This window comes from Pseudomonas laurylsulfativorans, assembly GCF_002906155.1.
GTDB lineage: Bacteria > Pseudomonadota > Gammaproteobacteria > Pseudomonadales > Pseudomonadaceae > Aquipseudomonas > Aquipseudomonas laurylsulfativorans.
Genome location: NZ_MUJK01000013.1, coordinates 1 through 115343, shown reverse-complemented (window position 1 = coordinate 115343; position 115343 = coordinate 1). Strand labels below are relative to the sequence as shown.

92 protein-coding genes and 4 pseudogenes (1 of these 96 running past the window's edge) are annotated in these 115343 nt (G+C 61.3%); 49 read left to right on the top strand and 47 right to left on the bottom strand.

Annotated elements, in window-relative coordinates; genetic code table 11:
• Window positions 1–1506: the 5' portion of a PQQ-binding-like beta-propeller repeat protein gene (locus B0D71_RS27145; RefSeq protein WP_103397457.1), read on the bottom strand. 69 nt of this gene lie to the left of the window's left edge; 1506 of the gene's 1575 nt are visible here — the first part of the coding sequence; it begins with the start codon at window positions 1504–1506; its stop codon lies beyond the left edge, outside the window.
• A gap of 332 nt (window positions 1507–1838) precedes the next feature.
• Between B0D71_RS27145 and B0D71_RS27140 the strand changes: the two genes are divergently transcribed.
• Window positions 1839–2939 (top strand): polyamine ABC transporter substrate-binding protein, encoded by a 1101-nt coding sequence (locus tag B0D71_RS27140; protein WP_103397456.1) that lies wholly within the window; start codon window positions 1839–1841, stop codon window positions 2937–2939.
• A 112-nt stretch (window positions 2940–3051) separates the two neighbouring features.
• Here B0D71_RS27140 and B0D71_RS27135 read toward each other — a convergent pair whose 3' ends face one another.
• Window positions 3052–3840 carry an AraC family transcriptional regulator gene (locus B0D71_RS27135; RefSeq protein WP_103397455.1) on the bottom strand — a complete coding sequence of 263 codons (789 nt, stop codon included), beginning with the start codon at window positions 3838–3840 and terminating at the stop codon, window positions 3052–3054.
• Window positions 3841–3925: 85 nt separating this feature from the next.
• Here B0D71_RS27135 and B0D71_RS27130 point away from each other — a divergent pair, with 85 nt between their 5' ends.
• Window positions 3926–4924, top strand: a complete 999-nt coding sequence (locus B0D71_RS27130) for a bile acid:sodium symporter family protein (protein ID WP_103397454.1) — start codon at window positions 3926–3928, stop codon at window positions 4922–4924.
• A 113-nt stretch (window positions 4925–5037) separates the two neighbouring features.
• Here B0D71_RS27130 and B0D71_RS27125 read toward each other — a convergent pair whose 3' ends face one another.
• From B0D71_RS27125 to ribBA, 6 genes are all read right to left on the bottom strand, one after another.
• Window positions 5038–6753 (bottom strand): amidase, encoded by a 1716-nt coding sequence (locus B0D71_RS27125; protein ID WP_103397453.1) that lies wholly within the window; start codon window positions 6751–6753, stop codon window positions 5038–5040.
• Window positions 6754–7649: 896 nt separating this feature from the next.
• Window positions 7650–8804: an ABC transporter ATP-binding protein gene (locus B0D71_RS27120; protein WP_103397452.1), complete on the bottom strand. Its 1155-nt coding sequence runs from the start codon at window positions 8802–8804 to the stop codon at window positions 7650–7652.
• Between the two features lie 17 nt (window positions 8805–8821).
• Window positions 8822–9631 (bottom strand): ABC transporter permease, encoded by an 810-nt coding sequence (locus B0D71_RS27115; protein WP_007976227.1) that lies wholly within the window; start codon window positions 9629–9631, stop codon window positions 8822–8824.
• Between the two features lie 6 nt (window positions 9632–9637).
• On the bottom strand, window positions 9638–10582 hold the full coding sequence (locus B0D71_RS27110; RefSeq protein ID WP_165798757.1) for an ABC transporter permease: 945 nt from the start codon (window positions 10580–10582) through the stop codon (window positions 9638–9640).
• Entirely contained in the window at window positions 10579–11604 is a 1026-nt protein-coding gene (locus B0D71_RS27105; RefSeq protein ID WP_103397450.1) for an ABC transporter substrate-binding protein, read from the bottom strand. Before B0D71_RS27105 ends, B0D71_RS27110 begins: the two co-directional genes overlap by 4 nt.
• Before the next feature lie 287 nt (window positions 11605–11891).
• Window positions 11892–13001 (bottom strand): bifunctional 3,4-dihydroxy-2-butanone-4-phosphate synthase/GTP cyclohydrolase II, encoded by a 1110-nt coding sequence (gene ribBA / locus B0D71_RS27100; RefSeq protein WP_103397449.1) that lies wholly within the window; start codon window positions 12999–13001, stop codon window positions 11892–11894.
• 71 nt (window positions 13002–13072) lie between these two features.
• Between ribBA and B0D71_RS27095 the strand changes: the two genes are divergently transcribed.
• Window positions 13073–13369: a DUF1330 domain-containing protein gene (locus B0D71_RS27095; protein WP_103397448.1), complete on the top strand. Its 297-nt coding sequence runs from the start codon at window positions 13073–13075 to the stop codon at window positions 13367–13369.
• Window positions 13370–13584: 215 nt separating this feature from the next.
• Here the strand turns inward: B0D71_RS27095 and B0D71_RS27090 are convergent, their stop codons facing one another.
• The 4 genes from B0D71_RS27090 to B0D71_RS27075 form a co-directional block, all read right to left on the bottom strand.
• A complete protein-coding gene (locus B0D71_RS27090; protein ID WP_103397447.1) occupies window positions 13585–15033 on the bottom strand; it encodes a curlin in 1449 nt (482 codons plus the stop codon).
• A 27-nt stretch (window positions 15034–15060) separates the two neighbouring features.
• The gene (locus tag B0D71_RS27085) at window positions 15061–15522 is read right to left on the bottom strand and encodes a curlin (protein ID WP_103397446.1); all 462 of its coding nucleotides are present in this window, start codon (window positions 15520–15522) and stop codon (window positions 15061–15063) included.
• A 61-nt stretch (window positions 15523–15583) separates the two neighbouring features.
• Window positions 15584–17833, bottom strand: coding sequence for an Ig-like domain-containing protein (locus B0D71_RS27080; protein WP_103397445.1), 2250 nt, complete (start codon window positions 17831–17833; stop codon window positions 15584–15586).
• Between the two features lie 35 nt (window positions 17834–17868).
• Window positions 17869–19215 (bottom strand): hypothetical protein, encoded by a 1347-nt coding sequence (locus B0D71_RS27075; protein WP_103397444.1) that lies wholly within the window; start codon window positions 19213–19215, stop codon window positions 17869–17871.
• A 282-nt stretch (window positions 19216–19497) separates the two neighbouring features.
• Between B0D71_RS27075 and B0D71_RS27070 the strand changes: the two genes are divergently transcribed.
• From B0D71_RS27070 to B0D71_RS27050, 5 genes are all read left to right on the top strand, one after another.
• Window positions 19498–20943 carry a sensor histidine kinase gene (locus B0D71_RS27070; RefSeq protein ID WP_103397443.1) on the top strand — a complete coding sequence of 482 codons (1446 nt, stop codon included), beginning with the start codon at window positions 19498–19500 and terminating at the stop codon, window positions 20941–20943.
• A gap of 185 nt (window positions 20944–21128) precedes the next feature.
• Window positions 21129–23936, top strand: a complete 2808-nt coding sequence (locus B0D71_RS27065; RefSeq protein WP_103397442.1) for a multicopper oxidase domain-containing protein — start codon at window positions 21129–21131, stop codon at window positions 23934–23936.
• Between the two features lie 17 nt (window positions 23937–23953).
• Window positions 23954–25066 carry an SCO family protein gene (locus B0D71_RS27060; protein WP_103397485.1) on the top strand — a complete coding sequence of 371 codons (1113 nt, stop codon included), beginning with the start codon at window positions 23954–23956 and terminating at the stop codon, window positions 25064–25066.
• Window positions 25067–25168: 102 nt separating this feature from the next.
• Window positions 25169–26662, top strand: a complete 1494-nt coding sequence (locus tag B0D71_RS27055; protein ID WP_103397441.1) for a sensor histidine kinase — start codon at window positions 25169–25171, stop codon at window positions 26660–26662.
• Window positions 26631–28067, top strand: a complete 1437-nt coding sequence (locus B0D71_RS27050) for a sigma-54-dependent transcriptional regulator (protein WP_103397440.1) — start codon at window positions 26631–26633, stop codon at window positions 28065–28067. Before B0D71_RS27055 ends, B0D71_RS27050 begins: the two co-directional genes overlap by 32 nt.
• Before the next feature lie 3 nt (window positions 28068–28070).
• On the opposite strand, the gene B0D71_RS27045 is transcribed toward B0D71_RS27050, so the two are convergent.
• Window positions 28071–28448 (bottom strand): hypothetical protein, encoded by a 378-nt coding sequence (locus B0D71_RS27045; RefSeq protein WP_103397439.1) that lies wholly within the window; start codon window positions 28446–28448, stop codon window positions 28071–28073.
• 170 nt (window positions 28449–28618) lie between these two features.
• Between B0D71_RS27045 and B0D71_RS27040 the strand changes: the two genes are divergently transcribed.
• Window positions 28619–29425, top strand: a complete 807-nt coding sequence (locus tag B0D71_RS27040) for a class I SAM-dependent methyltransferase (RefSeq protein ID WP_103397438.1) — start codon at window positions 28619–28621, stop codon at window positions 29423–29425.
• 44 nt (window positions 29426–29469) lie between these two features.
• Here the strand turns inward: B0D71_RS27040 and B0D71_RS27035 are convergent, their stop codons facing one another.
• Both B0D71_RS27035 and B0D71_RS27025 read right to left on the bottom strand, forming a co-directional pair.
• On the bottom strand, window positions 29470–30261 hold the full coding sequence (locus B0D71_RS27035) for a carbohydrate deacetylase (protein WP_103397437.1): 792 nt from the start codon (window positions 30259–30261) through the stop codon (window positions 29470–29472).
• A 241-nt stretch (window positions 30262–30502) separates the two neighbouring features.
• The gene (locus B0D71_RS27025) at window positions 30503–31543 is read right to left on the bottom strand and encodes an AraC family transcriptional regulator (RefSeq protein WP_103397436.1); all 1041 of its coding nucleotides are present in this window, start codon (window positions 31541–31543) and stop codon (window positions 30503–30505) included.
• Between the two features lie 71 nt (window positions 31544–31614).
• Here B0D71_RS27025 and B0D71_RS27020 point away from each other — a divergent pair, with 71 nt between their 5' ends.
• On the top strand, window positions 31615–32529 hold the full coding sequence (locus tag B0D71_RS27020) for a LysR family transcriptional regulator (protein WP_103397435.1): 915 nt from the start codon (window positions 31615–31617) through the stop codon (window positions 32527–32529).
• Between the two features lie 126 nt (window positions 32530–32655).
• On the opposite strand, the gene B0D71_RS27015 is transcribed toward B0D71_RS27020, so the two are convergent.
• Window positions 32656–33576, bottom strand: coding sequence for a LysR family transcriptional regulator (locus tag B0D71_RS27015; RefSeq protein WP_240635738.1), 921 nt, complete (start codon window positions 33574–33576; stop codon window positions 32656–32658).
• Window positions 33577–33670: 94 nt separating this feature from the next.
• On the opposite strand from B0D71_RS27015, the gene B0D71_RS27010 reads away from it, so the two are divergent.
• Window positions 33671–34510 (top strand): AraC family transcriptional regulator, encoded by an 840-nt coding sequence (locus tag B0D71_RS27010; RefSeq protein ID WP_103397433.1) that lies wholly within the window; start codon window positions 33671–33673, stop codon window positions 34508–34510.
• 223 nt (window positions 34511–34733) lie between these two features.
• Here B0D71_RS27010 and B0D71_RS27005 read toward each other — a convergent pair whose 3' ends face one another.
• The 8 genes from B0D71_RS27005 to B0D71_RS26965 all read right to left on the bottom strand — a co-directional run bounded on the left by B0D71_RS27005 (window position 34734) and on the right by B0D71_RS26965 (window position 41699).
• On the bottom strand, window positions 34734–35297 hold the full coding sequence (locus B0D71_RS27005) for an NUDIX hydrolase (RefSeq protein ID WP_103397432.1): 564 nt from the start codon (window positions 35295–35297) through the stop codon (window positions 34734–34736).
• Window position 35298: 1 nt separating this feature from the next.
• Window positions 35299–36051 carry a GntR family transcriptional regulator gene (locus B0D71_RS27000; protein WP_015095667.1) on the bottom strand — a complete coding sequence of 251 codons (753 nt, stop codon included), beginning with the start codon at window positions 36049–36051 and terminating at the stop codon, window positions 35299–35301.
• An 88-nt stretch (window positions 36052–36139) separates the two neighbouring features.
• Window positions 36140–36529: a carboxymuconolactone decarboxylase family protein gene (locus B0D71_RS26995; protein ID WP_008059553.1), complete on the bottom strand. Its 390-nt coding sequence runs from the start codon at window positions 36527–36529 to the stop codon at window positions 36140–36142.
• 121 nt (window positions 36530–36650) lie between these two features.
• Complete coding sequence (locus B0D71_RS26990; protein WP_103397431.1) at window positions 36651–38102, bottom strand: NAD-dependent succinate-semialdehyde dehydrogenase; 1452 nt, start codon at window positions 38100–38102, stop codon at window positions 36651–36653.
• Between the two features lie 152 nt (window positions 38103–38254).
• On the bottom strand, window positions 38255–38740 hold the full coding sequence (locus B0D71_RS26980) for a flavin reductase family protein (protein WP_103397430.1): 486 nt from the start codon (window positions 38738–38740) through the stop codon (window positions 38255–38257).
• Between the two features lie 12 nt (window positions 38741–38752).
• Window positions 38753–40234 (bottom strand): aldehyde dehydrogenase, encoded by a 1482-nt coding sequence (locus B0D71_RS26975; protein WP_103397429.1) that lies wholly within the window; start codon window positions 40232–40234, stop codon window positions 38753–38755.
• The gene (locus tag B0D71_RS26970) at window positions 40231–41064 is read right to left on the bottom strand and encodes an alpha/beta fold hydrolase (RefSeq protein WP_103397428.1); all 834 of its coding nucleotides are present in this window, start codon (window positions 41062–41064) and stop codon (window positions 40231–40233) included. Before B0D71_RS26970 ends, B0D71_RS26975 begins: the two co-directional genes overlap by 4 nt.
• Before the next feature lie 44 nt (window positions 41065–41108).
• Window positions 41109–41699: an amino acid synthesis family protein gene (locus B0D71_RS26965; protein WP_007978708.1), complete on the bottom strand. Its 591-nt coding sequence runs from the start codon at window positions 41697–41699 to the stop codon at window positions 41109–41111.
• A 555-nt stretch (window positions 41700–42254) separates the two neighbouring features.
• Here B0D71_RS26965 and B0D71_RS31965 point away from each other — a divergent pair.
• The gene (locus tag B0D71_RS31965) at window positions 42255–42764 is read left to right on the top strand and encodes a hypothetical protein (RefSeq protein ID WP_165798756.1); all 510 of its coding nucleotides are present in this window, start codon (window positions 42255–42257) and stop codon (window positions 42762–42764) included.
• A 122-nt stretch (window positions 42765–42886) separates the two neighbouring features.
• Here the strand turns inward: B0D71_RS31965 and B0D71_RS26955 are convergent, their stop codons facing one another.
• The 5 genes and pseudogenes from B0D71_RS26955 to B0D71_RS26940 form a co-directional block, all read right to left on the bottom strand.
• Entirely contained in the window at window positions 42887–43504 is a 618-nt protein-coding gene (locus tag B0D71_RS26955) for a helix-turn-helix domain-containing protein (RefSeq protein ID WP_165798755.1), read from the bottom strand.
• A 26-nt stretch (window positions 43505–43530) separates the two neighbouring features.
• Window positions 43531–43692 (bottom strand): hypothetical protein, encoded by a 162-nt coding sequence (locus B0D71_RS31520; protein WP_165798754.1) that lies wholly within the window; start codon window positions 43690–43692, stop codon window positions 43531–43533.
• A 221-nt stretch (window positions 43693–43913) separates the two neighbouring features.
• Window positions 43914–44117: pseudogene (locus B0D71_RS26950) on the bottom strand (phage infection protein); the annotation flags it as partial.
• A 222-nt stretch (window positions 44118–44339) separates the two neighbouring features.
• Complete coding sequence (locus B0D71_RS26945; RefSeq protein ID WP_103397425.1) at window positions 44340–44972, bottom strand: response regulator; 633 nt, start codon at window positions 44970–44972, stop codon at window positions 44340–44342.
• Window positions 44973–45004: 32 nt separating this feature from the next.
• A complete protein-coding gene (locus B0D71_RS26940) occupies window positions 45005–46369 on the bottom strand; it encodes a cache domain-containing protein (RefSeq protein WP_103397424.1) in 1365 nt (454 codons plus the stop codon).
• Between the two features lie 357 nt (window positions 46370–46726).
• Here B0D71_RS26940 and B0D71_RS26930 point away from each other — a divergent pair, with 357 nt between their 5' ends.
• The 3 genes from B0D71_RS26930 (at window position 46727) to katG (ending at window position 51747) form a co-directional block, all read left to right on the top strand.
• Complete coding sequence (locus tag B0D71_RS26930; RefSeq protein WP_103397423.1) at window positions 46727–48784, top strand: carbon starvation CstA family protein; 2058 nt, start codon at window positions 46727–46729, stop codon at window positions 48782–48784.
• Between the two features lie 14 nt (window positions 48785–48798).
• Window positions 48799–48996 (top strand): YbdD/YjiX family protein, encoded by a 198-nt coding sequence (locus B0D71_RS26925; RefSeq protein WP_046042517.1) that lies wholly within the window; start codon window positions 48799–48801, stop codon window positions 48994–48996.
• Between the two features lie 483 nt (window positions 48997–49479).
• Window positions 49480–51747, top strand: a complete 2268-nt coding sequence (gene katG / locus B0D71_RS26920) for a catalase/peroxidase HPI (protein ID WP_103397422.1) — start codon at window positions 49480–49482, stop codon at window positions 51745–51747.
• Window positions 51748–52618: 871 nt separating this feature from the next.
• Here katG and B0D71_RS26915 read toward each other — a convergent pair.
• The 4 genes from B0D71_RS26915 to B0D71_RS26900 form a co-directional block, all read right to left on the bottom strand.
• A complete protein-coding gene (locus tag B0D71_RS26915) occupies window positions 52619–52828 on the bottom strand; it encodes a hypothetical protein (RefSeq protein WP_103397421.1) in 210 nt (69 codons plus the stop codon).
• Window positions 52829–53190: 362 nt separating this feature from the next.
• A complete protein-coding gene (locus tag B0D71_RS26910) occupies window positions 53191–54273 on the bottom strand; it encodes a redoxin domain-containing protein (protein WP_103397420.1) in 1083 nt (360 codons plus the stop codon).
• A gap of 858 nt (window positions 54274–55131) precedes the next feature.
• Window positions 55132–56697, bottom strand: coding sequence for an aldehyde dehydrogenase (NADP(+)) (locus B0D71_RS26905; protein ID WP_103397419.1), 1566 nt, complete (start codon window positions 56695–56697; stop codon window positions 55132–55134).
• On the bottom strand, window positions 56697–57329 hold the full coding sequence (locus B0D71_RS26900; protein WP_103397418.1) for a cysteine hydrolase family protein: 633 nt from the start codon (window positions 57327–57329) through the stop codon (window positions 56697–56699). The genes B0D71_RS26905 and B0D71_RS26900 overlap by 1 nt, the downstream gene beginning before the upstream one ends.
• Window positions 57330–57428: 99 nt before the next feature.
• Between B0D71_RS26900 and B0D71_RS26895 the strand changes: the two genes are divergently transcribed.
• Together B0D71_RS26895 and B0D71_RS26890 are read left to right on the top strand one after the other, a co-directional pair.
• Complete coding sequence (locus tag B0D71_RS26895) at window positions 57429–57923, top strand: winged helix-turn-helix transcriptional regulator (RefSeq protein ID WP_103397417.1); 495 nt, start codon at window positions 57429–57431, stop codon at window positions 57921–57923.
• 175 nt (window positions 57924–58098) lie between these two features.
• The gene (locus B0D71_RS26890) at window positions 58099–58551 is read left to right on the top strand and encodes a cupin domain-containing protein (protein WP_103397416.1); all 453 of its coding nucleotides are present in this window, start codon (window positions 58099–58101) and stop codon (window positions 58549–58551) included.
• A gap of 387 nt (window positions 58552–58938) precedes the next feature.
• Here B0D71_RS26890 and B0D71_RS31515 read toward each other — a convergent pair whose 3' ends face one another.
• Window positions 58939–59250 (bottom strand): hypothetical protein, encoded by a 312-nt coding sequence (locus B0D71_RS31515; RefSeq protein WP_165798753.1) that lies wholly within the window; start codon window positions 59248–59250, stop codon window positions 58939–58941.
• 543 nt (window positions 59251–59793) lie between these two features.
• Between B0D71_RS31515 and B0D71_RS26875 the strand changes: the two genes are divergently transcribed.
• Entirely contained in the window at window positions 59794–61293 is a 1500-nt protein-coding gene (locus B0D71_RS26875) for an MltF family protein (protein ID WP_103397413.1), read from the top strand.
• Window positions 61294–61633: 340 nt separating this feature from the next.
• On the opposite strand, the gene B0D71_RS26865 is transcribed toward B0D71_RS26875, so the two are convergent.
• A complete protein-coding gene (locus B0D71_RS26865; protein WP_103397412.1) occupies window positions 61634–62518 on the bottom strand; it encodes a LysR family transcriptional regulator in 885 nt (294 codons plus the stop codon).
• A 277-nt stretch (window positions 62519–62795) separates the two neighbouring features.
• Here B0D71_RS26865 and B0D71_RS26860 point away from each other — a divergent pair, with 277 nt between their 5' ends.
• From B0D71_RS26860 to B0D71_RS31950, 6 genes are all read left to right on the top strand, one after another.
• Complete coding sequence (locus B0D71_RS26860; protein ID WP_103397411.1) at window positions 62796–64196, top strand: MFS transporter; 1401 nt, start codon at window positions 62796–62798, stop codon at window positions 64194–64196.
• 157 nt (window positions 64197–64353) lie between these two features.
• Window positions 64354–66357: an aminotransferase class I/II-fold pyridoxal phosphate-dependent enzyme gene (locus B0D71_RS32130; protein WP_103397410.1), complete on the top strand. Its 2004-nt coding sequence runs from the start codon at window positions 64354–64356 to the stop codon at window positions 66355–66357.
• Between the two features lie 27 nt (window positions 66358–66384).
• The gene (locus B0D71_RS26850) at window positions 66385–67167 is read left to right on the top strand and encodes a transporter substrate-binding domain-containing protein (RefSeq protein WP_103397409.1); all 783 of its coding nucleotides are present in this window, start codon (window positions 66385–66387) and stop codon (window positions 67165–67167) included.
• Between the two features lie 149 nt (window positions 67168–67316).
• On the top strand, window positions 67317–68030 hold the full coding sequence (locus B0D71_RS26845; protein WP_103397408.1) for an ABC transporter permease: 714 nt from the start codon (window positions 67317–67319) through the stop codon (window positions 68028–68030).
• Between the two features lie 18 nt (window positions 68031–68048).
• On the top strand, window positions 68049–68747 hold the full coding sequence (locus B0D71_RS26840) for an ABC transporter permease (RefSeq protein ID WP_103397407.1): 699 nt from the start codon (window positions 68049–68051) through the stop codon (window positions 68745–68747).
• On the top strand, window positions 68747–69751 hold the full coding sequence (locus tag B0D71_RS31950) for a DMT family transporter (protein WP_103397406.1): 1005 nt from the start codon (window positions 68747–68749) through the stop codon (window positions 69749–69751). The genes B0D71_RS26840 and B0D71_RS31950 overlap by 1 nt, the downstream gene beginning before the upstream one ends.
• Here the strand turns inward: B0D71_RS31950 and B0D71_RS26830 are convergent.
• A pseudogene (locus B0D71_RS26830) lies at window positions 69707–70192 on the bottom strand (TetR family transcriptional regulator C-terminal domain-containing protein); the annotation flags it as partial. The gene B0D71_RS31950 and the pseudogene B0D71_RS26830 sit on opposite strands and share 45 nt — an antisense overlap.
• Window positions 70193–70364: 172 nt before the next feature.
• Between B0D71_RS26830 and B0D71_RS26825 the strand changes: the two are divergent.
• Complete coding sequence (locus tag B0D71_RS26825) at window positions 70365–71381, top strand: M14 family zinc carboxypeptidase (RefSeq protein ID WP_103397404.1); 1017 nt, start codon at window positions 70365–70367, stop codon at window positions 71379–71381.
• Between the two features lie 348 nt (window positions 71382–71729).
• Here B0D71_RS26825 and B0D71_RS26820 read toward each other — a convergent pair whose 3' ends face one another.
• On the bottom strand, window positions 71730–72059 hold the full coding sequence (locus tag B0D71_RS26820; RefSeq protein ID WP_103397403.1) for a DUF6124 family protein: 330 nt from the start codon (window positions 72057–72059) through the stop codon (window positions 71730–71732).
• Between the two features lie 587 nt (window positions 72060–72646).
• On the opposite strand from B0D71_RS26820, the gene B0D71_RS26815 reads away from it, so the two are divergent.
• The 3 genes from B0D71_RS26815 (at window position 72647) to B0D71_RS26800 (ending at window position 83143) form a co-directional block, all read left to right on the top strand.
• Window positions 72647–73108 (top strand): HvfA family oxazolone/thioamide-modified RiPP metallophore, encoded by a 462-nt coding sequence (locus B0D71_RS26815; protein ID WP_103397402.1) that lies wholly within the window; start codon window positions 72647–72649, stop codon window positions 73106–73108.
• A 251-nt stretch (window positions 73109–73359) separates the two neighbouring features.
• Window positions 73360–82059, top strand: a complete 8700-nt coding sequence (locus B0D71_RS26810) for a glycoside hydrolase family 94 protein (RefSeq protein ID WP_103397401.1) — start codon at window positions 73360–73362, stop codon at window positions 82057–82059.
• A 355-nt stretch (window positions 82060–82414) separates the two neighbouring features.
• Window positions 82415–83143: a Crp/Fnr family transcriptional regulator gene (locus B0D71_RS26800; RefSeq protein WP_103397400.1), complete on the top strand. Its 729-nt coding sequence runs from the start codon at window positions 82415–82417 to the stop codon at window positions 83141–83143.
• A 34-nt stretch (window positions 83144–83177) separates the two neighbouring features.
• Here B0D71_RS26800 and phnE read toward each other — a convergent pair whose 3' ends face one another.
• From phnE to B0D71_RS26780, 4 genes are read right to left on the bottom strand one after another with little or no spacing between them, the layout of a single operon-like run.
• Window positions 83178–83945, bottom strand: coding sequence for a phosphonate ABC transporter, permease protein PhnE (gene phnE / locus B0D71_RS26795; RefSeq protein WP_103397399.1), 768 nt, complete (start codon window positions 83943–83945; stop codon window positions 83178–83180).
• The gene (locus B0D71_RS26790; RefSeq protein WP_103397398.1) at window positions 83942–84769 is read right to left on the bottom strand and encodes a PhnE/PtxC family ABC transporter permease; all 828 of its coding nucleotides are present in this window, start codon (window positions 84767–84769) and stop codon (window positions 83942–83944) included. The genes phnE and B0D71_RS26790 overlap by 4 nt, the downstream gene beginning before the upstream one ends.
• The gene (locus B0D71_RS26785; RefSeq protein WP_103397397.1) at window positions 84763–85560 is read right to left on the bottom strand and encodes a phosphonate ABC transporter ATP-binding protein; all 798 of its coding nucleotides are present in this window, start codon (window positions 85558–85560) and stop codon (window positions 84763–84765) included. Before B0D71_RS26785 ends, B0D71_RS26790 begins: the two co-directional genes overlap by 7 nt.
• On the bottom strand, window positions 85557–86408 hold the full coding sequence (locus tag B0D71_RS26780) for a putative selenate ABC transporter substrate-binding protein (protein ID WP_103397396.1): 852 nt from the start codon (window positions 86406–86408) through the stop codon (window positions 85557–85559). The genes B0D71_RS26785 and B0D71_RS26780 overlap by 4 nt, the downstream gene beginning before the upstream one ends.
• 398 nt (window positions 86409–86806) lie before the next feature.
• Here B0D71_RS26780 and B0D71_RS26775 point away from each other — a divergent pair, with 398 nt between their 5' ends.
• Entirely contained in the window at window positions 86807–88267 is a 1461-nt protein-coding gene (locus B0D71_RS26775; protein WP_103397395.1) for a PAAR domain-containing protein, read from the top strand.
• A complete protein-coding gene (locus tag B0D71_RS26770) occupies window positions 88264–88878 on the top strand; it encodes a hypothetical protein (protein ID WP_103397394.1) in 615 nt (204 codons plus the stop codon). Before B0D71_RS26775 ends, B0D71_RS26770 begins: the two co-directional genes overlap by 4 nt.
• 131 nt (window positions 88879–89009) lie before the next feature.
• On the opposite strand, the gene B0D71_RS26765 is transcribed toward B0D71_RS26770, so the two are convergent.
• Window positions 89010–90188: a trans-sulfuration enzyme family protein gene (locus B0D71_RS26765; RefSeq protein WP_103397393.1), complete on the bottom strand. Its 1179-nt coding sequence runs from the start codon at window positions 90186–90188 to the stop codon at window positions 89010–89012.
• Entirely contained in the window at window positions 90185–91561 is a 1377-nt protein-coding gene (locus tag B0D71_RS26760) for a pyridoxal-phosphate dependent enzyme (protein WP_103397392.1), read from the bottom strand. Before B0D71_RS26760 ends, B0D71_RS26765 begins: the two co-directional genes overlap by 4 nt.
• 277 nt (window positions 91562–91838) lie before the next feature.
• Between B0D71_RS26760 and B0D71_RS26755 the strand changes: the two genes are divergently transcribed.
• The 7 genes from B0D71_RS26755 to B0D71_RS26725 all read left to right on the top strand — a co-directional run bounded on the left by B0D71_RS26755 (window position 91839) and on the right by B0D71_RS26725 (window position 99438).
• Window positions 91839–93200, top strand: coding sequence for a flavin-containing monooxygenase (locus B0D71_RS26755; RefSeq protein ID WP_205886050.1), 1362 nt, complete (start codon window positions 91839–91841; stop codon window positions 93198–93200).
• The gene (locus tag B0D71_RS26750; RefSeq protein ID WP_003201555.1) at window positions 93200–93610 is read left to right on the top strand and encodes a RidA family protein; all 411 of its coding nucleotides are present in this window, start codon (window positions 93200–93202) and stop codon (window positions 93608–93610) included. Before B0D71_RS26755 ends, B0D71_RS26750 begins: the two co-directional genes overlap by 1 nt.
• A 10-nt stretch (window positions 93611–93620) precedes the next feature.
• Window positions 93621–94295 carry a DUF1028 domain-containing protein gene (locus tag B0D71_RS26745; protein ID WP_007976091.1) on the top strand — a complete coding sequence of 225 codons (675 nt, stop codon included), beginning with the start codon at window positions 93621–93623 and terminating at the stop codon, window positions 94293–94295.
• Window positions 94288–95457: an acetylornithine deacetylase gene (argE, locus tag B0D71_RS26740; protein WP_103397391.1), complete on the top strand. Its 1170-nt coding sequence runs from the start codon at window positions 94288–94290 to the stop codon at window positions 95455–95457. Before B0D71_RS26745 ends, argE begins: the two co-directional genes overlap by 8 nt.
• A gap of 35 nt (window positions 95458–95492) precedes the next feature.
• Window positions 95493–96533, top strand: coding sequence for an ABC transporter substrate-binding protein (locus B0D71_RS26735; RefSeq protein WP_103397390.1), 1041 nt, complete (start codon window positions 95493–95495; stop codon window positions 96531–96533).
• A gap of 323 nt (window positions 96534–96856) precedes the next feature.
• On the top strand, window positions 96857–98272 hold the full coding sequence (locus B0D71_RS26730; protein WP_103397389.1) for a purine-cytosine permease family protein: 1416 nt from the start codon (window positions 96857–96859) through the stop codon (window positions 98270–98272).
• Between the two features lie 125 nt (window positions 98273–98397).
• Window positions 98398–99438, top strand: a complete 1041-nt coding sequence (locus tag B0D71_RS26725; RefSeq protein ID WP_103397388.1) for a GGDEF domain-containing protein — start codon at window positions 98398–98400, stop codon at window positions 99436–99438.
• Between the two features lie 197 nt (window positions 99439–99635).
• Here the strand turns inward: B0D71_RS26725 and B0D71_RS26720 are convergent, their stop codons facing one another.
• The 4 genes from B0D71_RS26720 to B0D71_RS26705 all read right to left on the bottom strand — a co-directional run bounded on the left by B0D71_RS26720 (window position 99636) and on the right by B0D71_RS26705 (window position 103793).
• Window positions 99636–99995 carry a cupin domain-containing protein gene (locus tag B0D71_RS26720; RefSeq protein ID WP_103397387.1) on the bottom strand — a complete coding sequence of 120 codons (360 nt, stop codon included), beginning with the start codon at window positions 99993–99995 and terminating at the stop codon, window positions 99636–99638.
• Between the two features lie 13 nt (window positions 99996–100008).
• The gene (locus B0D71_RS26715; protein WP_103397386.1) at window positions 100009–101406 is read right to left on the bottom strand and encodes an NAD(P)/FAD-dependent oxidoreductase; all 1398 of its coding nucleotides are present in this window, start codon (window positions 101404–101406) and stop codon (window positions 100009–100011) included.
• Between the two features lie 70 nt (window positions 101407–101476).
• Window positions 101477–102760: a nucleotide disphospho-sugar-binding domain-containing protein gene (locus B0D71_RS26710; protein ID WP_103397481.1), complete on the bottom strand. Its 1284-nt coding sequence runs from the start codon at window positions 102758–102760 to the stop codon at window positions 101477–101479.
• A 100-nt stretch (window positions 102761–102860) separates the two neighbouring features.
• Window positions 102861–103793 carry a GntR family transcriptional regulator gene (locus tag B0D71_RS26705; protein ID WP_103397385.1) on the bottom strand — a complete coding sequence of 311 codons (933 nt, stop codon included), beginning with the start codon at window positions 103791–103793 and terminating at the stop codon, window positions 102861–102863.
• Window positions 103794–103992: 199 nt separating this feature from the next.
• On the opposite strand from B0D71_RS26705, the gene B0D71_RS26700 reads away from it, so the two are divergent.
• The 12 genes and pseudogenes from B0D71_RS26700 to B0D71_RS31580 form a co-directional block, all read left to right on the top strand.
• Window positions 103993–105048, top strand: a complete 1056-nt coding sequence (locus tag B0D71_RS26700; RefSeq protein ID WP_103397384.1) for a polyamine ABC transporter substrate-binding protein — start codon at window positions 103993–103995, stop codon at window positions 105046–105048.
• An 82-nt stretch (window positions 105049–105130) separates the two neighbouring features.
• Window positions 105131–105991, top strand: coding sequence for an ABC transporter permease (locus B0D71_RS26695; protein WP_103397383.1), 861 nt, complete (start codon window positions 105131–105133; stop codon window positions 105989–105991).
• Entirely contained in the window at window positions 105988–106794 is an 807-nt protein-coding gene (locus B0D71_RS26690; RefSeq protein WP_046042462.1) for an ABC transporter permease, read from the top strand. Before B0D71_RS26695 ends, B0D71_RS26690 begins: the two co-directional genes overlap by 4 nt.
• Window positions 106787–107866 (top strand): ABC transporter ATP-binding protein, encoded by a 1080-nt coding sequence (locus B0D71_RS26685; RefSeq protein WP_103397382.1) that lies wholly within the window; start codon window positions 106787–106789, stop codon window positions 107864–107866. Before B0D71_RS26690 ends, B0D71_RS26685 begins: the two co-directional genes overlap by 8 nt.
• 32 nt (window positions 107867–107898) lie before the next feature.
• Window positions 107899–109182 (top strand): nucleotide disphospho-sugar-binding domain-containing protein, encoded by a 1284-nt coding sequence (locus B0D71_RS26680; RefSeq protein ID WP_103397381.1) that lies wholly within the window; start codon window positions 107899–107901, stop codon window positions 109180–109182.
• Window positions 109175–109543, top strand: a complete 369-nt coding sequence (locus tag B0D71_RS26675) for a cupin domain-containing protein (protein ID WP_053161121.1) — start codon at window positions 109175–109177, stop codon at window positions 109541–109543. Before B0D71_RS26680 ends, B0D71_RS26675 begins: the two co-directional genes overlap by 8 nt.
• Window positions 109544–109686: 143 nt before the next feature.
• Complete coding sequence (locus B0D71_RS26670; RefSeq protein ID WP_007976122.1) at window positions 109687–110031, top strand: cupin domain-containing protein; 345 nt, start codon at window positions 109687–109689, stop codon at window positions 110029–110031.
• A 5-nt stretch (window positions 110032–110036) separates the two neighbouring features.
• Window positions 110037–111104 (top strand): aminoglycoside phosphotransferase family protein, encoded by a 1068-nt coding sequence (locus B0D71_RS26665; RefSeq protein WP_103397380.1) that lies wholly within the window; start codon window positions 110037–110039, stop codon window positions 111102–111104.
• On the top strand, window positions 111091–112599 hold the full coding sequence (locus B0D71_RS26660) for an aldehyde dehydrogenase family protein (protein ID WP_103397379.1): 1509 nt from the start codon (window positions 111091–111093) through the stop codon (window positions 112597–112599). Before B0D71_RS26665 ends, B0D71_RS26660 begins: the two co-directional genes overlap by 14 nt.
• Before the next feature lie 27 nt (window positions 112600–112626).
• Window positions 112627–113106: pseudogene (locus tag B0D71_RS31945) on the top strand (NTP transferase domain-containing protein); the annotation flags it as partial.
• Between the two features lie 294 nt (window positions 113107–113400).
• Window positions 113401–114879, top strand: coding sequence for an aldehyde dehydrogenase family protein (locus B0D71_RS26655; RefSeq protein ID WP_240635739.1), 1479 nt, complete (start codon window positions 113401–113403; stop codon window positions 114877–114879).
• A 239-nt stretch (window positions 114880–115118) separates the two neighbouring features.
• Window positions 115119–115343, top strand: a pseudogene (locus B0D71_RS31580) (hypothetical protein); the annotation flags it as partial.

The following is a 115343-nucleotide window of genomic DNA, read 5'->3' as shown; positions in this document are numbered from 1 at the left end:
AGTCCCGACATAGGCCGTGCCGTCCGGTGCCAGTGTGATCGGCGACCAGTTGTTGTCGAAGGCCTGGCCGACCCCGCTCAACGCCTTGAATCGGGTCTGGCCGCTGGCGAAATCCAGCGCCATCAGGTACCAGGCGTTCTCGCCGTCGGCCTGCGGTTCGAAGGTGTAGAAGTACAGTAGGCCGTTACCCACCGAGAGTTTTGGCACCACTGAAGGCGAACGTTCTTTCGATTCCCAGACCCGGTCACAGCCCGACTCGTCGGCGCGGATGTCGATACGGCTGATGCCGCCGTGCACGGCCTGCCAGTCCTTCTGCGCGAAGGCGCTGGTGTAGCCGGCGTTGTTCTCGAGGATGATCGAGCGTCCCCAGCCGATGGCCGAGTTGTCGGTGGCCGAGGCGTTGTTGTCGAACACCGGCAGTTTGCAGATCAGGCGATTGCCCACGTAGTCCTGCTCGCGACGATAAACCAGCAGGTTGATGCGCCCGTCGCTGTTGTCGGTGATGGTGACGTAGCGCTCGCCGAGCAGGGTCGGTGTGGTGCCGCTGCCCTGGTTGATCGCGCCGACCTTGCGCCCGGTGCCACGGTCGTAGACTTCGCGCCAGCCTTGCACGGGTTTGCCATCGGTATCCGCGGTGAAGCGGTACATGGCGTGATCGGACACCAGGTAGACGCCGTCGGCCGCCACCGACATGCCGTTCTGGATTTCTTCGTTGGCCAGTTGAATGCCCTGGACCTTGCCAGTGTCCGGATTCAGGGTGCCGATGCGACCGCGGCGGGTGATCCACCAGATCAAGCCCTGATGATCAGGCATGACCCCGGTAATGGGATCGCACTCACCCTTGGGAAACCACGAAGTCGGGCGCACGCAATCGTGGGGGACTTTGTCGCTCAGGTCCCAGTCATCGACCTTTTCGAATGTCCAGTCACCTGATGGGGCCTGACGATGCACGACGCGCTGGATGTGTTGCTCGGCGTCGGCGATGACCACGCGATTGTGCTCGTCGACATAGAAATAGGCGCCGGAGGTGTCCGCCATGATCTTGTCCGGGTCCAGGGTAATCAGCGCGTGGAAGGTCGACGGTCGCGGCGGCAGCGGGTAGCGGGCCAGCAACTTGAGGGTGCGCGGTTCGAGCAGTTGCAGTTCGAATTGCATCAGGTTGGCACACAGCACCACCAGGCGCCCTTGCTGATCGAAGGTATGAATCGGGCACATGCCGCCGGGCTTGCGACTGCCATCACGGCTGCTCGTTTGCATGTCCCGGCCTAACGGGCCTGGGCCAGGGTGCGTGTCAGAGCTATAGCCGTCGGAATGCATATAACTGCTGCCATTGCTGGCCATGAAGGGGTTGGCGGGCACGGCACCGCTCAACGGTTGCGCCACAGCGGCACTGCCGATCAGTGTCGTTGCATTGCCGGTGCTGGCCAGCGGTTGCGGGTCATAGGGTTCGGAACAGGCACTGAGCAGGCCGAGCAGGGGCAGGGCGAGCAGAAGTGGAGCACGCATCGAAGCCTCGCGATCTTGTTATTGGTGTCGTGCGTAATAAGCAGCAAACAGGCTGTACGGGCATCGGCTGTTTGGACTAACCCTTGCTGAAATGCCTCGCGACGCCGATCAAAGCGGACACTTATTTTGGCCGTTTCGATCTCCTTTTGGCCTGCCTCACGCTGTGAACCGGCCACACTGTCAGCAAGAATCAGACGCGGGTTGCAGAGCCCAACCCAGCGTCAAATCACAACCAGAAGCTTCACTTCCTTGCCCTTGGCTATTTTCAAGGCCGCTGCCGTGTACAGAACATAAAAACCATCGAACTCACGCCACACTTGGGGAAATGATCCATGGACACAATGAAACGCATACTGGGCGCCACCGTTTGCGGACTGTCGCTGCTGGCCAGCGCGGTACACGCCGAACAGCGAGAATTGCGGGTGTACAACTGGGCGGACTACATCCTGCCGTCCGTGCCCAAGGACTTTGCCAAGGACACGGGGATCAAGGTGACCTGGGACACCTTCGACACCAACGAGTCCCTGGAAGCCAAGCTGCTCACCGGCAACTCGGGCTACGACCTGGTGGTGCCCTCGAACCAGTTCATCGAAACCCAGATCAAGGCGGGCGTGTTCCAGAAACTCGACAAGTCCAAGTTGCCGAACTGGTCGCACCAGGACCCGGCGTTGCTCAAGCTGCTGGACAAGAACGACCCGGGTAACCAGTACGGCGTGCCCTACATGTACGGTACCGTGCTGATCGGCTTCAACCCGGCCAAGGTCAAGGCGGCGCTGGGCGAGAATGCGCCAGTGGACAGCTGGGACCTGGTGTTCAAGCCCGAGAACATGGAGAAGCTCAAGGCCTGTGGCGTCGCCATGCTCGACTCGCCTTCGGAGATCTTGCCGCTGGCCTTGCATTACCTGGGGCTGGACCCGAACAGCCAGAACCCGGACGACTACGAAAAAGCCAAGGCGCTGATGCTCAAAGTCCGCCCTTACGTCACCTACTTCAACTCCGCCAAGTACATGACCGACATCGCCAACGGCGATATCTGCGTGGCCATCGGTTACTCCGGCAGCTTCTATCAATTCGGCAATCGCGCCAAGGAAGCGGGCAACGGCGTGGTCGTCGACTGGCGCCTGCCCAAAGAAGGCGCGCCGATCTGGTTCGACACCTTCGCCATCCCGAAAAGCGCGAAGAATGTCGCCGAAGCCCACGAATTCCTCAACAACCTGCTGGACCCGAAAGTCATCGCGCCGATCAGCGACTTCCTTGGATACCCGAATGCCAACAAAGACTCGCTGACGCTGATCAACAAGGACATCACCGGCAACCCGAACCTGACGCCGACCAGTGAAGCGCTGGCGACGCTGTACGTCGTGCAGCCATTGCCGCAAAAGCTTGAGCGGGTACGGACACGGGTCTGGACCAGCATCAAGTCCGATCAGTAAAACCCTATCCCTGTAGGAGCGAGCTCGCGATGGTCGTTAACGATATCGCGTGTTTACTGGCTAAACGCGGCGCTCTTAAGTCCATCGCGAGCAAGCGAGCTCCTACAGGTTGCTATCTAAAGAATTCCCCCGGTGTTTCGCCGAACTGCTGGCGGAAGGCGGCGATAAACGCCGACGTCGAGTCATAGCCACAGGCCAACGCCACGTCGGTCACTCGCTCGCCCTGTTCCAGGGGCGTCAGGGCGCCGAGCAGGCGCAGACGCTGACGCCAGGCGCGAAAGGTCAGCCCGGTGTCGCGCAGGAACAGGCGGCTCAGGGTTTTCTCGGTGACGCCGAATTTGTCGCTCCAGTGGCTGAGCGTGGTCTGCTGCTCCGGGTGCGACTCCAGGCTCTGCGCGATTTGCCGTAATCGGCTGTCCTGGGGCAGGGGCAGCATCAGGTCGATCTGAGGCGCCTCGGCCAACTGATCCAGAATCACCTGGGCCAACCGGCCGTGCGGACCGCCCTGATCGTATTCCACCGGAACTTGGCTAAAGGCACGGATCAACTCACGCAACAGATCGCTGACCCCCAGCACATGACAGCCTGGCGGCGCCCACGTCGAGACGCTGCAATCGATGTACAGGCTGCGCATTTCCGTACGCGGTGAACTGAACACCCGGTGCGGCATGCCCGCCGGAATCCACACCGCACGTTCCGGCGGTGCGACGAAACGCCCGACGCCGGTCTGTATTTCGAGCACGCCCTGGATCGCATAGGAAAGCTGCACCCACGGATGGCTGTGGCGCCGGGTCAGGGCGCGATTGGGCAGCGATTCGGTGCGACCATAGAGCGGTCGTGGCAGGCTGGACAACCCGGGAATACTGCGTCGAACACTCTTGTCATGTCCTTTAGGCGGCATCAGCTGGCTCTTCGGCGTTAGTCGGTAATATTCAGTCACGTTAGAGTCGCTTCCACGTACTGGCAACCCCCGGAAGATCAAACCCATGACTCGCCCCCGACTGTTACCCGACAACTTCACCCTGACCCTGATCGGCGTAGTGACGCTCGCCAGCCTGTTGCCCGCCAGCGGCCAGGTCGCGGTCGGTTTTGGCTGGCTGACCAACATCGCCATCGCGCTGCTGTTTTTCCTGCATGGCGCCAAGCTCTCCCGCGAGTCGATCATTGCCGGTGCCGGGCACTGGCGCCTGCATCTGCTGGTTTTCAGCCTGACCTTCGTGCTGTTCCCGCTGCTCGGTCTGGCGCTCAAGCCTTTGCTGTCGCCGCTGATCGGCAATGACCTGTACATGGGCATGCTTTACCTGTGCGCGTTGCCCGCCACGGTGCAGTCGGCGATTGCCTTTACTTCGCTGGCACGGGGCAACATCCCGGCGGCGATTTGCAGCGCGGCGGCATCCAGCCTGTTCGGGATTTTCCTCACGCCGTTGCTGGTGACCCTGCTGCTCAATGTGCACGGCGAAGGCTCCTCGACCCTCGACGCCATCCTCAAGATCAGCGTGCAGTTGCTGCTGCCGTTCATTGCCGGGCAAATCGCCCGCCGCTGGATTGGCAACTGGGTGGCGCGCAACAAGAGCTGGTTGAAGTTCGTCGATCAGGGTTCGATTTTGCTGGTGGTCTACGGCGCGTTCAGCGAGGCGGTGATCGAAGGCCTCTGGCAGCAGATTCCGCTGCTGGATCTGGTCGGACTGGTGGTGGTCTGCTGCATCGTTCTGGCGCTGGTGTTGGTGGCCGCGACCGTACTGGGCAAGGCGTTCGGCTTCAATCAGGAAGACCGCATCACCATTCTGTTCTGCGGCTCGAAGAAAAGCCTGGCGACCGGCGTGCCGATGGCGCAGGTGCTGTTTGCCGGTAGCACCATTGGCTTGCTGATCTTGCCGCTGATGCTGTTCCACCAGATTCAACTGATGGTCTGTGCGGTGCTGGCGCAGCGTTATGCCAAGCGACCGGAATCGATTCCGGAACTGATGGCTCAGGTCGATCCCTGATGATCCCGGGAAACTGTAGGAGCCGGCTTGCCGGCGATGGACTCAAATGCGCCGCGTTTATCCAGCTCAAACGCGTTATCGTTAACGACCATCGCTGCAAGCCAGCTCCTACATTACCGCTGGTCAGCCGCCAATGGCGGGGTACGCGGCGGGATCATGCGTTTGCTGCCGGTCGACTCGAACGCCGACGCCAGGTGCAGCAGTTTCGAGTCGTCATAGGCGCGCCCGGCAAACGTCAGGCCGACCGGCATGCCGATGTCCGGCATCACGCCCATCGGCACGGTGACCGTTGGTACGCCGAGGTGGCGGATGGCGAGGTTACCGTTGGCGACCCATACGCCGTTGCTCCAGGCGATATCCGCCGATTGCGGATCGACATCGGCATTCGCCGGGCCCACATCGGCGACCGTCGGGAACAGCACCGCGTCGAGGCCCAGGCGATCCATCCAGTCTTCCAGATCGATCTTGCGGGTTTTTTCCAACCCGCGCAGGCCGTCGGGCACTGTGCTGATCTGATCCCACGGGGTGATGCCGCGCTCGGCCATGCGCACGTATTCGTCCATGCCGGCGGCCAGGTCGCCCTCGCGGTTGGGCAGTGTGCCCGGATCGTGAGGGAAGATCTGCGGGCCGTCGACATCGACTAGGCGATTCAGTTTGGGATCGCCGTTCGCTTGCAGGAAATCATCGAACGCCCAGGCGGTCAGGTCCCACAGTTCATGATGTAAAAATTCCTTGGAGACGATGCCGCGATTGAACACCGTCGGCGCGCCAGGACGATCGCCCTCGCAATTGGAAACCAGCGGGAAATCCACGTCGAGCACTTCGGCACCTGCGTCTTCCAGGGCCTTGCGTGCCTGTTCCCAGAGGCCGATCACCGAAGGACGGGTGTTGATGCGCTGGCCGGTCGGGCCACCGATGCCCGGCGCTTCGGATGTGCCGGCTTCAGGGTCGGCGTTGATGTACATGCGCGCAATGCCAAACTTCTTGCCTTTGAGCGCTTCGCTGTTCGCAGCCAGCGCGGCATAGGATTGCGGGCGTACCTCAGACGATTTTGGAATGGGCACCCAGGGCTGCAAGCGCCACAGGTCGCCGCGGGTGTCCGGGTCATCGGCCACGACAACGTCGAGCACTTCGAGCAGGTCGGCCATGGTCCGGGCAAACGGCACGACCACGTCCATGGTCGGGGTCAACGGCCAGTTGCCGCGTACCGAGATCACCCCGCGAGAAGGGGTGTAGGCGCACAAACCGTTGTTCGAGGCCGGGCCGCGACCGCTCGACCAGGTTTCTTCCGCCAGGCCGAAGGCCGAGAAACTGGCCGCGGTCGCCGTGCCGGCGCCGTTCGACGAGCCTGAAGCGAAAGGGGCGGTGAGGTAGTCAGCGTTGTACGGGCTTTCGGCGCGGCCGTAGACGCCGCGCTGCATCCCGCCGTTGGCCATCGGCGGCATGTTGGTCTTGCCCAGGCAGATCGCCCCGGCGGCGCGCAGGCGTTCGATGGTGAACGCATCGCGATAGGCGACCAGGTCCTTGAAGGCCGGGCTGCCGGAAGCGGCGGTGAGCCCCTTGACCAGATAACTGTCCTTGGCGGTGTAAGGGATACCGTCCAGCGGGCCCAGCACCTGGCCCTTGGCGCGACGGGCGTCGCTGGCTTGTGCTTCAGCGAGCGCCTCGGGGTTGCGCACCACGACCGCGTTCAGCGCCGTTGGCGTTTGCGGGCCGTCATAGGCGTCGATCCGCGCGAGATAAGCCTGGACCAGCTCGACCGAGGTGGTCTGGCCGGATTCGAGCGCGGCGCGCAGCTCGGCGATGGAGACTTCGGTAACTTCGATCATGCTGCCACCGCCGCTTGCAGGTGGAGGGTCCCAAACACTTCACTTTTCTCGAAATGGACTTTCATATCGTTATTCTCGTTGCACTGTGTGGCACGACAGGGTCGGGTGTTAAAAATACTGAGCACTATTTAGCATTAAACCGGGATTTTAGGAATCCGTTGTCCAATTTATCTTACAGACGACAGAAAAAAGGATCTTCACTCATTCCCGGGAAACTGTAGGAGCCAGCTTGCTGGCGATGGACTCAAGTGCGCCGCGTTTATCCGGTTCACACGCGTCATCGTTAACGACCATCGCTGGCAAGCCAGCTCCTACAGGGGACCGCGTCCGCGTCGAAATGATGTGAACACCGAACCGTAGGAGCCAGCTTGCTGGCGATGGACTCAAGTGCGCCGCGTTTATCCAGTTCATACGCGTCATCGTTAGCGACCATCGCTGCGATGCGGCGACCCGACAAGCCAGCTCCTACAGGAGACCGCGTCCTGGTGGAAATGATGTGAACACCAAACTGTAGGAGCCAGCTTGCTGGCGATGGACTCAAGTGCGCCGCGTTTATCTAGTTCATACGCGTAATCGTTAACGACCATCGCTGGCAAGCCAGCTCCTACAGGAGACCGCGTCCGCGTCGAAATGATGTGAACACCAAACTGTAGGAGCCAGCTTGCTGGCGATGGACTCAAGTGCGCCGCGTTTATCCAGTTCACACGCGTAATCGTTAGCGACCATCGCTGCGATGCGGCGACCCGACAAGCCAGCTCCTACAGGAGACCGCGTCCGCGTCGAAAATGATGTGAACTCCAAATCTGTGAAAGAACCAGAAAAAAGGCCACCACAACCCGACGTTGTGGTGGCCCGAGGTGACTCATTATAGTGGCCCGCACGCGCAAGCCAAAGGATCAGTGAGCGCCGGCAGCCTTGTTCAGGTCGCTTTCGGCCCATTCGGTGTACACGCAGGCATCCGCGGTGGCCCAGCGTACCTTGACCGGGTCACCGGCGTTGAGCGGCATACCGGCGGCGGAGAGTGCCTTGACCGTCATCGAGGTGCCGCCCGCAGTGACCACGCTGCAGGTCTGGCTTTCGCCGAGAAACAACACTTCCACGACCTTGGCCGAGACTTCGTTCCAGCCGGCGGCCAGCGGTTCGGCAAGGGCTTGTTCATGACTCAGGGCCAGGGCTTTCTCCGGACGCACCATCAACAGCACGTCCTGATCGGTTTGCAGGCCGGCAGTGAGGCGGATCGACAGCGCCTGGCCTTCAAAAGTCGCCACCGCATTGCCCTGGGCCTTGAGCTTGAGGAAGTTCGAGTTACCGAGGAACGATGCGACGAAGGCGTTCGGTGGGTTCTGGTACAAGTCATAGCCGCTGCCCAGGCCGACGATCTTGCCGTGGCTGAAAATCGCGATGCGCTGGGACAGGCGCATGGCTTCTTCCTGATCGTGGGTCACGTAGACGATGGTGATGCCCAGGCGCCGATGCAGCTGACGCAGTTCATCCTGCAAGTCTTCGCGCAGTTTTTTGTCCAGTGCGCCCAAGGGTTCGTCCATCAACAGAATGCGTGGTTCGTAAACCAGCGCCCGGGCGATGGCAACACGCTGTTGCTGGCCACCGGACAGTTGCGAAGGGCGGCGATGGGCAAATTGCTCGAGCTGCACCAGTTTGAGCATCGCATCGACCCGGCGCTCACGTTCGGCGGCGGCGAGTTTGCGGATAGTCAGCGGGAAGGCAATGTTGTCGCGCACGGACAGGTGCGGAAACAGCGAGTAGCGCTGGAACACCATGCCGATGTCGCGTTTGTGCGGCGGCACGTTGACCAGCGACTGGCCGTTGACCAGGATCTCGCCGCTGCTCGGGGTTTCGAAGCCGGCGAGCATCGACAGCGTCGTGCTTTTGCCCGAGCCGCTGGAGCCGAGGAAGGTGAGGAATTCGCCGTCCTTGATGTCCAGCGAGATGTTGTCCACGGCGGCAAAGTCGCCGTAGTGCTTGTTCAGGTTACGCAGGCTGACCAAGGGCTTGTCATTTTGCTGCGCGGAATCTTTGATCACTGCACTCATGTCGTACTCCTGGGCGCTCAGGCGCTGATTTCGTTGCGCCGGCGCAGGGCAGCGGCGATGACCATGACCAACACCGAGAGGCCGATCAGCAGCGTCGAAGCGACGGCGATCACGGGCGTCAGGTCCTGGCGCAGGGTGGTCCACATTTTCACGGGAAGGGTTTGCAGGGTCGGGCTGGCCATCATCACACTCAGCACCACTTCATCCCACGAGACGAGGAAGGCGAAGAGGGCGCCGGCCACCATGCCCGGACGGATCGCCGGGAAAGTCACCTTGAATACCGCTTGCAGGCGCGAGGCGCCGCAGATCACCGCCGCGTCTTCGATCGACTGATCGAACAGCTTCAGCGAGTTGATGATCGAGATGATGGTGAACGGCAGCGCGACGATGACGTGGCTGACCACGAACGCGAACATGGTTCCGGTGTAGCCGAGTTTCAGGAACAGCGCGTACACCGCCACGGCGATGATCACCAGCGGCACGATCATCGGCAGGGTGAACAGGCCGTAGAGCATTTCCCGGCCGGGGAAACGGCCACGCACCAGGGCGAAGGCGGTCGGCAGGCCCAGGGCGACGGCGAAGAACGTAGTCAGCACCGCGACCTTGAGGCTGGCCATCGCCGCGTTCATCCAGTCGGCATTGGAGAAGAACTGGCCGTACCATTTCAGCGTCCAGCCCGGCGGCGGGAACACCAGCCATTGTGACGAGCCGAACGACAGCAGCACGATGAACACGATCGGCAGCAGCAGGAACAGACCGATCAGCCCGGTGGTGGCATACAGGCCGAAGCGCATGCGCCGGCTCATGGCATTGGGGGTCAGGAGCATGACGGCTTACCTCGCGTTGCTGGCGCCAACCGGGGATTCCGGCTGGAGCTTCAGGTAGAAGTAGAACAACACCAGCGTGATCACGATCAGCAACGCGGCACCGGCGCTGGCCAGGCCCCAGTTGAGGAACGACTGCACCTGCTGAATGATGAATTCGGGCAGCATCATGTTCTGCGCACCACCCAGCAGCGCCGGGGTCACGTAGTAACCGAGGGACATCACGAACACCATCAGGCCGCCGGAGAACAGCCCCGGCCGGCACAGCGGCAGGAACACCCGGAAGAAGTTGGTCCAGGGGCTGGCGCCGCAGATGGAACCGGCCTGCAGGATCATCGGGTCGATGGCCTGCATGGTCGCCTGCAATGGCAGCACGATGAACGGGATCATGATGTAGCTCATGCCGATCACCACGCCGGTGAGGTTGTGCACCATCTCCAGCGGTTGATCGATGATGCCCATGGCCATCAACGCCTTGTTGATCACCCCCGAGGCTTGTAGCAACACCAGCCAGGAGTAGGTGCGGGCGAGCAGGCTGGTCCACATCGACAACAGCACGATGTTGAGGATCCAGCGCCCCCAGCCGCGCGGCACCAGGGTGATCGCCCAGGCCAGCGGGAAGCCCAGCAGCAGGCTGAACAATGTCACCAGTCCCGCCACCGAGAAGGTGTTGAGCAGTACCCGGGCATAGGCCGAATTGGCGAACAGTTGCTCGTAGTTGCCCAGCCCCGGCACCGGCTCCAGCACGCCGCGCAGCAGCAGGCCGATCAGCGGCGCGAGAAAGAACAGGCCGAGAAACAGCAGGGCCGGGACCAGGTTACTGGCGCCACGCCAACGCTGTTTCAGCGACGGCGAGGGTTGCTTTGCAACGGTCTGGCCGGGTGCCGAACCGGCAGCGCCAGTGGCGCTCCCGGTGGCCGTTGAGGGACGAGACGCGGTTGCCGTCATTTTCATTTGACCAGCCATTCGTTCCACCGTGTCGCGATGGCCGGACCGTTCTTGGCCCAGTACGCGAAATCAAGAGTGATCTGATCCTTTGCGTAGGCGGTCGGCAGGTTCGGGGCCAGCACCGGGTCCAGGCGCTGCACGCTGTCGACGTTGACCGGGGCGTAGGCGGTCAGGTTGGAGAAGTCGGCCTGGCCTTTGGCACTGCTGGCGTTGGCCAGGAACTTCATCGCCGCGTCCTTGTTTTTCGAACCCTTGGGAATGACCAGGATGTCGGCCATGACCAGATTCTGCTTCCAGCTTACGCCCACTGGGGCGCCGTCTTCCTGCAGGGCGTGAATCCTGCCGTTCCAGAACTGGCCCATGCTCGCTTCACCGGAGGCCAGCAGTTGCTGCGACTGCGCGCCGCCGCCCCACCAGACGATGTCTTTCTTGATGGTGTCGAGTTTCTTGAACGCGCGATCCAGGTCCAGTGGGTAGAGCTTGTCGGCAGGCACGCCATCGGCGAGCAAGGCCAGTTCAAGGACGCCAGGGCTTGGCCATTTGTAGAGGGCGCGTTTGCCGGGGTAGGTCTTGGTGTCGAACAGCGCGGACCAGTCCTGAGGTTTGCTGGCGCCGAGCTTGCCTTCGTTGTAGCCGAGGACGAAGGAGAAGAAGAACGAGCCGACGCCGTGATCGCTGACGAAGCGCGGGTCGATCTTGTCGCGATCAATGACTTTGAAATCGAGGGGTTCGAGCAAGCCTTCGGAGGCGGCGCGCAAGGCGAAGTCGGCTTCGACGTCGACCACGTCCCACTGCACGTTGCCGCTTTCGACCATGGCCTTGAGCTTGCCGTAGTCGGTCGGGCCATCCTGCACAACGGTGATGCCGCTGGCCTTGCTGAACGGGTCGGCCCAGGCCTGCTTTTGCGCATCCTGGGTGCTGCCGCCCCAACTCACGAAGTTGACGCTTTCAGCCGCCAGCAATGCCTGGCTGGTCACACTCAGCAGTCCCGCGAAAAGAACCGCGGTCGCACGTTTGTTCAACACCATTTTCACGCCCTCATTGTTGTGTTTATGAGCGGGGCTTTCGAGTGCCCGCCTATCGGGAGCAGTAGGTCCTTCGAGTCAGTGCTGACTGTCCGGTCTATGGAATATCATATTATGGTATTCCAAACTTTGTGCAAGCACTTTGCCTTACCGGCTATCAGCCGAAACAGTCTTTTGTAGGAGCTGGCTTGCCAGCGATGGGCCCAAAAGCACCGCGCGTTGATCCAGGTAGCACGCGTTATCGTTGACGATCATCGCTGGCAAGCCAGTTCCTACAGGTCCTCGGTGGGTCAGTCCGTGAAGGGAATACTCTCCACCACTTCCAGGTCATACCCGGTCAAGCCCGCATATTTCAGCGGCGGGCCGAGGTGGCGCAGTTTGCCGACGCCGAGGTTTTGCAGGATCTGCGCACCGGTACCCACTTCCGAATAAATCCGTGACTGCGAACGGCTGAACTGCCGTGGCGGTTGGGTCAATTGCGGCACGCGTTCGAGCAACGCCTGCGAGGATTCGTGATTGGCCAGCACCACCACCACGCCGTGGCCTTCGGCGGCGATACGCTGCAAGGCGGCCCACAAGGTCCAGTTGCTCGGCCCGCTGTACTCGGCACCGACCAGATCGCGCAGTGGATCGATCACGTGCACGCGCACCAGTGTCGGCTCTTCGCGACGCAGATCGCCCATGACCATGGCCATGTGGACACCGCCTTCGATGCGATCCTCAAAGGTGATCAGACGAAAGGTGCCGTGCACGGTTGGCAGGTCACGTTCACCGATGCGCACGATGGTGTGCTCGGTGCTCAGGCGATAGTGGATCAGGTCGGCGATGGTGCCGATCTTGATCCCGTGCTTGCGCGCGAACACTTCCAGGTCCGGGCGGCGGGCCATGGTGCCGTCGTCGTTCATCACTTCGACAATCACCGAGGCGGGCGTATGGCCGGCCAGGCGTGCCAGGTCGCAGCCGGCTTCGGTGTGGCCGGCGCGGGTCAGCACGCCGCCTTCCCGGGCGCGCAACGGGAAGATATGGCCCGGTTGCACGATGTCGGCGGGGCCGGCGCTGGCGGCGACGGCGGCGGCCACGGTGCAGGCACGATCGGCAGCGGAGATACCGGTGGTGACACCGACGGCCGCCTCGATGGACACGGTAAAGGCGGTGCTGAACACGCTGCCGTTGCTCGGCACCATCTGCTCCAGGCCCAGGCGTTTGCAGTGTTCGTCGGTCAAGGTCAGGCAGATCAGGCCACGGGCTTCGCGGGCCATGAAGCTGATCGCCTCGGGTGTGCAGCAGTCGGCGGCCAGCAACAGGTCACCTTCGTTTTCCCGGTCTTCATCGTCGACCAGCAGGACCATTTTGCCGAGGCGGTAATCTTCGATGATTTCTTCGATGCTGTTGAAGGCCATGATGGACGCTCAGTATGTTGGCTTGAATGAATTATGGTATACCATAATACAAAATCAACCGAGAGGTCACTATGAAGGCGTACTGGATTGCTCATGTGGATATCACCGATCCTGATCAATACAGCCAATACACCCGGCGGGCGCCGCAGGCGTTTGCCCTGTATGGCGGTCGGATTCTGGCGCGGGGTGGGCGCAGTGAGGCGATGGAAGGTCGGTCGACGCCGCAACGCAGTGTGGTGATTGAGTTTGATTCCTATGAGCAGGCGGTGGCTTGCTATCACTCGGCGTTGTATCAGGAGGCGCGTGGGTTTCGTGAGGGGGTGGCTTTGGCGGAGGTCATCATCGTCGAAGGCGTGGCGCCGGCCTAACGAACACCGCACCACCCTGTAGGCGCTGGCTTGCCAGCGAAGGCGGCCTGATAGCCGACCATTCACTTGCAGTCGTGCCAGCCCAATGGTTTGAGCTTGATCCGGGCACCTTTCCAAAGCTGGTAACCACACCACCTTTGGACTGCTTCTATATATGCATCCAACAAAAAAAACCGCGGCCCCCTCCCGAGGCCGCGGTTCTATATGCCGTGCGATTACTGCTGCAACACGGTTGCCTGGTTGGCCGAACCATACTGCTGCACGGTAGCGGTCTGGTTCATGCCGCTCTGGTCGACGCTGGCGATGTTGCCGGTGCCGCCCTGGGTCACGTACGCCACGTTCATGGTGTCGGCCTGTTTGACGGTGATCATGTTGTCGCTGCCGTACGCCTGCTCGGTGTAGGCGCGGTTGCCGCTGCCTTCCTGATTGAACTCGGTGCTGTTGCCCACACCGGAAGAGCTGCCCATGGCCAGGTTGGTTTCACCACGCTGATCGGAGATCAGGATGTTGTCAGTGCCGTTCTGGTCGAAGTACAGCTCGTTATACGAATTGTCCTGGCTGATGGTGGTTTTGTTGCCAGTACCGGTCTGGTTCGTGGTCACGATGTGGCCGGTGCCATTCTGGGTGAAATTGGCGACGTTGTCGTAGCCGTCCTGGTTGATGGTCGCACGCTGGCCGGTACCGAACTGGCCGCCGGATTGCGGGCCTTTCCAATTGCTGGCGTAGACCTTGTTGCCGTCACCTTTGGTGCTGACATTGAGTACCTGGTTCGTGCCGTTCTGGTAGGTGAAGTGCACGTTGCTGTTGCCTTGTTGATACAGGGCCAGGGTCGAGTTGGTGGATTCGTACTGGTCGGCATAGATAGCGTTGAGGTTGCCGACCTGCAAAACCGAAGCCACGTTGTTATCGCCAAAGCTCTGGTCGACTATGGTTTCGTTGGTGTTCCCGTATTGATTGATGGTGGCCTGGCTGGCGACCTGAGTCTCTTGCCAGACTTCGGTGCCGTTGCCGTTGCCGTACTGGTTGATGGTCAGGTTGCCGCCCTGGCCGTTGCGCTGGTCGCCATAGGCATAGTTGCCGTCGCCGTTCTGGTTGATGTCCATCCGGGCACCGTTGTGGAACACCTGTTCGGCGGTGCCGTAGTTCTCGTTACCGTGCTGGGTGACCGTCGCTTTGTTGTCGACGCCCACCTCCGTCTGTTCGACGTTGGCTTCGTTGTTGTCACCGAACTGGAAGGTCTTGGCGGACGTGCCGTCCTGACTGTCCTGATAGATGAGCGAGAAGTTGCCGTTGCCTTCCTGTTGTTGCAAGGCCTCGCTGGTACCCACGCCGATTGACTGGCTGGCATGGGCGGAGTTGTACGTGCCGGACTGCAGCTGATTGATGGTGCTGCCGTTTTCGAACAGCTGCTCGGCGTAACCGGCGTTGTAGCTACCGGACTGCAACTGATTGATGGTGCTGCTCGCGTTGTCCTGAAACGCAGCCGCATCGTTGCCTTCACCCCACTGCTGTTGGCTGGTCGTGCTGGCCGGGGCAAGGTTCTGTTTCACATCGGCGATGTTGGCGGTGCCGTCCTGGAACTGGTCGGACACGCTGTCTTCGGCCATGGCTTGGGCACTGACCATGACAAGGATCGCGGCGGTGAGGGGCGTCAGTTTGAACATGATTGAATCTCCATAGGGTGCAGTGCTTTAGCGATATTGTTTGACCGAAACGCTCATGCCGTTCCCGGACTGGTTCACGGCGCTTTGCAGCCCCGTGCCGGCCTGGTCGATGCTGGCGCTGTTGTAGTTGCCGTTCTGCGTGATCTGGGCGCGGTTGTGGCTGCCTGACTGGGTAATCGAGGCATCGTTACCGGAGCCTTGCTGATTGATCATTGCCATCAAGTCGCTTCCTTGTTGCAGGATGTAAGCCTCCTGATTGCTTCCCGACTGGACGATGGTGCCGAGCAACGACTGACCGTTCTGTTGCAGCATCGCGACGTTGGCCTGGCCGTTCTGGTCGATCAGCGCGTGCTGACCGGCCGGTGGTGGCAATTCACCGAGATCGCCACCGGGGCCGAGGTCTTCGTTTTCCATCAAATCGTCGGCGTGCACGCCTGCACTGCCGCACAGCAGAAACAGGCAGAGCAGGGCGGCAGTCGAAGTTTTCATGGTCCTGTCCTTGGGGTTGAAGCCGGCCCCATCAACCAGCGTGGCTGATGGGGCGCGGGGCTCAGTTGGCGATCACCGGCACTGTCCGCACGGAGCCTTGGGACGAGCTGATCGTGGCGGTCGGGTTCGCCGACGGAACGACCGTGGTGATGTTGTTCACCGTCAACCGCCAGCGACCGTTCAGCGGTACGGTGGTGGTGCCCAGGGTGACCAGCCCGGTTGGGGTGGTGACCTTGATGGTGATGGTGTTGCCGGTGGTCACCGATGAGGTGCCGGCAAAGTCCCAGGTGAAGCGGTTATTGGAGCGGGCGCTCACCGTTGCGGTGGTGACTGCGAACGTTTCCGCAGCAGGCCGTGGCGAGACCTGTACCGTGACCGTCGCCGGAGCTGTCGACACGGCGCCGAAGCTGTCCCGGGCGAAGTAGGTGAAGGTCGTGGTGAAGGCCGTGGTGACCGTGGCCGGTGGGGTGTAGGTGAGTACCGTGCCGTTACTGCTGACGGTGCCGCGACCTGCCGGTGGTTGAGTGAAGCTGTTGACCGCTAGCGGCAGGTTGCCTTCCGGATCGGTGTCGTTGGCCAGCACGCTGATTGGAATCGCCACACCCAGTGTCGTGACGGCATCGGCGACTGCCACCGGAGGCCGGTTAGGCGCCACGGTAATGGTCACGGTTGCTGCTGTCGTCGAGGCCAGGCCTTTGGCGTCCTGGGCCTTGTAGGTGAAGGTCGTGGTCAGCGGCGCAGTGACCACGGCGGGAGGGGTGTAGACCACCGACGTAGTGCCGCTCAATGCCACGGTGCCCTGGCCGGTGGCCGGTTGGGTCAGCGCGGTAATGGTCAGCGGCGTATTGCCGTCCGGGTCCCTGTCGTTGGCCAGCAGGTTGAGGGTGATCGGCACGCCGAAGCTGGTGCCGCCGGTATCGGCGACGGCGATCGGTGCCTGGTTCGCGCCGGTGTCCGGTGCAGTACCGACGACTACGACCGGCTCGGTGTCACTGCCACCGGCGGCGGATTTCACCGTAACCGTTGCAGGTGGTTGGGCCAGGCCCGCCACCGTCAGGCGTTGCAGGGTGCCGGATTTCGTCAGTCGTCCGTAACCTTGGGCGACCATGTCCGGTACCACCACTTCGTCAGTGGAGGTGGCCTCGATCAGCAGGCTGTGGTTGCTCCAGCTGTATTGAGCGGTCTGGACTTTCACCACGTCCGAGAGCTTGCTCGACACCGCGGTCGGGCGGGTGGTACCGGCCGGGTTGGTGGCGGTGACCACCACGACCGGAGGCACGGTGCCGTTGGTCAGCAGATGCTGGGCGAAGAACGTGCCGTTGTTATCGCTGACCATGTTGGTCTGGCAAGGCGATTGTGGCGGGCCAGGCACCAGGGCGATGCTTTCGCGGAAGCACAGGGTCGAGCCATTGCCGGCTTTGGCGAACACTTCGACCCGGGTGCTGTTGCCACCCGTACCGGCGGTGCGCCGGTAGGTGGCACGGCTCATGTCCACTGCGGTTTGCGCGCGGCTGTCGAGCACCTTGCCGGCCACGGTGAAGAGATTGGTCTGGATGGTCCCGGCCGGGCCCTGGATGCGTACGAAGTTGGTGTTGTTGGGGCTGCCGGTCACAGCCTCGGTGAGGTTCGGGTCGCCGATGAAGGTTTCGACGGCGCCGGTGTCCGGATTCACCGCGGTGTAGGGGCCGTTGACGCTGCGCAGGAACGGCCCGAGCGCACCGTTGACTGCACCGCTGAAAACCCCCGGTGCACCGATGCCGACGTCCCTGGTGATGTTGATCGCACGGCGGCCGGGCGCGGTGACGTTGACCGTTTCCACACCATAAGGGTGGGTAATGGTGTAAGTCCCGGCGGTAGGAATATTGATCCGCATGCGAATCCGCGCGAAGCTGATCTGGTCGCCGTCGAGCGGGTTGCCGCCAGCAAAGGCAGCCTCGATCCCGGCGACATAGGCGTCCATGCCATAGCCGGCGGCATTGTTGGGGATGGTGGTCTCGGCAAGGTACCAGAAGGCTTCGTCCGGCCAGTTATCCGGGAACACCATCGGCAGGGTGTCATCGAAAATGCCGGGTGTCGGCAGCAGGGTGCACATGTAGGCCGGTGGCACACTGGCTGGCACCCGTGTGCTGACGGCGCGGGACTGGCACAGCTCCATCGACAGCAGATTTTTGTCCTGATACCAGATCGGGAATTTCCCGGTGGCAAAGGTGTAAGGGCCGGGATCGACGGCGGCGAGTTGCGCGAAAGCACTGCCGGACAGCGATAAAGTCAGTCCCAGGGCGTTGACCGCCAAGCGTGGCCATTTGTTCATGATGCCTCCTGATGAGGATCTGGGCATGTGAGCGTTCATTGCACGATGACCACTTCTTCGGTGTCGCTGCCGCCATTGGCTGACGTCACGCGAACCTGGGCTGGTGGAACCGGCGTGATGCCGGTGGCCAGGCTTTTCACGGCGCCGTCGCCACTCAGGGCGCCGATGGCAAGACCGGTGCCGGTGGTAGCGGTGAGCACCGGTGGCGAGGTTTCATCGCTGGTCGAGGCCGTGATGCTGATTTGCCCGGTGCTCAGGCTGTATTCGGCCCGTGAGATCGTCACCAGGTCGGTCAGCGGCATGGGCAAGACGGTCGGTGTGCTGCTGGGGATGGCCAGGTGGTTGTCGGCGGTCACCTGCAAGGTGGTTGGCAGCGTCGGATTGGTCGGCGACTGCGCATACCAGTGGCCGGTGGTGTCCGCTTCGGAGAGGTTCAGGACCGGGTTGTTGCTGCTCAGGGTCACGCTGGCCGGTGGTGGCGGGGCCATCACGAACACATCCTGCTGGGCCACCGGTGCGCTGGTGCCGGCATGTCGCGAGTAGGTGCTGCGCTCGGCGATCACCGGGGTCGGCCGGACCACCGTCGACAACTTCCCGGAAACGGCGAAGAGGGTGGTGCGCAAGTCCAGGCCATTGGGGCCTTCGATGCGCACGTAGTTGGTGTTGAACGGGCTGCCGGTGACGGCTTCGTTGAGGTTCGGATCGCCGACGAATTTTTCGGCCTGGCCCGTGACCGGGTTGTTCTCGGTGTAGGGGCCGTTGACGCTGCGCAGGAACGGCCCGACGTCGCCCTTGAGCGCGCCGTCATAGGTTTTTGGCGCACCGATGCCGATGTCCCGGGTCATGTTGATCGCCCGCCGGCCGGGGGTGTCGACGTTGAATACTTCGACGCCGTAGGGGTGGGTGATGACATAGGTGCCGGCGACGGGGACGTCGATGCGAATACGGATACGGGCGAAGCTGATCTGGTCGCCCTCCAGGGGATCACCGCCACTGAACGCCGCTTCGAGCGCCGAGACATAGGTCAGGTCGATGCCTCGGGCGGCATCGACGATGGTCGTTTCGCCAGTGGCCCAGAACGCTTCGTCGGGGAAATTGGTCGGGAAGACCAACGGTTGGGTGTCATCGAAAATGCCGGGATTCGGGATCAACGAGCACATGTAAGTCGGGGCACCCGGGGTGCCGGCAACCCTGGAACTGACAGCCTTTGACAAACACAAGTCTAGAGTTCTGCCGTGGGCATCTTGGTACCAGGCGGCAAAATTGCCATTGGCTGGCAGGTAGGGTCCGGGGTCTACGGCAAACAGCGCAGCCTGGGCGATGCCTTGGGCTAGAGCGGTCACGACCAGGGCGGTCGCGGTTTTGCACAGTAAAGGGTGCATGAGTATTCCCTCTATCGAAGTACCTGCCCCTTGGGGATGGGTCAGTTGGCTGGGAGGGTGGCAACTTCCATACCAATCAGCGAAAACGCCCGTGAGAGGCCCGGAATAAAGGCGTTGGCAAAGACGCGGGTGACAGATCGGAAAGTTATGAATCGGGCAGTTGTCCCCAACATTGGGGGTGATGGGGCGCAGGGACGGGTGGGGAATCGCAGCCCCCAGATTCGGGCAAATTGCCATGAGTGGGCTATAAACCTATAGGGGGGAAAACCGGGAACCAGGCCCATGACGACTATTGCCAAAGAACTTGCGACTGAAAGCGAAGTTCGCTTGAAAACGCGCAAGCAGCCGTTCGATCTGCTGCGCTGGTTTTCGCTGGTCAGCATGGCGGTGATCGGCACGGTGGCGGTAGCACTGGGGGCGGTGTCCACGCGGTTCGTGATTACCGAAAGCGTGCAGCGCGATGCGTTGTTGACTTCACAGTTCGTTCAGGCGATCGGCTCGGCCGAGGTGCGCCATGTGTCGATTCCCAATGTGCGGACCATGGGCGAGTTGCTCGACCCACGAAAAGACCAGGAGTTTCCTGACGTCGACCCGCTGGCCCGCGCCAGTGCCCGTGATGAATTCCTCGACCATATCGAGCATTTGCCGGACGTGATCCTGGCCAATATCTATGCCCCCGATCGCATGGTGATCTGGTCGACCAACCCGGCCTTGATGGGCACCACGATTCATGACGATGAAGACCTCGAACGGGCATTCAACTCCAAGACCTCCGTGTCGGCCAGTTACCACAATGTGGACAAAGCCCGCATGGAGCAGAAGTTCGTGGAGCCACCCCAATTCATGTTCCTCGAAAACTACATTCCCCTGTTCGGTGCCGATCGCAGCACCGTCACGGCGATGGTCGAGATCTACAAGGAACCGCAGGACCTGATCAACCGCATGGAGCGCGGCCTGGTGCTGATCTGGCTAGCGACCGCCTTGAGTGGCGGTCTGATTTACCTGGGGCTGTACTGGATCGTGCGGCGTGCGGCGATCCAGCTGGCGACGCAGCAGAAGCAATTGATCACCAACGAAACATTCGTCGCGCTGGGGGAAATGTCCTCGTCGGTCGCCCACAGTCTGCGCAATCCGTTGGCGACCATCCGTTCAAGCGCCGAGCTGGCGATAGAGTTCGACGACGGTCCGGCCCACGGGAACATCAACGACATCATTGGCCAGGTCGATCGCATGTCGAATTGGGTGCGGGAGTTGCTCCAGTCCCTGCGACCGCTCAATGACGAGGCGGAACCGGTGAACCTGGTGGCTGCCCTGCATGACAGCCTGCTGGCTTATGAGCATCAGATCCGCAAGGCCAGGGTCAACGTGGTGTTCGAGCCGGACCAGACGCCCATGGTCCTGAGCCAGCACGTGCAACTGACCCAGATCCTCAACAGCCTGCTGTCCAACGCGGTGGAAGCCATGGACAGCGGCGATACGTTGACCATCCGGATCGAGCCGCGCGATGCCCAGTGGGTCAGCGTGACGGTGAGCGATACCGGCAAAGGCATGAGCGAAGAACAGCGTGCCATGGCCTTCCGGCCATTCTTCACCACCAAGCAGGGCGGGCTGGGGGTCGGGCTGGTGCTGGTCAAGCGGATCATGGAACGTTTTGGCGGTGTAGTGACCCTCGATAGTCGTGAAGGCAAAGGCACCACTGTCCGTCTGTCGTTTAAGCGGGTCCCCTGAAAACGGGGATGAACTATCCCCGTTAGCGGGTGTCACTCCCCAGCCATTCCCGCGCTCATGGCACATTGATGTTGATAAGCCATTGTTTTGTCGAGTGTTAATACTTTTGTATAAAATAGTTACAAAGCTGGCGAGGTCCTTGCACAGCCACCATCACCCCCTTCACGACATCGAGGCGGCTGGTGATGGAAAAAAAAGCGCGACACAACTTCAAACGTTTAGGCCTGTTAACGCCTTTGGGCGTCTTACTGACGATGGCGCTGGGCACAGCGACACTGCGCGCCAGCCCCATCGATGACGAGCGACAGCCAGAACCTTCCGACCCTTCGGCGTATTACGACGAACCCGCGGATGAACCGGCGGCGCTCAATGCCATTTTGAGCATGCCGGAAGCCAACCAGGATTCCTTCGATTTGCCCGACGGGAACAAAGGCTCGCGGGATACCACCCGGGTGGAAAACAAACTTCCGCCTGCGCAGCAGACCAGTTTCAACTACCCCACCAATGGCAAGCCCAGCCCGTTGTTCGGCGCGCAGCCATTTACCCAGCAACTGGTGTTGTTCGAGGAATTCGGGCCGGAAAAACTCGACCCCACCACACCCGCGGCACCGCTGCCGTTTCCACCACCGGCCATTGGCCCTTTGCCGCAACAGGACCCTACCAACGCGGCACGCAGCGCACCACCCACCGCAGCGCTCGATACCTTCTTGCGCCAACCGGGGCTGACGCCGTTTCCAAGCCAGTATTCCAATGCGGTTGACCGCAACCCGTGGCAGGCGCAGATCGAATACTTCCTCAACCGTCATATCGGTTCTTCCGCCGAAGGTCGTCCACCAGGAAAGGGCTGGTCCCATCAGCGCTGGAACGAGTTCTACCCGCAGAACGCCTACAAAACCGTGCAGACCGGCGCACGGGTCAATGGCGGTATCCGTGATGACCGGCAAATGCACCACTACGCCGTGGGCGAGTTCGGCCCCGGCGGCCTGTATCACAACGTCGCCGGTGTACCGGCTACGGACGGCACTTCCAAAGGCGTCGATGCGCGCTTTCATCCCGCGATGCCGGTACAGAACCACAATTCGGTGTGGACCTTCGACGGCACCTTGCCGCCAAAACTGCTGATGGTCAGGTATGGCCAGCCGGTGTTGATGCGTCACTACAACGGCTTGCCCATCGATCCGGCAGCGAACATGGGGTTCGGCTTGCACACCATCAGCACCCACGAACACAACGGTCACGCACCGGCAGAAAGCGACGGCTATGCCAACGCGTTTTTCTTTCCGGGACAGTATTACGACTATCGCTGGCCGATCCAGTTGGCCGGCTATGACAGCATCAACACCGACGCCCAGGACCCACGCGCGGCGTTCCCTTGCGCCCCTGGCGAAACCCTGTGGACCAACGATGGCAGTCCCGGCCTGAAAACCTGCGACCACGGCACCATCAAGATCCGTGGCGACTGGCGTGAAACCATGAGTACCCACTGGTTCCACGACCACATGCTCGATTTCACCGCGCAGAACGTCTACAAGGGCAACGCGGCGATGATGAACTACTACAGTGCCCTGGACCGTGGCAACGAGTCGGTGAACGACGGCGTCAACCTGCGTTTCCCCAGCGGCAGCGCCTTGCCTTGGGGTAACCGCGACTACGACGTCAACCTGGTGGTGGCCGACAAGGCCTGGGATCAGAGTGGCCAGCTGTGGTTCAACCCGTTCAACACCGACGGCTTCATCGGTGACCAGGTGCTGGTCAACTGGCAGTGGAAACCGAACCTGGACGTGCGTGCCCGCAGCTACCGGTTCCGCATCCTCAACGGATCGGTGTCGCGTTACTACAAGTTTGCGCTTGTGCGTGAAATCAAGGGCACCAGCGGCGAGTTCCAGGGCCCCAAAGGCTCCGGAGTCTCCTATGCCCGGGTGCCGTTCCACCTGATCGCCAACGACGGTAATATCATGGAACACAGCGTGCCCTTCGACGGCACCATGGACCTGGACGCCGATGGCGACAAACAGAACCACAACGCCATCCTGCCCACCCAGGGCATTGCCGAGCGGTTCGACATCATCGTCAACTTCGCGAAAAACGGCATCAAGCCAGGAGACAAGGTCTTCTTGGTCAACCTGCTGGTGCATGACGATGGCAAAGGCCCGAAAGAGCCGGTAGCGCTGGCAGACGTGCTCTCGGAAAAATACCTGGCGGTGATCAAGCAATCCAGCAAGGGACCGCAGTGGGACAAGGGTGACCCGGCAGTGGGCAAGATCCTGCAGCTCAACGTCAAGGCCTACACCGGCCAGGACCTGGCCATGGACCCTGCGCTGTACGAGCCGGCCAAACCGGGCAAGGCTGAAGGCCTGGTGATGATCCCGTTGAAGATCCATCGCGAAAACGCTGCCGACAAGGCGCTGCTGGCCAAGGCTCGCCATCGCACCTTCACCTTTGGTCGCTCCGATGGCACCGATGAGGCGCCCTGGACGGTCAAGACCGATGATGGCTTCGGCTATCACATGGACCCGCGTCGCCTGAACACGGCCACCCAGTTGGCCAGCGGCCCGACCGATGCCGGCGTCAAGGGCTTCGGGACCCTGGAGGTATGGAATATCAAGTCCGGCGGCGGTGGCTGGAGCCATCCGGTGCATGTGCACTTCGAGGAAGGGATCATTCTCAGTCGCGGCGGCAAGGCACCACCGGAATGGGAAAAATGGGCGCGCAAGGACGTGTACCGCATCGGTACGGAAAAGGATGGCCTGGACAGCGTAGAGATGGCGATCAACTTCCGTGAATTCGCCGGGACCTACATGGAGCACTGTCACAACACCCAGCACGAGGACAACTCGATGCTGCTGCGCTGGGACATTGAACATCCGGGGCAGTTCCAGTTGATGCCGACGCCACTGCCAAGCTGGGATGGTGTGCGCTATGTGAACTCTGCCGCGCTGCCAACCTTCCGTACCGGTGATGGTTTCGGTCCGAAAGTGACTGTCAAGAAATGAACTGGGAGGGTGTCGACATGAACACGAAGCTGCATTCACCACGCTCACGAGCTTTGGGCATGCACCTGGTGCTGATGGTGGTGACCGGTTTGCTGGCCAGCCAGCTGCTGGTTGCCAGTCAGCCATTGTCGACGCCCGCGCCTGCTGAGCAATCCACTTCCGAAACCGCTGTCGTTGAAGACGCCACTCCATGGGGTGGCGACTATTTCCCCAACACCCTGCTGACCGACCAGGACGGTCACCAGATGCGTTTCTTCGATGACATGATCAAAGGCAAGGTGGTGGTGATCAACTTCATCTTCACCTCGTGCAGCGACTCCTGCCCCCTGGAAACCGCGCGCCTGCGCCAGGTGCAGAAACTGCTGGGAGATCGGGTCGGCAAGGACATTTTCTTTTACTCCATCAGCATCGACCCCTTGAGCGATACCCCCGAAGTGCTCAAGGCCTATGCGCAACGCTTCCAGGTCGGGCCCGGGTGGAAATTCCTCACCGGGGAGTTCGCCGACGTCACCGAACTGCGCAAGAAACTGGGGCTGTTCATCGAAGGCGTCGATAACGGACGCAACAAGGACCACAACCTGAGCCTGATCGTCGGCAACCAGGAAACGGGCCGCTGGATGAAAGCCTCGCCGTTCGAAAACCCTTGGATTCTGGCCGACCAGTTGGCCAATACCTTACAGAACTGGAAGCAACCCAGTGTGGAAGAAAGCTACGTCAACGCACCGGAAATCCGCCCGCCAAGCAATGGCGAAGAGCTGTTCCGCACCCGCTGTGCGTCTTGCCACAGCCTCGGCCCGCTGGACGGACAGGGCATCGGCCTGCGCAGCATCGGCCCGGACCTGATCGGCGTGACCCGTCAGCGCGATCCGGAGTGGCTCAACCGCTGGATCCGCGAACCGGATCGCATGCTCGCGGAAAAGGACCCGATTGCGATGGAGCTGTTCGAACGCTACAACCGGATTTCGATGCCCAACCTTCGGCTGGACCAGAAGTCCGCCCAGTCCATCATCGAATTCCTGCAAGAAGAAACCGATCGCCAACATCCACCGGTGGCGCCGTTGGTCAGCGGTAACGAAGAGCCCGAGCATCATCACGCAGTCGAACAGCCGGACATACCCCCGGTGCAATAGTGTCGAAATAGTTACGTGGGCCAGTCAATTGCTATCAATGTTACCTACACTGACTTGATACACGGCTGGACAGGCTCGATTTCAAGGACTAAGGAAACAGCCATGCAGATACTAGAACAAGAAAAAGTACCTGCGCCGCAGGCTCCGGCAGCACCGCGCAAGGGTTGGCGGCCGCAGTTCAACTTACTGCGCTGGTTCTCTCTGGCAAGTTTTTTCATCATTGCCGCGGTGGCGCTGGGGCTGGGTTACATCTCAACGCGCTTTGTGGTCGATGAAAGCATCGAGCGCGATTCGATGCTGACCGCACAGTTCATCCAGGCCATCGGCGAGGCCGAAATTCGCCATGCCGGGATTACACCGAGCAGAACCATGGGCGAAATGCTCGACCCGCGCCTGGACCACGCCTATGCCGATGTCAGCCCCCAATCCCGGGCCGCCGCGCGCGCGGAGTTTCTCGACCATGTGGAGCATCTGCCGGACATCCTGCTGGCGACGGTATACGCCCAGGACCGCACCGTGGTCTGGTCGACCAACGCCGAGTTGATCGGCGCGCGCATCGAAAACGACGATGAGCTGGACGAATCCTTCGATATGCAGTCGCCGGTGTCCACCAGCTACCACGAGATCGATGAGCAGCGTCCCGAGCAGCGTCTGCTGCACGAACCGGAATACCTGTTCGTCGAGAACTACATTCCGATGTTCAACGCCGACAAAAGCAAAGTGATTGCCATGGTGGAGATCTACAAGGAACCGGTGGACCTGGTGGGGCGCATCCAGCGTGGCTTCAAGGCGATCTGGCTGGCGACCCTGATTGGAGGGGCGGCGATCTACCTGGGGCTGTTCTGGATTGTGCGGCGTGCGGCGATACTGTTGCAGAGCCAGCAAAAACAGCTGATCGCCAACGAAACCTTTGTCGCCCTGGGGGAAATGTCCTCGGCGGTGGCCCACAGCTTGCGCAATCCGCTGGCGAACATCCGTTCCAGCGCCGAACTGGCCCAGGACATCGCCAGCCAGCCCGCGCAGAAAAACATAGGCGACATCATCAATCAGGTCGATCGCATGTCGCGTTGGGTCCGTGAGTTGCTGGTGTCGTTGCGGCCGATGAATGACGACTTTGAAACGGTCGACCTGGTGCTGTCCCTCGAAGACACCTTGAGTGCCTTTGAGCCCTTGATCAAGCGTTCGAACGTCGAAGTGCGTTTCCCTTCTGTCAGCGCGCCACCGGTCGTCAGCCACCAGGTGCTACTCACACAAATACTCAATAGCCTGTTTGCTAATGCACTGGAAGCCATGCCCAAGGGCGGCGTGCTGACGATCGAGGTCGATTCCTCGGTGCCCGGCTACCTGAGCATGATCCTGACCGATACCGGCAAGGGCATGTCCAAACAACAGCAGCAAATGGTCTTCAAGCCGTTTTTTACCACCAAGCAAGGCGGATTGGGTGTGGGCCTGGCCTTGGTCAAAAGAATAATGGAGCGTTTTGACGGCTCGGTCGAACTGACCAGCCGGGAGCAGGAAGGAACCCGCGTTTGTCTCAATTTCAAAGTGGCAACGGGAGGGGTATATGGAGCACAGCATTCTGCTGGTCGAGGATGACGAAATCCTTGCCGAGAATATTCAGACTTACCTGGAGCGCAAAGACTTCGAGGTGACCGTCTGCCACTCGGCGGAAGATGCACTGGAGCAACTGGGTTCTTTCGCGCCTGACGTGGTACTGACCGACAACTCGTTGCCGGGCATGAGTGGTCACGACCTGATCCAGAAGCTGCGCGTCAGCGCACCGGATCTGAAAGTGATCATGATGACCGGCTACGGCAATGTCGAAGACGCCGTGGTAGCGATGAAAGAGGGCGCCTTTCACTACGTCACCAAACCGGTGGCCCTGCCCGAACTCAAGCTGTTGCTGGACAAGGCCCTGGCCACCGACCGAATGGAGCGCACACTGTCGTTTTATCAGGAGCGCGAGGCCCAGAAGTCGGGGGTGCAGGCACTGATTGGCGAGTCCGCACCGATGGTGTACCTCAAGGGCACCATCAGCCAGTTGCTCGACGCCGAACGGCGGATGGCCAACAGCGATCTGCCGCCGGTGCTGGTGGAAGGCGAGACGGGCACCGGCAAGGAACTGGTGGCCCGGGCCCTGCATTTCGATGGCCCGCGCAGCAAGGGCCCGTTCATTGAATTCAACTGCGCGTCGATCCCTTCCAATCTGGTGGAATCGGAACTGTTCGGCCACGAGAAGGGCGCCTTCACCGACGCCAAGGACCGTCGCATGGGGCTGGTGGAAGCGGCCGATGGCGGCACGCTGTTCCTCGATGAAATCGGTGAAATGGACCTGCTGTTGCAAGCCAAGCTGCTCAAACTGCTGGAAGACCGCACCATTCGCCGGGTCGGTTCGGTGAAGGAGCGCAAGGTCGATCTGCGGGTGATCAGCGCCACCAACTGCAATCTCGAACAAATGGTCCAGCAAGGCAAATTCCGCCGCGACCTGTTTTTCCGCCTGCGTATCATTTCGATCAAGGTGCCGCGCCTGTATGCCCGTGGCGCCGATATTCTGCTGCTGGCCCGGCACTTCCTGGCAAGCCACGGCAAACGCTACGGCAAGCCGAACCTGTATTTCAGCAACCAGGCCGAAGAGTTACTGCTCAGCTACAGCTGGCCGGGCAACGTACGCGAATTGCGCAACATGCTGGAGCAAACCGTGTTGCTGGCGCAAAGCGACACCATCGCCGCCCATCAGTTGAACGTCTGCCTGAGCCTGGTGGATGAGCCACCGATGTTTCATCAAGAGCCGCAACATTTCAGCGAGTCGCGTCCGTCCTACAACAACGGCAACGAATCCATGAACCTGCCGGAAGTGGAGCGCGACATGGTGCGCAAGATGCTCGACAAGACCGACTGGAACGTCACCAAATCGGCACGCCTGCTGGGTCTTAGTCGCGACATGTTGCGCTACCGGATCGAAAAGCTTGGCCTCGCCCGTCCAGACAAACGCCAGTGGTAAGGTTCACTGCAATACCGGACCTTCCCTCAGGCAGGACAGCATGCAACCGGGATTCTCGACTTCCTGGTTCACGTAGACGCCACGCTCCGGATCGTAGGAGCGGATAAACACCCGCACCGTGGCGTCGGCTACGGTTGGCAGGCGCGAGTCGGAGAACACGTGCTCGCTTGAAACCGGAATGAAGTCCCCGGGGGCGGTCGGGATGTACGAACCCGGTGGCACAGTGCTCATTGACTGTGGCACGGGGTGGGCGAAGGGTTGGTCGGCCCCGTAGTAGTTGAATTCACTGTTGTAGTTGGTGGTGGGCATGTCGTCGGCGTGGACGACAGGGGGCGCGCTCAGGCTGACGGCGAGCACAAGCATCAGGTCGGTTTTTTTCATGACAGCACCTGCTAAATCGGTTTAACCACATATCCCCAAGGTCATTAACTATAGCTGCCGCTGTGGGCCGCCGACGGCGTTGGGCGGATTACAACTTCGCAACATCTGTCAGGATCACGTTGATCTAGACTCCGGCCGGTCAAATCGACCACCGAACCCTGGAGCGTGCAATGGAACTGCCGACAAAAGAACAAGCCATCGCCAGTAACCGCGAGGCCTGGAATGACTCCGCTCGTCATCACAAAAACTCCTGCGAATGGCAAGCCTTGCTGGAGGGCGTGGTACACGCGGATTTTTCCTGCCTGGATGACACCCTGACCGCTTTGCTGACCCAGACCGGTGTCGACGGCAAGGAGGTGGTGCAACTGGGCTGCAACAACGGCCGCGAAAGTCTGTCGCTGTTTGCCCTGGGGGCGCGCAGCGTCGTGGGCGTCGACCAGTCCGGCGCGTTTCTCGAGCAGGCACGGGAACTGGCGTCCCGCTCGCCCCATGCGCCGCAATTCATCGAAGCGGACATTCACCACTTGCCTGCGCAACTGCAGGAGCGCTTCGACCTGGCGCTGATCACCATCGGCGTGCTGAACTGGATGCCGGACATCGGCGAATTCTTCCGCCATGTGGCGCGCACGCTGAAGCCGGGTGGCGCGCTGGTGGTGTACGAAACCCACCCGTTCCTGGAAATGTTCGACCCCGAGGCAGCCGATCCCTTTCGCCTGGCCAGTTCATACTTCCGTCGCGAACCCTTCGTGCAGCACGAACCGATCGTCTACGAGGGCAAGATCGAACAACCGGCCGCGCCGTCCTACTGGTTCGGCCACACACTGGGCGACCTCTTCAGCGCCGCCATTGCGGCAGGGCTGCAGATCCGTCACTTCAAGGAATACCCGCACTCCAACCGCGAAGAACTCTATGACGGCTATCAACAGCAAGTGGCGCAGTTGCCGTTGTGTTTTACGTGGGTGGTGGTGAAGGGCTGAGTGATGTGTTGCTCTGACTGACGCCTTCGCGAGCAAGCCCGCTCCTACAGGACGGCCTGTGCGCGGTGGGGCGTAGCCTCGCCAGCGGCGCTATAGGCCACCCGCGGCACACCCGGCAAACGCTGTTGCAGCAACGCACTCAAGGACTCTCCAGGTTCCAGATAGGCATCGCCGAAGTCGGCGCCGAGCTGGTTCGGGTGGGCGACGATTTCCAGCAGTCCGTCAGGTGGTGGCTCGGCGTTGCGCAGATCCACCGGGGTGCACACGTAGTCGGCGGTGGCGCCGGCCAGGTTGCTCAGGCGACGGTTGAGCAGGTCCTTGAACAGGCGCTTGGGCAGACTGAGGTTTTGTTCCAGATTGCGCGCCAGGCGCACTGGCACCCCCTGGCGGGCGGCGAAGCGCGCGACGATCTCGCCGATTGGCCAGATGTTGTGCACGTGTTGATGGGAGTCCAGGTGACTGGGACGCAAGCCGTTGTCCAGGCAGCGCTGCCACTGGGCTTCGAGCTCTTCGAGCACGGCGTGGCGATCCCGGCGCCGGAGCCAGAGGCGGGTGCGGGACAGGTTGAGGTCGAACACGCCGGCACCGTCGCAGAAGGTCGGGCGTTGCACAATGCTCTGGCTCAATGGACGGCCATAGGTCAGGTTGAAGTGCAGGCCGATGCGGCCTTCGAGCAATGGATGCCGGGCCAGGACGCAGGCCGGTTTGAACGCCGGCATGTTGGCCATGGCGGTGGCGGAGCTGATGAGCCCGGCCTGGAAAGCGCCCAGGATCACCGCGTTTTCGCAGGCACTGAGACCAAAATCGTCAGCGTTGACTATCACTTGCCGAGGCATGTTCACCCTCCTGTTGTTTTTCCGTAGGCGCAGGTGTTTTGACAGCAGGTGTCGGGACTGCGGCCGCCGCGCGCCGGGCGCGCCATCGCTGCAATCCGGGTTTGAAGCGATGCCATCCATCGACGTCCGCCCCGTGACAACCGCTGTCAGGATTCTGGACACCCAAACCACTCATCATTTGTAGCTGGAAAATGGGGGGACGCAAAAAACCAGGGCACCCGTGGCGCACGAGGGTGGTGTTCTATTGACCTTGTCGGGTTCGCCAGGCGCCCGGTGCACACCCCAGCCAACGCAGGCATGCGCGGTTTAAGCTTTGCACATCGCTGTAGCCGAGGCGGTCGGAAATCTCTACCAGCTCCAGGTCTGTGCCCTGCAAAAAATCTTCGGCGCGGTAGCGGCGGTATTCGTCGAGCAACTCGGAAAAACTCCAGCCCAATGCCTTCAAGCGTCGGGCTGCGGTGCGCTCGAGCAAATGCTGGGTGGTACAGAATTGCTGCCAGTTGGCTTCGGCGAGGTCGACGATCAAATGGTCGCAGACTTGCTCCAGCAAGGTCGGTTCGCTGTTGCGTCGGGTCTGCTCCAGCAGTTCGACCAACGTCTGTTCAAGCTCATGATTGCCCGGCGTCAACGGGATGACGAACAGCTGTGGATCGAGGCGAATCGAGTGCTGCGCCTGCCCCCATTGCACCGGTGCGCGAAAGGCTTGTGCATGTTCCTGCGGGTTGACCGTGCAAGCACCGGCCAGCCCGACGCCCAGAATCGGATCACGCTCCAGGCCGCTGGCGAGAAACTTGCGCCGCAGCATGCTGCACAGGCTGATGAGGATGTAATCGGTGGTTGCCGCGCTGGTTTTCACGCTGCCGCGGTCGAGCAAACGCAATTCGACGCTGTCGTCGCCGCGCACGATCCGGGCCTGGAAGTGGCCGTTGAAAAATGGAAAGAAGCGCACGAAATACTGGCAGGCGCTGTCCAGTGAGTCGGCCACGTCGAACAGGTACGTCAGGCCATTGGTGGCGGTAGAAACGAAACGCCGGCCGGCCGCCAGGCCGATCAACGGGTCGCCGGTCTGTTCCAGGGCAAACGCCCAGAAGCGCCGTGACATGAACAGCGGAATGCGCATGAATGGCGTGCGCAACTCGAACAGGCTGCGACGAAAAAGGCCTTCGATGCGTTCGCGGTCCACGCCGCGGGCCAGCAACTCTTCGATGGCCGGCAGCAGGGTCGGTGCGTAGAACGCATTGGGTATTGAGGGGGCGTGCAGCGGCTGATCGCTTTTTGTCATGTAGGGCTCACAGCGTGTTCCGGAACACTGGTTAGGCTGCCCGACGTTAAGCGATTTGCCGGAGCAAGACCATGCTTGATTTACGCCAGCTCGATTTGAACCTGTTGCTCGCCTTCGATGCGATTTACCAGCAGCGCAGCGTGACGCGTGCCGCCGAGGTGATGTGCCTGTCGCAACCGGCCATGAGCAATGCGTTGCGTCGCCTGCGCGATTTGTGTGGCGACCCGCTGTTCATCAAGAGTCGCCTGGGCGTGACGCCGACATTGGTCGCCCATCGCCTGGCCGATTACGTACGTGCCGCGCTTGAGTCATTGCGCGACGGCTTGCGCATGATTCCTGCCGCGCGGCAGAACAATCCGCTGCTGCGCATCAGTTGTCTGGATTGCCTGCAACCGGTGCTGCTCGATGCCTTGCTCGAATCACCCCACGCCGATTGGCAGGTGCGTTATTTCCAGCCCCGGCGCCGTGACGCCTTGCAGGACCTGGCCAGCGGCAAGCTGGATATCCTGATCGACCTCGACCAGCCTCTGGCCGGGCTTGCCGGCCTGCACAAACAGGCACTGCCCGCCGACCATTACGTGTTCGCCTATGGCGCCGCGCTCAAGGAACCGCCGCGCACCCTGCAGGCGTATCTGGAGCAGCCGCAGATTCAGGTGTCGAGCCGTCGCGACGGGCTCAGCCCCGTGGACTTGCAGCTTGGCTTGAAAGGCCTGCGCCGCACTGTGGCGATGAGCACCCAGAGCACCCTGGCCGCGAAGCTGATCGCCGACCGCCAGCCGTTCGGCATCAGCTTGCCAAGCCGGGTCGCCAATGTGCTGGGCCTGCAACACGTGCCGCTGCCCCTGGACGAACCGGTGGAATTGAAACTGGCGCTGTACATCGAGTCGCGCTATCGCTTCGAGCGCAGCCGCGAGGAAGCGATGCATTGCCTGCTGCGCGCCCTCGGTGAGCCCCGGGCGTTGCAGGCGCTGGCGCGGCGGGCGTGATTTGAATGTGACACCAAACCTCTGTAGGAGCGAGCTTGCTCGCGATGGTATATCAGTCGACACCGCGGTGAATGACACTCCATCGCGAGCAAGCTCGCTCCTACAGTGGGGGCGGTGGTTGTTCGACTAATTCGACGCCAGCAAGCGCTGGTCAACCGTCAGCACGGCCTCGACCATCGCCAGCGCGGCGGGTGTCAGGGAGTGCCCGGCGCGGCTGACGATACCGTAGTGCAATTGCAGGCCGGGATCGTCCTTGGGCACATCGGCAAATTCCAGCAGGCGGATCAGGCCCTGGTCGACCAGTTCGGCCAAGGCCTCCATGGTGGCGATACCCACCGCGTCGGAGCGCATCACCACGCGGCGGATGGCATCGAATTGCGCGCACTCGACGCTCGGATTGAAGTCCGTTTCACCCTGCACATCGGCGAGGATCTTGCGGATCATCGGCGGTATTCGTGTGCCGACCACCGCGTAGTCGAGCAGGGCGCGCAGGGACAGGTTCTTGCGCTGCATCAGGGGATGATCGACACGGCAAAAGAATCGCCCGCGCCGGGGGCGCAACAGCTGTACCTGATATTGCGGGTCGCCGGTGAAGTACCGCGCGTCGGCCACGAGGAATTCGATCTGCTGTTCACGAAGCCAGACCGCCAGTTGCTCCCAGTCGCCCTGGTGGAAACTGATGCGGATCGCCGGATGGGCCTGGATGAATTCCGCCAGCGCCTCGGGCACTAGCACCTGGGCTGGGTACGGGCCGCAACCGAAGTGCAACTCGCCACCGGTGAGGCCGTTGTATTGGGTCAATTCGTTGTGCAAGGCCTGGCTGCCGGCGAGCAGGCGCCGGGCATGTTGCAGCACCAGTTCGCCCTGGCCGGTCAGGCGGAATTCGCGGCTGCTGCGTTCCACCAGCACGCAGTCGAGGTCGCGCTCCAGGGTCTGGATGCTGCGACTGAAGGCCGGTTGACTGAGATTGATCGCCTCGGCGGCACGGCCGAAGTTGCGGTAGTCGGCCAGGGCGACGAGGTGGCGGAGTTGTCGTAGGTCCATCATGCGTCTCCTGCATTTGGTGGATGATTTTAATGCATTGGATCGATAGCACAGAGGCTGGCATAAGTACACGCCTGTCTTCTCGCCGTAACTTGCCATGACCAGCCAACCCTTCATTTCCAGCGCCTTCACCCGCACCATTCTCAGCCATGCGCGGCAGTCCGGCCTGTGCCAGGAGCAACTGCTGCAACGGGCGGGGATTTGCCTGTCATTGCTCGAAGGGCAGGACCTGCACGTGCCCGCGCACCTGGTCGAACGTTTGTGGCATGAGTGCGAACGTGCGGGCGCGGGGGTGTCGTTTGGCTGCGAACTGGTCAACGGCATGGCGACCACCACGCTGCGAGGGTTGAACATTCTGCTGGACTCCGCCGCGACCCTGCGGGCGAGCCTGGCGTGCTTCACCGAGTTCATGCCACGGGTGACCAACTGTGTGGTGGCGGAACTGGAGGAGGGGGGCGGGCAGGCTCGGTTGCATTTGCGCAGTGTTGGCCAGCAGACGCATTTTTTTGGCCTTGATGCGGCAACCCTGACGTTGGTGCGCAACATTGCCCGACGATTGGGGCGAGCGCCGGCCGAGGTGTTTGTCGCTGTTCACCTGACGCCGCAGCAGGCTGCCGGGCAGTGGTTGCGCAGTGTGGGTGTCGAGGTGCAAAGCGGTGGGCATCCTTGTCTGACCTTGCCTTCGTCCAGTCTTGATGAACCGCTATTGGGGGCCAATGGGTTTTTGCATCAGAGCATGTTGCGGCACTGGCAGACGGCAGCGGTGCAACATGCTCGCAGTGACAGTCTGGAGATGGCGCGGCACTGGTTGACCGCGGGGGATCAGCCGATTGAGCGGATTGCCGAGCGGTTGGGGTATCGGCAGCCGAGTAATTTTATTCGGGCGTTTCGTAAGCAGTTCGGGATTACGCCTAAGCAGTTTCGTCTGGGGTTGTAAGGTGTGTACATATCCGTTTCTGCGGTAACGGCGGCTGGCGGTTTCTCCCTTACGGCGAGTCCCTTTTGGGAACGCGCCAAAAGGAACCAAAAGGTCTCACCGGGTATGACTCACCCACATAGGTCACAAAACAGTTCAAGCACATAGGTAACAGTCTTTAACTGGCACTGGCCTCTTCGCGGCAAGCCCGCTCCCACAGGTGACAGGTCAAAATCCGCTGCTTTCAACGAATAAAGTGAATCTTCCCGCTGTCGTCATTGCCCATGTAGATGCCATAAACCCCAGCCTGCCGTTCCTCGATATAACGCTCAAGAATCTGCCGGATCGCCGGGTAGTAGATGCTCTCCCAAGGGATATCCTCGGGCGCGAAGAATTTGTAGTCGAGGGTTTCCGGGCCGTACTGGCCGGTGATCTCCAGCGCAATGGCGCGGAAGATGATGTACACCTCGCTGATCTTGGGCACGCTGAAAATCGAATAGGGCGAGACGATTTCCGCACGCACGCCGCTTTCTTCCCAGACCTCGCGCAAGGCCGCCTGTTCGGTGGTCTCGCCGCTTTCCATGAAGCCCGCCGGCAGGGTCCAGGTGCCGGGGCGCGGCGGAATCGCGCGCTGGCACAACAGGTACTTGCCGTCCTGCTCGATGATGCAGCCGGCAATGATCTTCGGATTGACGTAGTGGATGTAGCCGCAGCCGCGGCACATCAGGCGCTCGTGCGTATCGCCCGGCGGCAGCTGTGACCTAAGGTCTGCGCTGCCGCACTTGGGGCAAAAGCTCGGGCTGAACATCTCAGCGACCTATGCGCGGTTCTTTCAGCGCGATGGGCAGGGTGATCGCCGGGATGTCGCCGGTTTCTTCCTGTTTGCGCTTGAGGTAGTCCAGGGCCACGGCAGCGGCGGCACGCACGTGGTCGACGCAAGCCTGGTGGGCGGCCAGCGGATCACCGCCCTTGATCGCCTCGACCATGCGTTCCATTTCCTGGTTACTGGCGCCGCGACGGTTTTCCTGGGACACCGAAGTCGCACGCAGGTAACTGATGCGTGCCTGCAACTGGCGCAGCTGGGTGGCCGCGACATGGTTGCCCGAGCCTTCGAGCAACACGTCGTAGAAGCCTTGCACCGAGTCGATGACCTGTTGCAATTCGCCGTCTTTGAGCGCCTTGCGGTTTTCTTCCAGGGCTTTTTCCAGGGCCTTGATGTCCTTGGCCTTGGCGCGCAGGGTAAACAGTTGAACGATCAGCCCTTCGAGTACGCAGCGCAGCTCATAGATGTCCACGGCATCGGCCAGGGTGATGATCGCGACACGCGGGCCCTTGGCGTCGGCGAATTCCACCAGGCCTTCGGATTCCAGGTGACGCAAGGCTTCGCGCACGGAAGTACGGCTGACGCCCAGGCGATCGCACAGATCGCGTTCGACCAGACGGTCTCCCGGCAGAAGCTGGAAGTTCATGATGGCGCTTCGCAGTTTATCCAGCACGATTTCGCGCAGGGTAACGGGGTTGCGATTGACCTTGAAGCTGTCGTCGAGTGGCAGGCGTTTCATGGGGTCCGCTCTGATTGTGGCTGTCCATGCAAAAAGAGCACTTCGATTACGGGAATCTGGGTGCCCGGTCAGATCAAACAGCCAAGGGTTAACTGGAGGCCTCGGCATCGGCTTCGGCGAAGGCTTCACGGGCGAGCCGGAAACTGTCTACGGCAGCGGGGACACCGCAATAAATGCCGACCTGAAGCAATATTTCGCGTATTTGCTCACGACTCAGGCCGTTACGCAAGGCGCCGCGCACATGCAGCTTGAGTTCATGGGGGCGGTTGAGGGCCGAGATCATCGCCAGGTTGATCATGCTGCGTTCCTTGAGCGACAAACCCTCACGGCCCCAGACATGACCCCAGCAATACTCGGTGACCATCTCTTGCAGCGGCCGGGTGAAGTCGTCTGCGTTTTCGATGGAGCGGTTGACGTAGGCTTCGCCCAGCACCTGGGTGCGGATCTTCAGGCCTTTTTCGTATTTTTCGTTGCTCATTTTGATGCTCTCCCGTGGGACACGGATCTCAATGCTGTTCTGTAGGAGCCGGCTTGCCGGCGATAGCGCCCTTGAGCACGCCATCGCCGGCAAGCCGGCTCCTACAGGTTGAATGCGCGGTTCAGAGGCCGCCCATCAAGGTGTATTTGAGTTCCAGGTAATCCTCGATGCCGTACTTCGACCCTTCACGGCCCAGCCCCGAGGACTTGATGCCGCCGAACGGCGCGACTTCGGTGGAAATCAGCCCTTCGTTGATCCCGACCATGCCGTATTCCAGCGCCTCGCTCATGCGCCAGGCGCGGCCCAGGTCGCGGGTGTAGCAGTAGGCGGCCAGGCCGAATTCGGTGTCGTTGGCCATCTCGACGGCCTGGGCCTCGGTGTCGAAGCGGAACACAGCGGCCAGTGGGCCAAAGGTTTCATCCCGGGCGACTTTCATCTGCGTGGTGACGCCGATGAGCACGGTCGGCTGGAAGAAGCCGTTGCCCAATGCATGGCGCTCACCGCCGCACAGCAGTTGTGCGCCGTGTTCCAGCGCGTCTTGCACGTGGTCTTCGACCTTGGCCACGGCACGCTCGTTGATCAGCGGTCCTTGGGTGACGCCATCTTCGAAACCGCTGCCGACCTTGAACTGTGAAACCCGTTCGGCCAGTCGCGAGACAAAGGCGTCGTGGATGCCGGCCTGGACCAGGAAGCGGTTGACGCAGACACAGGTCTGCCCGGCGTTGCGGAATTTGGCGATCAGCGCGCCGTCTACTGCGCGCTCCAGATCGGCGTCGTCGAAAACAATGAACGGCGCGTTGCCGCCCAGTTCCAGCGAGACTTTTTTCAGGGTCGGCGCGCACTGGGCCATCAGCAGTTTGCCGATGGCGGTGGAGCCGGTGAACGACAATTTGCGCACTTGCGGGCTGGCGGTCAGCTCGCCACCGATGGCAATGGCGTCACCGGTGATCACGTTGAATATCCCGGCGGGAATGCCGGCCTGTTCCGCCAGTGCCGCCATGGCCAGTGCCGAGAACGGCGTTTCCGGGGCTGGTTTGACGATGCACGGGCAACCGGCGGCCAACGCCGGGCCGGCCTTGCGGGTGATCATCGCCGCCGGGAAGTTCCACGGCGTGATGGCCGCGACGACGCCAATCGGCTCCTTGCTGACCACGATGCGCGCATCGCCCTTGTGGCTGGGAATGGTGTCGCCGTAGATGCGCTTGGCCTCTTCGGCGAACCACTCGATGAAGCTCGCGGCGTAAAGGATTTCACCCTTGGCTTCAGCCAGTGGCTTGCCTTGTTCGAGGGTGAGGATTTGTGCCAGGGCGTCGGCGTTTTCCAGCATCAACGCATGCCAGCGCTTGAGCGTATTGCTGCGTTCCTTGGCGGTCAGTGCGCGCCAGGCCGGCCAGGCCTTGTTGGCGGCGTCGATGGCCAGGCGCGCGTGTTCGGCGCCGAGGTTCGGCACTCGGCCGATGAGTTCACCGGTGGCCGGGTTGAAGATGTCCTGATAGGCGCCATCCGGCGCGTCCAGCCATTGACCGTTGATGTAGGCTTGCTGGCGGAACAGTAACGAGGCTGCTGGGCTCATGCCGGCTCCTGGAAAAGTTATAGGTGGCTGCTGTGCTACCTGTAGGAGCGAGCTTGCTCGCGATGAACTTCAAGGCGGCGCTTGTTTCCAGGCAGCACGCGTTATCGTTCACGACCATCGCGAGCAAGCTCGCTCCTACAGGAAGCAATGCATCAGGCCAGTGTGGGCAGCGGCCCCAGCTTGCCCTTGTGGTAGATCATCGGTGTGACCGGTTGCGCGGGCAGGATCAGGTTCTTCACCGCGCCGACGATGATCGCGTGATCACCGCCGTCGTATTCGCGCCACAGTTCGCACTCGATGATCGCCGTGGCCTTGGCCAGGATCGGGTTGCCCAGTTCGCTCAGGTGCCACTCGATGCCTTTGGCCTTGTCCTTGCCTTTACCGGCGAAGGCATAGGCTTCGGCGGTCTGCTCGGCGGACAGCAGGTGAATCGCGAACTGCTTGCTGTCGCGCAGCACCGGGTAGGTGTCGGAGCCATAATTGGGGCAGAACAGCACCAGTGCCGGGTCGATCGACAGCGCACTGAAGGCACTGGCGGTGATGCCGACGATGCCGCCTTCCGGGTCCAGGGTGGTGACCACCGTGACCCCGGACGGGAACGAACTCATCACGTCTTTGTAAATGCCGGGTTCGATCATTTTCCAGGACTCCTAGCGCATCACGAAGGGATCAGGCATCGGTGCCTGGGAGAGGTTAATCCACACCGTTTTCAGCTCGGTGTAGGCCAGCACCGAATCGATGCCGCTTTCGCGTCCATAGCCGCTGTTCTTGAAGCCGCCGATCGGCGCCATGGCCGAGACCGCGCGGTAGGTGTTGACCCAGATGATCCCCGAACGCACGTCCCGGGCCAGGCGGTGGGCACGGCCCAGGTCGCGAGTCCAGATGCCGGCGGCGAGGCCGAACTGCGAGTCGTTGGCAATCGCCAGGGCTTCGGCTTCGTCCTTGAAACGGATGACCGAGGCCACCGGACCAAAGACTTCTTCCTGCATGATTTTCATCGAGTTACGGTCGCACTCGAACAGGGTCGGCTCGTAGAACCAGCCATCGCCCACGTTCTCTGGACGCTTGCCACCCAGGCGCAAACGCGCGCCTTCGGCAATAGCGTCGGCCACCAGGCCTTCGACCACGGCCAGTTGCTGCGCGGTGGCCATCGGGCCCATCTCGCTGCTGTCGTCCTGCGGGTTGCCGATGCGGATGCGCTGGGCGCGTTCCACCAGACGGCCGACGAATTCATCATAGATTTCGTCTTGCACCAGCAAGCGCGAACCGGAGACGCAGCTCTGCCCGGAGGCGGCATAGATCCCGGCGATGGCGCCGTTGATCGCGCTGTCGAGGTCGGCGTCGGCGAAGATGATGTTCGGCGATTTGCCCCCCAGTTCCAGCGACAACTTGGCGAAGTTTTCCGCGCTGCTGCGCACCACATGCCGCGCCGTCGCCGCACCGCCGGTGAAGGCGATCTTGCGGATTAACGGATGGCGGGTGAGGGCGGCACCGGTACTCGGGCCGTAACCGGTGACGACGTTGACCACGCCCGGTGGAATCCCGGCTTCCAGCGCCAGGCGCGCCAGTTCGAGGATGGTCGCCGAGGCGTGTTCCGACGGCTTGATCACGATGGTGTTACCCGCGGCAAGCGCCGGGGCCAGTTTGATCGCGGTCAGGTACAGCGGGCTGTTCCACGGAATGATCGCGGCGACCACGCCCATGGCTTCGTGCACGGTGTAGGCAAACAGGTCCGGCTTGTCCAGCGGCAGGGTGCCGCCTTCGAGCTTGTCGGCCAGGCCTGCGGTGTAGTGGAAGAACTCCGGCAGATAGCCGACCTGGCCACGGGTTTCGCGGATCAGCTTACCGTTGTCGCGGCTTTCCAGCTGCGCCAGTTGTTCCTTGTTTTCGGCGATCAGGTCGCCCAGGCGTCGCAGCAGTTTGCCGCGAGCGGTGGCGGTCAAACCGCGCCAGGCCGGGCTGTCGAAAGCCGTCTGCGCAGCCTGCACGGCGCGCTCGACATCGGCTTCGTCGGCATCGGGCAGTTCGGCCCAAGGCTCGGCCAGCGCCGGGTTGAGGCTTTCGAAGGTCTTGCCGGACAGGGCATCGACCCATTCACCGCCGATGCACATCTGGAAGCGTGCGAGTGTCATGCAACGATCCCCTTGATCTGGTTTTGTTTGGCGTGCGCGGCCTGCAGAAACTCCAGCAACAGCTGGTTGACCAGGCGCGGCGATTCTACGGGCATCATATGCCGTTGCTCGGCGAGGACGGCAACGGTCGCGCCGGGAATGCGTTCGGCCAGTTGCTGGGCCATTTCCGGGGTTGAGCCGGGGTCCAGTTCGCCGGTGGCAATCAGCGTCGGCACCCGGATGCTGGCCAGGTCGTCGACGCGGTACATGTCCTGGGTGGCGAACAGTTCATAGGTGGTTAGGTAACCCTGAGGGTCATTGCCGGCCAGGGTCTGGCGAATCGCGGCGATCTGCGCCGGGTTCGCGGCCTGGTATTCACGGCTGAACCAGCGCGACAGCGCCGCTTCGGCATTGGCATCCGGCCCGTGTTCGGCAGCCTGACTGGTGCGGGCGATGACCCCGGCGCGCTGTTCGGCGCTGCGGTTGAATACGCTGTTGAGCACCACCAGGCCTTCCAGGCGTTGCGCGTAGTGCAGGGCAAAGGCCCGCGCTACGAGCCCGCCCATGGAAAAGCCGATCACCGTTGCCTTGGGCAATTGCAGGTGGTCGAGCAGCTCCAGCAACTGGTCGGCATAGCCGAGCAGCGGCGTGCCGCTCTCCGGCCGCGGACTGGCGCCATGGCCGAGCATGTCGTAGGCGATGACGCGATAGTTCGTGGCCAGGCCAACGATCTGGCCGCCCCACATTTCTTTGTTCAGGCCCACGCCGTGGATCAAGACCACGGGCTGGCCTTGGCCGGTCGCCAGGTAACTGGTACCAGCCGGGGTGAGTTCAGCGGTGAGCCGAATCATGGAGCGCTCCTGCAATGCCTTCTTGTTGTCGTTCTGCTGGCCGGTTACTGGGCTTTTTCGGCGGCCAGTTCTTCCAGGTCGATGTAGCGGTTGCCGATGCGCGGGTGCAGGCGGCCGCCGTCGGCGCAACCCAGGACCACGACGATTTCGTCGGCACGCGGTGCGTCTTCGATCTGCATTTCCAGGGTGATGTAGTGCGAACGCAGGCCTTCGTCGTCCTTGTGCATCATCGGGATCTGGATCGAAGTGCCCGGGCCGCCGCGCTTGTTGGTGAAGCTCAGGTAGCTCTTGGCCTTGACCGCTTCGCGGTAGTGGTTGCCGAAGCGCAGGGTGTGGATCACCGCCGAAGCGTGCTCGATTTCGCCATCGGCACCGACCACCGCAGCCTTGCCGTAAGCCTCGATTTTCTCGGCACCGCCAATGATGCCCACCAGCCGCTCAACCATCAGTGCACCGAGGTCGGAGCAATTGGCGCGGATCTGTGGTTTCAGGTCTTCGACGAAACCGTTGCCCAGCCAGGGGTTCTTCATCACCACGGCGAGACCGACCATGGTCACGGGCTTATCGGTGGCTTTGCCGCCTTCAATAAAGGTTTCTTCGACATAGCTGACGATCTTGCGGATTTCGAAACTCATGAGCTGCTCCGTAGAGGTTTGGGTGTCTGTGCGTCTGATGGTATACCATAATACCGGAAGCACAAGTCCCTTGAACGGAGTTTCTGGCTGGATGGCATGCAAAAGTGTGCGTCGCGGGCAGCAGCGGATAAACGGCGGGCACAGGATTGCGCGGGACACAGGCCCGGCAAGCGCAGAGAAAGGCAACATTAAAAAAGGAGGGGCAGCGGTGAAGCGGTGTCAACAGTCCGTGAGGACGCTTTTTTTGCCTGCAACTCAATGATTAACCTGCAGGGAAAGATTGTTACATCGGTTAGACCGTTTATTTCTTTCCGTTATTTATATAGATGCAATCTGCATATCCATAACCGAATAATTCGCGTCATGTTTTTTACCTTGTCTGTGATCGAATCGGATCGTTCGTCACAGCAGAAATAATCGTCCTGCCTGCCTCGTTAAGCCTGTCCCGACATCCATTTTGGCTGTTTGATCGTCAGCTTGTCGCGCTCTGCCGATTCCCTAGAATCCGCCTCCATCAGCTTCGTCCAACTATCCAGTCCTTCAGGGAGCAACACCATGATGAATGCCATGCAGATGCAAATGCCGATGAACGCCAACATGCCAATGATGTCGATGATGGGCATGCCGATGATGATGGCGACCATGGCCTGCGAAATGATGGACGACGGCATGATGTGCAAGATGATGCCGGCCGCTGGGATGGACATGGCCATGTTCAGGAACAGCGCTGAAATGATGCAGTTGATGATGAACTGCGGCATGCCGATGATGATGCACTGCGGCAACATGAGCATGATGTGCATGTCCCCGGCGAGCATGGCCATGCCGATGATGAACATGATGATGTCGATGCCGGTGATGGGCATGCCGATGCCGTCGATGAAGTGCGTGATGGAATGCACGCTCATGGCGGACTGCATGATGTGCAAAATCATGCCGATGGCCGGCATGAACATGGACATGATGAAAAACTGCTGTGCCCTGATGATGAAAATGATGAACGACTGCAGCATGCCGATGATGATGAGCTGCAACGGCATGCCGCTGATGTGCTGCACCTGCTGATCCCTGCACTGTACCTGTAGGAGCGAGCTCGCTCGCGATGGACGTCAACGATGACGCGGGTTTTCTAAAAAAACGCGTCAGCCTTGAGCCCATCGCGAGCGAGCTCGCTCCTACAGTGGGTTTCAGTCCAGACGTTCGGGGTAGGTCACCACCAGATAAGCCACGGCTTCACTGTCGGCGGGGTTGCGATAGCGGTGGGGCTGGTCGGCATAAAACAGGATCGAGTCCCCCGTGGATAGCAGGTAACGTTCATCGTTGACGCTGATTTCCAGGACACCCTGAGCCACCACCAGGTTTTCCTGGACACCTGGGCCATGGCCCTGCGACTGGTCCTCTCCCAACGCGCTCAGGCGCAGTTCGTAAAATTCCGATTGGCGCGCCACGTCAAAGGGGAACAGGGCGCGGCTGACAAAAGCGCCGTTGGCACTGACCAGGCGTTTGCTCTGGCTCGCCGACAACAGGGCCACGCCTTCGAAGGCCCGATGCTCCAGAAACGCAGCCACCGATACCTTCAAGCCTTTGGCGATTTTGCACAGCACCTTGATGGACGGCACACTGCGCCCCGATTCGATTTGCGCCAGCATGGCGCGGCTCACGCCGCACTGTCGGGCCAGGGCATCAAGGGACAGATGGCGCTTGCTGCGCAGACGTAGCAGGTTTTGTGCGACCCGTTCGCAGATCGGGTCCTCTTCCGGGGCATCCGGATTGTTCAGCTCCAGCACAGTTTCGTCCGCGCTCATCAGAAAGCGCGAGGGTTCGTGCGCGTTCACGCCTGACGTGTCTCGGTAGACCGAGACGCCTGAACCCACTGCAATGCCTGTAATCCGGCGTTGCGTGCGTACATCTCCCACATGGCCCGTGCCCGTTGCTGAGCGTGTTTGCGTTTGCGGTAGCTGGCGAAATCGATGAGGTTGTCAGTCGGATTCATGGGGCACTTCACTGTGGTGATGAATGACGGGATGACTGGAGAGTACGCTTCTATTTTTATAACGATAAATACTGAATTTTCATTTGTTAATTCTTTTTTGTTCTTATTGGCGAACGATTTTTCAGGTGCCTATGGAAGATCTGCCGGTTAAAAAATCATGAAAAAACCCGGCTGATCAGGCCGGGTTTTTTGTTGGGCGTTGCGGTGCCGCGGTTTGTTTATGCGACGCGGTTCTGCAGCAGTTTGTCAGAGCCACCTTCGGCCACACGATTCTCGATCAAACGATCGGAACCACCCTCGGCCACACGGCTTTCAATCAGACGATCCGAGCCGCCTTCAGCGACCACAGGTTGAGCAGAGGTAGCGGCGTAAGCGTTAACTGCAAAAACCGAGAAAGCGATGCTGAGGAGGGTCTGGCGTTTCATGATCGTGTGCTCCGGGGTGCTTATGGGTTGGTATGGAGCAGATGTTACGCCGGGGAATTTTTAAGAGAACTTCATTGAGTCAATGGTGACTATCGACGCGGTCAATGGATGAATCGGTGACCCTTGTGGGAGCGAGCCTGCTCGCGAAGGCGGTGTGTCAGTCGCCATCAATGTTGAACGTGCCGGCCTCCTCGCGAGCAGGCTCCCACGGTTTTCAAGGTGTTAGCGGGAGATGAGTCCATGATCGATGGCGTATTTGACCAGCGCCGCCGGCTTGTCGATGTTGAGCTTGCGCCGGATGCTCAAGCGGTGTGTTTCCACTGTGCGCACGCTGATATCCAGTTCCCGGGCCATTTCCTTGTTGTTCAGCCCTTGCGCCATCTTCGACAGCACCTGGCTTTCCCTCGGGGTCAGTTCGTTGTCGGTGTTCCTGTCGGCGATCAGGCGCTGGGCGATTTCGGCGCTGTAGAAGGTGCCGCCGCTGCTGATGGCTTCGATGGCGGCGATGATCTCCCGTGACGGGGCGTTTTTCAGCACGTAGCCGCTGGCGCCGGAGCGCACCGACTCACTGACGTACTCGTAATTGTCGTACATGCTCAGCACCAGCACCTTGAGCGACGGGTACTGGCTGCGCAGCACGCGGGTCAGCTCCAGGCCGTTCATGTCCGGCAGGCTGATGTCCACCAGCAACAGGTCCGGTTGGCAGCGCCCGACCATCTTGATGGCCTCGGCGCCGTTTTCCGCTTCGCCGACCATTTCCAGGGGCGACATCACGGCCAGCAGCGCCTTGATGCCGTCGCGGACCAGGGAGTGATCGTCGACCAGGGCAACGCGGATCGGGGAGGGCAGGTTCATCGCAGTATTCACTCTTGTAGTTTTGCGTCGGCTCAGCGTTTTGCGCCGGGTTTCATTGGCAGCCGTACATCCAGCTCGCTTCTGCCCGGCATCGAGATCAAATCGAAGCGCCCGCCAAAATGTTCGACGCGTTCGCGGATGTTACGCAAGCCAATGCCGGCCTGACGACGTTCGACCTGGGCGACGTTGAAGCCGACACCGTCATCGACCACCGTCAGCCGCACGGATTCGTCGCAGCCGCGCAGGGTAATGGATACGTGCTTCGCCTGGGCGTGGCGTTCGATATTGGTCAGGCCTTCCTGGACGATGCGGAACAGCGATACAGCTGCGCCGTCGACCAGTAGGCAGTCGAATTCATTTTCGTCATAGGTCACGGTCAGCCCGCTGCGCTGCTCGAATTCGGCGGCCAATTGGCCGATGGCCGCCGGCAGGCCGAGGGTGTCGAGCAAGGAAGAGCGCAGGTCGTGGGAGAGGCTGCGCACTTCACCGATGGCATCGCCCAGGCGCTCGGTGGCGTCTCTGAGTGTGTTCAAACCCTTGTCGTCGGCTTGTCCGCGCTCCAGCAGATGGCTGGCCAGTTCGAACTGGAACTTGATCGAGACCAGCACCTGGCTGATGCCGTCGTGCAGTTCGCGGGACACCCGCGATCGTTCCTCTTCCTGCAGGCTGACGATGCGTTGGGTCAGGCGCTGCAGTTTCTTGTCCGCCAGGCGATGTTCGCTGACGTTGAGGGTCATGCCGGTGGCGAACACGAACAGCACCGCGACGAGGGCGACCACGGCAATCGCCATCATGGTCTTGCGGATGCCCATGGCCACTTCGGCGCGGGCCTGCTGGGTGGCGCGTTCGACGTCTTCGAGGTAGATGCCGGTCCCGAGCATCCAGCCCCAGCGATCGAGCATCACCACGTAGGCGAGCTTGTCGGTCACCTGGCCGGAAGAGGGTTTGTTCCAGGCGTAGCGTTGAAAGCCTTCGCCCGATTGCGCGCTTTGCAGCAGCGCTTGAATAACTGGCAGGCCATGGGGGTCTTTCATGTCCCACAGGTATTGGCCTACCAGTTCCGATTGTCGAGCGTGCATCAGGCTGCGGCCTTCGCGGTCGTAAACGAAGAAGTAGCCGTTGATGCCGAAGCTGAGCTTGCGCAGTTCTTCCAGCACTTGTTGCTGGGCACGGGCATCGCCGTGGCCGTCGTCGTACAGGGGGGCGATCAGGCTCTGGGCCATTTCCACGTAGTTTTTCAGCTCCGCGCGTTTGCTCGCCAGAATGCTGTCTTCGATCAATTGCGCTTGTTGATCGCCCAGTTGGCGATTGAGGGAAATCACCAGCGCGCAGATGACGGCAATGGCCAGCACCAGGGGCAGAATCCCGAGGGCGACGATCTTGTGTTTGAGCTGCATGTTGACTCCTGCCCGCGCGAAGGCTGGGGATCATATGCCAAAGATACACAGCCTTGTTGGACGTTATGACCATTGGTGGGCGAGGTCATAGAGTTGAAATGCTGAACCTGTGGGAGCGAGCCTGCTCGCGAAGACGGTGTACCAGTCGACATCCATGTTGATTGACAGAATGCCTTCGCGAGCAGGCTCGCTCCCACAGGAGATAGCGGCATCTACGTAGAACTACGTAGATGCCACGTACGTAGTAACGCGGATTTATTTGTGGACGGCATGCGTGGATATTGGGCCAGCTCCGCATCGCGGACACAATTATAAAAATTACCGCCGCAGTCACTGGCTGTCGGCAGGAGACACGCTATGCCCCGTCTGGCTAAACACCTCGCCTGGTTTGCCGTGGCTGTCCTGGGAGCGATTGCGCTGAGTGTCGTGGCCCTGCGCCGCGGCGAAGCGATCAACGCCCTGTGGATCGTAGTCGCAGCCGTCGCTATCTACCTCGTTGCCTACCGCTACTACAGCCTGTTCATCGCCAACAAAGTGATGCAGCTCGATCCCAATCGGGCCACTCCCGCTGTCCTCAATAACGATGGTCTGGACTACGTACCGACCAACAAACACGTACTCTTCGGTCACCACTTCGCGGCCATCGCTGGCGCGGGTCCGTTGGTCGGCCCGGTGCTCGCGGCGCAAATGGGTTACTTGCCCGGCACGCTGTGGCTGATTGCCGGCGTGGTGCTGGCCGGTGCCGTGCAGGACTTCATGGTCCTGTTCATGTCCACCCGCCGCAACGGCCGGTCCCTGGGCGACATGGTCCGCGAGGAAATGGGCCGCATCCCCGGCACCATCGCGCTGTTCGGCTGCTTCCTGATCATGATCATCATCCTCGCGGTGCTGGCGCTGATCGTGGTCAAAGCCTTGGCCGAAAGCCCGTGGGGCATGTTCACGGTGATGGCGACCGTCCCGATCGCGATGTTCATGGGCGTGTACATGCGCTACATCCGTCCGGGCCGCATCGGTGAAATCTCCGTCATCGGCGTGCTGTTGCTGCTCGGTTCGATCTGGCTCGGCGGGCAGATTGCCGCGGACCCGGTGTGGGCCAAGGCCTTTACCTTTACCGGTCTGCAGATCACCTGGATGCTGATCGGCTACGGTTTTGTCGCGGCAGTATTGCCGGTGTGGCTGATCCTGGCACCCCGTGATTACCTCTCTACATTCCTGAAAATCGGCACCATCGTGGCCCTGGCCATCGGCATCCTGGTGACCATGCCCGAGCTGAGAATGCCGGCGCTGACCCAATTCATCGACGGCACCGGCCCGGTGTGGAAGGGCGGTCTGTTCCCGTTCCTGTTCATCACCATCGCCTGTGGCGCGGTCTCGGGTTTCCATGCGCTGATTGCTTCCGGCACCACGCCGAAGTTGCTCGCCAATGAGGGGCATGCCCGCTACATCGGTTACGGCGGCATGCTGATGGAATCGTTTGTGGCGATCATGGCCATGGTCGCCGCCTCGGTGATCGATCCGGGCGTGTACTTCGCCATGAACAGTCCGGCTGCCGTGGTGGGTGCCGATGCCGTTACCGTTGCACAAACCGTCAGCAGTTGGGGCTTTGCAATCACCCCGGAAGCGCTGCAAGCGGTCGCCCACGACATCGGTGAAACCACCATCCTGGCCCGTGCCGGCGGTGCGCCGACCCTGGCGGTGGGGATCGCGCAGATCCTGCACCACGTGTTGCCGGGCGAGAACACCATGGCGTTCTGGTACCACTTCGCGATCCTGTTCGAAGCGCTGTTCATCCTCACCGCGGTCGATGCCGGTACCCGTGCCGGTCGCTTCATGCTGCAGGACTTGCTCGGCTCGTTCGTGCCGGCCCTGCGCCGCACCGAATCCTGGACTGCCAACCTGATCGCCACGGCCGGTTGCGTGGCCATGTGGGGTTATCTGCTGTACCAGGGCGTGATCGATCCATTGGGTGGCATCAACACCTTGTGGCCGCTGTTCGGTATCTCCAACCAGATGCTGGCCGGTATCGCGCTGATGCTCGGCACCGTCGTGCTGATCAAGATGAAACGCCAGCGTTACGTGTGGGTGACCTTGCTGCCGGCCGTGTGGCTGCTGATCTGCACCACCACCGCCGGTTTCATCAAGCTGTTCGATGCCAACCCGGCGATCGGTTTCCTCGCTTTGGCCAAAAAGTACAGCGATGCACTGGCCAACGGCCAGGTGCTGGCCCCGGCCAAGAGCATCGACCAGATGCAGCACGTGATCTTCAACGCCTACACCAACGCGACGCTGACCGCGCTGTTCCTGTTCGTGGTGTTCAGCATCCTGTTCTTCGCGCTCAAGGTCGGTATTTCCGCCTGGGGCACCAAGGAACGTACGGATAAAGAAGCGCCATTCCAGGCTGTGCCGAATGCGTAAGCGAGGAGGGCAGCATGTTCAATGACTTGAGTCGCCTGGGTAAATACCTTGGTCAGGCCGCGCGCCTGATGGTCGGCATGCCCGACTACGACAACTATGTCGAGCATATGCAGAACAAGCACCCGGACAAACCGGTGATGGACTACGAGGCGTTCTTCCGTGAGCGCCAGGAGGCCCGTTACGGCAGTAAAGCCGGACCGAAGTGCTGTTGAGTGACATTTAAACCGGCTGAAAGGCCGGTTTTTTCATGAGTGCAGGAACGCCCTGATGGGCTCAGGCTCCGGGGCGATGCGAATCGTCGTCGCCACTGTTGTCCCGGGTCATGGAAACCTTGTCAGGGGTTCGTCCCTGAGGCTGATGGCCTGGTCGGCGACCTTGGCGTTATGCACCAGGCGACAGAGCACGGCGACGACGATGATCGCCCAACGTCCTTGTAGCAAAGGGTATTAATCCATTGTGGCAGGTGTTGATGATCTTGCATCTCGTTTCGAATTTGCGCTGTTTATCAGCTATCTCCACAGATGAAGCGACAGTTTCCCGGACCGGTACTTTAATGGATGTTCTGGAGCGACTGATCACGGGCCTGTCATAGCCTTAAGGCTATGGATCCCATACCGAAAAGCTATTTCATCAATCGGTGATCCGGATCCACGCTCAAGGGTGGTTAGCTGAAAACAAAATAAAGAGGAGATGCCATGTCAACTGAATCGAAATGCCCGTTCAATCACGCCGCTGGCGGTGGCACGACGAACCGCGACTGGTGGCCGAACCAACTGAACCTGAAGATCTTGAGTCAACACTCGCCCAAGTCTGACCCGTTGGGGGGCGACTTCAACTACGCCGAAGCCTTCAAAAGCCTGGACTTCCAGGCGCTGAAAAATGACCTGACTGCGCTGATGACCAATTCCCAGGACTGGTGGCCGGCGGACTTCGGTCACTATGGCCCCCTCTTTATTCGCATGTCCTGGCACGCCGCCGGCACCTATCGCACCGGTGACGGCCGGGGTGGCGCCGGTTCCGGCCAGCAACGCTTTGCACCGCTCAACAGCTGGCCGGACAACGTCAGCCTCGACAAGGCCCGTCGGCTGCTCTGGCCGATCAAGCAAAAGTACGGCAACAAAATCTCCTGGGCCGACCTGATCGTCCTCACGGGTAACGTCGCCCTTGAATCCATGGGCTTCAAGACCTTTGGTTTTTCCGGCGGCCGCCCGGATGTCTGGGAACCGGACGAAGACGTTTACTGGGGTTCTGAAAACAAGTGGCTGGGCGGCGACACCCGCTACGGTAAAGATGACAGCAAGCCCGTACAGGCACCCGGCGATGTCCCGCTGGTGGCCGAACCGGGGAGGAATGAAGACAGCCGTACCGAAAACGGCCGCAATCTGGAAAACCCCCTCGCCGCCGTGCAGATGGGCCTGATCTACGTGAATCCGGAAGGCCCGGAAGGGGAGCCAGACCCGGTCGCATCGGCCAAGGACATCCGCGAAACCTTCGGCCGCATGGCGATGAACGATGAGGAAACCGTGGCGTTGATCGCCGGTGGCCACGCCTTCGGCAAGACCCACGGCGCCGGGCCTGCCGACAATGTCGGGGCAGAACCTGAAGCCGCTGGCCTGGAACTCCAAGGCTTGGGCTGGAAGAGCACGTTCGGCACCGGCAAGGGAGCCGACGCCATCACCAGCGGCCTGGAAGTGACCTGGACCACCACGCCGACCAAATGGAGCAACAACTATCTGGAAAACCTCTTCGGTTTCGACTGGGAACTGACCAAGAGCCCCGCCGGCGCCCATCAGTGGAAGCCGAAGAACGGTGCCGGTGCCGGGACCATTCCGGACGCCTTTGATTCGTCCAAACGCCGTGATCCGACCATGCTCACCTCGGACCTGGCCCTGCGTTTCGACCCGATCTACGAGCCGATTTCCCGGCGCTTCCTGGCCAATCCCGACCAACTGGCCGATGCCTTCGCGCGCGCCTGGTACAAACTCCTTCACCGTGACATGGGCCCGCTCTCGCGCTACCTCGGCCCGGAAATGCCGGCCGAAGAACTGCTGTGGCAAGACCCGATCCCTGACGTCGATCATCCGCTGGTCAACGACAGCGATGTGGCGGACCTGAAAAGCAAGGTGCTGGCTTCCGGTCTGTCGGTCGCGCAGCTGGTATCGACGGCGTGGGCGGCGGCTTCCAGCTTCCGTGGCTCCGACAAACGCGGCGGCGCCAACGGCGGACGTCTGCGCCTGGCGCCGCAGAAGTCCTGGCAGGCCAACCAGCCGGAACAACTGGCCAATGTGCTGAGCAAACTCGAAGGCATCCAGAAGGCGTTCAATGGGGCGCAATCCGGTGGCAAGAAAATCTCCCTGGCCGACCTGATCGTGCTCGCCGGTGGCGTGGGGGTCGAACAGGCGGCGAAAAACGCCGGCCACAGCGTGACGGTGCCATTCAGCCCGGGACGCACGGACGCCAGTCAGGAGCAGACCGATGTCGAATCCTTCGGTTTCCTTGAGCCGATTGCCGACGGTTTCCGCAACTACCTGAAGCAACAGTACCGTGTGCCCGCCGAAAAACTGCTGATCGACAAGGCACAACTGCTGACGCTCAGCGCGCCGGAAATGACCGTGTTGGTGGGTGGGCTGCGGGTGTTGAACACCAATGTCGGCCAGAGCAAACACGGCGTGTTCACCTCACGGCCGGAGGCGCTGACCAACGACTTCTTCACCAACCTGCTGGACATGGGCGTGGAGTGGAAACCTGTGTCGGATGCCCAACAGGAGTTTGAAGGGCGTGATCGCAAGACCGGTGCGGTGAAGTGGACGGGCACGCGGGTTGACCTGGTCTTCGGTTCCAATGCGCAGTTGCGTGCGGTGGCCGAATTCTATGCCACCGCCGATGCGCAGCAGCAGTTCGTCAAGGACTTCGTCGCTGCGTGGACCAAAGTGATGAACCTGGATCGCTTCGATCTGAAATAGGGGAGGTTGTCGTAACGTTGGCATTGCCGGCAAACAGTACCCTGGCTCGCCCTCCGGCTCCTGTACAGCGGAGGGCTTCCAGCGGCCGCAAACCTTGGCGGACACGATCAAGTCGTGGTGGGGGAGGAATACACCGGCGTATGCCAGGAGTCCTGATCATCCAGTTGTTGGAACCAGGGTGATCTGAATGCCCCAAAACGATTCATGCAATCAGCGTCGAAGGCGGATCTTCTCCCAGCTACGATCAACGTAAAACGAGCCCGTATCACCCCGAAGGGAGTAAAGCGTTGCTCTGTAGAGGGCTGTCAGCCGGGAGCAGTTGAGCCCACGCAGCTTTTGATAAGCCCATTTCCATCCGTGCTTAGGTTCGGTGCTCATACTTTGCCCTGGTCAGTATCATCCATTCCCTGATGGTAGCTCGGGGTTGATGGATGATCCAATGATCAATTTCAGGCGTCAAAAGTACGTACTGGAACGATTCCTTTTCTGAGAAAGAGTGGCGAGTAAACGCTAGCAGCTGGCGTCATCTCTGAAGGAAGCCTTCGAACCCCCCAGCCTTTGGGTGGTTCAGCCCAAAATGTAGGGTGAACGAACCCCTTTTTGGGGGATTTTTCACGGCTCGAAGAGACCGTTTCAGTGCAATGGCTGAGCCCGGACTGTCCCTATGCCAAATGGCTTGGATTTTGCTCAGGTGCTGATACTCAAGCATTCATTGAATGCGGTATCCGGAGATTCGAGCCATGTGGGCAAAAGCTCTGCTTCTCGGCGTGATGGTTGGAATCGGGATCTCTACTAGCGGCCTGGCTATGAGCATGGTCCTGATTTGGTGCGAGTTATGTTAACCACAATTCCTTTTGCTTTAGGCACCAAGTCACTCCGGCGTCATCATCACCGCGAGCGTCATCTTGATGAGCTCCTCATTTTTGTCGATGGCTTCAAGGGCGCCACGTACGTTGACGGCGACGTCGGCTGACCCGCGCTGCTCGACCCAATTCGACAGTTCCAGGATGGCGGCTTCCAGGGCGAGTTGGTTTTGATTGAGTTTGAAGAGTAGGGAAGGGAGCAGGCCAGAGTTTGGCATCGCGAGTCCTCCGTGGAGATTTCAGCCTGGCATCGGGAAATAGTGCATGAAGGGATTGGTGTTCGGTCGGCAGGAAGCCGGGGAGGGAAATGTCACGCTGACATAAAGCTGTCATTGCATAGCCAATCCAAGCCATACAAACCCCAAGAAGGAATTTTTGAGGGCCTGAAAGCCGCAGCCTGCGCGGCCCTCAGGGTTGCCCTTCAAGATGATGAATCTGGATCGTTTTGATCTGAAGTAGGAGAGGTTGTCGTAACGTTGGAATGACCGGCAAAAAGTACCCCGGCTTGCCCTCCGGCTCCTGCATCAGCGTAGGGCATCCAGCGACCATGAACCGAAAGCTGAATTGTGTTGTTCGCGAGTCAGCTTTGAATGAATGAGAGGTTTTCTTCTCGAATGGCGCTAGCAGCTTCATCGTATAGAAACGGGAGAAACATATAACGGCGACCTTGGGTTACAGAGGTGGCTTCGTGCAAAAGTGAACACGAAAACACCACAGCCCCTCCTGTTGGAGCGCTGTAAAGTCCTTTTCCATACTCCGGAAAATGCAGAAAACCACCTTCGTACTCTCCCGAATTAAGAAACAGGGAAACGGCAAAACGGCGATGCGCCGTACCCTTCGTGGTGTTATCCCTGTGGGGCCGGAAATACCCGCCTTCCTCGCTGTTGTAGCAGGACACCAGATAGCGTTCCATTCGAGTGGCATTGAACTGGAACGCTTTATGTAACTCTGGAAGCAGGCGTTTGGTTACACGCAATGCACATGCTTTGGATAGAACCTCATCTTCAATAACGCAGTCACGGCGATGTTTGTGGCTGTGGTCTTTGATGTGGACGGTTTTACCCGACTGCTCCGTCATGAACCCGGATTCCTCTCCGCCGCGTTCGTCGTAATAACTTATAAGTGCTTTACACAATGAGGGCTCAAATATACGGGGGACCACCAGGACAGGTGCGTGTGGAGTGGCCGCATGTGGCGCAGCCAGTGCAGGTAATCTATCGAGAAAGCGCATCAACGAGGGTACATGGTTATCAATCGCTGTTTCTATCGGGACGATCGCCAGGACACGTAGCGCAGGGTCCAGCACATAGGTCATTTGCCGAATGCTGCCGTCTGGCTGCAATGCACCGTAGAGCTGACTGACTGACCGATCGAAATCCCAGATGAAGCGTATGCCGGGTATCGAACTTTCCACCCGCTTCAGCTGTTCATCATCCGGATCTACGGAAACACCAAAGAAGCAGACTTGAGCATCATCGAAGCGCTGGCGATGGGCCTGAATACTGTCCAGAACTTTAGTGGCTGCAGGATCAGCCGCAGAACCGAAAAAATAAAGCACGACATACCGACCGGCAATAGTATCGAAACAAAAGCGTTCTCTGAGTTGAGTGCGGCAATGGAACCAAGGGGCTGGCTGACCGACTGAAAATGCCGTGGCACGCATCACAACTCCTTGCCGGTAGGCAGTGGATCGCTGGCAGGAAGAACTCCATGCAGGTAAAGCTAGTTCAGTCTTGTTGAAGCTGCCTGGAGCGCTGAAGGTCAGCGTTCGATGCCCGCGTCTTCTGCTGTTTTTCATTGCTGACAGACCGCGCATCGATCACCGATTGCAGGAACTGCTTCGACCATCGAGGCCAGCGATGGTCGTCAACGATAGCGCGTGCTTGCTGAGTAAGCGCGGCGCACTTGAGTCCATCGCCGGCAAGCCGGCTCCTACCGTTTGGCGTTCACATCATTTCCACCAGGACGCGGTCCCTTGTAGGAGCTGGCTTGCCAGCGATGGTCGTTAACGATAACGCGTGTGAACTGAATAAACGCGGCGCACTTGAGTCCATCGCCGGCAAGCCGGCTCCTACAGTTTGGCGTTCACATCATTTCGACCAGGACGCGGCCCCTTGTAGGAGCCGGCTTGCCAGCGATGGTCGTTAACGATAACGCGTGTGAACTGAATAAACGCGGCGCACTTGAGTCCATCGCCGGCAAGCCGGCTCCTACAGTTTGGCGTTCACATCATTTCGACCAGGACGCGGTCCCTTGTAGGAGCTGGCTTGCCAGCGATGGTCGTTAACGATGACGCGTGTGAACTGAATAAACGCGGCGCTCTTGAGCCCATCGCCGGCAAGCCGGCTCCTACAGTTTGGCGTTCACATCATTTCGACCAGGACGCGGTCCCTTGTAGGAGCTGGCTTGCCAGCGATGGTCGTTAACGATTACGCGTATGAACTGAATAAACGCGGCGCTCTTGAGCCCATCGCCGGCAAGCCGGCTCCTACCGTTTTCCGGGATTGCGTGAAGAACTTTTTTATTGCCCGTCCACAAGACGTGGCAGCCCCAACGGATTACCCTCGCGCAACGGCTCCGGCAGCAGGGCATCCGGAAAGCCCTGGTAAGCCACCGGGCGCAGGAAGCGCTCGATGGCGGTCATGCCCACCGAAGTGAAGCGACTGTCCGAAGTGGCCGGAAACGGCCCGCCATGCACGGTGGCAAAACACACTTCCTGCGGATGGGCGAAGGCGTTGACCACGATGCGCCCGGTGCGTCGCTCCAGGGGCGGGAGCAAGCGACGGGCCAAAGGCAAATCGTCCTGTTCCAGGTGCAAGGTCGCGCTGAGTTGCCCCTTGAATGAGCGCGCTACCCGCAACAGTTCTTCCTCATCCCTGACCTTCACCAGCAGTGCGGACGGGCCGAATACTTCCTGCGCAAGCAACGGCTCGGCGAGAAAATGTTCGCCATCAACTTCAAACAGCGCCGGGCGGCCATCCACTTCAGCGGTCGCTGTCGAGCCCACGGCCACGAGGCTGGCACCGGCGCTTTCCATGCTGCCAAGACCCTTCAGGTACGCCCCATGGATGCCCGGTGTCAGCATTGTGCGTGCCGGCGCTTCGCTCACGCCTTTGCTCATGGCGTGGCGCAACGCTGCAAACCCGGCGCCTTCGACCGCAACCAGAATCGCCGGTTTGAGACAGGCTTGCCCGACATTGACCAACATGCGCTCAACAAACCCATCGCCAATCTGCGCGCCCCGTTCGGCGAGTGCCCGGGGCAGGATGAAGGTTGGGTTGACGCTGGTCATTTCGGCGAAGACCGGAATCGGCTCGGGACGCAACTGCGCACGCCGATACAGCGCCATGCCACCTTGTTCGGAACCGGTGAAGGTCACGGCCTTGATCAGCGGATGATCGACCAGTGCTTCGCCGATGGCATTGCCGCTGCCACGCACCATGGAGAACACGCCTTCGGGCAGTCCGCTGTCTTGCACCGCTTGGCGGATGGCGCGGGCCTGGATTTCCGAGGCGCCGGGATGCGCGTTGTGCGCCTTGAGAATGACGGTCGAACCCGCTGCCAGTGCCGACGCGGTATCGCCACCGGCCACCGAATAGGCGATGGGGAAGTTGCTCGCGCCAAAAATCGCCACCGGGCCGATGGCGATTTTCTGCAGGCGATGATCCATGCGCGGACGTGGCTGGCGCTCCGGTTGTGCAGGATCGATGGCCAGTTGCAGGAAGCGGCCTTTGCGCACGACATCGGCGAACTGGCGAAACTGGGTGGCCGCCTTGATTGCCTCGCCTTGCAGTTGCGACTCGGGCAGGCCGGTTTCCAGGGCTGCCCGTGCCGCCAGCGCTTCGCGAACGCTGTCGAGGTTGTCGGCGATGCGTTCGAGAAACGCCGCACGCTCGGCGAGCGAGGTATGGCTGTACACATCGAACGCGTCATCGGCCAGGGTCGCGGCCCGGTCGACGTCGGCCACGCTACCCAGCGCGAACGCCGGTTCTATCGACTGGTTCGTCGCGGGATTGAGCGCCTTCAGGGTGCCTTCGCTGGCGGCGACATCGCAGGCACCGATCAGCAGTTTGCCGGTCAACTGCATCACGCACCTGCCTGTGCCAGTGCGGCAACCAGTTCATCGGTGGTCACGATGGCGTGAGCGAAAGTAGGGCCGTTCAGTTCGTGGGCGGCGTGCATCATTTCTGGCTTGAAGGCGGCGGTCGCATCGCGTACCAGGGTGACGTGATAGCCGAGTTCCTGAGCGTAGCGGGCAGTTGCCTCGATGCAGGTATTGGCCAGCAGGCCGACGATGATCACGTGGGTGATGCCTTTCTGTTTGAGGCGAAAATCGAGGTCGGTGTTGGCAAAACCGCTCGATCCCCAATGCTCCTGCACGACGATGTCGCCATCCTTCGGCGCGAAATCGGGGTGCCATTCGCCGCCCCATTCGCCGCGTGCGAAGTGATGCATGTGCATGATCTTGCACTGGGTGGGGCTTGGGTGATCCCAGTTTTCGTAGTCGCCTTTTTCCCAGCGGTGGTGCGGTACGATGACCACCGGAATGTCGAGGGCGCGGACGGTGCGATCAAGGGTGCGCAGGTTGTCGAGCAGGCCGACCTGCCTGGCGATTGGCTCGATCAAGGGGTAGATCTTTCCGCCGTCGGAGAGAAAATCGTTATAGGGGTCGACCAGCAGATAGGCAATCCGATCAAGGGGGTAGGTGGCGTTGGACATGGCGGTTCTCCGCAAAATAATCCGTGGATGATGAAGTGTAGTTGCCAGGAATTTACGTAGATATGATAATCATAGTAACTAGGAAAGAGGCAATACCGCATGTCGGTGAAAACAACCGTTTCTGAAACCCTGTGTCCGATTTCCCGGGCTGAATCCGTCGTGGGCGACCGCTGGACGGTGCTGGTGCTGCGCGAATTGTTCATGGGCAGCCATCGTTTTGACGACATCCAGGCGCAGACCGGCGGTACGCCGCAAATGGTCGCGGCGCGTTTGAAGAGCATGGAAGCGGACGGGCTGGTAGAGCGCCGCGCTTATAGCGAACGGCCCAAACGCTACGAATATCACCTCACGGAAAAAGGCGACGCGTTCTACTCGGTGGTCCTGGCGCTGCGGGCCTGGGGCGAAACCTGGTGCAAATCGCCCGAGGAAGGGTTGGCGGTGGTCTACACCCACCGCAGTTGCGGCGAGTCGGCCGGACTCGGTCCGTTGTGTGCGCATTGCGGGCAGCCTTTGCGCCGCGCAGACCTGATCAGTGAACCGAGCGCCGCCTACGTCGCCGAACGCAGCGCCCGGCGCGAAGCGTTCAAGGGCTAGCGGTGCCCGCAGCGGCGGGTTTGTATCCGCAGGTATCCGCAACGCCTGTCGTTACCCAGGCATACAAAACCTGTGTTTCCCGACACCCTGGCGATACACGGCGGCCTTCAAATGCAATCACCGGCATCGTGTCATTTCCGACGCGGCCGAGCATGGTTCAACTGGAGGCAAGGCTATGTTGCGTATCAACACCCGTCACACCATCGGCAAGCTTGGCATCGCCCTGGCAGCAGCGGGGCTGGCGACCTTCGCAAGCCTCTCTCAGGCCCAGGAAGTACAGCCGGCTCCAGCCGTCAAAAGCTGGCAACAAGGGCTGCATCGCACGGACCTGTTGCGTGACGACCTCGGCGCCGCCGATCGCGAAGTCATTCAGGTGCTCGTGGATTTCGATCCGGGCGTGGTAGCGCCAAGGCACTCTCACCCGGGCGTAGAAGTGGCGCACGTGATCAGCGGCACCTTTGAGTATCAGCTGGAAGGACGGGCACCAGTGACGCTCAAGGCCGGTGATTCGTTGTACATCCCCGCAGGCGTTGCGCATTTGGCGAAGAACGTAGGCCAGGACAAGGCCTCGGAACTGGCGACGTACATCGTGAAGAAAGGCGAGCCGCTGCTGATCCTGAAAGAGTAGGCGAGTGGCAGAAGTTTTTTGCAGGTGTGAGCTTGCTCGCGAGGGTCTCGACAGCGCTGCGTTTAGCCCGTTGACACGCGTTATCGTTAACGACCCTCGTTGGTGCGTAATTGCATGACTACTGACCAGGCATTTGCATTCGTGGGGACCACCGTTTGCATTCGGTTGACCAAGCCCAGAAAATCTTTTTGTGGACAACAGAGACGCATCCCTCAACGCCCCTCAGGCCAAATGATAGAATTCTGTTTTGGAAAAGGAGTTTCATCTGTGGAGGCTGGAAAAAAGAGTTGCCCATATTGCGCGGAAGTCATCATGGCGGAAGCCATCTTATGCAAGCACTGCCAATCTGATCTCAGGCAAAAAACACGAATCCCACCTAGGTGGCCACTAGCACCAGAAAAGAGAATGGGCCTGGACAGCAAGATCGTCGTCGGAATCATTATCGCCATCACCTTGTACCTGGCTTTTGGCTTTTATGTCAGCAACACATCGCAAGGCAAGGAAAGAACGCAGGCCCGAGAGGCTGCGGAACGATGCCGCGAGGAAGTAAACAGCTACTCCGGCCCGGCAGTCGGGAAAAACGTTATCGCAGACGTTTGTCGAAAGCTGGAGGACGAATTCCGCAAAAGCTTGGGCGACGCGCCATAGAAAAAGCCGATTACGAAGCCCGCCATTGAGCGGGTTTTTTGCTTTTGCCATCAGGCAACAGCAGCGGGGGATACCGATATCAAGGATCGTCTGCTCAAAGGCGCGGATGTCGGCGTCATCGGCGTAGGAGTCTACGTACCTTGGGTAATTCCCCCCCCAAAAAAAAGGTTCTTCACGGATTCCCGGGAAACTGTAGGAGCCGGCTTGCCGGCGATGGACTCAAGTGCGCTGCGTTTATCCGGTTCACGCGCGTTATCGTTAACGACCATCGCTGCGATGCGGCGACCCGACAAGCCAGCTCCTACAAGGGACCGCGTCCGAGTCGACAATGAAGCGGCCTCCAAACCAGTGAAGGCCCCCCCAAGAAAACCCGCGCAAGGCGGGTTGTAAGTAAGGAGCTGCAAGTGCTCAAAACGACTATAGCCCATTAATTTCACAGGGAGATTCCATCCTGACCGATGTCTATCTACTCATCACATCTGCTCCACTCGATAAAACGTAAGCATTCGATTTTCCGTTCTTCGAAGCGGTAAAAGACCAACTATTAGCCATACTGAAATGCAACACGAATCCCCGCCCTGTTGGTGAGTGAATATGAGCACCGTATGGAATAGCTGTCATAAATTGGCCTTGCTGATCATGCTGTGCTGGCTCAACAGCGCTCTGGCAGCAACACAATCTGACCTACCTGCCGTCGAACTGACACCCGCCGAAGAAGCCGAAGTGCAACAAATGGTGCTGCCGGTTTTACCGGACTGGGTCGGAGATTTCGAAGGTATGCGCGAACGGCGTTTGATCCGGGTGCTGGTGCCCTACAGTAAGACTTTTTTCGAGCTTGATCGTGGTCGTCAACGCGGCCTCAGCTACGAACTTGGCAAGGGGTTGGAAGCCTGGTTGAACAAGACCCAGCCCTACGGCAAGAAGTCCATGCAATGGCGAGTCATGTTCATCCCCACCGCCCGCAACGAACTGATGTCCAAACTGGTGCAAGGCGTGGGCGACATCGCCGCTGGCGGTCTCACCGTCACTGAAGCACGCCTCAAGGACGTGGATTTCGCCGATCCGTTTGCCGTGAATATCCCGGAAATACTGGTAGCCAGCCCTGGCAGTGCATCCCTTGAGAAACTCGAAGACCTGTCCGGTCAGGAAATTACCGTCAGGGCGTCCAGCAGCTACTTTGAGCATCTCCAGGCCTTGAACGCCTCATTCAAGGAACAAGGCATGGCACCCATCGACCTCAAACAGGCCGATGAAAACCTGGAGTCCGAAGACCTGCTACAAATGGTCAATGCCGGGTTGCTTAATGCCACCGTGGTTGATCGCTACATCGCGAAAATCTGGGCACCGCTGTACACCGACATGAAGATTCGCGAGGAGCTTGTGGTGCATAACAACTCCGAGTTTGCCTGGGCGATTCGCAAAGAAAGTCCGCAACTCAAAAGCCAACTGGCAGAGTTTGTCAAAACTCACAAAGTCGGCACCACATTCGGTAACAGTCTAAGGACCAAGTACGTCACCAACAGCAGTAAACGGGTGCTCAACGCCACCTCTGAAGCCGAGATGAAGAAGTTCCAGGAGATGGTCGAGATCTTCAATCGCCACGCCAACACCTACGGTTTCGATCACCTCATGCTCATGGCCCAGGGTTTTCAAGAGTCGCAACTCGATCAGAAGGCTCGTAGCCCCAGAGGTGCGGTCGGAGTGATGCAACTACTGCCCACAACCGCGAACGACCCGACTGTCGCGATTGGGGGTATCGACAAGAGCGCCGACAAAAACATCGAAGCCGGCAGCAAATATATGCGTCTGCTCGCGGATAAGTACCTGAACGACCCACAACTGACGAAGATGAACAAAACACTGATGACCTTTGCCGCCTATAACGCCGGCCCCGGCAACCTGCGCAAGTTCCGAGCGTTGGCGGAAAAGTCCGGGCTGAACAAGAACATCTGGTTTGGCAATGTTGAGCAGGCAGCCGCACAAGTGGTTGGCCGTGAAACCGTGGATTATGTCGGGAATATCTACAAATACTACGTGGCCTACAAACTTGTAGAGGAAAAAACAGAATCTAACGCGGTCAAAACCGCTCCCTGACGGATTATCAATAAATGGTCGTTCGCGGTCTTTCGCAAAGGCAGCTATGGGTCCAGGCTGTGTGAAAACATGCTGAATGCGTTGAACGCTGAGAGGCGCGAGGGTTGCCTGTGGAAGCAGCAGGCGAAAGCGCGAATAGCCCTAGAGTCGCTAGAGGCCAGGAATAGCGCGACGGTAACGAATTCACGTACAAGCCCGGCGAGCCGGGATCGGTCATGGTCGACGCGCAAGACCGCAAGCCGATTCGCAAACTGGAGTTGGTTTCCGGCGATGGGAGGTCTCTCGCGCCAGAAGATGTGGCGGTCAAACTGGGCGTTCGACACTGAGTTTTCCGGGGGCGTTATTGGCTGCAAACCTCCCACACGCAACCGCGCAGCCAGCGATGCGCCGGGTCGGCGTCCATGCGCGGGTGCCACAGCATCGAAACCGTGATCGGCGGCGTGGGGAAGGGCAGGGCAAAGCAGTGCATCCCCTGGCACAGGTTGCCGATGTGCCGCTCGGGTACGCTGGCGACCAGGTCTGAAGCCCGCGCCAATGCAATCGCAGAGGAGAAACCGGCGACGATGGTGACAATGTCGCGCTGCAATCCCAGCTCATTCAAGGCGTCGTCCATGACGCCTTTTTCGTGGCCCCGGCGTGAGACCAGAATGTGCCGGGCGGCGGCATAACGAACCGCTGTCATCTCGCCTTGAGTCAGAGGGTGCCCCTCACGCACGACGCCAATGAAGCGATCGCGAAACAGCATCCGGGTTCGCACTTCGGGGCTGGTCGTTTCGCCGATCACACCGGTTTCCAGGTCCACCGAGCCGTCTCGCAGCAAGGTGCTGTCCTTGTTCAGCTTCTGCACGAAATTCAGGCGGACACCGGGCGCTGCTTCGTTGATGCGTGCGATCAGTGGCGGTCCGAAATTCTCTACAAAGCCGTCGCTGGTACGCAGGGTGAAGGTGCGGGTCAGTTGCTTGAGATCGAGTACCTCGGCGGGGCGCAGGACGGCTTCGGCGTCCTGCACGAGCACGCCGACGCGTTCACGCAACTCCAGCGCCCGAGGCGTGGGCACCAGCCCGCGCCCGGCTCGCACCAGCAGTGGATCGCCGGTGGTTTCGCGCAATCGCGCCAGCGCCCGGCTCATGGCCGAAGGGCTCAGGCACAAACGCTGTGCGGCGCGGGCCACGCTGCCTTCTTCGAGCAATACGTTCAGGGTGATCAACAGATTCAGATCGGGCATCGAATCAATTCCTGTAGGCGCGGGCCCTGTGGTGAGGGGGCTCTGTGGCGAGGGGGCTTGCCCCCGTTTGAGTGCGTAGCACTCACAAGATTTTTGGTGCATCAGAGATTTTGGGGCTGCTTCGCAACCCAACGGGGGCAAGCCCCCTCGCCACAGAGCCCGCTCCCACATTGGATAGATGGCGTTATATGCACGTATAAAGTGCAACTGCTGCGTCTTCCGCCATGTTATGGCCAGGCTTAGGCTCGGGACAACCTGTTTGCGGAGTCGCGAGAAAATGAAGTCCCTATCGATTCGAGGAACCTTGGCCAGCCTGTCGTTATCCATGCTGCTGTCCTCCCTGGGCACCAGCATTGCCAACGTTGGATTGCCGACACTGGCCGAGGCGTTTTCAGCGTCGTTCCAGGCAGTGCAGTGGGTGGTGCTCGCTTACTTGCTGAGCATCACGGCGCTGATCGTCAGCGTTGGCCGGCTCGGCGACCTCGTGGGGCGGCGGCGGTTGCTGCTGGTCGGCATTGCCGTGTTTACCGTCGCCTCGATCCTCTGCGCTCTGGCACCCAACCTGTGGTTGCTGATTGCCGCCCGTGCCTTACAGGGCATCGGCGCGGCCACCATGATGGCGTTGACCATGGCGCTGGTGAGCGGGGCGGTGCCCAAGGAAAAAATGGGCAGCGCGATGGGTGTGCTCGGCACGATGTCGGCGATGGGCACCTCACTGGGGCCGACGCTCGGCGGCGTATTGATTGCCCAAATGGGCTGGCAGGGGATTTTTCTGCTCAACGTGCCCTTGGGGGTGTTGGCGATGGGGCTGGCCTGGTGCTGTTTGCCGGTTGATCGCCGCGAGACGACGGCCTCTCGGCCAGGCTTCGACAGGCTTGGCACGCTGGTATTGGTCCTGACCCTGTTGGCCTACGCACTGGCCATGACCCTTGGACGCGGCAGCTTCGGCCCGCTCAATACGGCGCTGCTGCTGGTCGCGGTGATCGGCCTGATTCTGTTCGTGTTCGTCGAGCAGACGGCCGCGTCGCCGCTGGTCAACCTGGCGATGTTGCGCAACCCGCTGCTGAGCAGCGGGTTCGCCATGAGCACCCTGGTGACCACGGTGGTCATGGCCACCCTGGTGGTCGGCCCCTTCTATTTGTCGGGTGCACTGGGTTTGAGCGCGGCGCGTGTCGGGCTGGTGATGTCGGCCGGGCCGCTGGTGGCGGCATTGGCCGGTATGCCCTGCGGGCGGCTGGTCGACCGATGGGGCGCGCAACGCTCAAGCGCGGTCGGGCTGATGGCCATGTTGACCGGCGCGTCCATCCTTGCCGCCGTGCCGATGAGCGTCGGCGTCCCCGGCTATCTCATTGCGCTGGTGGTCCTTACGGCCGGGTACGCGCTGTTCCAGGCGGCGAACAATACCGCCGTGATGGCAGACATTGCGCCGCAGCAACGTGGTGTGGTTTCCGGTTTGCTCGGTTTGTCGCGCAATCTCGGGTTGATCACGGGTGCCTCGGTCATGGGCGCTGTGTTCGCTTTCGGCACGGGCAGCCACGATATTTTGCTGGCGCAACCTGAGGCCATCGCGCAGGGGATGCGGTTGACCTTTGCGGTTACTGCGGGGCTGATTCTCGTGGCTCTGGTGATGGGAGCAATCAGCAAAATCGTTTCACGTCGCTTAATCGCGCCGTACTGAAAAACGGCGCGACTGTCGTGAAAACGACCTGTTTGCGCTGAACGCGAAGCCTTGTGAGTTTTCTGTTGAACGAGTGTTCAGTCTGGACTATGTTGGGGACCACCTTCCCCCGGCTGGTTGCGGGCTTGCGTTTCTTCAATTCGAACGAGGCACTGGCATGCGGTTTTCACCCTTTGTTGAACGGATCAGTGGCCAAGGCGTTGCCGCCTGGGATATTCACTACGCAGCCAGCGCCGCGCAGCGCAATGGCGAGGACGTGATCATCCTCAGCGTCGGCGACCCGGATTTCCCCACCCCCGATTTCATTACCGACGCCGCCATCCATGCCTTGCGCGAAGGGGATACCCACTACACCGAAATCGCCGGCCGCCAGGCGTTGCGCGAGGCCATTGCCGGCCGCTACAGCCAACTGATCGACCGCGAACTGCAGGCGTCCAACGTCATTCTCACGGCCGGTGCGCAGAACGCCTTGTTCGCCACGTCGATGTGCCTGCTCGGTGCTGGCGACGAAGTGATCGCGTTCGATCCGATGTACGTCACCTACGAAGCAACGCTCAAGGCGTCCGGCGCCACGCTGGTGCGGGTGCCCTGTGCGGCGGACTCGGGTTTCCGCCTTGATGCCGCCGTATTGGCCAAGGCCATTACCCCGCGTACCCGGGCGATTTTCTTCTCCAACCCGAACAACCCCACCGGCGTGGTACTCGGTCGCGAAGAACTGCAAGCCATCGCCGACCTCGCCATCGCCCATGACTTGTGGGTGGTGGTGGACGAGGTCTACGAGAGCCTTGCCTACGAGCGTGAACACCTCAGCCTGGCAGCGTTGCCGGGCATGGCCGAGCGCTGCGTGGTGATTGGCAGCCTGTCGAAATCCCATGCCATGACCGGTTGGCGCATCGGCTGGGTGGTGGCCAATGAAGCCCTGGTCAATCATGTCGAAACCTTGGTGTTGAGCATGCTGTACGGCTTGCCCGGTTTCGTCATGGAAGCAGCGCTCAAGGCCGTGCAGTCTCATGATGAAGTCACCCACGGCATGCGCGAGATCTATCGTCGGCGCCGCGATCTGGTGGTGTCCGGTTTGGCCGATTGCCCGGGCATCAGCGTGCTCAATCCCGATGCCGGCATGTTCGTGCTGGTGGACGTGCGCGGCACCGGCCTGACCTCGCTGGAATTCGCCTGGCGCCTGCTGCGCGAGGCCGGTGTCTCGGTGCTCGATGCGGCGGCATTCGGCGAGCCGGCGCAAGGGTTCGTGCGGCTTTCGTTTACCTTGAGCGAAGAGCGCCTGGCCCAGGCCTGCCAGCGCATTCGTGGCTTTGTCCAGGTACTCAATGGCGAAGCGCCAAGGCCGGTGATCGGCACGGTGACCAGCACCGCGACCGTCGAACCGGTCGCCGCCAAGACCATGATCGAGGTCGATGGCCTGCACAAACGCTTCGGCAATATCGAAGTGCTCAAGGGCGTTTCCCTGACTGCCCGCGAAGGCGACGTGATTTCCCTGATCGGTGCCAGCGGCTCGGGCAAAAGTACCTTGCTGCGCTGCATCAACATGCTCGAAGTGCCGGACCAGGGGCGCATCGTCGTCGATGGCGAAAGCATCAAGCTCAATCACGACCGCCCCGGCGCACCACTGGTGTCCGATGCCCGGCAGCTTGTGCGCATCCGCTCCAGCCTGGGCATGGTGTTCCAGAACTTCAACCTCTGGCCCCATCGCACGGTGCTGGAAAACCTCATCGAAGCGCCAACCCAGGTCCTGCGTGAAAGCCGTGCGGAGGCCACCGAGCGGGCCGAAGCGCTGCTCGAACGCGTGGGGCTTGCGGCCAAGCGCAACGAGTACCCGGCGTTTCTCTCCGGGGGACAGCAACAACGGGTGGCCATCGCCCGGGCCCTGGCCATGCGGCCCAAGGTCATGCTGTTCGATGAACCCACCTCGGCACTCGACCCGGAACTGGTCGGGGAAGTGCTGCGGGTGATCCGCTCCCTCGCCGAAGAAGGCCGGACCATGATCCTGGTGACTCATGAAATGGCGTTCGCACGCGATGTCTCTTCCAAAGTCGCCTTCCTGCATCAAGGGCTGATCGAGGAAGCCGGTTCGCCGGACGAAGTGTTCGTACACCCACGCAGCGAGCGTTGCCGGCAATTCGTCAACGCTCATCAGACTCGCTAACTCATCATAAAAAGACGGGAAAACAACATGGGAAATCGACGTTTTGCAAACTGGTTGACCGGTGCAGCTTGCGTAATGCTGGTCGGTATGAGCGCCGCTCAGGCACAACCGATCAGGTTCGCGGTGGCCGCCGAACCCTATCCGCCGTACACCGAAAAGCAGGCCAACGGCGAGTGGAAGGGGTTTGAAGTCGACCTGATCCACAAGCTGTGCAGCGAAATGAAAGCCGACTGCGAGATCAAGGAAGTGGCATGGGACGGCATCATTCCGTCGTTGCTGGCGAAGAAGATCGACGTGATTTTTTCCTCGATGTCGGTGACCGAAGAGCGTGAAAAACAGATCGCCTTCAGCAAGGCGTACTACGACTCGGTGATTGCCGTCGTCGGCCCGAAAGAGGCGTCGGTGAAGAAGTACCCGGATGACCTCAAGGGCAAGATCATCGGCGTGCAGAACTCCACCGTCAGCGCCAGTTACCTGAAGACCTACTACGAAAAAATTGCCGACGTTAAGTACTACGACACCCAGGACTCGGCCAACGCCGACCTGATCGCCGGGCGCATCGACCTGATGATGGCCGACGGCACCGCCATGGCCGCGTTCGTCAAGACCCCGGATGCCAAGGACCTGGCCTACCTCGGCGCCGTGCCGTACGACCCGATCTTCGGCAAGGGCGTGGGGGCTGGCTTGCGCAAGGACGACACCGAACTCAAGGCCAAACTCGACAAGGCCATCCAGGAGTTGCTGGCGAGCAAGGACTATGACGACCTGTCCCAGAGCTACTTCGGCACCAGCGTGAAGCCTGCGTTCTGATGAACTGAACGCAATCCAATGTAGGAGCGAGCCTGCTCGCGAAAAACGTCAACGATGACGCGGTCATTCAGAAGCACCGCGGCGCACTTGCGTTCATCGCGAGCAGGCTCGCTCCTACAGGGGACCGTGTCCTCCAACTGGAGAAAGAAATGCCAGCAATGTTCGATCTGATCAATTTCACCGAACAGGGATGGGGCAGTGCGCTGTTGAAGGGGCTCTGGATGACCCTGCAGATTTCCGCCGGGGCCTTTGTGCTCGGGTTGGCCATCGGGCTGGTGGTGGCGTGCCTCAAGCTTGGCGCGCCGAAGCCGATTGCCGCACTGATGCGCGGTTACACCACCTTGTTCCGCGCGGTTCCGGAGCTGCTGCTGATTCTGTTGCTGTACTACGTCGGCTCCATGCTCCTCAATTCGCTGATGACCCAGCTCGGCTACGGCGTGGTGAACGTCAGCGGTCCACTGGCGGCCATCGTGGTGCTGGGGCTGGTGCAGGGGGCCTACGCCTCGGAGATTTTCCGCGCGGCGATCCAGGCGATTCCCTTCGGCCAGATTGAAGCGGCCAAGGCGTTTGGCCTCAACGGTTTCGGGTTGTTCCGCCGGGTCACGCTGCCGATCATGGCGCCTTACGCCATGGCCGGGATGGCCAACCTGTGGATCAACCTGATCAAGGACAGCGCGCTGATCAGCGTGGTCGGCACCAACGAGCTGCTGTACACCGCCAAGCAAGGCGCGGGCTCGACGCGCCACTATCTGTTGTTCTACCTCACGGCCGCGGCGTTGTATTACGCAGTGACGTTGGCGTCGAACTATCTGTCGGGTCGGCTTGAGCGACGTATTCGTCGCTGGATGCCTCTTGTTGACTGAACCGGCGGAGAGAATGAAATGATTCCAGCGTGGATAGTTGAATACGCGGCACTGTTGGGCCGGGGGCTGCAAACCACCCTCACGATTCTATTGATCGCCAGTGTGTTCGGGTTTGTCCTGGCGGTGTTGGTGGCGCTGGCGCGGATCTCGAAAAACAGGGTGATCGCCAAGGTCAGCCTGTTCTACACCAGCGTCACCCGTGGGACGCCGTTGTTGATCCAGATCTACATTTTCTACTACGGCCTGGGCAGTCTGTTTGCCCAGTTCCCGCTGATTCGCGGCAGCTTTCTATGGCCTTACCTGCGCGACGGTTACTGGTACATCGTGTTCGCCCTGGTGGTGTCGGTGGGGGCTTATGTCGGCGAAGTGATTCGCGGTGGCCTGCTGGCGGTACCCAAAGGCGAAATGGAAGCGGCTTCGGCCTTTGGCATGACCGCGCGCCAGTCCCTGCTGCGGGTGCGTTTGCCCCGGGCCATGCGCCTGTTGCTGCCGACCCTGGCCGGGGAAACCGTGATGTTGCTCAAGTCCACGGCGCTGGCCTCGACCATTGCCGTGATCGATCTGCTCGGCGCCGCCAACGTGGTCCGCGCGCAAACCTTGCAGGTGTACGAACCCTTGTTGTTGGTCGCCGGCGTCTACGTCTGCCTGACGTTCCTGATCGAAGCGCTGTTTGCCTTTGCCGAACGGCGCGGAACGCCCGTGCGCAGGTCGGCCTGATGAGTTCGTCGAACGTCGACCGCTCGCTGCAGGGCATTGGCCTGTGCACGTTGGGCTACGCATTCCTGTCGCTGCAGGATGCGGCCATCAAGTGGCTGGTGGCCGATTATTCGGTGGTCACCATTCTGTTCTGGCGCGCCGCCGTGGTGGTCGTGGCCGTGTTGCTGGCGGGGCGTTTGCGTGTTATCCAGCGGGCCTGGCATTCACCGAGCCGGGGCCTGCTGGTGGTGCGCGGCCTGCTGTCGATCGTGGCCTGGGTGCTGTACTACACGGCGGCCCGGGACCTGACCCTGGCCGAGATGACCACGTTGTACTTTTCCGCACCGATCATGGTCACGGTGCTGGCGGCGGTGATTCTCAAGGAACGCGCCAGCGGCTGGCAGTGGTTCAGCCTGATCATCGGTTTTGTCGGGGTGGTCATTGCCTGTCGCCCCGACAACATGACCGAGCCGTTGCCCATTGTGCTGACCCTGCTGGCGGCGATGTGCTGGGCGTTCACCTACATCCAGTTGCGTCAGGTGGATGAGCAGACCTCAGTGCTGGAGCAGATGCTGATCACCAACGTGGTGTTCGTGATCTGCATGGCGGTTGCCCTGCCGTGGACCCACACGCCATCGCCGACACCCGCCTGGCTGGGCATGCTCGGCGCGGGCCTGGTGGGCGGCATTGGCCAGTTCCTGTTGTTCGCCAGTTTCCGCCGCGCCACCGCGACCTTGCTCGCGCCGTTCGAGTACACCGGGTTGATCTGGGCGTTTGCCCTGTCGAGCCTGGTGTGGGGCACGCTAATGGACACGTCGCTGATGATCGGTGCCGGGCTGATTGCGGTCAGTGGCACCTTGGCGATGATCTTCGGTCGGCATTCGTCACAGGACGTCGTCGGTGCTGAATGCTCCGTTTCGCAGCCCCTTTATCCAGCAACGGCAGATATGCAGTCCGTTGGCGGCGCTGAAGGTCTCGGGGTTCAGGCACCACTCGAGCCAGAGACCGTCGAGCATCGCCGATAGGCCGATGGCGGCCAGGCGCGTGTCGTGAATCACGAAGCCTTCGCTGGCGGCCAATTCGTCGAGCAATTGGCGGAGCAAGTCGATGTAGGCCCGGTAGCTTTTTTCATGGGACAGACTGACGTGTTCGGAGTGACGGATCAGGCTCCAGAACACTACCCACACGCCGAGCAGTTTCGGGTCCATGACCCTGGGGGAAAACGAGCCGATGAGGAACGCGTCCATCTTCTGCGCCGGGTTTACGGCTTGTTCGATTTCGTGTTGCAGGGCGGTGGTCAGTTCGATGGCGAGCTTCTGATAGGTGTCGGCGATCAGGGCATCGATGCTGCCGAAATGATGATTGAGCAGACCGACTGAAACACCGGCTTCGGTGGCGATGCGTCGCACGGAAATGCCGGCGTGACCATCGCGACTCAGACAGCGAAGGGTCGCGGCCACCAGCATTTCGCGGCGGTCATCGGGTTCGGCGCGGCGGTTTTTCGGGGCAACGGTTGTCACAAGGCTGTCCTTGGGTGAGGTTCCACGAAGTCGAGCTTAGTTGAACGTCTGTTCAATCACCAGCCTCGACAGCAGCGATACCGCGTTTTTTCAACGTTCATGACGGGAGGAAAAGCCAATGCCGCAGGATATTTCGTTCAGTGTTCGCAACAACAACGGAGACGCCGTGCGGGTCGGTGCCTGGCGTTATGCAGGTGATGGCAGCGGGCCCAACGTGCACCTGCAAGCGGGCGTACATGCCGATGAAATCGCCGGGATGCTGGTCCTGCACCTGCTGATGCAACAGCTGCAAAACGCCGAGGTCCAGGGCCGGCTCAAGGGCAATGTGACCGTGGTGCCGCAGGCCAATCCGCTGGGCATCGGGCAGTTTCGCCAGGGGCGGATTCTCGGTCGCTATCACGACGCCACCGGGCATAACTTCAATCGCTCGTTCGACCAGTCGGCGGCCATGGAGCGACCTTCGACCTGCGTTCAGCAATGGCAAAAGAAACTGGTGCAACTGGCCGCCCCGGCCGATGTGATGCTCGACCTGCACACCGATGACGAGGCCTTGCCGTACCTCTACGTACACCGCCGTTTCTGGCCCCGTGGCCGCGAACTGGCGGCGGCGATGAAGATGGACGTGGCGATCATCTGGGACGACGGCGGCGATGGCTCCTTCGAGGAAACCATCATCGCCCCGTGGTTGCGTGAGGGCGTCACCGAGCACCGCATGGCGGCCACCCTGGAGCTGCGCGGGCAGGGCGATGTCAGTGACCGCTTTGCCGAGTCGGATGCCGAAGGGCTGTACAACTGGCTGTGCGGTTGCGGCGTCATCGATGAGTCAGTGGCACCTGCGGACTGGCCCGTCGAAGCCGTGGAAATGGGCCACATGGAAACCATCATCGCCCCGCAACCCGGCGTGCTGATCTTCGAAAAGGAGCTGGGGGATTTTGTCGAGGAAGGCCAGCGCTTTGCGCGAATCCTCAGGACCCCGGGCGATCCATCCTCCGAAGTGGTGCTGCATGCCGAGCAAGCGGGGCGCCTGGTGACGCGCTATCGCGATCGCCTGATCCCCCAGGGCATGGGCGTGGCGAAATTCACCGGCAGCCGGGTGTCGCGTAACTGGAGCGGCGGCTTGCTCGATCCGAACTAAGCCTCACACTCGGAGTAGCAGCGTCATGACATTTGTGGCGAGGGGGCTTGCCCCCGCTTTTCTTCAATCAGATTGTACAGGCAGGTTTTGCGACGGCTTCGCCGCCGAACGGGGGCAAGCCCCCTCGCCACAAGGGCGGTGTTAGCTACAGAGTTAGCGTCTGACAATGGTTCAGTGCGATGTATGTGTTGTTGCGCTAATTGAGCCTGCCGACATTTGTGGCGAGGGAGCTTGCTCCCGTTGGGCTGCGAAGCGGCCCCCGCTTTTCTGCAGTCAGAGAGTGCAGGCAGGTTTTGCGACGGCTTCGCCGCCGAGCGGGGGCAAGCCCCCTCGCCACAGATTCAGTGTTTATTCGGGCGGGTCGATTTGATCCAACACCCGATTCGCCGTGATCTGCGCCAACATCACACTGTTGGAAATCCCCAGCAAGGCATTGCGCGATCCGCCGTCCAGGTGATCCACCAACTGATGCACCATCACATCGACCGAGGCCAACGTCTCGACCAGATACACCATCAGGGTTTCGGTATCGACCTTGGGGTCGACGGTAAACAGCGAGCCAGGCGTGCGCGGTGTGGCTTTGATGTCGGCAGTCGAGGGGAAGGCGAGTGCGGGGTCGGCGGTCTCGTTTAGGGTTTCTGAATCGGTGTCCGGCGGGTTGGGGGTGACTTTGAACATGGCTGTCTCCGCTTCATGATTGAAGCTGCCACGTTCGTTTCCAGACGAAGAGGTGGCAGCTGTACGCAGGCTGGAAACCCGGGGAAACGGCAACCCGGTAGACCCGAAGGTCTCCCGCGCACAGCCGCCATAACGGAGTGCACACTTAAAAGCGCGCAAGCATGGTTATGAAGGGCGCAGTGGCGCCATTTTCATTTCGGGGTTTCCAGACCCGACCACTGATGGGCAGTGGCGCGAAAACGATAGAGACCAGGGGCTAGTCGCACAAGCCGGCGGATTTTGGCGTAACCGTAGGCAACGACGCAAGGTCTTGTAGCCCCCCGGAAATACCCTACAACCTTTTTAAACAAGCGCTCTTTCGGACATCAACAACCGAGTAACGCCTTTCGTGTATCGCCGTGTATCAGGGCGCTGCATCCGCATACAGCCATACAAAACCATCACTTCACGGATACAGCCCGGATACACCACTGGGGCCAAATAGACCTGCCAAAGCGAGATGCACAACGCACCTCGCCACCCTGTTTATCAACCCTTGTGGTACGACCAATAGTGGTCCAGCCACGTCATTGATCCGGAGTATCAACATGTCTCGTATCCAGTCGAACAAAACCCGTATTGGCCTGCTCGCTGTTGCACTGGTCGGCGGTATCAACTTCGCTTCTACCGCGTTTTCTGCCGAAGCCTTGCCTCAGGGCTATCAACTGGCTGCCGCGGAAAAGACCAGCGAAGGCAAGTGTGGTGAAGGCAAGTGCGGCGCCAGTGAAGCCAGCGCGCAAAAGACTCAGGCTGAAGGTAAATGCGGAGAGGGCAAATGCGGCGATGCGTCTTTCGCACGCACCGACGCCGACCATGACGGCCGCGTGTCGCTCAAAGAACTGCTGGCCGTAGCACCCAAGGGCACTGAGGAATTCAAGGCGATGGACGCCAACGGCGACGGTTTCCTGTCCGAGGGTGAGGTGTACAAGTTCCGCACTAACCAGTTCACCTCCAACGGCAAGAAAGTCCCAACCGAGCTGTTCACCAAGTTGAGCCAGGCTAAAGACTGATCGGCCGCCAACCAAAAACCCTTCCTGCGTTGACGCGCAGCAAGGGTTTTTTGCGTGGGCAGTGCGGGTTAGGTCGTCAGGCGCGACATTGCCTATGTTCGCTAGCGAACAGACTTCGCCCCGATGAATAACCCACACTCGTCGGTGGAATGCTGCGCCCGGCGGCGCAATGCCCCCGCACACCCAGCCTGGCGTAGAACCGCCTTCATTCCACATGCGATCTGCCCTGCGCGGGTCGTACGAAGGATTTCATGCAAAATATCCTGACTCGCACGCTGTCCAGCCTTTGGCGCTCACCGGCCATCTGGCTCAGGTGGAGTGCAGCGCAGCACAAGTTCGAGTACGAGCCCATCCTGCGTTCCGACCTGTTCAATGCACAGCAGATGGCAGACCACGGTATCGTACTGGCACGCCAACATGTGCTCGGGCGTCTTTCAAGAAAGGATGCCTTGCTGGGCCGCCTGACTGACAACCAACTGCTTCTGGAACGTAGTTGCGCAGCACTCAAGACCATACAACTGTCCAGTCGACGCGCCACCCCTGCGGCGGAATGGCTGCTGGACAACTTCTACCTCATCGAAGAAAACATCCGTACCGCCAGGACACACCTGCCCGACGGCTACAGTCGCGAGTTGCCACGCCTGGCCGAAGGCCCTTCGACCGGCCTGCCGCGGGTCTACGACATCGCCCTGGAAACCATTGCTCACGGCGATGGCCGGGTCGACGCGCCAAGCCTGGATTGTTTCATTGCCTCTTATCAGACCATCACGCCGCTGACCCTGGGCGAGCTATGGGCAATCCCGATCATGCTGCGCCTGGCGCTGATCGAGAACTTGCGGCGCGTGGCGTCCCGGGTCATGGCCAACCGGGATGACCGTAACCTCGCCGATGATTGGGCCGATCGATTGATCGAAATGGCCGAGCGCGACGCCAAGAGCGTGGTATTGACCGTTGCCGACATGGCGCGATCGGCACCGCCGATGACGCCTTCATTCGTTGCAGAACTGGCGCGCCGCCTGCACGGGCAAAGCGCCGCGCTGATATTGCCCATGGCGTGGATAGAACAAACGCTCGGTGAGTCTGGCCTTACTGTCGAACGCCTGGTGCAGATGGATGCCCAGCAGCAATCCGGTGACCAGGTGTCCATCAGCAACAGCATCGCCAGCCTGCGATTGCTGGCGGCGACCGACTGGCGCGAGTTCGTCGAACTGCTCAGCCATGTCGAACAGGAGTTGTGCACGGACCCGGCGGGTATCTACGCGAACATGGACTTTGCCACCCGCGATCGTTACCGCCATGTGGTCGAACGCCTCGCCCGGCATTGTGTGCATTCTGAAACCAAGGTGGCACAAGTCGCCATCGAACTGGCCAGCACCACACAGCCTACGGCCGGTGTAACCGGGCACGTGGGCTATTACCTGGTGGCTGACGGGTTGCTCAGCCTGGAGCAGGCGCTGCACGCCAGTGTGCCGCTGCTCAAACGATGGACGCGCCTGCTGCAGAGCGCCCCGTTGAAGTTCTACCTGTGCCCTGTACTGCTGCTGACACTGCTGTTGGCCTGGCCATTTCTCAGCAGCGCTTATCACAGTGGCACGCCAATCTGGTGCCTGGTCCTGCTCGCCGTGCCCGCGCTATTGATGACCAGCCGTCTGGCGATCGGGCTGGTCAACTGGCTGGTGACCCTCACGGTGGCCCCATCGCTACTGCCTCGCCTGGACTACAGCAAGGGCATACCGGCCGAAGCGCGCACGCTGGTGGCGGTGCCTACGATGTTTGCCAACGCTGGCGACATCGAGGCCCTGACGGAAGGCCTGGAAGTGCGATTCCTGGCCAATCGCGATGCCAACCTGCATTTTGCGCTGCTCAGTGACTTCATGGACGCCCCTGCCGAGGTGATGCCCGAGGATGCCGAATTGCTCGCACTGGCGCGCCAACTGATCGAGGCGCTCAACGACAAATATGCCGATGACCAGGTCGACCGGTTCTTCCTGCTGCACAGGCCCAGGCACTGGAGCTCTACGGAGCGGGTATGGATGGGGCATGAGCGCAAGCGTGGCAAACTCGCCGAGCTCAACGCATTGCTGCGTGACAAAGGACTGCCTGGTAAAGGAAAGCAGCGCTTTGCATTGATCGTCGGTGATGTCACGCCACTGAGTGCGGTGCGCTTCGTCATCACCCTGGACACCGATACCTTGCTGCCACGGGATGTCGCGCATCAGTGCATCGGTACCATGATGCACCCGCTGAACCATCCGGTATTCGATGAACAGAGCGGCAAGATCGTCAGCGGTTACGCCATCCTCCAGCCACGCGTGGGGATCAGCCTGCCCAGCACGGCACGCTCGACCTACGCCCGCCTGTTTGGCAGCGATGCGGGTATCGACCCCTATACCCGCGCCGTCTCCGATGTATATCAAGACCTGTTCCACAACGGTTCCTTCATCGGCAAGGGCATCTATGCCGTCGACGCCTTCGAACAGGCACTCGAAGGCTGCCTGCCCGACAACCGCATTCTCAGCCATGACTTGATCGAAGGGTGCTACGCCCGCTGCGGGCTGCTCAGCGATGTACAACTGTATGAGGAATACCCGTCTCGCTACAGCGCCGATGCCAAACGCCGACACCGCTGGATTCGCGGAGACTGGCAAGTGCTGTACTGGGCCTTGCCGTGGGCACCGAAACCCCAGGGAGGATTCGCGCCCAACCGTCTGAGCAACCTGGCCCGCTGGAAGATTTTTGACAATCTGCGCCGCAGCCTGGAGCCAGGGGCCTTCCTGGCCATGCTGGCATGGGGCTGGTTGGGTTCGAGCGAGGCCGTCTCCTGGACATTGGCAGTGCTCGGCCTGGTCTTTCTCCAACCGGTACTGCAGTCGGTACTGGCACTGGTTCAGAAGGCGGCCGATATTCCATGGGGGCAACACCTGAGCGCAGCATTGCGGACCTCGGGCCAGCATTTCATGCGAGCGCTGTTGTCGATTGTCTGGTTGCCCTCCGATGCGTTGTTGAGCTTCGATGCGATTGGCCGCTCACTGTGGCGCATGCTGGTCAGCAAGCGCCGCCTGCTGCAATGGCAACCTTCTCGTGAGGTGGAGCGCTCCAGTGGCAACGCGCTGTCCGGCATGTATAAAAGCATGTGGATTGCCCCTGCGCTGGCGCTGCTGCTATTCGCGGCACTGCTTCCCTCTCTTTATGTACTCGCACTGGCGGCACCCTTGCTGCTGGTGTGGCTGGCGAGCCCGGCGATTGCCTGGTGGATCAGCCTGCCGACAACCCCGGCGGGGTTTGACCCGTCAGCGCAAGACCTGCGATTCCTGCGCATGCTGTCACGCCAGACCTGGGCGTTCTTCGATCGCTATGTGGGCCCTGAGGACAACTGGTTGCCGCCGGACAACGTCCAGGAGATCCCCACGCCAGCCATTGCCCATCGGACCTCACCGACCAACATGGGCATGGCCTTGCTCTCTCACCTGGCGGCCCACGATTTCGGTTATCTGAGCAGCGGGCGCTTGCTCGAACGCATCACGGCAACGCTTGAAAGCATGGCCGGCCTTGAGCGTCATCATGGGCACTTCTACAACTGGTACGACACCGGGACACTGCAGCCACTGACGCCTCGGTATGTGTCCACCGTGGACAGCGGCAACCTGGCAGGCCTGTTGCTCACCCTGCGGCCGGGCCTGCTGGGGTTGGTCGACACGCCCCTGTTCGATCAACGCACCCTTGGCGGCCTGCGCGACACCCTCGATGTGCTGCAGCAGGCGCTGCAGGACGCGGACCTCGATGACGTTGCCGTGCTTGAACTGCGCGCGAAGGTGCAGGCGGCGATTGCCCACGACACCCCGGACAACCTCCTGCAGTTACTCGATCAGGCGCAGGCCTTGGCAATCGACACTCCGGCCACCTCTGCTGAAGAAGCACACTACTGGCTGCAGGCATTGCAGGCGCAGTGTGCGGATCTGCGGGCAGAGCGACTGCGCTTCGAGCTGCCGCAGGCACCCGCCCGGGCCAAGGCGCCGACATCGACACCGACACCGACACCGACACCCGCACTCAGCCTGCGGCAAATGGCAGAGCTCGATTGCACCCTGTGGCTGCCTGCCGATCAGGCGCAAGTGCAGGCGATACAACGCCTGGCTCGCGAACGGATCATCCACGTTGAGCACCTGGCCGAATTGTCCGCGTCACTGGCCAGCATGGACTTCACCTTCCTTTACGATGCCCAGCGTGACCTTTTCTCGATAGGCTACAACGCCGACGAACGCAGGCTGGACAACGGCTATTACGACCTGCTCGCTTCAGAGGTTCGCCTGACCAATTTCGTGGTCATCGCCCAGGGCCAGTTGCCGCAACAGGCCTGGTTCACCCTTGGACGCTTGCTCAGCAACAATCGCGGGGTGCCGGTACTGCTTTCCTGGTCCGGATCAATGTTCGAGTACCTCATGCCGAACCTGGTCATGCCCAGCTATGAAGGAACGCTGCTGGAGCAGACGTGCCGCGCGGCCGTCGCCTTGCAGATCGAGCATGGCAATCAGTTGGGCATCCCCTGGGGCGTGTCCGAGTCGGGTTACAACACACTGGACGCCCACTTCAATTATCAGTATCGGGCATTCGGTGTTTCAGGCCTTGGCCTCAAGCGCGGGTTGGCCGAGGATACCGTGATTGCGCCGTACGCCAGCGCCCTGGCGCTGATGGTCGAGCCGCAAGCGGCCTGCCGCAACCTGCAACGCCTGGCCGCTCAAGGGTCGGCCGGCCGCTATGGACTGTACGAAGCGGTCGACTACACCGAGGCACGTCTGCCACGCGGCCAGCGCTATGCGGTCGTGCGCTCGTTCATGGCACACCATCAGGGCATGAGCCTGCTGGCCTTGACCAGCCTGCTGCTGGACCGGCCCATGCAGCGTCGATTCGAGTCGATCCCGGCATTCCAGGCGACGGTCTTGCTGCTGCAGGAGCGCGTACCGAAAACCGCCGCGGCCTACCTGCATGCGACCCAGGCGCCTGCCACAGAGGAAAACGGACGCACGCAGGAAACCAGGCTTCGCGTATTCGCCGATCCCGGGCGCAAGCGTCCTGCCGTCCAGCTACTTTCCAACGGCCGTTACCACGTCATGCTCAGCAGTGCCGGCGGCGGTTACAGCCGCTGCAACGACATCGCCGTGACCCGCTGGCATGAAGACGCGACCCGCGACAACTGGGGCATGTTCTGCTACCTGCGCGATGTCAGCAGCGGCGTATTCTGGTCCTCGGCCCACCAGCCGACCCTGTACCGGCCAAAAAGCCATGAGGCGATTTTCAGCGATGCCCGGGCCGAGTTTCGTGTTCGCGAGCTCGACTTCGATACGCACACGGAGATCGTCGTGTCTCCCGAAGACGATATCGAACTGCGCAGGCTGCACATCACCAACCGCGGCCGCGTGCGTCGTAGCGTGGAGATCACCACCTACGCCGAGGTGGTCCTGGCGCCGGCAATCAGTGATGCCATTCACCCGGCCTTCAGCAACCTGTTCGTGCAGACCGAACTGTTGCCGGCGCTGCAGGCAATCGTCTGCACCCGCAGGCGGCGTTCCAGTGAGGAGGCAGTCCCCTGGATGTGCCACCTGCTGGCTGCCCATGGCGTGGACATCGACGCCATTTCCTACGAGACCGATCGAGCGCGATTCATCGGTCGAGGACGCAACGTTGCAGCACCGGCTGCGCTCGATGGCAATGTCCAGCAGTTGTCAGGAACCGCAGGTTCGGTGCTTGACCCGATCGTAGCCATCCGCTGCCGTATCACGCTGGAACCCGGGCAAACGGCGACCATCGACCTGGTGACCGGCATCGCGGACAGCCGTGAGGGCTGTCTGTACCTGATCAATAAATACCGCGACCGACACCTCGCCGATCGCGTCTTCGACCTGGCATGGACCCACAGTCAGGTGTTGCTGCGCCAACTGAACGTATCGCAGGAAGATGCCCGCCTGTTTGAACAGATGGCCGCTTCGATCATCTACGCCAATGCCTCGTTGCGCGCGGAAAATAGCGTATTGATGGCCAATCGACGTAATCAATCGAGCCTCTGGGGCCAGGCGATCTCCGGCGACCTGCCCATCGTTCTGCTGCAGATCTCCACCGTCGAGAACATCGAACTCGTGCACCAGATGGTCAAGGCCCATGCCTACTGGCGGCAGAAGGGGCTGGTGGTGGACCTGGTCATCTGGAACGAAGACCAGGCCGGCTATCGCCAGCAACTCCAGGACTTGATCATGGGGGTGGTCACGTCCGGCAGCGAAGCCTCGTTGATCGACCATCCCGGGGGCATTTTCGTGCGTCCTGCACAGCAGTTGTCGAACGAGGATCGGACGCTGATCCTGTCTGTGGCGCGCCTGGTACTGAACGAAGGCAATGGCGGCATTGCCGAGCAGGTTCATCGACGTCACGCCAGCCCGGTGTACCCGGCGTTAGTCCCCACACTCAAGCGCCAGGCAAAGGCGACCGCGGCCGCTAATCTGCCCGCTATCGAAGGCTTGCTCCTGGGCAACGCCTATGGCGGCTTCAGTGCCGATGGCAGCGAGTACGTCATGACCTTGCAGCCTGGCAGGCCGACGCCGGCGCCATGGGCCAACGTGTTGGCCAATCCGCATTTCGGCACGGTGATGTCCGAAAGTGGTGGCGCTTACACCTGGATGGAAAACGCTCACGAATTTCGCCTGAGCCCCTGGCATAACGACCCGCTCACCGACGCCAGCGGCGAGGCGATCTATGTGCGTGACGAAGAAACCGGGCATTTCTGGTCGGTGACGCCACAGCCTTGTCCCGGTACTGGTACGTACCGTACTCGGCACGGCTTCGGCTACAGCGTCTTCGAGCACGATGAAGACGGTATCCACACCGAGTTGTGGGTGTATGTGGCACTGGATGCTTCGATCAAATTCTCGCATTTGCAGATTCGCAATCGCTCAGGCCGCGCCCGACGTCTGTCGACGACCTGCTATGTCGAGTGGGTGCTGGGCGACTTGCGCAGCAAATCAGCGATGCATGTGGTGACGGAAGCCGACCCCAGCAGCGGCGCATTTTTCGCCAGGAACGCCTATTCGATCGAGTTTTGCGAACGGGTGGCGTTCCTCGATACCGATTCGACCGACACCAGCATCAGCGGCGATCGCAGTGAATTCATCGGCCGTAACGGCAGCCTCAAGGCGCCTGCCGGATTACAGCAGGCACGGCTGTCGGGTCGTACCGGGGGTGGCCTTGATCCCTGTGCGGCGATGCAGGTGGCCCTCGACCTCGACAACGGTGATGACCAGGACGTGGTTTTCCGGCTCGGTGCGGCCAAGGATACGGCGTCAGCCCTGCGCCTGGTTCAGCACTACCGGGGCCTGGGGGCGGCAACCGCGCAACTCGAGGCGGTACGCGAGCATTGGCGTTCGCAGCTGGGTGTGATTCAGGTCCAGACCCCCGACCCGAGCATCGATGTCATGGTCAATGGCTGGTTGATGTACCAGGTGATCGCCTGTCGCTTCCAGGCCCGCAGTGGCTACTATCAGTCCGGCGGGGCCATCGGCTTTCGCGATCAACTGCAAGACAGCATGGCGATGATCCATGCCGATCCCGCCAGCGTGCGTGGCCATTTGTTGCTGTGTGCAGCCCATCAATATGCCGAAGGCGACGTTCAACACTGGTGGCACCCGCCGCTCGATCGGGGGGTGCGCAGTGGCTGTTCGGACGATTATCTGTGGCTGGCGATGGCGACCAGCCACTATGTCAACGTCACCGCAGACCTCAGCGTGCTGAGCGAACCCGTAGGTTACCTTGAAGGCCGCCCGCTCAATGCCGGGGAGGAATCCTATTACGACCTACCGGGCAAATCGCACCTCGAAGAAAGCCTTTATCAGCATTGTGTGCGCGCCATCGAACACGGCCTGCAGCGCGGCAGCCACGGCCTGCCGTTGATGGGCACTGGCGACTGGAACGACGGGATGAACCGGGTCGGCCATCTGGGCCAGGGAGAAAGCGTGTGGTTGGGTTTCTTCGGCTTTGATGTTCTGAAGCGCTTTGCGATCACTGCCCAATTGCATGGCGACCCTGATTTCGCACAGCGTTGTACCCAGCACGCAGCCGAGCTGCAGGCCAGCCTGGAGGCGCATGCCTGGGACGGTTCATGGTATCGGCGCGCCTGGTTTGACGATGGCCAGGTACTGGGCTCGGCAAACAATGACGAATGCCGCATCGACTCGATCTCGCAAAGTTGGTCCGTACTGTCGGGTGCCGCCTCGCAAACCCGTCGCCGCACCGCCATGGCCTCATTCGAGCAGCACTTGGTGCGCCCCGACACAGGCGCGGTACTGCTGCTCGACCCGCCTTTCGACAGAGGCTCGCTTGAACCCGGCTATATCAAGGGCTATGTGCCGGGTGTACGGGAAAATGGCGGCCAGTACACCCATGCTGCGGTTTGGGCCGGCATGGCGTTCGCGGAGCTTGGCGACAACGTCAGGGCCTGGCGGTTGCTCAACATGATCAACCCCGCGGGCCATGAAGTCGCCAAGCGGATTGACACCTACAGGGTCGAGCCCTATGTCATGGCTGCCGACGTCTATGGAACGCCGCCGCATGCGGGCCGTGGGGGTTGGACCTGGTACACCGGGTCGGCCGGCTGGACGTACCGATTCATCGTGGAGTCATTGCTCGGATTGCAGCGTGTCGGGACTTCATTGCATATCGTACCGTTGCTTGCGCAGGGCTGGCCTGGCTACACGCTGCGCTACCGCTATGGGGTGACGAATTACCAGATCAATGTACGTCCGGGCACGACCACTTCGATCACGCTGGACGGTGAGCTGCTGGGCGATGACGCGCTGGAATTGCTCGATGACGGTCAAGAACATCAGGTCCTGGTGATATGCCAGGCAAAGGCGCTCCAACGAGAAACCCCAGGGTGGGACAGAACCGTCGAAGCCGATTTTGAGCGCTGAGAAACAGCGCTCTTGGCAGGCCTGGATTCAGACAGGAGAACTCGGGCCCTGGTGGTGCGGCTGCACGGTCTCACCCAGCTTGGTGTGTACCGGCTGGTTGGCAGACTGGCCAGGCTTGTAATGAAGGGGGACCGGCATGTTCTGTGGCTGCTTCGCAGTGGGCTTGCCGGGGCCCTGGCGAAGATTCGGGTCAATGTGCTTGCTCATGACAACCTCCAGTGTTTGGCGCTGCAGATGCAGCGTCGTGCTCTTGAGCATCGCAGATTGCCCGGATTGCTTCGGTGCGTTGCCCCGCATAGTGCGCTTTGGAGTAACCTGTCCCGATCAGGGTATTCGCCCTTGAACGGTGGCTGATATGTTTGCTGTACCCAAGCCACAACAGAACTACCTCCTGGCAGCGCTTCCCGCGCAAGCGCTGGAACGCCTGCTGCCCCACCTCGAACCGGTCGAACTGCCACTTGGCAAAGTGCTCTATGAGTCCGGCGGTGCTTTACGGCATGTCTACTTCCCCACCGACGCGATCGTGTCGTTGTTATATGTGATGGAGAACGGCGCCTCGGCCGAGATTTCAGTTGTCGGCAATGAAGGCCTGATCGGTGTTGCCGTGTTCATGGGCGGTGAAAGCACACCGAGCCGGGCCGTTGTGCAAAGTGCCGGGCATGCTTTGCGGTTACCCGGCCAGCAGCTCAAGGACGAGTTCAATCGCCACGAAGAGATGCTTCTGCTGATGCTGCGCTACACCCAGGCGTTGATCACACAAATGGCCCAGACTGCGGTGTGCAACCGGCACCACTCCATCGACCAGCAACTGTGCCGTTGGTTGCTGTTGTCGCTCGATCGCCTGCCAGGCAATGAACTGACCATGACCCAGGAATTGATCGCCAACATGCTGGGTGTACGCCGGGAAGGCGTGACCGATGCCGCCGGCAAGCTACAGCGCTTGGGGGTTATCGAATACAGTCGGGGACACATCAAGATCCTGGACAGGGCTCGGCTCGAGGAGCTGAGTTGCGAATGCTACGCCGTCGTTAGAAGAGAAACCGAACGATTGCTGCCGTACTTTCCATTGCGACGTGACTCATGAAGATGTCCGCAGGGCAGCTCTATGCCATTCCCTGTCACGCTTTGACCCAACGCTGCCGACTCCAGCTGCTCAATCCATCAACGGCAAACACCAGCAGCAACATGGCCAGGATCACCGTACTGGCCTGGGCCTCCTGGAACAGGCTGAGGCTGACATAGAGCATCTGCCCCAAACCGCCGGCACCAACGAAGCCGAGCACGCTGGCCATGCGGATGTTGTTTTCCCAGCGGTACAGGATGTACGCCAACAGCTGCGGAAACAGGTTGGGCAGGGTGCCGTAGCAGAAGGCCCAGACCACATTGCCGCCTTGCAAGCGGATGGCTTCGGCCGGTTGCGGCGGGGTGTTTTCCAGTGCTTCGGCGAACAATCGACCCAGCACCCCGGTGGTGTGCATCGCCAATGCCAGGGTCCCGGCGTTGGGGCCGAGTCCGGCGGCCAGCACCATCAGCGCGGCCCACACCAATTCGGGAATAGCGCGCAGGCCATTGAGCACAAGGCGCGACGCACTCTGCAATGGCCAACCGAAGCGCCCGGCTGCCGGCAGTGCCAGCACCAGGCCGAATACCGCAGCGAGCAGGGTGCCCAGGGCAGACATGGCCATGGTTTCCACGGCGCCACGGCCGATGGCTTGCAGATGGCCGGCGCTCAGGTCCGGGCTGAGAAAACGCAGCACATAGGCACCCATCTGCTGCAGGTTACCGCTGCCTGTCAGTTCGCCGAGATCGATGCCCAGATAGCTGAACGAAGTGACGACCGCGGCACCGATGCACAGGATCAGCAGCAGGTTGATCAGGCGATTCATGCGAACCTCCAGCGCAGCAAGCGGCTGATCTGGTCGGCGAACAGCACCAGGACGAAAAAGGTCAGCAACATGCTCGCCACTTCACCGCCGGCGAACATGCGCAACGACAAATCGATCTGCTGGCCCAGCCCGCCAGCGCCGACGAAGCCCATCACCACCGACGCACGGATGGCGCATTCCCAGCGATACACGGTGTACGACAGCAATTCCGCCGCGACATTGGGCAGGATGCCGTAGCAGAAGGCCGTCAACCGACCACTGCCGGCCTGTAGCAGTGCATGGGCCGGTCGCTGGTCGACCGACTCGAAGATCTCCGCATAGACCTTGCCCAGCATGCCGCTGTAGGTGATGGCAATGGCCAGCACCCCGGCCGTCGGGCCAAGGCCGACGGCGCGCACGAACAGCAAGGCCCAGACGATTTCCGGCACGCTGCGCAGGAAGATCAGCAAGCCGCGCACCGGCCAGCGCAACAGCCGGCCCAGGGCGCTCGGACGACCGCTGCGCGAAGCCGCCGACAGCGACAGCGCGCGGCTGGCCAGCAGACTGGCGGGCACGGCCAACAGCAAGGCCAGGGCCATGCCGGCAGTGGCGATGGCCAGTGTCTGCAGCGTGGCTTGCCAGAGCAACTGGAGGAATTCTTCGTCATGGGCCGGTGGCCAGAAGGCCGAGACAAAACGGCCCATCTCACTCTGGCTGTCGGCCTTGAGCAGCACACCCAGGTCCAGTTCGCTGAAATGGATGCCGGGCCACAGCAGGGCAAGCGCCAACAGACTGAGCAACAGGCGAGGCAGGGTGGCAGGGTCTCGTGTATCGCGCGTCAGCATCGGGGAATCTGCAGGCTCAAGGGCGCCACCGGAGCGGGTGGCGATTGCAGTTGCTCGTTGGCGTAGAGCTTGTCGAGCAATGCGTGGTCGACGTCGCCGGCGGGAAGGTCGAACAGGACCTGACCGTCACGCAAACCGATGATGCGCGAGAAGTGCGTCAGGGCCAGCTCCACGGCATGCAGGCTGGCGACCAGCGTCACGTTGCGTTCCCGGGCGTGGCGGCAGAGGATCGACAGCGTGTGCCCGGCCAGCACCGGGTCCATCGCCGACACCGGCTCATCGGCCAGCAGCACTTCGGGGGCCTGGTACAGCACCCGGGCAATGCCCACGCGCTGCAATTGACCGCCAGACAATTGCTGGCACTGGGCGAACAGCTTGTCACCCAGGTCCAGCTTGAGCAGTGCCGCCCGCGCGCCCGGCACATCCAGCGGATGCAACAGGCTCAGCAGGCTTTTGGCAAAACCCCACTGGCCCAGCTTTCCGGCCAGCACCGCCGTGACCACCCGTTGCCGCGGTGGCAGTGGCGGCGCCTGATGCACCAGGCCGATGCGTGCGCGCAGCTGCTGACGCCGACGCGGGCTCAGGTGCCAGGCTTGCTCGCCGAGCACTTCGACCGTGCCGCTGCCGGGGCGCAGGGCGGTCGCCAGCACGTTGAGCAGGCTCGACTTGCCGGCACCGGACGGGCCGATGATCGCCACTTGCTCACCGGCAGTGATGTGCAGATCGACCTCCTGCAACGCACGCACACCGTTGCCGTGGGTAAGGCTGACCCGGTTCAGATTCAAGGTCATTTCAGCAGATCGGCAGCGCGCGCGGCTTCCTCGATGCCCTTGTAGTTCTCAGGCTTGGTTTCGATGAAGCGGCTGGCGGCTTGCAGGTCCAGAATCGCCTTTTGCTCCGGGTTGGCCGGGTCGAGCGCAAGGAAGGCTGCCTTGATCTTGGCCGCGAGCGCCGGGTCGAGGGTGCCGCGCACGGTCCAGTTGTAGTCGAAGTAGGCCGGCGTGGTGGCGAAGACCTTGACCTTGTCGGTGTCGACCTTGCCGGCCTTGACCAGTTTTTCCCAGACGCTGGCATTGAGCACGCCGGCGTCCACTTTACCCGCCTGAACCCAGGCGACCGTGGCGTCGTGGGCGCCGGAGTAGCCGACCCGACTGAAGTAGGTTTCCGGCTTGATACCGTCCTGCAGCATGAAATAGCGCGGCATCAAACTGCCCGACGTCGACGACACCGAACCGAAGGCAAAGGACTTGCCCTTGAGGTCGGCCAACGACTTGATGGCCGGGTCGGCGGTGATGAATTTGCTGGTGAACTGCGCATCCTGCTCACGCTGTACCAATGGAATGGCATTGCCGGTTTTCAAGCGCGCCTGCACGAAGGTGAAGCCGCCCAGCCAGGCCATGTCGATGCGGTCGGTGGCCAACGCCTCGACCACCGCCGGGTAGTCGGACACCGGCACGAACTCGACCTTCATGCCCAGTTGCTTCTCCAGGTATTCGCCCAGTGGCTTGAACTTGCGCAGCAATTCGGTGGGGGCTTCGTCGGGAATGGCGCTGACCTTGAGGGTGTCGGCAGCCTGTGTCAGCAGGGCGGTAACGGATAGGGTCAGGCCGACGGCCAGGGCCAGGGTACGTTTGAGCATGGAAGTTCTCCGGTTCAATAGCGGAAAAATGTCGATGCGCCCCGCACACGCTAATTGCTGCACGACGCTTCGTGAGGGTAGACGAAAACGGCGCGATTATAGGGACTCCTGTTTGCCAGACCAACAAAACCTGTAGGAGCGAGCTTGCTCGCGATGCACGTGAACGATGACGCGTGCAAGCTGGAAAAAATACGGTTTCCTTTACACTTTTCGCCGAAAAACCGTAGCAGAAGGCGATTGATTCTCCATTTCCTACGCGCATCTCGGAAACATCCCATTTACGTTTATTTCCCCTGCGTTAACCCTGTGCGCCGCACATTGTCATGCCCTGACGGGCGGGGTTAATCAGCAGCGACGACCTTATCCGTTGGGACGCCAGTAGAAAGGGAAATCAAGATATGGCTACGGGGTATTACATTGGTCCAGGTGACAAAACCACCTGTGGTGGCGAGGTTCTGGAGGGGGACCACAGTTTCAGCTTGTTCGGCCTCACCCATGCTCGCGAAGGTGACCTTGTCAGTTGCGGAAAAAATAAAAAGACCTACCAGATCCTGGGTGGGGTTTCTCACGTCACCACTGATGGCAGGCGGGTGGCCGGTACACTCGACAGTCTCAGTGGGTGTCCGTGTGAAGCCCAACTGATTCCCTCGAACTTCGAGGGCAGTTATGTCAACGAACCTTCCGCACCGCCCGCTGCCAGGAAACCCGTCCAACCGGCCACACCAACTTCCTCCCATCATCCGGTCGCGCCTCGCCAATCCGGGTTTACTTCGGCACCAAAGGCTGCCACACCAACCTTCAGCGAACGGCCGGGAACAGCCTGCGAAAACCTCTGGCGCGGCTATCAGCAACGGGTCGAAAACGTCGTGGCACCGGGCGGCAAGCTGATAACCGACCCGAAAGCACGCAACAAGGCGATCAACGCCGCGTACGCCCAGTTGTGGCGCTTCGATCAGCGTTTTCAGTGGGCCGGGCTGGCGGCGTTTGCTTCCAAGCAAGTCGGCTGCGGCCTGCTGCATGCGGCGGACTCGGTCGACAAGATGCAAGCTGAAGAGGAGGCGATGCAGCAGTTGAGGGAAAGCTCCCGAAAAGGGCTGGCTGGATTGCTCAGCCCCAGTGAGCGGGAAAAGCGAGCGACGATTCGCGAGTTTGAACAGCGCCAACGCGACTACGAACAGGCCAACCGTGACAACCCGGTGTGGGGTTTTACCCATTGGGGGGTCGACAGTGCGTTGCCCCTTGCGCAACAGATGTACCGGTTTGTGCACGAGATGCTGGCCATGGGTAATACCACGCTGTTCCTGGATGTTTATCCGTTGCATGTGTTTTATGCGGAACGTGGGCTGGCGGCGTTGAAGGCTTGTCTGCCTTCACGGAAGAACATCTATGGCACTGGTGAGCATCCGGTGTTGTGGCCGGTGGGGCAGGAAAAGCTGAGGTTCGGGACTAACCATGAGGAGATTCTTCTGGCCTTCGAGGCGATTGACGCTGGCAACATTGCAAAAAGTGTTGAGCACCTTGCCAAGCACGAACAGGTCAATATCCTGCAACCGGCGATGTACGACGACAGTGGTCTGAAATGGTTGCTGCGCGGCAACCATGCCTCCTACGTCACCAATATTCCCTCCGGAGCTGCTCAAGCCATCGAACTGACCCTGGTCAGCCAGTGCCGTCCCGTCGAGGACGGGCGCACCATTGGGTTTGGCAACAATCCCTTTGCCAACCTGGCTGACGTCGAGCGGCGCATGGCCTTCGTGCTCAAGGCGGCAGCACGGTTTGATGATCTGCTGCATAGCGACCAGCGCGAACAGATTGTGCAGTCGATTCGGGAGATTGCCGTCGGTGGTGGCGTGCGATGAGTCTTCTGCATCGTGTGGGCTGGTGCCGCTGCTTATTGATGCTGGCAGTCGCGGCCCTCCTGACAGCAGCGGCGATTCAGGTCCTGTCGGATGAACCGGAAATCGCCCTGTTAATTGGCGAGCCTTACGAAGACATGCGCCAGCGCTCCAGCGCAAGCATTGATCCCGCTATATCGGGCCACTCCTGGTTCAGTATTCCGAAATCCGATGCACGCCTGCGTTTCATTGATCCCGCGTACGGTTTTGTTACCCCACCGGCCCGTTTTCTAACGGTGATGTACGATGATGATCGGATCCACGGTGTCCGCATGTCCCCACAAATCGAGCCACTACTGCTCGACAACACCCTCAAGGTCGTGCTGGATTTGCAAGACCAATTGCGTGCAACCGGCTGGACTCCGATCCGAATCGAGGAAGATCCACCATTCGCCGACACGCCAGAATGGCGGGCCCAGTTGCGCGACGTGAACAAGGGCGGCACCTCCTACTGGCATGCGCAAGACAAATATCAAGTGATGCTGGTGGTTCATCGCTTCAAGGACAAAAAACGTCCCACGGAAGAGCGCTACCTCATCACGCTGGCACTGGCTACGCCATGGACGAACCCTTGACCCTGCAGGCGAAATTGCTCCGAGCGGTGTTCTGACGAAAGCGGAGTGTCAGTTTGCTTCGTTGCCGACTGATCCACCGCCATCGCGAGCAAGCCCCCCCAGGTTTTGTGGTGTCCCACAATCCAGGTGAATTACATCCTTGCCAACGCCTGCGCCAGATCCGCCCGCAAATCCTCCACATCCTCGACCCCCACCGACAACCGCACCAACCCGTCACCAATCCCCAGTTCCGCGCGGGTATCGGGTGGGATGGTGGCGTGGGTCATGATCGCCGGGTGTTCGATCAGGCTTTCCACGCCGCCGAGGCTCTCGGCCAGGGCGAAGATCTGCACGTTCTCGAGGAAGCGTTTGGCGCCGGCCAGGTCGCTGTTGAGGTCGAGGGAGATCATCCCGCCGAAACCGCGCATTTGCCGCTGGGCCAGTTCGTGCTGCGGGTGCGAGGGCAGGCCGGGGTAGTAGACCCGTGAGACTTGAGGTTGGCGCTCCAGCCACTGCGCCAGTTCCAGCGCGTTGCTGCAATGGCGCTCCATGCGCAGGGCCAGGGTCTTTACCCCGCGCAGGGTGAGGAAGGCATCGAACGGGCCGGCGATGGCGCCGACGGCGTTTTGCAAAAAGCCCAGGCGCTCGGCCAGTTCAGCGTTCTGTCCGACCACGGCGATGCCGCCGATCACGTCGGAGTGGCCGTTGAGGTACTTGGTGGTCGAGTGCAGCACGATGTCGAAACCCAGTTCCAGCGGGCGCTGGATCCACGGGCTGGCGAAGGTGTTGTCGGCCACGCAGATGATGCCGCGGGCGCGGCAGGTGCGGGCGATGGCGGCCAGGTCCGTGAGGCGCAGCAGCGGGTTGCTCGGGGTCTCGACCATGACCATGCGGGTGTCGTCTTGCAGGGAGGCCTCGAACGCCGCCAGGTCGGTCAGGTCGACGAAGCTGAAGCGGTGCCCGGCGCTGCGCTGGCGCACCTTGTCGAACAGGCGGAAGGTGCCGCCGTACAGGTCATTGCCAGAGACAATGTGCGAACCGGCGTCGAGCAGTTCCAACACCGTGGAAATGGTCGCCAGCCCCGAGGCGAACGAGAAGCCCCGGGTGCCGCCTTCGAGATCGGCCACGCAGCGCTCCAGGGCAAAGCGCGTCGGGTTGTGCGAGCGCCCGTAGTCGAAGCCCTTGTGTACGCCGGGGCTCTGTTGCAGGTAGGTGGAGTTGGCGTAGATCGGCGGCATCAGCGCCCCGGTGGTCGGGTCCGGCACTTGCCCGGCATGGATCACCCGGGTGGCGAAGCCCTGTGGCGGGGCGTTTGTGTCCTGTTGACTCATGGCAGGGATCTCCGCAAATGGTTGAGCATGTCGGTTCGGGTAATCAGGCCGTGGAAGCCCGAGGCATCCTGAATGATCGCCACCAGGCCACGGCCCAGCTCTGCCTCCAGTTCAGCCAGCGTGGCGTCGGGGGACAGGGTTTGCAGTTTGTCGGTCATGGCGCTGGATACGGTCTTGCGAAAGTGCGCAACGTCTTCATGCACGCCCAGCAGGATGTCGGACTCGTCGATCACGCCGACCAGTTGCTGCCCCTTTACCAGCACTGGCAGTTGCGAGACATCCGCCAGGCGCATGCGCTGGAAAGCGGTGAGCAGGGTGTCGTCGGGGCCGACGCTGATCACCCGGCCATCCTCGAAACGTCGCGCGATCAGGTCGCGCAGGTCGCCGTAGTGCTTGCGTTGCAAAAGGCCCTGATCGTTCATCCACTGGTCGTTGTAGACCTTCGACAGGTAGCGTGTCCCGGTGTCGCAGACGAAGCTGACCACCCGTTTTGGCTCGGTCTGTTCGCGGCAGTAACGCAGGGCGGCGGCCAGCAGGGTGCCGGTCGACGAGCCGCCGAGAATGCCTTCGGCGCGCAGCAACTGGCGGGCGTGGTCGAAGCTTTCTTCATCGCTGATCGAATAGGCGTGGCGCACGCTGGACAGGTCGGCGATCGACGGAATGAAGTCTTCGCCGATGCCTTCCACCGCCCAGGAACCGGGGGTGGGGAGGGTGCCGCTGCGACTGTACTCGGCCATTACCGAGCCGACCGGGTCGGCCAGGACCATTTCCAGGTCTGGCTGCACGCGTTTGAAGAAGCGGGTCAGGCCGGTGAGGGTGCCGGCCGAACCGACACCGACGACGATCGCGTCCACATCATGCTGGGTCTGTGCCCAGATCTCCGGCGCGGTGCTGCATTCGTGGGCCAACGGGTTGGCCGGGTTGTTGAACTGGTCGGCGAAGAACGCATCGGGAATTTCTGCCGCCAGCCGCGCGGCGACGTCCTGGTAATACTCGGGATGACCCTTGCCGACGTCGGAGCGGGTGATGTGCACCTCGGCGCCCATGGCCTTGAGGTGCAAGACCTTCTCGGTGGACATCTTGTCCGGTACCACCAGCACCACCCGATAGCCCTTGGCACGGCCGACCAGGGCCAGGCCCAGGCCAGTGTTGCCGGCGGTGGCTTCGACGATGGTGCCACCGGGTTTGAGGCGGCCATCGCGTTCGGCGGCATCGATCATCGCCAGGCCGATACGGTCCTTGATCGAACCGCCGGGGTTCTGTGATTCGAGTTTGAGAAACAGCGTGCACGGGCCGGTATCGAACCGGCTGACGCGCACCAACGGTGTATTGCCGATCAGTTCGAGCACGGCAGGGCGGGAATTGGTAAGCATGTCGTCACTTCCTTGCGCTAATTCGCACTGGGTGGACAGCGGCCTGCAATGTGCCATCAGGCGTCAATCACAGGCATTGCATCGCTAGGACCATAGGCCGGGATCCGGCCACCCGCAACCTCCCACAGCCGATCGGTCGGCTCGACGCTTTTTCCTCGCCAGCAACCACAAAAAACATAATTTCGCTAATCCCCGGCTCCGAACAGAATGCGGCCAACACCCTGACACCGATAGCCGTAGCAGAAGAACAACAGTGATCAGAATCGAGGCGGCAGCCATGACCGACCTGAATCAAACCACCTTTCAGAAGTGCACAGCCATGACAGTTGATAAAACCGAAATTGATACGCTTGTTGTTGGCGCCGGCCAGGCCGGCGTGGCCATGAGTGAACACTTGAGCAAACTCGGTGTGCCCCACCTCGTTTTGGAGCGCAATCGTATCGCCGAAGCCTGGCGCACCGGCCGCTGGGATTCGCTGGTGGCTAACGGTCCGGCTTGGCACGACCGTTTCCCGGGCCTGGAATTCGACGGCCTGGACCCGGATGCCTTCGCCGGGAAAGAGCAGGTGGCTCAGTACTTCGAAGCGTATGCCCGCAAATTCAATGCGCCGATCCGCACCGGCGTGGAAGTGAAAAAAGTTGAACGCAATGCCGATCGTCCGGGTTTCACCGTTGAAACCTCCGATGGCGTGATCGAGGCCCGCCATGTGGTGGTCGCCACCGGCCCGTTCCAGCGTCCGGCCATTCCGCCGATTGCTCCCGAAATCGACGGCATCACCCAGATTCACTCCGCCCACTACTACAACCCGCAGCAACTGGCCGAAGGCGCCGTGCTGGTGGTTGGGGCAGGTTCTTCGGGCGTGCAGATCGCCGATGAACTGCAGCGCTCCGGCAAACAGGTCTACCTGTCGGTCGGCGCCCACGACCGTCCGCCGCGTGCCTATCGCAACCGTGATTTCTGCTGGTGGCTGGGGGTGCTCGGCGAGTGGGATGCCGAAGCCATGCAACCGGGCAAGGAGCACGTGACCATCGCCGTGAGCGGTGCCCGTGGCGGTCACACCGTGGACTTCCGTCGCCTGGCCCATCAGGGCATGACCCTGGTCGGCCTGACCCAGGCGTTCAACGGTGCCGTGGTGAGCTTCGAAAACAACCTCGCCGACAACATCCAGCGTGGCGATGAAAACTACCTCGCGCTGCTCGACAAGGCCGACGCCTATATCGAACGCAACGGCCTGGACCTGCCGCTGGAACCCGAAGCTCGCGCCATGCTGGCCGATCCGGACTGCGTGACCAACCCGATCCGTGAGCTCGACCTGGTCAAGGCCGGCGTCTCCACGATCATCTGGGCTACCGGTTACTCCACCGATTACAGCTGGCTGAAGGTCGATGCCTTCAAGGACAACGGCAAGCCGCAGCACCAGCGCGGCGTATCGGCCGAGCCGGGCGTGTATTTCGTGGGGCTGCCTTGGCAGTCCCGTCGCGGCTCAGCGTTCATCTGGGGCGTGTGGCACGACGCCAAGCACATCGCCGATCACATCGTTAAACAACACACCTATTTCAACTATCGGGATGCCACCCAGCGTCAAGCCGACGCCGCCCGTGCGCCCCTTCAGAAAGCCAGCCTCATGGGAGTTCGTTAATGCCTACTCATACCCGCATCCGCATGTTCAACACCAAAGACACTTACCCGAACCAGACGCTCGACAACGACCTGTGCCAGGCCGTTCGCGCCGGCAACACCGTGTATGTGCGTGGTCAGGTCGGCACCGATTTCAACGGCCAACTGGTGGGCCTCGGTGATCCGCGTGCCCAGGCCGAACAGGCCATGCGCAACGTCAAGCAATTGCTGGAAGAGGCGGGCAGCGACCTGAGCCACATCGTCAAGACCACCACTTACCTGATCGACCCGCGCTATCGCGAGCCGGTGTACCAGGAAGTCGGCAAATGGCTCAAGGGTGTGTTCCCGATCTCCACCGGCCTTGTGGTCAGCGCCCTCGGCCAGCCGCAGTGGCTGATGGAAATCGACGTGATTGCCGTTATCCCCGAATAAGGAATTCGCCATGACCTTTTCCATCGTTGGTCGCTGCGCCGAGACCGGCCAGCTGGGCATTGCCATCAGCTCTTCGAGCATTGCCGTCGGCGCGCGTTGCCCCTGGCTGCGTGCCGGTGTCGGCGCGGTGTCGAGCCAGAACATCACGCTGCCGGCCCTTGGCCCGCAGATCCTCGATGAACTGGCCAACGGCTCGGCGCCGCCCCAGGCGCTGGATCACTCCTTGACCCGCAACGGCTACAGCCAGTACCGCCAGGTGGCGGTGGTGGATGCCCACGGGCGCACGGCGGTGTTCAGCGGCAACCATGCGCTGGGCATCAACAACGCTGTGGCCGGTGACCAATGCGTGGCGGCTGGCAACCTGCTGGCCAACAGTGGAGTGATCGAGGCGATGGTCGCGGCGTTCGAAAACAGCGAAGGCTGCCTCGCCACCCGGCTGATGAACGCCTTGCAGGCCGGGCAGGATGCCGGTGGTGAAGCCGGCGCGGTGCACTCGGCGGCGCTGTCGGTGGTCGGTGACCTGACCTGGCCGATTGTCGACCTGCGGGTGGATTGGGCCGATGAAAACCCGATTGGCGAACTGGGCAAGCTGTGGACGGCCTACGAGCCGCAATTGCAGGACTACCTGACCCGCGCCCTCAATCCGACCCTGGCCCCCGCGTATGGAGTGCCCGGCGATGAGTGAGTTGCGCAGCCGCGCCATGCTCGCGCGGTTGATCGGGTTCGCCACGGTCAGCCGCGACTCGAACCTTGAGCTGATCGAGTTCGTGCGTGACTACCTGCGCGACCTGGGTGTGGATTGCGAATTGATCTACAACGCCGAGCGGACCAAGGCCAATTTGTTGGCCACGGTCGGCCCGAGCGTGGCCGGCGGCATCGTGCTGTCCGGTCACACCGACGTGGTGCCGGTGGACGGCCAGGCGTGGACGGTCGAGCCGTTCAGACTGAGCGAGGCGGGCGGCAAGCTTTACGGCCGTGGTACGGCGGACATGAAGGGTTATCTGGCGTCTGTGCTGGCGGCCGTGCCGATGTTTCTCTCCAGCCCTTTGAAGCGCCCAGTACATTTGGCGTTTTCCTATGACGAAGAGGTCGGTTGCCTCGGCGTGCGCGGCTTGCTCGAAGTGCTGCCCCAGCGCATTCCGGCCCCGGCCTTGTGCCTGATCGGCGAGCCGACCGAACTCAAACCGGTGCTCGGCCACAAAGGCAAGCTGGCGATGCGTTGCCATGTGCGCGGCGCCGCCTGTCATTCGGCCTACGCGCCTTATGGGGTCAATGCCATCGAGCAGGCCGCACGCCTGATCGGTCGGCTGGGCGACATCGGCGCCACCCTGGCCCGCCCGCCATTGCACGACAAGCGCTTCGATCCGGCGTTTTCGACCGTGCAGGTCGGGGTGATCCAAGGCGGTACGGCGCTGAACATCGTGCCAGCCGATTGCCGTTTCGATTTCGAGATACGCGCCTTGCCGGACTTCGCCCCGCAAGTGGTCGTCGACGAGTTGCAGGATTACGCCGAGCAGACGTTGCTGCCGGCCATGCAGGCCGTGGACACCGATACCGGCATCCGCTTTGAAAAAATATCGGCCTATCCCGGCCTGGCGACGCCCGCCGACAGTGCGGCGGCGCGCTTGATTGCCCAGCTGTGCGGCAGCGACGAGTTCAGCACCGTGGCGTTTGGCACCGAAGGCGGGCTGTTCGATCAGGCCGGGATTGCGTCGGTGGTCTGCGGCCCCGGCAGCATGGACCAGGGGCACAAGCCCGATGAATTTGTCAGCGTCGAACAGATGGCGGCCTGTGACCGCTTGATGGATCGCCTGGCGGCGTACTTGAGTGAATTCGAACACCCCTAACAACAACGGGCCGACCAGGCCCGAGGAAGCGATCCATGTCCAGATCCTTGCGTTGCAGTGTTCCGTTTGCCCTGGCGTTGTTGAGTGCCAGTGTGTGGGCGGCCCCCCAGGACCTCACCGTGATTTCCTTCGGTGGTGCTACCAAACAGGCCCAGGATAAGGCCTATTTCCAGCCTTTCAACGCCAGCGGCGCGGGCAACATCATCGCCGGTGAGTACAACGGCGAGCTGTCGAAGATCAAGGCCATGGTTTCGGCCGGTCACACCAGTTGGGACGTGGTGGAAGTCGAAAGCCCAGAGCTGTTGCGTGGCTGCGAGGAGGGCCTGTTCGAGAAGCTCGATGCGGGACGCTTCGGTGATTCGGCGAACTTCGTGCCGGGTGCGCTGACCGAATGCGGGGTGGCCACTTACGTCTGGTCGATGGTCATGGCGTACGACCAGAGCAAGCAGGCCAAGGCGCCGCAATCCTGGGCGGACTTCTGGAACGTCGCGGACTTCCCGGGCAAGCGTGGCTTGCGCAAGAGCGCCAAGTACACCCTGGAAATCGCCTTGCTGGCTGACGGCGTCAAGGCGGATGACATCTACAAGGTCCTGAACACGCCCCAAGGCGTGACGCGGGCCTTTGCCAAGCTCGATCAGATCAAGCCGAACATCCAGTGGTGGGAGGCGGGCGCCCAGCCGGCGCAATGGCTGGTGGCCGGGGACGTGGTGATGAGCGCCGCCTACAACGGCCGGATTGCCTCGGCGCAAAAGGAAGGCATGAAGCTGAGCATCGTTTGGCCGCAGAGCCTGTACGACCCGGAATACTGGGCGGTGGTGAAGGGCACACCGAACAAGGTGCTGGCGGAAAACTTCATCGCGTTTGCCAGCCAGCCACAGACGCAAAAAGTCTTCTCGGAAAACATCCCTTACGGGCCGGTGCATCGCCAGACCCTGCCATTGCTGCCCAAGGACGTGCAGGAGCAACTGCCGACCGCCGAGGCCAACCTGGCCGGTGCCAGGGCTGTGGATGCGGAGTTCTGGGTTGACCATGGCGAAGAGCTAGAACAGCGCTTCAATGCCTGGGCTGCGCGCTAATACCGCGGACTCTTAACCCTGTAGGAGCGGGCTTGCCCGCGATGAGGCCATCAGCTCCAACATCTTCGTTGGCTGATTCACCGCCATCGCGGGCAAGCCCGCTCCTACAGGGATTTCGTCTGTGGCTTGTTTTTGTTTTTAATTGGTTGTTCCTGCTGGTAAATAGCCATTGCTGCGCAATCTTTTTTAAGGTTTAAAGGCACAAATTAACTAATTTTCCTCCCCGCGCTCTTTGTCCATGATCGCCTCCAACAAGAAATGCGCAGGTACGCCCGCGCACACCGAAGTACGAACACGTACTCATCCTTGCCTTGGAGTTCGTCATGTCCACCACCGCTTCATCCGCCCCGCTCATCGAGAAACACACGATCGGGTACGTCCCCCCTGAGGATCGCCACGGAAAGGTAAAAGATCTGTTCACCCTGTGGTTCGGCGGCAACATCGCGCCGTTGCCCATCGTCACCGGCGCGCTCGGCGTGCAGTTGTTCCACCTGAACCTGGTCTGGGGCATTGTCGCGATCATCGTCGGCCACCTGGTCGGCGGTGTGCTGATGGCGCTGCATTCGGCGCAAGGCCCGCAGATGGGCATTCCGCAAATGATCCAGAGCCGTGCGCAGTTCGGTTCGCTGGGCGCGCTGCTGGTGGTGGTGATTGCCGGCGTGATGTACATCGGCTTCTTCGCTTCCAACATCGTCCTTGCCGGCAAGTCGTTGCATGGTGTGGTCGAGAGCGTGCCGGTGTCGGTCGGCATCGTCCTCGGCGGCCTCGGCTCGGGGATCATCGGCATCATCGGCTACCGCTTCATCCACGTGCTCAACCGCATCGGCACCTGGGTGCTGGGCCTGGGCATCGTGCTGGGTTTCGGCTACATCCTGACCCACGTGCAGACCGACGACTTCCTCACCCGCGGCAGTTTCAACATCTCCGGCTGGCTGGCCACGGTGTCGCTGGCGGCGCTATGGCAGATCGCGTTCGCACCCTACGTGTCCGATTACTCGCGTTACCTGCCCAAGGACGTCAAGGTCAGCTCGACCTTCTGGGCGACTTACCTCGGCTCGTCGCTGGGTTCGATCCTGTCCTTCGTATTCGGCGCCGTCGCCGTGCTGGCAACGCCAGTGGGCATGGACACCATGGACGCGGTGAAACTCGCCACCGGTGCCATTGGCCCGTTGATGCTGGTGCTGTTCCTGCTCAGCGTCATCAGCCATAACGCCCTGAACCTGTATGGCGCCGTGCTCTCGGTGATCACCTTGCTGCAAACCTTCGCCCACCGCTGGATTCCGACTGCTTCGAGCCGGGCGGTGTTGTCGTTGATCATCCTCGGCGGTTGCTGCGTGGCGGCCATCGGCGCCTCGGCGGATTTCATCGGGCATTTCGTTGACCTGGTACTGGCGTTGCTGGTGGTGCTGGTGCCGTGGACCGCGATCAACCTCATCGACTTCTACGCGATCCACAAGGGCGACTACGACATCGCCTCGATCTTCCGCGTCGACGGTGGCATCTACGGCCGCTTCAACCCGCAGGCGTTGCTGGCCTATGCCATCGGCATCGTGGTGCAGATCCCGTTCATGAACACGCCGATCTACACCGGGCCTGTGGCGGTGCATATCGACGGTGCGGATTTGTCCTGGCTGGTCGGCCTGGTGGTCACCACGCCGCTGTACTTCTGGCTGGCCAATCGCGATACCGCGTACCGTCGGCGCCAGAACATGGCCGGGTTGATGCCAGCCAACGGTTGATCGGGCATCTGGAACCGATGTGCCGGGTTGAGCGGTCGTGAACGCCAGGGATAGCCGTTTGTCGGGCGTATGGTTATGCTCAGTGAGTTTGCCAAACGCCAACGATAGACAACCACAGTGAAGCCATGAGCCAATCAGACACGCGTGCGACTGTTCTAGCGCTGTATCCAGAAGACTCCCGTGAGGCAGCGGCATTGCTCAAGCAGGCAGTGCCGCTGATGGTTCGTCACAACATACCGCCAAACCCGGTGCACTACGCACTCTGGTACACCTACAGCAAAGGCCAGGAACCGGAGCTCAACCGGCACCTGGATCGGGTCGTCAACGATTTCGACTACTTTCCGCCGGAGTCGGCCACCAAGCTGTTTCGCGAATACATCATCCGTGATGAGTTGGCGGACGCCCGTTCCGGACAGCAGGACGCGATCAACCTGGTCGACGACATGGAGCGCGATGTTTCGCGCAGCGTGAAGGGCAACCAGAACTTCCAGGCCAGCCTCGGCCAGTACCTGCAAATGCTCGAAGAACCGGCCAGCGAGCGTCTTCCGAGCATCCTGATCCAGCTGCAACAAAGCACCCAGTTGATGCAGAGCCAGCAGGAACACTTCCTCGCCCAGTTGCAGTCCGCGCAGCATGAAATCAAAAGCCTGCGCGACAAACTGGAGCGCGCCCAGTTGGCGGCGACCCTCGATGGCCTGACCGAATTGCTCAACCGTGCCACCTTCAACCGCAAGCTTGAGCAAGCGATGAACAGCGCGCCAACAGGCGTGGCGCTGGTGATGCTGGATATCGACCACTTCAAGCAATTCAACGACCAGTACGGCCATCCCTTGGGCGATCGCGTGCTTCAGCATGTCGCCCGGGTGCTGCGCGATTCGCTGCCTGGCGAAGCGTTTGCGGCGCGTTATGGCGGTGAAGAGTTTTGCGTGGTGCTCAAGGATTGCCCGGATCTGGCGGCTGTCGGCGCTTTTGCCGAGCGCCTGCGCCTTAAAATCCAGTCGCTGCGGGTCAAGGCCCGGGGCACCGACACCGTGCTGGACACCATCACCGCGTCGTTCGGCGTGGCCCATGCTCAGCCCGGCGACACACCGGAAAGCCTGGTGACCCGCGCCGACGACGCGCTGTACCAGGCCAAGCGCAACGGGCGCAATCAGGTACGGCAGTAACCACTTAAAGGACGAACCCCCAGCACCTGTGGCGAGGGAGCTTGTCGGAACGCCGCACCGTCCCGTTCGGCTGCGCAGCAGTCGCAAACCCTGTTTGTTCGGTGCTACCTGATTGATCAGGTTTTGGGGCCGCTGCGCAGCCCAGCGGGAGCAAGCTCCCTCGCCACAGGTTGTTTGTTGCTCATGCCATCCGCCATTTAACCGAGGATGAAGTAGACCTTGCGCACCGTGGTGAGGTTTTCCCAGGTGCCATTGAATCCGCTGGCGACCACGAAGGAGTCCCCGGGGCCGAACGTGCGTGCGACGCCCTCGGCATCGGTCAGGCGCACGCTGCCTTCAAGGATGTGACACAGCTCGTCGTAATCGCACTGGCAACGCTCCCGGTGCGGTCCCGCCTCCCAGATGCCGGCCACGGCGTTTTTCCCGGGCTGCACAAAGTGCCGCCAACTCTTGCTGCGATATGGCGCGTCGACCACGGCCGGGTCGTTGATTTCAGTTTCACGGGGTTCAAGGTCGCTGGCGAAGTCGATGACGTGCCGGGGCAGGGCTGTGGACATGGTGGTCTCCGGATCAGGAATCGAAACCGATGCCAAAGGCATCGAAGGTCTTGAGCAGCCAGTCGCGGTGACCGTCACGGTCTTCGCGCGCCAGTGAGCGCTGGGCCAGTTTCACGCCGACATAACGCAAGGGCTCGGGCGGAAAGCGGAAGGGCGCCTTGGAGGTCATCAGCAACTCCGTTCGTTCGGTGCGCTCGCCGGTCAGCAGATCCAGCATGTTCAGCGCGGCGAAGCGACTGGCCGATACACCCTGGCCGGTGAAGCCCAGGGCATAAGCGACGCGGCCCTGATGTTCGCAACCGGTGAACATCGTGGTGCGTGCGGAGGTGTCGATGATGCCGCCCCAGGCATGGCTGAAGCGCACATCGCCCAGGGCCGGGAAGGTCTGTTGAAACTGTTCGGCCAGGCGCTGGAAGCTTTCCGGACGCTGGGTCAGCGCTTCGTCGCGGCGCCCGCCGAAATGGTAGATGGCATCAAAGCCGGCCCAGAGAATGCGGTTGTCGGCGGTCTTGCGCAGGTAGTGGAACTGGTTGCCGGCGTCGGCGATGCCGTAGCGGCCGGTCCAGCCAATGGCTGCCAGTTGTTCATCGCGCAGTGGCTCCGTGACCAGTGAGTAGTCATAGACCGGGATCACGCTCGATGCCAGATGGCCGAGCAGCGGCGGGGCGATGTTGGTGGCGAGGGCGACTTGCCCGGCGATCACTTCGCCGTCGGCCGTGCGCAGGCGCAGGCTGTCATGGCGGGCATCCAGTTGCAGCACCGGGCTGTTCTCGAACAGTTGAACCCCTTGTTCAAGGCAGACACGGCGCAATTCAGCGGCCATTTTTGCCGGGTTGAGCAGGGCGTAATTGGGTTCGAACAAGCCGGCCGCATACGCCGGTGAATCAAGCTTCTGTGCCAGGTCGTGGCCTTCCAGCCACTGGCAGTCGATACCGAAGCGCGCATAGTTGCGCTGCATCGAGCGCAGCCCATCGACCTGCCACGGCTGGACCGCGACGTTGAGTTTGCCCTGGCGTTCGAACTCGACCTGCATGCCGAAGCGTTGCAGGTCGGCGGCCAGTTCATCGAGGTTCTGCCGGCCCAGGCGGATCAGTTGCTGCGCCTCATCCGGCCAGCGCTTGAGGGCGTTGGAGACGCCATGGGAAATGCTGGGTGCGCAAAACCCGCCGTTGCGCCCGCTGGCCTCACCGCCGCAACGGCGCGCCTCGATGATCGCGATGCTCAGGCCGGGGTTGCGCTGGCGCGCCAATAGCGCCGTCCACAATCCGGTGAATCCGCCACCGACCACCGCCAGGTCGCATTGCACCATGCCGGTAACGGACGGTGCGGCAGGCGGTGGGGTGACGGTGTCCTGCCAGAAGGGATGGGGCAGGACATGGTCAAGCGCATCAAGACGCGGTGGGGCATTCATGCTGAAACTCCGGCAGTGTGTCGGGCAGCGACGATTGCGTTCGGTTGCCCGACGGTTTTTGTTGTTATGGCTAGAGATCGGGTAGAGCGAGAATCGCGCGGGCGGCAATCTCGGTGCCGCGGGTCGCCTGCATGCGCTCGCTGAATGTTTTGAGGCGTTGTTTCATCGCTTGGTCGGCCAGCAGCTGTTCAAGGGCGGCGGGCAGGGTGGCCACGGGATCGGCAAAGCGCGGCAGATAGCGGCCGACGCCGACTTCCTCGGCGCGGGCGGCGTTGTCGTGACCGTCCCAGCAATACGGAATGATCAGCGACGGCAAGCCGAAGTACAGCGCTTCGCAGAAGCTGTTGTTGCCGCCGTGGTGGATGAACACATCGCATTCCTTGAGAACCGCCGGCTGGGCAAACCAGCTGTCGAGGTACACGTTGTCCGGCACGGTGGTGTACATGTCGCGGTAGGCGCCGACGTTGACCAGAAAGCGATAAGGCAAGGTTTCGATCGTGCTGATCAGGCGTTTCATCATCCCGGTGTCGGCGGCGCCGAGGCTGCCGAAGCTGAGGTAGATCAGTGGCGCGTCGTTGTGCCGAGGAAAGTCCGGGACGATGTACGGCGCTTCGCGGCGCACGCAGCCGTCGAGGTAGACGTAGCGCTGCGGATCGAGTGGTTGCTGGCGTTCATAGCGCACCGGTGTCGGCGACAGCAGCAAATTCAGCCACGGCGAATCGGTAAGGAACTGTCCGGGTGGGCTCGGCGCGGTGCCGTTGCTCAGGAGAAACTGCGAAAAGCGCTCATGGGCCGGCGCGACTGCCTTCAGGTACTGCGCGGTGTACCGCTCGCAGGCCGTCGTGTCACTGGCCAGGCACCCGGACAAGTAGGGCGGAACGGCCGCATCCGGCAGTTCGGTTTCCGCGCAGGACACCACTCGCACCCAGGGGCAGCCGGCGTTGGCGATGGCCGGGAACATCACCACGTTGTCGAGCACGATCACGTCGGGCTTGAGGCGGCTGAGCAATTGCTGCAAGGGTTTTTCCGCTTCGATCGCGGTGTCGATGATCGCTTCCCAGGCCGGCGCCACGTAGCTGTCGATCTGCGCCAGCGGGGTCTGGTCGAAGTACGGGATGCTGCGTTCGATGAAACGCTCCCAGTAGTGCTGGTGTTCCGCCGCCGACAATGGGCTCGCTTGCGGAATCGGGTATTCGTCGAAACCGTATTCGGCGAACAGCCCCTGGAAATGCTCATGGCAGATGAACACCGGCTTGGCGCCCAGTTCACGCAGCGACTGAGCGATACCGATGCAGTTCAAGGCCGCGCCGAAACTGGCTTCCGGAAACAGGGCGATCAGTTGTTGTTTTTGCATGGCGAGGGACTGTCCATGGCGGGTCAAACCCGCCGCTCCTGAAGGTGTTTTTGATGCTGTCTTATTTTCAAAAAAAAATCATCATGTTTTTGCGAGCCGTTTAACGACGCCCGAACAGATGACTTTGCGGGATGCCGCGGTTGGCGGTTTGCGGGCGTTGCGCGGCGCTCAGGCGCAGGTGCAGGCGCAGCAGGTCGGCAGCGATCTCCATCTGTCCGCGTTCGATCTGCGCGATGATTTGCAGGTGTTCGCGCAGCGCTTCCTGCAGGCGGTGCACGCTCACCGATGGCAGCAGGTTCGGCAGGCGGCGCAGGCCCTGGTGCTGGAGCAGGGCGTCGCTGATGAAGCGGTTGCCGCAGCTCTGGGCCAGCAGTTCGTGGAAGCTGATGTCCAGTTCGCGAAACTGCTGCAGATCGAAGTCTTCCACGGGGCGGGCGAGCAGGGTTTGCATGGCGCTACGCAACAGCGCCAGGCGTTGCGGGTCGGCATTGAAGCTGGGGCTGAGCAGCGCTTCGGGCTCGAGAATCAGGCGGAATTTCAGGCTTTCTTCAAGGGCGGCGAGGCTGTTCAGCGACGGACGAAACAGCCAGGACTGGCCGGGGCCGCGTTCGATGGCCTGGCTTTCGCTCAATTGCTGCAAGGCCTTTTGCGCCGCTGGCCGGCCGATGTCGTAGCGGCGCATCAGCTCGCTGATGCTGATGCTGTCGCCCAGGCGCCCGGCCATGCGGTCGCGCAAAACCGAGGCGGCCAGTTCTTCTTCCTCGGCTTGCGGCAGGGCGGCGTTGAATGCCGAGCCAGCCGGAGATGCCAACAGGGTGTAACCCTTGCCGGCCTCATGGCTCAGCAGATTCTCTTCCAGCAGCACTTTCAGCGCGCCGCGAATCAGCGTGCGCGAGACCTGGAAGGTGCGGGCCAGGGCCTGTTCAGCCACCGGGTCGCCGGCCACCAGGCCACTTTCCTGAGTGTGCTCGAGGATGCGGCGGGCCAGTTCCAGGTGATTGGTGCGCGGTTTTTTTTCGGCTGTCGTGCTCAAGCGTCTTTTCTCGTTGTGATCCGCTGTCGGACTCAGTTGCTCATCTTATGTCATGCGCCGGTTGGACGTCAGGCCGGAAAAAATGCGTTGACATCTTTTGATACTGGTCCTAATTTCTAAAAAAAAACACAAGCAATCGTTTCTCGTTTTGCCGTACTGCCTTCGAACACAACAATAAACAATCGTCGGGTGAGTATTTATGAGCAAGCTGAATGATCTTCTGTGCGTGGGATTGGCCGTTTCCCTGGCGATCGCCTCACAGGCTGCAAGTGCGAAAGACATGGTGATTTCCATCTGGGACGGCTACATGGCCCCGGATGCGCTGGAGAAGTTCAAGGCTGCCAGCGGTGTGGACGTCGACAAGGCGCTGCACGCCACCAACGAAGAAATCATGGGCAAGCTGATGGCGTCCGGGGGTGAAGGGTACGACGTGGTATTCGTCTCCTCGCCTTTCGCCGAAGTCCTGCACAAGCAGGGGCTGCTGGCGGACATCGATCCGGTCAAAGTCCCCAACCTGAAAAACCTCTATCCCGAAGCCACGCACCTGGAATATGACCAGGGCAACCAGTTCTCCGTGCCTTACACCTGGGGCACCACCGGCATCTGCTACCGCTCCGACAAGGTGACACCGGCGCCGCAGAGCTGGAACGAGCTGCTCAATCCGAGCGATGCCCTCAAGGGCAAGGTGACGATGCTCGCCACCGACCGCTGGATGCTCGGCGCCGGTTTCCTCGCCAAGGGCTGGTCGGTCAACGACAGCGACCCTGCGCAAATCGCCGCCGTTCGCGATCAGCTGATCGCCACCAAAAAACGCATTCTGTCCTTCGACGACACCACCTTCTATTCCAAGCTGGCCTCCGGCGAATCGCTGATGGCCCACGCCTGGGATGGCTGGTGCAACTACGGCACGCAAGCCAACGCGGCGATCAAGTTCGTGGTGCCCAAGGAAGGTTCCGACCTGTGGGTGGACACCATGGTGGTGCTCAAGAGTTCGAAGCACCAGGACCAGGCCTTCAAGTTCATCAACTTCATGCTGGCCAAGGAAAACCACGCCTGGGTGGCTGAAAACATCCTCTACAAAGTCCCCAACCAGGCAGCCATGGCCGGGTTGTCCGCGGACCTGCTCAAGCAATACCCCAACCTGACCATCGCCCCCGCCGAACTACTGAAAATGGAGCAACTGCGCGACCTGGGCGGCACCACGCAAAAAGCCTACACCCGCGCCGTCACCGAAATCATGGCGGCGCAGAACTAACGCCGCATCGATCCGAGGCATGCCCGGCATGCCTCGCCACGCTCGCAAGCCGCCTCTGTCCTGAGGCGGGAGGATATGGGTAATGAGTGCTTTGCATGCTGACAGGCGTCTGTCGGCCTGGCTTCTTGCGCCCGGCTTCGGCTGGCTGCTGATGTTCCTGGTGATCCCGTGCCTGCTGGTGCTGGTCTACAGCTTCGTTGAACGGGGTGCCTACGGTGGCATCGACTGGTTGTTCACTTGGGAAAACTATCAGCGCGCGTTCGATCCGCTGTACCTGGGCATCCTGCTCAAGTCGGCCAAGATCGCCGGGCTGGCCACGGTGTTCGCGGTGCTGATCGGCTACCCGGCGGCCTATGCGATAGCCCGGGCGCCACGGCGGCGTCAGGCGGTGTATCTGTTCCTGGTGATGCTGCCGTTCTGGAGCAACTACCTGATCCGCACCTACGCCTGGATCGTCCTGCTCAACCGCGAAGGCCTCATCAACCGCCTGCTGCAAGTGTTCGGCTACAGCGGCGAACCCATCAGCCTGCTGTACACCGAGTCGTCCGTGGTGCTGGGGCTGGTCTACAACTACATCCCCTTTGTGATCCTGGCGATTTTCTCCTCGCTGTCGCGGATCAACAACGAACTCTGGGACGCCTCGAAAGACCTCGGTGCCTCGGGCTGGATGACCTTTCGCCGGATCATCCTGCCGCTGAGCGTGCCGGGTATCGCCGCGGGTGCGGTGTTTGTCTTCGTGCTGAGCATTGGCAACTTCATCACCGCCGATCTGCTGGGCGGCAAGCAGGTACAGATGGTTGGCAACCTGATCTATTCGCAATTCCTCACGGCGCGGGACTGGCCGTTCGGTGCGGCGCTGAGTTTCTTCCTGATAGCGATCATGTTGATCCTGCTGTTCATCCAGGCCCTGGTGGCCCGTCGTGCAGAAGGGGTGCGCTCATGAGTCAGTCTCGTTCTGTCAGCGGCACTGTGCTGGGTTCGCACCTGGGTCTGGTGTACGCCTTCCTTTATATACCGATCCTGGTGCTGATCCTGTTGTCGTTCAACAAGTCCGGATTGCCCACTGCCTGGGGCGGCGTATCACTGAAGTGGTACGCGGCACTGGCGCACAACACGGCGATTCTGTCGGCGGCGCTTAATACCCTGATCGTTGCCTTGTCGGCGACCTTCATTGCCTGTGTGCTCGGCACGTTTCTGGCGCTGGGCATCGAGTTGCGCCGCAAAGACAACCACAAGGGCCAGGTGGTCGACACCTTGCTGATGGCGCCGATGATCATTCCTGACATCGTGCTGGCGATTGCGCTGTTGAGTTTTTTCAATCTGCTCAAGGTCGGCCTGGGGCTGCACTCGATCATCATCAGCCACGCGGTGTTCAACATCGCTTTCGTCTGCGCGGTGGTACGCACGCGGCTCAAGCACTTCGACTATTCGATTCTCGAAGCCTCGATTGACCTCGGCGCGAGCTGGTTCACCACGTTCCGTCGGGTGCTGTTGCCGGTGATCTTTCCCGGTGTGCTGGCCGGTGGACTGCTCTCGTTCACCCTGTCGGTGGACGAATTCATCATCGCCTTTTTCAACTCGGGTTCCGGCCAGGCTTCCACCACTTTGCCCATGCAGATCTACGCCATGATCCGCTTCGGCGTCACCCCGGAAATCAACGCTCTGGCGACGCTGGTGATGCTGGTCAGCATCACCGCGCTGCTGGCTTCGCAGCGTCTCAACAAGGCTCCTCGCACCCATGAATAATTCATCCGCGGTACTGATCCTGGATAAGGTCAGCAAGTCTTATGGCAACGGTCTGGCGGTCAACGAGGTGTCGCTGAGCATCCGCGAGAACGAGTTCTTCGCGCTGCTCGGGCCGTCCGGCTGCGGCAAGACCACTTTGCTGCGCATGCTCGCCGGCTTCGAGACGCCCAGCGGCGGCTGCATCTACCTGGACGGCAATGACATCTCGCCGCTGCCGGCCAACAAGCGTCCGCTGAACCTGATGTTCCAGTCCTACGCGCTGTTCCCCAACATGACCGTGCGCAAGAACATCGCCTACGGCCTGGAAATGGAGCGCCTGCCGGAAACGGAAATCCGTCGTCGGGTCGATGAAGTGCTCAGCACCGCGCAACTGGGTGAGCTGGCCGAGCGCAAGCCCGATCAACTCTCCGGCGGCCAGCGTCAGCGGGTGGCACTGGCCCGGGCGCTGGTCAAGCGTCCGCGAGTGTTGCTGCTCGACGAACCCTTGGGCGCCCTCGACAAGAAGCTGCGGGAAAAGATGCAGCTGGAACTCAAGCGCTTGCAACACGAGAGCGGCATCACCTTCATCATCGTCACCCACGACCAGGAAGAAGCCCTGGTCATGTCCGACCGCATGGCGGTGCTCGACGGCGGCAAGGTGTGCCAGTGCGGCAGCCCGACCGAGCTCTACGAAAACCCCAACAGCCGTTTTGTCGCCAACTTCATCGGCGTCAGCAACCTGCTCGAAGGCGTGCGCTCGGGCCAGCACTCGGTGCGGGTCAACGGCCAGGAGCTGCGCGTCGAAACCGACGCACCGCTGGTCAATGGCCAGGCCGTCGCCGTGGTGGTGCGTCCCGAACGCTTGCAAGTGCTGGCGGAGCAGGGCAGCGATTGCGCCAATCAGGTCAGCGGCAAGATCGTCGAAGTCGCCTATCACGGCCTCGATACCAATCTGCATGTGCAGACAGCGCTCAGCGAAAAACCGCTGATCGTGCGTGTGCCGTCCTCACAGTTTGAATTCGCCCATTTTGCAATCGACACGACCATCCGGCTGGGCTGGCAAGCCCGGCATGCCCGCGTATTGACGCGCTGAACAATAAAAAGACCAGGCAGGAGCAGCACTCGATGAAACAGAAAGTGATCGCATTCTTTCCGGAAGCCGCCTACGGCCCGGCGCTGAACTCAGTCGGTATCGCCCAGGCCTGTGAAGCCCTGGGGCATAAAGCAGTGTTCTTGACCGACCCGGGCATGAGCGGTGTCTACGCCGGTTATGGTTTTGAGGAGCACATGGTCAACATGTCGGCGCCGATGCCGGCCGAAGAGATGGCTCGCTACTGGGTCGACTTCATCAACGGGCACATTCCGAATTTCCGCAAGTCGCCGCTGGAGCAGATCGACAACTACGTCAAGGAATGCTGGGCGGCCATCGTCGAAACCGCCAAGTGGGCGCAAAAGGACCTGCCGGCGGTGCTGGACAAGGTCAAGCCTGACCTGATCTGCGTCGACAACGTGATCCTGTTCCCGGCGATCAAGCAATACGGCAAGCCATGGGTGCGGATCATTTCCTGCTCGGAAAACGAGATCGAAGACCCGGATATCCCGCCGCACCTGTCGGGCATGAGCATCGACGACAAGGCGGGCCACGCGCAATTCCGCCAGCGTTTCGAGGAGGTGGTCGGGCCGATCCACGAGGACTTCAACCAGTTCCTCCAGGCCCATGGTGAGGCGCCTTATCCGCTAGGCACCTTCTTTGAAGCCTCGCCGTTCATGAACCTGCTGCTGTACCCGGATGCGGTCAAGTTCGACCGCCGCCATCCGCTGCCGGCCGAGCGTTTCCATTACCTGCAAGGTTGCGTGCGCCACGACACGCCGTACGAGATCCCCCAGTTCCGCGCCCATAACGACAAGCCGTTGCTCTACGCCAGTTTTGGCAGCCTAGGCTCAGGCGATGTCGAGCTGCTCAAGCGCCTGATCGAGGCGGTGGGCAAGCTGCCGTACCGGGCGCTGTTCAATGTCGGCGAGCACCTCGACGAATACACCGATCTGCCGGACAACGTGCAGATTTCCAACTGGTTCCCGCAGCCGTCGGTGATCGCCCAGGTCGACGCGGTGATCCACCACGGCGGCAACAACAGCTTCACCGAGTGCCTGTTCTTTGGCAAACCGGCGATCGTCATGTCCTACGTCTGGGACGGCCACGACAACGCCATGCGTGCCGAAGAGAGTGGTCATGGCTTCAAGCTCGACCGCTACGAATGGAGCGAAGAGCAGCTCGCGGAAAAACTGCACGCGTGCCTCAACGACGGGGCGATGCGCCAACGCCTGCAGCGCACCAGCGCGCAAATGCAATCACGCAAAGGGCCGCAAGACGCGGCCGCGATTCTCGACAAGGTGCTTAACGATGCCTGATTCATCTACCACGGCGGGTATCACGCCGTACCTCGAAGCGGTCAGCAGCCGCACCGACCTTGTGGACTGGGGCGTGCAGAGCGACGCCGTCGAAGGTGTCTCGCATTCCAGCGGCCGCTTGCTGTTCAAAGGCCCGAACAACAGCCCGGAAACCGGCTTGTGGGTGTGTACCCCCGGGCGCTGGCGGCTGTCGATTCCCCGGGACGAGTTGTGCCACTTCATTGCGGGCCACGCTACGTACCGCAACGACAACGGCGAAGTGATCGAGGTTCGCCCCAACACCCTGGTGCTGTTCCCGGCCGGCTGGACGGGTGAGTGCGACGTCCGGGAAACCTTGCGCAACGTTTACATGCTCGCTTGAGCCTGCATACCCCCATGTAGGAGCGAGCCTGCTCGCGAAAAACGCCAGGACAACGCAGTCATCCAGACAGCGCGCGTCATCGTTGACGTCCATCGCGAGCAGGCTCGCTCCTACAAAAAACTGATTTTTTTGGAGAGTGACACATGACTACCCCGTTTCTGTACGACCCGCTGAGCATCACTGACGTCAAGGATTGGGGCGTGATCCCGACCATGCTCGAAGGCGAGTCCCGTGTTTCCGGCGTGGTGCTGCACAAGGGGCCCGAAGGCCAGTCCGAGTGCGGCATCTGGATCTGCACCCCCGGCAAGTGGTTCTGCCATGTCACCAGCGACGAGTTCTGCCACTTCCTCGAAGGCCGCTGCACTTACGTCCATGAGTCCGGTGAAGTGATCGAGATCAAGCCGGACACCGCCGCCTTCTTCGGCAAGGACTGGAAGGGTGTGTGCACCGTCCACGAGACCATCAAAAAGGTCTACATGATCCGGTGACTGCCATGACAGATGCACTGGCGTTTTCGCTAACCCGTGAGGACCAGCGCGCAGCCTTTCTGGCTTGCGCCGGTTTCGCCGGGGCCTTGCTGGTCGCCTTGCCGGCGGATGCTTCGACCCGGCGTTATTTCCGCCTGGACGGCGCCGGTCTGTTGCTGATGGATTCGCCGCCCGACAGCGAACCCATCGGCCCGTTCGTGCGCATCGCCCGGCAGTTGCAGGGGCTGGGCCTGTCCGCGCCGGCCTTGCTGGCGGTGGACGAGGCGGCGGGGCTGGCGCTGATCGAGGATTTCGGTCACGACACCTACACCCGGCTGCTGCTGGCCGGGCATTCGGAGTCGGAGCTATATCACCTGGCGGTCGATACGCTGGTGGCGTTGCATCGCGCAGCGCCCGCCACGGAACTGGCGCCTTACGACGAGCAGCGACTGGCGGCCGAGTACGCTCTTTTTATTGATTGGTACGTGCCGTTGTTGATCGGCGAAGAGGCGGCCCTGGCCCTGCGCGATGAGTATTTGGCGTTGTTTGCCGATGCCTGCCGCGATGTCGCAAAACGCCGCGAAGCCCTGGTGTTGCGCGACTTTCATGTCGACAACCTGATGCTGCTGCAAGGCCGCGAAGGTGTCGCGGCCTGTGGCTTGCTGGATTTTCAGGACGCGCTGGCCGGGGCGGCGGCGTATGACTTGATGTCGCTGCTCGAAGACGCTCGCCGTGATGTGCCCGAGGCGCTGCGGGTGGCCCTGATCAGCCACTACCTGTTGCAGCGCCCGGAGCTGGATGCGCTGCGCTTTCTCGAAGACTACCGGCGCCTGGCCGCCCAACGTCACGCCAAGGTGCTGGGGATTTTCGTGCGCCTGGCCGGGCGGGACGGCAAGCACGGTTACCTGGCGCATCTGCCGCACACCCTGGGTTTGTTTGTCCGTGCCCTGGACGCCGAGGCCTTTGTGCCGCTGCGCCAGTGGCTTGACCGGCACGTGCCGGGCTGGCGTGAAGAACTGCCCGCCGAGACCCTGGCGACATTGCGTGAAACCCCTTATCGATTGGTTCAAGGATCATCCCATGGCCACGTTTAACTGCGATTCTGCCTTGCGCTTCATCAATTCCGAGTTCCTGCCGCTGACCGATGGCCGCGTGCGCGAGGTGCTCGATCCGGCGACCCTGCAACCGGTCGGGCAAGTCGGCGTGTGTGGCGACGCCGATGTGCAAGCGGCCATCGATGCCGCCACCGCCGCGCAAAAACAATGGCGCGTAGTGGATGCCAAAAGCCGCGCCGCGCGTCTGCATCAACTGGCCAATGCCATCGAGCAGAACGTGGCCTGCAACCGTGAAGTGGCGCGCCTGATGACCCTGGAAATGGGCAAGCCGTTTCCCGAAGCCATGGGCGAGTTGGCCAACTGCGCGCCGATCTTTCGCTACTACGCGGAAATGGCCCGGGACGATGCCGGCAAGGTCGCCGGCACCACGCAGATCGGCTCGTTCCAGCATGTGCGCTATGAGCCCTATGGCGTCAGCGTGCACATCATGCCGTTCAACTTTCCGATCCTGCTGATGTGTTGGACGGTCGCTGCATCGCTGGCGGCGGGCAATGCCTGCATCATCAAACCGGCGGAAGCCACGACCCTGTGCACCCTCAAGTTCATGGAACATTTCACCGCGCTGTTGCCGGGGCTGGTGTCTTGCGTGCCGGGCGATGCAGCGACGGCACAGAAGCTGGTGCAGTCGGCTCAGACCCACGCCGTGGCGTTCACCGGCAGCGTGGCGGCAGGCAAAGCGGTGGCGATGGCCTGTGCCGAACGGATGAAACCTTGCGTGATCGAAGCCGGCGGCAGCGATCCGTTGATCATCTCCAGACATGCCCCGCTGGAAGTGGCAGCGGCGGGCGCAGTGACCGCTGCGTTCCACCTGAGCGGGCAGATCTGCACGTCGGCCGAGCGCTTCTATGTGGTTGACGAGATCCATGACGAATTTGTCGCCAGGTTCGCCGAGCGCACCCGTGCCTTGCGCATCGGTCATGGCCTGGAACGCTCGGAGATCGGGCCGATGGTCAGCGAGGCGGCGCGCAATAAAGTCATGCGCCTGGTCGATGACGCCGTGGCCAAGGGCGCGACAGTGGTCTGTGGCGGGCGGATTCCACCCGGGCACAGCGTCGGCTGGTTCTATGAGCCGACCATCCTCACCGGCGTGACCGGCGACATGGCGATTCTTCAGGAAGAGTGCTTTGGCCCGGTGGCGGCGATCTGCCGTGTCAGCGATTTCGACGAGGCGGTGCGGTTGGCCAACGACTCGCCGTTCGGCCTTGGCGCTTCGCTGTTTTCCACGGATCTGGCCGAGGCCATGGAGGCCGCCGAGCGTCTGGAAGCGGGGATGGTCTGGGTCAACAACCCGCTGATCGACAACGATGCGTTGCCGTTCGGTGGCTGGAAAATGTCTGGCCTGGGGCGTGAACTCGGGCGTCAGGGGCTGGAAGCGTTCCGCCGCTCGAAAATGGTCATCATCGACCACCAACCGAAGATTCAGGACTGGTGGTATCCGTATGCCGACGATGTGTTCTATCGCGATCCGGCCTGAAGCCGGGATGCACACAGGAGGATCGCGATGAGTGACAACACGTTTTGGCCGACGCTGGCGGTGATTCTGGCGGCCGGGCAGGGCACGCGCATGCGTTCGCCGCTGCCCAAGGTCTTGCACCCGGTGGGCAATCGACCGCTGCTCGGCCATGTGCTGGCGGCGGTGGACGCGGCGGGTATCGAGCAACGGGCGGTGGTGTTGGGTGCCGGCGGCCGTTTGGTGGCCGAGTACCTGGATCAGGTCGCACCGACGGCACGGGTGTTTACCCAGCACGAGCAACTGGGCACGGCCCATGCGTTGCTGGCGGCCCGGCCTGCACTGGAGGCTCATGAGCAGGGTTGTGTGCTGGTGCTGTTCGGCGATTCGCCGTTGATCACGCCGCAGACCTTGAACCGTTTGCGTCGGGCACTGATAGACGGCGCAGCGGTGGCGGTGGCGGGTTTCCATACCCAGCAACCGGGGCCCTATGGGCGATTGCTGGTGAAGGACGGTCGTCTGCGGGCCATCCGCGAAGCCAAAGACGCCAGCCCGCAGGAGCTGGACATCAACTTCTGCAACGGCGGCGTCATGGGCCTGCGTGCCGATACCTGCCTGTGGTTGCTGGAGCGTATCGGCAACCGCAATGCCCAGGGCGAGTATTACCTCACCGATGCGGTGGCGGTGGCCAACGAGGCAGGGATTGCGGTGACAGCCGTGGAAGTGGAGGAAGCCGACGTGCTCGGGGTCAATGACCGTGAGCAATTGCAGGCCGCTGAACAGCTGTACCAGCAGCGTCGGCAGCGCAGGATCAAGGAGTGTCCCATGGGTGACTACCAGCGGTTGTACATCGGCGGTGAGTGGGTCTCACCGGTTCAACGCGGCGATTTCGACACGCTTGATCCGAGTGACGAGTCGGTGCTGGCGCAGGTTGCCTCGGCGACCGCAGAGGATATCGACCTGGCCGTGGCGGCGGCGCGCCGGGCGTTTGACGAGGGTGACTGGCCCCGCTGGTCCGGCACGCGACGGGCGCAAGTGCTGAGGAAAATCGCCGAGGGCATTCGCACCCGCCAGGATGAATTGGCCGCGATTGAAGTGCGCGACAACGGCAAGCCGCTGCCGGAAGCGCTTTGGGACATCGCCGACACCGCCGGTTGCTTCGACTTCTATGCGGGGCTGGCCGAGCAGGCGGATCAACACAGTGAACAGTCGATCGAGGTGCCGGATGCGCGTTTCAGGTCATCGGTGATCAAGGAACCGGTGGGTGTGGTCGCCGCGATCATCCCGTGGAATTTCCCGATGCTGATGGCCTCGTGGAAAGTTGCGCCGGCGCTCGCAGCGGGTTGCACCGTTGTGCTCAAGCCTTCCGAACTGACGCCGCTGACGGCCCTCGAACTGGCGGGCATCGCCGACAGGGCAGGGCTGCCGGCTGGGGTGCTGAATGTGGTCACGGGACTGGGGCGCGAGGCGGGAGCACCGCTGGCCGAACACCCGGATGTCGACAAGATTGCCTTCACCGGCAGCGTGCCGACCGGACGCAAGATCATGCAGGCCGCCGCCAGCGAGATCAAAAACATCAGCCTGGAACTGGGCGGCAAATCCCCCTTCGTGATCTTTGCCGACAGTGACCTCGAAGCGGCGGTGGAGTGGATTCTGTTTGGCATTTTCTGGAACCAGGGCCAGGTCTGTTCAGCCACTTCGCGGGTGCTGGTGGAACGCGCGTTGTACCCGGCGCTGCTGGAGCGCCTGATTGCCGCGACTGAGCAGATCCGGATTGGCCAGGGTTTCGAGGAGGGTGTGAAGCTCGGGCCGCTGGTCAGTCAGGGGCAACTGGACAAGGTGCTGGCGGCCATCGCCGCCGGCCAGGCCGAGGGTGCGCGACTGGTCTCGGGCGGTGTGCGGCCGGGTTATCTGGAAAAGGGTTATTACCTGACGCCGGCGATTTTCGCCGATGTTCCTGAAGACAGCGCTTTGTGGCGTGAGGAGATTTTCGGGCCGGTGGTGTGCCTACGCGCCTTCGACACGGAAGCCGAAGCGCTGCGCCAGGCCAATGACTCACCGTTCGGGTTGGCGGCGGCGGTCATGTCCCGGGATATTCCGCGTTGCGAACGGGTCGCTCGCGGATTTCGCGCCGGCATTGTCTGGGTCAACTGTTCGCAACCGACCTTCGTCGAAGCGCCGTGGGGTGGCTACAAGCAAAGCGGGATCGGTCGTGAGCTGGGCGAATGGGGCTACAACAACTACCTGGAAACCAAGCAGATCACCCGCTACAACGGCGAACCCTGGGGGTGGTATCTGAAGTGAAGTGAGCGCCAAACCGGCCTGCCTCAAAACGGGGGAGCGTCACTTTATTTTCAACGTGGACATGGTCCCTTGTAGGAGCTGGCTTGTCGGGTCGCCGCATCGCAGCGATGGTCGTTAACGATAACGCGTATGAACCGGATAAACGCGGCGCACTTGAGCCCATCGCCGGCAAGCCGGCTCCTACAATTTAGCGTTCACATCATTCGACGCGGTCTCTTGTAGGAGCTGGCTTGCCAGCGATGGTCGTTAACGATAACGCGTGTGAACTGAATAAACGCGGCGCACTTGAGTCCATCGCCGGCAAGCCGGCTCCTACAGTTTGGCGTTCACATCATTCGACGCGGCCTCTTGTAGGAGCTGGCTTGCCAGCGATGGTCGTTAACGATAACGCGCATGAACTGGATAAACGCGGCGCACTTGAGTCCATCGCCGGCAAGCCGGCTCCTACAGTTTGGCGTTCACAT

What these genes read in the sequence shown, in the direction of transcription:
- B0D71_RS27140 (WP_103397456.1), top strand. Translation starts at nt 1,839, where the DNA reads ATGGACACAATGAAACGCATACTGGGCGCCACCGTTTGCGGACTGTCG.
- B0D71_RS27135 (WP_103397455.1), bottom strand. Translation starts at nt 3,840, where the DNA reads ATGCCGCCTAAAGGACATGACAAGAGTGTTCGACGCAGTATTCCCGGG.
- B0D71_RS27130 (WP_103397454.1), top strand. Translation starts at nt 3,926, where the DNA reads ATGACTCGCCCCCGACTGTTACCCGACAACTTCACCCTGACCCTGATC.
- B0D71_RS27125 (WP_103397453.1), bottom strand. Translation starts at nt 6,753, where the DNA reads ATGATCGAAGTTACCGAAGTCTCCATCGCCGAGCTGCGCGCCGCGCTC.
- B0D71_RS27120 (WP_103397452.1), bottom strand. Translation starts at nt 8,804, where the DNA reads ATGAGTGCAGTGATCAAAGATTCCGCGCAGCAAAATGACAAGCCCTTG.
- B0D71_RS27115 (WP_007976227.1), bottom strand. Translation starts at nt 9,631, where the DNA reads ATGCTCCTGACCCCCAATGCCATGAGCCGGCGCATGCGCTTCGGCCTG.
- B0D71_RS27110 (WP_165798757.1), bottom strand. Translation starts at nt 10,582, where the DNA reads ATGAAAATGACGGCAACCGCGTCTCGTCCCTCAACGGCCACCGGGAGC.
- B0D71_RS27105 (WP_103397450.1), bottom strand. Translation starts at nt 11,604, where the DNA reads ATGGTGTTGAACAAACGTGCGACCGCGGTTCTTTTCGCGGGACTGCTG.
- ribBA (WP_103397449.1), bottom strand. Translation starts at nt 13,001, where the DNA reads ATGGCCTTCAACAGCATCGAAGAAATCATCGAAGATTACCGCCTCGGC.
- B0D71_RS27095 (WP_103397448.1), top strand. Translation starts at nt 13,073, where the DNA reads ATGAAGGCGTACTGGATTGCTCATGTGGATATCACCGATCCTGATCAA.
- B0D71_RS27090 (WP_103397447.1), bottom strand. Translation starts at nt 15,033, where the DNA reads ATGTTCAAACTGACGCCCCTCACCGCCGCGATCCTTGTCATGGTCAGT.
- B0D71_RS27085 (WP_103397446.1), bottom strand. Translation starts at nt 15,522, where the DNA reads ATGAAAACTTCGACTGCCGCCCTGCTCTGCCTGTTTCTGCTGTGCGGC.
- B0D71_RS27080 (WP_103397445.1), bottom strand. Translation starts at nt 17,833, where the DNA reads ATGAACAAATGGCCACGCTTGGCGGTCAACGCCCTGGGACTGACTTTA.
- B0D71_RS27075 (WP_103397444.1), bottom strand. Translation starts at nt 19,215, where the DNA reads ATGCACCCTTTACTGTGCAAAACCGCGACCGCCCTGGTCGTGACCGCT.
- B0D71_RS27070 (WP_103397443.1), top strand. Translation starts at nt 19,498, where the DNA reads ATGACGACTATTGCCAAAGAACTTGCGACTGAAAGCGAAGTTCGCTTG.
- B0D71_RS27065 (WP_103397442.1), top strand. Translation starts at nt 21,129, where the DNA reads ATGGAAAAAAAAGCGCGACACAACTTCAAACGTTTAGGCCTGTTAACG.
- B0D71_RS27060 (WP_103397485.1), top strand. Translation starts at nt 23,954, where the DNA reads ATGAACACGAAGCTGCATTCACCACGCTCACGAGCTTTGGGCATGCAC.
- B0D71_RS27055 (WP_103397441.1), top strand. Translation starts at nt 25,169, where the DNA reads ATGCAGATACTAGAACAAGAAAAAGTACCTGCGCCGCAGGCTCCGGCA.
- B0D71_RS27050 (WP_103397440.1), top strand. Translation starts at nt 26,631, where the DNA reads ATGGAGCACAGCATTCTGCTGGTCGAGGATGACGAAATCCTTGCCGAG.
- B0D71_RS27045 (WP_103397439.1), bottom strand. Translation starts at nt 28,448, where the DNA reads ATGAAAAAAACCGACCTGATGCTTGTGCTCGCCGTCAGCCTGAGCGCG.
- B0D71_RS27040 (WP_103397438.1), top strand. Translation starts at nt 28,619, where the DNA reads ATGGAACTGCCGACAAAAGAACAAGCCATCGCCAGTAACCGCGAGGCC.
- B0D71_RS27035 (WP_103397437.1), bottom strand. Translation starts at nt 30,261, where the DNA reads ATGCCTCGGCAAGTGATAGTCAACGCTGACGATTTTGGTCTCAGTGCC.
- B0D71_RS27025 (WP_103397436.1), bottom strand. Translation starts at nt 31,543, where the DNA reads ATGACAAAAAGCGATCAGCCGCTGCACGCCCCCTCAATACCCAATGCG.
- B0D71_RS27020 (WP_103397435.1), top strand. Translation starts at nt 31,615, where the DNA reads ATGCTTGATTTACGCCAGCTCGATTTGAACCTGTTGCTCGCCTTCGAT.
- B0D71_RS27015 (WP_240635738.1), bottom strand. Translation starts at nt 33,576, where the DNA reads ATGATGGACCTACGACAACTCCGCCACCTCGTCGCCCTGGCCGACTAC.
- B0D71_RS27010 (WP_103397433.1), top strand. Translation starts at nt 33,671, where the DNA reads ATGACCAGCCAACCCTTCATTTCCAGCGCCTTCACCCGCACCATTCTC.
- B0D71_RS27005 (WP_103397432.1), bottom strand. Translation starts at nt 35,297, where the DNA reads ATGTTCAGCCCGAGCTTTTGCCCCAAGTGCGGCAGCGCAGACCTTAGG.
- B0D71_RS27000 (WP_015095667.1), bottom strand. Translation starts at nt 36,051, where the DNA reads ATGAAACGCCTGCCACTCGACGACAGCTTCAAGGTCAATCGCAACCCC.
- B0D71_RS26995 (WP_008059553.1), bottom strand. Translation starts at nt 36,529, where the DNA reads ATGAGCAACGAAAAATACGAAAAAGGCCTGAAGATCCGCACCCAGGTG.
- B0D71_RS26990 (WP_103397431.1), bottom strand. Translation starts at nt 38,102, where the DNA reads ATGAGCCCAGCAGCCTCGTTACTGTTCCGCCAGCAAGCCTACATCAAC.
- B0D71_RS26980 (WP_103397430.1), bottom strand. Translation starts at nt 38,740, where the DNA reads ATGATCGAACCCGGCATTTACAAAGACGTGATGAGTTCGTTCCCGTCC.
- B0D71_RS26975 (WP_103397429.1), bottom strand. Translation starts at nt 40,234, where the DNA reads ATGACACTCGCACGCTTCCAGATGTGCATCGGCGGTGAATGGGTCGAT.
- B0D71_RS26970 (WP_103397428.1), bottom strand. Translation starts at nt 41,064, where the DNA reads ATGATTCGGCTCACCGCTGAACTCACCCCGGCTGGTACCAGTTACCTG.
- B0D71_RS26965 (WP_007978708.1), bottom strand. Translation starts at nt 41,699, where the DNA reads ATGAGTTTCGAAATCCGCAAGATCGTCAGCTATGTCGAAGAAACCTTT.
- B0D71_RS31965 (WP_165798756.1), top strand. Translation starts at nt 42,255, where the DNA reads ATGATGAATGCCATGCAGATGCAAATGCCGATGAACGCCAACATGCCA.
- B0D71_RS26955 (WP_165798755.1), bottom strand. Translation starts at nt 43,504, where the DNA reads ATGAGCGCGGACGAAACTGTGCTGGAGCTGAACAATCCGGATGCCCCG.
- B0D71_RS31520 (WP_165798754.1), bottom strand. Translation starts at nt 43,692, where the DNA reads ATGAATCCGACTGACAACCTCATCGATTTCGCCAGCTACCGCAAACGC.
- B0D71_RS26945 (WP_103397425.1), bottom strand. Translation starts at nt 44,972, where the DNA reads ATGAACCTGCCCTCCCCGATCCGCGTTGCCCTGGTCGACGATCACTCC.
- B0D71_RS26940 (WP_103397424.1), bottom strand. Translation starts at nt 46,369, where the DNA reads ATGCAGCTCAAACACAAGATCGTCGCCCTCGGGATTCTGCCCCTGGTG.
- B0D71_RS26930 (WP_103397423.1), top strand. Translation starts at nt 46,727, where the DNA reads ATGCCCCGTCTGGCTAAACACCTCGCCTGGTTTGCCGTGGCTGTCCTG.
- B0D71_RS26925 (WP_046042517.1), top strand. Translation starts at nt 48,799, where the DNA reads ATGTTCAATGACTTGAGTCGCCTGGGTAAATACCTTGGTCAGGCCGCG.
- katG (WP_103397422.1), top strand. Translation starts at nt 49,480, where the DNA reads ATGTCAACTGAATCGAAATGCCCGTTCAATCACGCCGCTGGCGGTGGC.
- B0D71_RS26915 (WP_103397421.1), bottom strand. Translation starts at nt 52,828, where the DNA reads ATGCCAAACTCTGGCCTGCTCCCTTCCCTACTCTTCAAACTCAATCAA.
- B0D71_RS26910 (WP_103397420.1), bottom strand. Translation starts at nt 54,273, where the DNA reads ATGCGTGCCACGGCATTTTCAGTCGGTCAGCCAGCCCCTTGGTTCCAT.
- B0D71_RS26905 (WP_103397419.1), bottom strand. Translation starts at nt 56,697, where the DNA reads ATGCAGTTGACCGGCAAACTGCTGATCGGTGCCTGCGATGTCGCCGCC.
- B0D71_RS26900 (WP_103397418.1), bottom strand. Translation starts at nt 57,329, where the DNA reads ATGTCCAACGCCACCTACCCCCTTGATCGGATTGCCTATCTGCTGGTC.
- B0D71_RS26895 (WP_103397417.1), top strand. Translation starts at nt 57,429, where the DNA reads ATGTCGGTGAAAACAACCGTTTCTGAAACCCTGTGTCCGATTTCCCGG.
- B0D71_RS26890 (WP_103397416.1), top strand. Translation starts at nt 58,099, where the DNA reads ATGTTGCGTATCAACACCCGTCACACCATCGGCAAGCTTGGCATCGCC.
- B0D71_RS31515 (WP_165798753.1), bottom strand. Translation starts at nt 59,250, where the DNA reads ATGGCAAAAGCAAAAAACCCGCTCAATGGCGGGCTTCGTAATCGGCTT.
- B0D71_RS26875 (WP_103397413.1), top strand. Translation starts at nt 59,794, where the DNA reads ATGAGCACCGTATGGAATAGCTGTCATAAATTGGCCTTGCTGATCATG.
- B0D71_RS26865 (WP_103397412.1), bottom strand. Translation starts at nt 62,518, where the DNA reads ATGCCCGATCTGAATCTGTTGATCACCCTGAACGTATTGCTCGAAGAA.
- B0D71_RS26860 (WP_103397411.1), top strand. Translation starts at nt 62,796, where the DNA reads ATGAAGTCCCTATCGATTCGAGGAACCTTGGCCAGCCTGTCGTTATCC.
- B0D71_RS32130 (WP_103397410.1), top strand. Translation starts at nt 64,354, where the DNA reads ATGCGGTTTTCACCCTTTGTTGAACGGATCAGTGGCCAAGGCGTTGCC.
- B0D71_RS26850 (WP_103397409.1), top strand. Translation starts at nt 66,385, where the DNA reads ATGGGAAATCGACGTTTTGCAAACTGGTTGACCGGTGCAGCTTGCGTA.
- B0D71_RS26845 (WP_103397408.1), top strand. Translation starts at nt 67,317, where the DNA reads ATGCCAGCAATGTTCGATCTGATCAATTTCACCGAACAGGGATGGGGC.
- B0D71_RS26840 (WP_103397407.1), top strand. Translation starts at nt 68,049, where the DNA reads ATGATTCCAGCGTGGATAGTTGAATACGCGGCACTGTTGGGCCGGGGG.
- B0D71_RS31950 (WP_103397406.1), top strand. Translation starts at nt 68,747, where the DNA reads ATGAGTTCGTCGAACGTCGACCGCTCGCTGCAGGGCATTGGCCTGTGC.
- B0D71_RS26825 (WP_103397404.1), top strand. Translation starts at nt 70,365, where the DNA reads ATGCCGCAGGATATTTCGTTCAGTGTTCGCAACAACAACGGAGACGCC.
- B0D71_RS26820 (WP_103397403.1), bottom strand. Translation starts at nt 72,059, where the DNA reads ATGTTCAAAGTCACCCCCAACCCGCCGGACACCGATTCAGAAACCCTA.
- B0D71_RS26815 (WP_103397402.1), top strand. Translation starts at nt 72,647, where the DNA reads ATGTCTCGTATCCAGTCGAACAAAACCCGTATTGGCCTGCTCGCTGTT.
- B0D71_RS26810 (WP_103397401.1), top strand. Translation starts at nt 73,360, where the DNA reads ATGCAAAATATCCTGACTCGCACGCTGTCCAGCCTTTGGCGCTCACCG.
- B0D71_RS26800 (WP_103397400.1), top strand. Translation starts at nt 82,415, where the DNA reads ATGTTTGCTGTACCCAAGCCACAACAGAACTACCTCCTGGCAGCGCTT.
- phnE (WP_103397399.1), bottom strand. Translation starts at nt 83,945, where the DNA reads ATGAATCGCCTGATCAACCTGCTGCTGATCCTGTGCATCGGTGCCGCG.
- B0D71_RS26790 (WP_103397398.1), bottom strand. Translation starts at nt 84,769, where the DNA reads ATGCTGACGCGCGATACACGAGACCCTGCCACCCTGCCTCGCCTGTTG.
- B0D71_RS26785 (WP_103397397.1), bottom strand. Translation starts at nt 85,560, where the DNA reads ATGACCTTGAATCTGAACCGGGTCAGCCTTACCCACGGCAACGGTGTG.
- B0D71_RS26780 (WP_103397396.1), bottom strand. Translation starts at nt 86,408, where the DNA reads ATGCTCAAACGTACCCTGGCCCTGGCCGTCGGCCTGACCCTATCCGTT.
- B0D71_RS26775 (WP_103397395.1), top strand. Translation starts at nt 86,807, where the DNA reads ATGGCTACGGGGTATTACATTGGTCCAGGTGACAAAACCACCTGTGGT.
- B0D71_RS26770 (WP_103397394.1), top strand. Translation starts at nt 88,264, where the DNA reads ATGAGTCTTCTGCATCGTGTGGGCTGGTGCCGCTGCTTATTGATGCTG.
- B0D71_RS26765 (WP_103397393.1), bottom strand. Translation starts at nt 90,188, where the DNA reads ATGAGTCAACAGGACACAAACGCCCCGCCACAGGGCTTCGCCACCCGG.
- B0D71_RS26760 (WP_103397392.1), bottom strand. Translation starts at nt 91,561, where the DNA reads ATGCTTACCAATTCCCGCCCTGCCGTGCTCGAACTGATCGGCAATACA.
- B0D71_RS26755 (WP_205886050.1), top strand. Translation starts at nt 91,839, where the DNA reads ATGACCGACCTGAATCAAACCACCTTTCAGAAGTGCACAGCCATGACA.
- B0D71_RS26750 (WP_003201555.1), top strand. Translation starts at nt 93,200, where the DNA reads ATGCCTACTCATACCCGCATCCGCATGTTCAACACCAAAGACACTTAC.
- B0D71_RS26745 (WP_007976091.1), top strand. Translation starts at nt 93,621, where the DNA reads ATGACCTTTTCCATCGTTGGTCGCTGCGCCGAGACCGGCCAGCTGGGC.
- argE (WP_103397391.1), top strand. Translation starts at nt 94,288, where the DNA reads ATGAGTGAGTTGCGCAGCCGCGCCATGCTCGCGCGGTTGATCGGGTTC.
- B0D71_RS26735 (WP_103397390.1), top strand. Translation starts at nt 95,493, where the DNA reads ATGTCCAGATCCTTGCGTTGCAGTGTTCCGTTTGCCCTGGCGTTGTTG.
- B0D71_RS26730 (WP_103397389.1), top strand. Translation starts at nt 96,857, where the DNA reads ATGTCCACCACCGCTTCATCCGCCCCGCTCATCGAGAAACACACGATC.
- B0D71_RS26725 (WP_103397388.1), top strand. Translation starts at nt 98,398, where the DNA reads ATGAGCCAATCAGACACGCGTGCGACTGTTCTAGCGCTGTATCCAGAA.
- B0D71_RS26720 (WP_103397387.1), bottom strand. Translation starts at nt 99,995, where the DNA reads ATGTCCACAGCCCTGCCCCGGCACGTCATCGACTTCGCCAGCGACCTT.
- B0D71_RS26715 (WP_103397386.1), bottom strand. Translation starts at nt 101,406, where the DNA reads ATGAATGCCCCACCGCGTCTTGATGCGCTTGACCATGTCCTGCCCCAT.
- B0D71_RS26710 (WP_103397481.1), bottom strand. Translation starts at nt 102,760, where the DNA reads ATGCAAAAACAACAACTGATCGCCCTGTTTCCGGAAGCCAGTTTCGGC.
- B0D71_RS26700 (WP_103397384.1), top strand. Translation starts at nt 103,993, where the DNA reads ATGAGCAAGCTGAATGATCTTCTGTGCGTGGGATTGGCCGTTTCCCTG.
- B0D71_RS26695 (WP_103397383.1), top strand. Translation starts at nt 105,131, where the DNA reads ATGAGTGCTTTGCATGCTGACAGGCGTCTGTCGGCCTGGCTTCTTGCG.
- B0D71_RS26690 (WP_046042462.1), top strand. Translation starts at nt 105,988, where the DNA reads ATGAGTCAGTCTCGTTCTGTCAGCGGCACTGTGCTGGGTTCGCACCTG.
- B0D71_RS26685 (WP_103397382.1), top strand. Translation starts at nt 106,787, where the DNA reads ATGAATAATTCATCCGCGGTACTGATCCTGGATAAGGTCAGCAAGTCT.
- B0D71_RS26680 (WP_103397381.1), top strand. Translation starts at nt 107,899, where the DNA reads ATGAAACAGAAAGTGATCGCATTCTTTCCGGAAGCCGCCTACGGCCCG.
- B0D71_RS26675 (WP_053161121.1), top strand. Translation starts at nt 109,175, where the DNA reads ATGCCTGATTCATCTACCACGGCGGGTATCACGCCGTACCTCGAAGCG.
- B0D71_RS26670 (WP_007976122.1), top strand. Translation starts at nt 109,687, where the DNA reads ATGACTACCCCGTTTCTGTACGACCCGCTGAGCATCACTGACGTCAAG.
- B0D71_RS26665 (WP_103397380.1), top strand. Translation starts at nt 110,037, where the DNA reads ATGACAGATGCACTGGCGTTTTCGCTAACCCGTGAGGACCAGCGCGCA.
- B0D71_RS26660 (WP_103397379.1), top strand. Translation starts at nt 111,091, where the DNA reads ATGGCCACGTTTAACTGCGATTCTGCCTTGCGCTTCATCAATTCCGAG.
- B0D71_RS26655 (WP_240635739.1), top strand. Translation starts at nt 113,401, where the DNA reads ATGGGTGACTACCAGCGGTTGTACATCGGCGGTGAGTGGGTCTCACCG.